General features: G+C 65.0%; 82 protein-coding genes and 4 pseudogenes. 66 read left to right on the top strand and 20 right to left on the bottom strand.

What is annotated here, in order from left to right; all coding sequences use genetic code 11:
• The coding region (locus MSIMFI_RS19845; RefSeq protein ID WP_191498803.1) for a PE family protein at positions 1–587 on the bottom strand (587 nt) is incomplete at its 3' end.
• A gap of 149 nt (positions 588–736) precedes the next feature.
• Here MSIMFI_RS19845 and MSIMFI_RS19840 point away from each other — a divergent pair.
• The 8 genes from MSIMFI_RS19840 (at position 737) to MSIMFI_RS19805 (ending at position 8,640) form a co-directional block, all read left to right on the top strand.
• Positions 737–1,333 carry a DUF1707 SHOCT-like domain-containing protein gene (locus MSIMFI_RS19840; RefSeq protein ID WP_191498802.1) on the top strand — a complete coding sequence of 199 codons (597 nt, stop codon included), beginning with the start codon at positions 737–739 and terminating at the stop codon, positions 1,331–1,333.
• Positions 1,334–1,347: 14 nt separating this feature from the next.
• Positions 1,348–2,205 carry a type I methionyl aminopeptidase gene (gene map, locus MSIMFI_RS19835; protein WP_191498801.1) on the top strand — a complete coding sequence of 286 codons (858 nt, stop codon included), beginning with the start codon at positions 1,348–1,350 and terminating at the stop codon, positions 2,203–2,205.
• 70 nt (positions 2,206–2,275) lie between these two features.
• Positions 2,276–3,817 carry a cobyric acid synthase gene (locus MSIMFI_RS19830; RefSeq protein WP_191498800.1) on the top strand — a complete coding sequence of 514 codons (1,542 nt, stop codon included), beginning with the start codon at positions 2,276–2,278 and terminating at the stop codon, positions 3,815–3,817.
• 28 nt (positions 3,818–3,845) lie between these two features.
• On the top strand, positions 3,846–4,400 hold the full coding sequence (locus tag MSIMFI_RS19825; protein ID WP_186245679.1) for an alpha/beta hydrolase: 555 nt from the start codon (positions 3,846–3,848) through the stop codon (positions 4,398–4,400).
• Positions 4,401–4,423: 23 nt separating this feature from the next.
• A complete protein-coding gene (locus MSIMFI_RS19820; RefSeq protein WP_191498799.1) occupies positions 4,424–5,779 on the top strand; it encodes a glutamine synthetase family protein in 1,356 nt (451 codons plus the stop codon).
• A 22-nt stretch (positions 5,780–5,801) separates the two neighbouring features.
• Positions 5,802–6,500, top strand: a complete 699-nt coding sequence (locus MSIMFI_RS19815; RefSeq protein WP_191499090.1) for a gamma-glutamyl-gamma-aminobutyrate hydrolase family protein — start codon at positions 5,802–5,804, stop codon at positions 6,498–6,500.
• A complete protein-coding gene (locus tag MSIMFI_RS19810; RefSeq protein WP_191498798.1) occupies positions 6,497–7,867 on the top strand; it encodes an aldehyde dehydrogenase family protein in 1,371 nt (456 codons plus the stop codon). The genes MSIMFI_RS19815 and MSIMFI_RS19810 overlap by 4 nt, the downstream gene beginning before the upstream one ends.
• On the top strand, positions 7,864–8,640 hold the full coding sequence (locus tag MSIMFI_RS19805; RefSeq protein ID WP_186242461.1) for a 3-oxoacyl-ACP reductase: 777 nt from the start codon (positions 7,864–7,866) through the stop codon (positions 8,638–8,640). Before MSIMFI_RS19810 ends, MSIMFI_RS19805 begins: the two co-directional genes overlap by 4 nt.
• Positions 8,641–8,652: 12 nt before the next feature.
• Here MSIMFI_RS19805 and MSIMFI_RS19800 read toward each other — a convergent pair whose 3' ends face one another.
• The 5 genes and pseudogenes from MSIMFI_RS19800 to MSIMFI_RS19780 form a co-directional block, all read right to left on the bottom strand.
• Positions 8,653–9,771, bottom strand: a complete 1,119-nt coding sequence (locus MSIMFI_RS19800; protein ID WP_191498797.1) for an alkaline phosphatase family protein — start codon at positions 9,769–9,771, stop codon at positions 8,653–8,655.
• A gap of 61 nt (positions 9,772–9,832) precedes the next feature.
• Positions 9,833–10,963, bottom strand: a complete 1,131-nt coding sequence (locus tag MSIMFI_RS19795; protein WP_191498796.1) for a Nickel transporter NicT — start codon at positions 10,961–10,963, stop codon at positions 9,833–9,835.
• Between the two features lie 313 nt (positions 10,964–11,276).
• Positions 11,277–12,130: pseudogene (locus MSIMFI_RS19790) on the bottom strand (PE family protein); the annotation flags it as partial.
• 402 nt (positions 12,131–12,532) lie between these two features.
• Positions 12,533–13,912 carry a mycothione reductase gene (mtr, locus tag MSIMFI_RS19785; protein ID WP_191498795.1) on the bottom strand — a complete coding sequence of 460 codons (1,380 nt, stop codon included), beginning with the start codon at positions 13,910–13,912 and terminating at the stop codon, positions 12,533–12,535.
• Complete coding sequence (locus MSIMFI_RS19780; protein ID WP_191499089.1) at positions 13,899–14,939, bottom strand: alpha/beta hydrolase; 1,041 nt, start codon at positions 14,937–14,939, stop codon at positions 13,899–13,901. Before MSIMFI_RS19780 ends, mtr begins: the two co-directional genes overlap by 14 nt.
• A gap of 231 nt (positions 14,940–15,170) precedes the next feature.
• On the opposite strand from MSIMFI_RS19780, the gene MSIMFI_RS19775 reads away from it, so the two are divergent.
• From MSIMFI_RS19775 to MSIMFI_RS19735, 9 genes are all read left to right on the top strand, one after another.
• On the top strand, positions 15,171–15,812 hold the full coding sequence (locus MSIMFI_RS19775) for a chorismate--pyruvate lyase family protein (RefSeq protein WP_224770342.1): 642 nt from the start codon (positions 15,171–15,173) through the stop codon (positions 15,810–15,812).
• Between the two features lie 203 nt (positions 15,813–16,015).
• Positions 16,016–17,497, top strand: a complete 1,482-nt coding sequence (gene mqo / locus MSIMFI_RS19770; RefSeq protein ID WP_191499087.1) for a malate dehydrogenase (quinone) — start codon at positions 16,016–16,018, stop codon at positions 17,495–17,497.
• 208 nt (positions 17,498–17,705) lie between these two features.
• On the top strand, positions 17,706–18,176 hold the full coding sequence (locus MSIMFI_RS19765; protein ID WP_191498794.1) for a GNAT family N-acetyltransferase: 471 nt from the start codon (positions 17,706–17,708) through the stop codon (positions 18,174–18,176).
• The gene (locus tag MSIMFI_RS19760; RefSeq protein ID WP_191498793.1) at positions 18,173–20,014 is read left to right on the top strand and encodes a magnesium chelatase subunit D family protein; all 1,842 of its coding nucleotides are present in this window, start codon (positions 18,173–18,175) and stop codon (positions 20,012–20,014) included. Before MSIMFI_RS19765 ends, MSIMFI_RS19760 begins: the two co-directional genes overlap by 4 nt.
• Positions 20,015–20,024: 10 nt before the next feature.
• Positions 20,025–20,648 carry a cob(I)yrinic acid a,c-diamide adenosyltransferase gene (cobO, locus tag MSIMFI_RS19755; protein ID WP_191498792.1) on the top strand — a complete coding sequence of 208 codons (624 nt, stop codon included), beginning with the start codon at positions 20,025–20,027 and terminating at the stop codon, positions 20,646–20,648.
• 88 nt (positions 20,649–20,736) lie between these two features.
• Positions 20,737–22,134, top strand: coding sequence for a cobyrinate a,c-diamide synthase (locus tag MSIMFI_RS19750; protein WP_224770341.1), 1,398 nt, complete (start codon positions 20,737–20,739; stop codon positions 22,132–22,134).
• Positions 22,131–23,366, top strand: coding sequence for a uroporphyrinogen-III C-methyltransferase (cobA, locus tag MSIMFI_RS19745; RefSeq protein WP_191498790.1), 1,236 nt, complete (start codon positions 22,131–22,133; stop codon positions 23,364–23,366). Before MSIMFI_RS19750 ends, cobA begins: the two co-directional genes overlap by 4 nt.
• 22 nt (positions 23,367–23,388) lie before the next feature.
• Positions 23,389–24,969: an MFS transporter gene (locus tag MSIMFI_RS19740; protein WP_191498789.1), complete on the top strand. Its 1,581-nt coding sequence runs from the start codon at positions 23,389–23,391 to the stop codon at positions 24,967–24,969.
• A gap of 267 nt (positions 24,970–25,236) precedes the next feature.
• The gene (locus tag MSIMFI_RS19735; RefSeq protein WP_191498788.1) at positions 25,237–26,985 is read left to right on the top strand and encodes a proline--tRNA ligase; all 1,749 of its coding nucleotides are present in this window, start codon (positions 25,237–25,239) and stop codon (positions 26,983–26,985) included.
• A gap of 15 nt (positions 26,986–27,000) precedes the next feature.
• On the opposite strand, the gene MSIMFI_RS19730 is transcribed toward MSIMFI_RS19735, so the two are convergent.
• On the bottom strand, positions 27,001–27,489 hold the full coding sequence (locus MSIMFI_RS19730) for a ferritin-like domain-containing protein (RefSeq protein WP_186242473.1): 489 nt from the start codon (positions 27,487–27,489) through the stop codon (positions 27,001–27,003).
• Positions 27,486–28,019, bottom strand: coding sequence for a hypothetical protein (locus MSIMFI_RS19725; RefSeq protein ID WP_191498787.1), 534 nt, complete (start codon positions 28,017–28,019; stop codon positions 27,486–27,488). Before MSIMFI_RS19725 ends, MSIMFI_RS19730 begins: the two co-directional genes overlap by 4 nt.
• Before the next feature lie 178 nt (positions 28,020–28,197).
• Between MSIMFI_RS19725 and rimP the strand changes: the two genes are divergently transcribed.
• From rimP to MSIMFI_RS19670, 11 genes are all read left to right on the top strand, one after another.
• On the top strand, positions 28,198–28,740 hold the full coding sequence (gene rimP, locus MSIMFI_RS19720) for a ribosome maturation factor RimP (protein ID WP_191498786.1): 543 nt from the start codon (positions 28,198–28,200) through the stop codon (positions 28,738–28,740).
• Positions 28,737–29,780 (top strand): transcription termination factor NusA, encoded by a 1,044-nt coding sequence (nusA, locus tag MSIMFI_RS19715; RefSeq protein ID WP_186242476.1) that lies wholly within the window; start codon positions 28,737–28,739, stop codon positions 29,778–29,780. The genes rimP and nusA overlap by 4 nt, the downstream gene beginning before the upstream one ends.
• Before the next feature lie 62 nt (positions 29,781–29,842).
• Complete coding sequence (locus MSIMFI_RS19710; RefSeq protein WP_191498785.1) at positions 29,843–30,226, top strand: YlxR family protein; 384 nt, start codon at positions 29,843–29,845, stop codon at positions 30,224–30,226.
• A 73-nt stretch (positions 30,227–30,299) separates the two neighbouring features.
• Complete coding sequence (gene infB / locus MSIMFI_RS19705; protein WP_191498784.1) at positions 30,300–33,074, top strand: translation initiation factor IF-2; 2,775 nt, start codon at positions 30,300–30,302, stop codon at positions 33,072–33,074.
• The gene (gene rbfA / locus MSIMFI_RS19700) at positions 33,074–33,541 is read left to right on the top strand and encodes a 30S ribosome-binding factor RbfA (protein ID WP_186242479.1); all 468 of its coding nucleotides are present in this window, start codon (positions 33,074–33,076) and stop codon (positions 33,539–33,541) included. Before infB ends, rbfA begins: the two co-directional genes overlap by 1 nt.
• On the top strand, positions 33,516–34,529 hold the full coding sequence (locus tag MSIMFI_RS19695) for a DHH family phosphoesterase (protein WP_191498783.1): 1,014 nt from the start codon (positions 33,516–33,518) through the stop codon (positions 34,527–34,529). Before rbfA ends, MSIMFI_RS19695 begins: the two co-directional genes overlap by 26 nt.
• Before the next feature lie 2 nt (positions 34,530–34,531).
• On the top strand, positions 34,532–35,866 hold the full coding sequence (locus MSIMFI_RS19690) for an MATE family efflux transporter (RefSeq protein ID WP_191498782.1): 1,335 nt from the start codon (positions 34,532–34,534) through the stop codon (positions 35,864–35,866).
• A 22-nt stretch (positions 35,867–35,888) separates the two neighbouring features.
• Complete coding sequence (locus MSIMFI_RS19685) at positions 35,889–36,788, top strand: carbohydrate ABC transporter permease (RefSeq protein WP_191498781.1); 900 nt, start codon at positions 35,889–35,891, stop codon at positions 36,786–36,788.
• Entirely contained in the window at positions 36,785–37,618 is an 834-nt protein-coding gene (locus MSIMFI_RS19680; protein ID WP_191498780.1) for a carbohydrate ABC transporter permease, read from the top strand. Before MSIMFI_RS19685 ends, MSIMFI_RS19680 begins: the two co-directional genes overlap by 4 nt.
• Before the next feature lie 6 nt (positions 37,619–37,624).
• Entirely contained in the window at positions 37,625–38,932 is a 1,308-nt protein-coding gene (locus MSIMFI_RS19675; protein ID WP_191499086.1) for an ABC transporter substrate-binding protein, read from the top strand.
• On the top strand, positions 38,925–40,007 hold the full coding sequence (locus MSIMFI_RS19670) for an ABC transporter ATP-binding protein (RefSeq protein WP_191498779.1): 1,083 nt from the start codon (positions 38,925–38,927) through the stop codon (positions 40,005–40,007). Before MSIMFI_RS19675 ends, MSIMFI_RS19670 begins: the two co-directional genes overlap by 8 nt.
• Here the strand turns inward: MSIMFI_RS19670 and MSIMFI_RS19665 are convergent.
• Positions 40,004–40,753, bottom strand: a complete 750-nt coding sequence (locus MSIMFI_RS19665) for an enoyl-CoA hydratase (protein ID WP_191498778.1) — start codon at positions 40,751–40,753, stop codon at positions 40,004–40,006. The genes MSIMFI_RS19670 and MSIMFI_RS19665 overlap by 4 nt on opposite strands.
• Positions 40,754–40,798: 45 nt before the next feature.
• Here MSIMFI_RS19665 and MSIMFI_RS19660 point away from each other — a divergent pair, with 45 nt between their 5' ends.
• From MSIMFI_RS19660 to MSIMFI_RS19645, 4 genes are read left to right on the top strand one after another with little or no spacing between them, the layout of a single operon-like run.
• A complete protein-coding gene (locus MSIMFI_RS19660; RefSeq protein ID WP_085248547.1) occupies positions 40,799–41,014 on the top strand; it encodes a type II toxin-antitoxin system Phd/YefM family antitoxin in 216 nt (71 codons plus the stop codon).
• Positions 41,011–41,403, top strand: coding sequence for a type II toxin-antitoxin system VapC family toxin (locus MSIMFI_RS19655; RefSeq protein ID WP_186242486.1), 393 nt, complete (start codon positions 41,011–41,013; stop codon positions 41,401–41,403). The genes MSIMFI_RS19660 and MSIMFI_RS19655 overlap by 4 nt, the downstream gene beginning before the upstream one ends.
• 27 nt (positions 41,404–41,430) lie before the next feature.
• Positions 41,431–41,700 carry a DUF2277 domain-containing protein gene (locus tag MSIMFI_RS19650; RefSeq protein ID WP_191498777.1) on the top strand — a complete coding sequence of 90 codons (270 nt, stop codon included), beginning with the start codon at positions 41,431–41,433 and terminating at the stop codon, positions 41,698–41,700.
• Positions 41,697–42,242 (top strand): DUF1802 family protein, encoded by a 546-nt coding sequence (locus MSIMFI_RS19645; protein WP_191498776.1) that lies wholly within the window; start codon positions 41,697–41,699, stop codon positions 42,240–42,242. Before MSIMFI_RS19650 ends, MSIMFI_RS19645 begins: the two co-directional genes overlap by 4 nt.
• Before the next feature lie 60 nt (positions 42,243–42,302).
• Here MSIMFI_RS19645 and MSIMFI_RS19640 read toward each other — a convergent pair whose 3' ends face one another.
• A complete protein-coding gene (locus MSIMFI_RS19640) occupies positions 42,303–42,443 on the bottom strand; it encodes a hypothetical protein (RefSeq protein ID WP_191498775.1) in 141 nt (46 codons plus the stop codon).
• Positions 42,440–43,126, bottom strand: coding sequence for a DUF5632 domain-containing protein (locus MSIMFI_RS19635; RefSeq protein ID WP_191498774.1), 687 nt, complete (start codon positions 43,124–43,126; stop codon positions 42,440–42,442). Before MSIMFI_RS19635 ends, MSIMFI_RS19640 begins: the two co-directional genes overlap by 4 nt.
• A gap of 2,648 nt (positions 43,127–45,774) precedes the next feature.
• Here MSIMFI_RS19635 and MSIMFI_RS19630 point away from each other — a divergent pair.
• Together MSIMFI_RS19630 and MSIMFI_RS28380 are read left to right on the top strand one after the other, a co-directional pair.
• Positions 45,775–46,071, top strand: a complete 297-nt coding sequence (locus tag MSIMFI_RS19630; RefSeq protein WP_191498773.1) for a hypothetical protein — start codon at positions 45,775–45,777, stop codon at positions 46,069–46,071.
• A gap of 66 nt (positions 46,072–46,137) precedes the next feature.
• Positions 46,138–46,272: pseudogene (locus MSIMFI_RS28380) on the top strand (DUF1802 family protein); the annotation flags it as partial.
• Here the strand turns inward: MSIMFI_RS28380 and MSIMFI_RS19625 are convergent.
• Positions 46,231–47,883: a CocE/NonD family hydrolase gene (locus MSIMFI_RS19625; protein ID WP_191498772.1), complete on the bottom strand. Its 1,653-nt coding sequence runs from the start codon at positions 47,881–47,883 to the stop codon at positions 46,231–46,233. The pseudogene MSIMFI_RS28380 and the gene MSIMFI_RS19625 sit on opposite strands and share 42 nt — an antisense overlap.
• Positions 47,884–48,468 carry a DUF3558 domain-containing protein gene (locus tag MSIMFI_RS19620; protein WP_191498771.1) on the bottom strand — a complete coding sequence of 195 codons (585 nt, stop codon included), beginning with the start codon at positions 48,466–48,468 and terminating at the stop codon, positions 47,884–47,886. It abuts the gene before it with no gap.
• Positions 48,469–48,717: 249 nt separating this feature from the next.
• On the opposite strand from MSIMFI_RS19620, the pseudogene MSIMFI_RS19615 reads away from it, so the two are divergent.
• From MSIMFI_RS19615 to MSIMFI_RS19585, 7 genes and pseudogenes are all read left to right on the top strand, one after another.
• Positions 48,718–48,912, top strand: a pseudogene (locus MSIMFI_RS19615) (hypothetical protein); the annotation flags it as partial.
• On the top strand, positions 48,912–49,475 hold the full coding sequence (locus tag MSIMFI_RS19610; RefSeq protein ID WP_191498770.1) for an LppA family lipoprotein: 564 nt from the start codon (positions 48,912–48,914) through the stop codon (positions 49,473–49,475). The pseudogene MSIMFI_RS19615 and the gene MSIMFI_RS19610, both read left to right, overlap by 1 nt.
• A gap of 90 nt (positions 49,476–49,565) precedes the next feature.
• Positions 49,566–50,543, top strand: coding sequence for a metallophosphoesterase family protein (locus tag MSIMFI_RS19605; RefSeq protein ID WP_191498769.1), 978 nt, complete (start codon positions 49,566–49,568; stop codon positions 50,541–50,543).
• The gene (pptT, locus tag MSIMFI_RS19600) at positions 50,540–51,220 is read left to right on the top strand and encodes a 4'-phosphopantetheinyl transferase PptT (protein WP_191498768.1); all 681 of its coding nucleotides are present in this window, start codon (positions 50,540–50,542) and stop codon (positions 51,218–51,220) included. The genes MSIMFI_RS19605 and pptT overlap by 4 nt, the downstream gene beginning before the upstream one ends.
• Positions 51,217–52,104 (top strand): tRNA pseudouridine(55) synthase TruB, encoded by an 888-nt coding sequence (truB, locus tag MSIMFI_RS19595; protein WP_186242497.1) that lies wholly within the window; start codon positions 51,217–51,219, stop codon positions 52,102–52,104. The genes pptT and truB overlap by 4 nt, the downstream gene beginning before the upstream one ends.
• A 150-nt stretch (positions 52,105–52,254) precedes the next feature.
• Positions 52,255–53,460: a lipid-transfer protein gene (locus MSIMFI_RS19590; protein ID WP_390632587.1), complete on the top strand. Its 1,206-nt coding sequence runs from the start codon at positions 52,255–52,257 to the stop codon at positions 53,458–53,460.
• Positions 53,460–54,734: an acyl-CoA dehydrogenase family protein gene (locus MSIMFI_RS19585; protein ID WP_191498767.1), complete on the top strand. Its 1,275-nt coding sequence runs from the start codon at positions 53,460–53,462 to the stop codon at positions 54,732–54,734. Before MSIMFI_RS19590 ends, MSIMFI_RS19585 begins: the two co-directional genes overlap by 1 nt.
• Before the next feature lie 69 nt (positions 54,735–54,803).
• Here MSIMFI_RS19585 and mntR read toward each other — a convergent pair whose 3' ends face one another.
• Positions 54,804–55,496, bottom strand: coding sequence for a manganese-binding transcriptional regulator MntR (gene mntR / locus MSIMFI_RS19580; RefSeq protein ID WP_191498766.1), 693 nt, complete (start codon positions 55,494–55,496; stop codon positions 54,804–54,806).
• Positions 55,497–55,608: 112 nt separating this feature from the next.
• On the opposite strand from mntR, the gene MSIMFI_RS19575 reads away from it, so the two are divergent.
• From MSIMFI_RS19575 to MSIMFI_RS19550, 6 genes are all read left to right on the top strand, one after another.
• Complete coding sequence (locus tag MSIMFI_RS19575) at positions 55,609–56,577, top strand: bifunctional riboflavin kinase/FAD synthetase (RefSeq protein ID WP_191498765.1); 969 nt, start codon at positions 55,609–55,611, stop codon at positions 56,575–56,577.
• Positions 56,578–56,712: 135 nt separating this feature from the next.
• The gene (gene rpsO / locus MSIMFI_RS19570) at positions 56,713–56,982 is read left to right on the top strand and encodes a 30S ribosomal protein S15 (protein WP_191498764.1); all 270 of its coding nucleotides are present in this window, start codon (positions 56,713–56,715) and stop codon (positions 56,980–56,982) included.
• An 11-nt stretch (positions 56,983–56,993) separates the two neighbouring features.
• Positions 56,994–57,509 carry an LppU family putative lipoprotein gene (lppU, locus tag MSIMFI_RS19565; RefSeq protein WP_191498763.1) on the top strand — a complete coding sequence of 172 codons (516 nt, stop codon included), beginning with the start codon at positions 56,994–56,996 and terminating at the stop codon, positions 57,507–57,509.
• Between the two features lie 305 nt (positions 57,510–57,814).
• Positions 57,815–60,085, top strand: coding sequence for a polyribonucleotide nucleotidyltransferase (locus MSIMFI_RS19560; protein ID WP_191498762.1), 2,271 nt, complete (start codon positions 57,815–57,817; stop codon positions 60,083–60,085).
• Positions 60,063–61,379, top strand: a complete 1,317-nt coding sequence (locus tag MSIMFI_RS19555; protein ID WP_191498761.1) for a M16 family metallopeptidase — start codon at positions 60,063–60,065, stop codon at positions 61,377–61,379. Before MSIMFI_RS19560 ends, MSIMFI_RS19555 begins: the two co-directional genes overlap by 23 nt.
• Before the next feature lie 4 nt (positions 61,380–61,383).
• Positions 61,384–62,418 carry a nitronate monooxygenase gene (locus tag MSIMFI_RS19550; protein WP_191498760.1) on the top strand — a complete coding sequence of 345 codons (1,035 nt, stop codon included), beginning with the start codon at positions 61,384–61,386 and terminating at the stop codon, positions 62,416–62,418.
• 3 nt (positions 62,419–62,421) lie between these two features.
• Here the strand turns inward: MSIMFI_RS19550 and ald are convergent, their stop codons facing one another.
• On the bottom strand, positions 62,422–63,537 hold the full coding sequence (gene ald, locus MSIMFI_RS19545; RefSeq protein WP_191498759.1) for an alanine dehydrogenase: 1,116 nt from the start codon (positions 63,535–63,537) through the stop codon (positions 62,422–62,424).
• Positions 63,538–63,605: 68 nt separating this feature from the next.
• Here ald and MSIMFI_RS19540 point away from each other — a divergent pair, with 68 nt between their 5' ends.
• From MSIMFI_RS19540 to MSIMFI_RS19525, 4 genes are read left to right on the top strand one after another with little or no spacing between them, the layout of a single operon-like run.
• Positions 63,606–64,121: an Lrp/AsnC family transcriptional regulator gene (locus MSIMFI_RS19540; RefSeq protein ID WP_191498758.1), complete on the top strand. Its 516-nt coding sequence runs from the start codon at positions 63,606–63,608 to the stop codon at positions 64,119–64,121.
• A gap of 19 nt (positions 64,122–64,140) precedes the next feature.
• Positions 64,141–64,611 carry an SRPBCC family protein gene (locus MSIMFI_RS19535; protein WP_191498757.1) on the top strand — a complete coding sequence of 157 codons (471 nt, stop codon included), beginning with the start codon at positions 64,141–64,143 and terminating at the stop codon, positions 64,609–64,611.
• Between the two features lie 29 nt (positions 64,612–64,640).
• Positions 64,641–65,558, top strand: coding sequence for a metal-dependent hydrolase (locus tag MSIMFI_RS19530; RefSeq protein WP_186242508.1), 918 nt, complete (start codon positions 64,641–64,643; stop codon positions 65,556–65,558).
• A gap of 3 nt (positions 65,559–65,561) precedes the next feature.
• Positions 65,562–66,647, top strand: a complete 1,086-nt coding sequence (locus tag MSIMFI_RS19525) for a PDR/VanB family oxidoreductase (RefSeq protein ID WP_191498756.1) — start codon at positions 65,562–65,564, stop codon at positions 66,645–66,647.
• Here MSIMFI_RS19525 and MSIMFI_RS19520 read toward each other — a convergent pair.
• Together MSIMFI_RS19520 and MSIMFI_RS19515 are read right to left on the bottom strand one after the other, a co-directional pair.
• Positions 66,634–67,146, bottom strand: coding sequence for a GNAT family N-acetyltransferase (locus MSIMFI_RS19520; RefSeq protein WP_224770340.1), 513 nt, complete (start codon positions 67,144–67,146; stop codon positions 66,634–66,636). The genes MSIMFI_RS19525 and MSIMFI_RS19520 overlap by 14 nt on opposite strands.
• Positions 67,147–67,163: 17 nt before the next feature.
• Complete coding sequence (locus MSIMFI_RS19515) at positions 67,164–68,510, bottom strand: HNH endonuclease signature motif containing protein (protein WP_191498755.1); 1,347 nt, start codon at positions 68,508–68,510, stop codon at positions 67,164–67,166.
• A 104-nt stretch (positions 68,511–68,614) separates the two neighbouring features.
• Here MSIMFI_RS19515 and dapB point away from each other — a divergent pair, with 104 nt between their 5' ends.
• From dapB to MSIMFI_RS19475, 8 genes and pseudogenes are all read left to right on the top strand, one after another.
• Positions 68,615–69,352 (top strand): 4-hydroxy-tetrahydrodipicolinate reductase, encoded by a 738-nt coding sequence (gene dapB / locus MSIMFI_RS19510; protein ID WP_186242511.1) that lies wholly within the window; start codon positions 68,615–68,617, stop codon positions 69,350–69,352.
• Complete coding sequence (locus MSIMFI_RS19505) at positions 69,349–69,804, top strand: tetratricopeptide repeat protein (protein ID WP_191498754.1); 456 nt, start codon at positions 69,349–69,351, stop codon at positions 69,802–69,804. Before dapB ends, MSIMFI_RS19505 begins: the two co-directional genes overlap by 4 nt.
• On the top strand, positions 69,797–70,255 hold the full coding sequence (locus MSIMFI_RS19500) for a flavodoxin family protein (protein WP_191498753.1): 459 nt from the start codon (positions 69,797–69,799) through the stop codon (positions 70,253–70,255). Before MSIMFI_RS19505 ends, MSIMFI_RS19500 begins: the two co-directional genes overlap by 8 nt.
• A gap of 153 nt (positions 70,256–70,408) precedes the next feature.
• Positions 70,409–70,621: a hypothetical protein gene (locus MSIMFI_RS28375; RefSeq protein WP_396820440.1), complete on the top strand. Its 213-nt coding sequence runs from the start codon at positions 70,409–70,411 to the stop codon at positions 70,619–70,621.
• Positions 70,622–70,636: 15 nt separating this feature from the next.
• Positions 70,637–71,785: a PPE family protein gene (locus tag MSIMFI_RS19490; RefSeq protein ID WP_191498752.1), complete on the top strand. Its 1,149-nt coding sequence runs from the start codon at positions 70,637–70,639 to the stop codon at positions 71,783–71,785.
• Positions 71,786–71,874: 89 nt separating this feature from the next.
• Positions 71,875–73,400, top strand: a pseudogene (locus MSIMFI_RS19485) (class I adenylate-forming enzyme family protein).
• A 229-nt stretch (positions 73,401–73,629) separates the two neighbouring features.
• Positions 73,630–74,457, top strand: coding sequence for a PPE family protein, SVP subgroup (locus tag MSIMFI_RS19480; protein ID WP_191498751.1), 828 nt, complete (start codon positions 73,630–73,632; stop codon positions 74,455–74,457).
• Between the two features lie 21 nt (positions 74,458–74,478).
• Positions 74,479–75,651, top strand: a complete 1,173-nt coding sequence (locus tag MSIMFI_RS19475) for a PPE family protein (RefSeq protein ID WP_191498750.1) — start codon at positions 74,479–74,481, stop codon at positions 75,649–75,651.
• 151 nt (positions 75,652–75,802) lie between these two features.
• Here the strand turns inward: MSIMFI_RS19475 and MSIMFI_RS19470 are convergent, their stop codons facing one another.
• Positions 75,803–76,132, bottom strand: a complete 330-nt coding sequence (locus MSIMFI_RS19470; protein WP_186242516.1) for a PE-PGRS family protein — start codon at positions 76,130–76,132, stop codon at positions 75,803–75,805.
• 77 nt (positions 76,133–76,209) lie between these two features.
• Here MSIMFI_RS19470 and MSIMFI_RS19465 point away from each other — a divergent pair, with 77 nt between their 5' ends.
• From MSIMFI_RS19465 to MSIMFI_RS19455, 3 genes are read left to right on the top strand one after another with little or no spacing between them, the layout of a single operon-like run.
• Positions 76,210–76,977, top strand: a complete 768-nt coding sequence (locus MSIMFI_RS19465; RefSeq protein WP_191499085.1) for an SDR family oxidoreductase — start codon at positions 76,210–76,212, stop codon at positions 76,975–76,977.
• On the top strand, positions 76,974–78,158 hold the full coding sequence (locus MSIMFI_RS19460; protein ID WP_191498749.1) for an acyl-CoA dehydrogenase family protein: 1,185 nt from the start codon (positions 76,974–76,976) through the stop codon (positions 78,156–78,158). The genes MSIMFI_RS19465 and MSIMFI_RS19460 overlap by 4 nt, the downstream gene beginning before the upstream one ends.
• Positions 78,155–79,252 carry an acyl-CoA dehydrogenase family protein gene (locus MSIMFI_RS19455; protein ID WP_191498748.1) on the top strand — a complete coding sequence of 366 codons (1,098 nt, stop codon included), beginning with the start codon at positions 78,155–78,157 and terminating at the stop codon, positions 79,250–79,252. The genes MSIMFI_RS19460 and MSIMFI_RS19455 overlap by 4 nt, the downstream gene beginning before the upstream one ends.
• A gap of 68 nt (positions 79,253–79,320) precedes the next feature.
• On the opposite strand, the gene MSIMFI_RS19450 is transcribed toward MSIMFI_RS19455, so the two are convergent.
• Complete coding sequence (locus tag MSIMFI_RS19450) at positions 79,321–80,058, bottom strand: dienelactone hydrolase family protein (RefSeq protein WP_191498747.1); 738 nt, start codon at positions 80,056–80,058, stop codon at positions 79,321–79,323.
• A 265-nt stretch (positions 80,059–80,323) separates the two neighbouring features.
• Between MSIMFI_RS19450 and MSIMFI_RS19445 the strand changes: the two genes are divergently transcribed.
• The 4 genes from MSIMFI_RS19445 to MSIMFI_RS19430 are packed head-to-tail and all read left to right on the top strand — an operon-like array spanning position 80,324 to position 83,968.
• Positions 80,324–81,124 carry a thymidylate synthase gene (locus MSIMFI_RS19445; RefSeq protein ID WP_191498746.1) on the top strand — a complete coding sequence of 267 codons (801 nt, stop codon included), beginning with the start codon at positions 80,324–80,326 and terminating at the stop codon, positions 81,122–81,124.
• Complete coding sequence (locus MSIMFI_RS19440) at positions 81,121–81,606, top strand: dihydrofolate reductase (RefSeq protein WP_191498745.1); 486 nt, start codon at positions 81,121–81,123, stop codon at positions 81,604–81,606. Before MSIMFI_RS19445 ends, MSIMFI_RS19440 begins: the two co-directional genes overlap by 4 nt.
• Positions 81,603–82,817, top strand: coding sequence for a winged helix-turn-helix domain-containing protein (locus MSIMFI_RS19435; RefSeq protein ID WP_191498744.1), 1,215 nt, complete (start codon positions 81,603–81,605; stop codon positions 82,815–82,817). The genes MSIMFI_RS19440 and MSIMFI_RS19435 overlap by 4 nt, the downstream gene beginning before the upstream one ends.
• Complete coding sequence (locus MSIMFI_RS19430; protein ID WP_224770339.1) at positions 82,817–83,968, top strand: restriction endonuclease subunit S; 1,152 nt, start codon at positions 82,817–82,819, stop codon at positions 83,966–83,968. The genes MSIMFI_RS19435 and MSIMFI_RS19430 overlap by 1 nt, the downstream gene beginning before the upstream one ends.
• Positions 83,969–84,236: 268 nt before the next feature.
• On the opposite strand, the gene MSIMFI_RS19420 is transcribed toward MSIMFI_RS19430, so the two are convergent.
• Positions 84,237–85,667 (bottom strand): Fis family transcriptional regulator, encoded by a 1,431-nt coding sequence (locus MSIMFI_RS19420; protein WP_191498743.1) that lies wholly within the window; start codon positions 85,665–85,667, stop codon positions 84,237–84,239.
• Positions 85,668–85,681: the final 14 nt, after the last annotated feature.

The following is an 85,681-nucleotide window of genomic DNA, read 5'->3' as shown; positions in this document are numbered from 1 at the left end:
GTCCCACCGATGCCGAATAGCCCGCCGGCTCCGCCGGCTCCGCCGTTGCCGGCAGCCTTAGCGGTCGAGCCCCCGCCGTCGCCACCGTGGCCGCCATTGCCGAGCAGCAGCCCGGCGGCGCCGCCTCGACCCCCGTCGTTGCCAGGCGCGCCGGCCCCGCCGGCCCCGCCGTTGCCGATCAGGATTCCGGCGTCGCCGCCGTTTGCTCCCGACCCCGGGGCCCCCGGCGTGCCGTTCGCGATCAACGGGCGCCCCACCAATGCCATGCTGGGTGCGTTGATTGCATTGAGCAAGGTTTGCTCGACGTTGGTGGCCTCGGCGGCCGCGTAGGCACCCGCGCCCATGTTCATTGCCTGCACGAGTTGAGTGTGAAACGCCGCGGCCTGAGCGCTCAGGGCCTGGTACGCCTGGGCGTGCGCACCGAACAGGGCGGCGACGGCCGCGGATACCTCATCGGCGCCCGCGGCCAGCACCGTCGTCGTCGGCAGTGCCGCCGCTATGTTCGCGGCGCCGATGCTGGACCCGATGCCCGCCAAATCGGTGGCCGCCGCCGCCACGATCTCCGGCGTCGCGATCACAAACGACATTTGGCACCTCTCGATACGTTTGCCCGGGCCAGCGAAGAATCATGGTATCGCCGCCGGCCCTGCGCGGAAGATCATTGTTGACATTTCGCCGCTCCGGGTGGCTGTAACCTGGGCTTTGCTGGGTAGCGTGAGGAACTTCAGGAAAGGCCATGACGGAGACCGGTGGGGACATGGTGGCTCCGATGACACTGCGGGTCTCGGACGCCGACCGCAATGGCACGATGCGGCGCCTGCACAACGCCGTGGCGCTCGGGCTGATCGACATCAACGAGTTCGAGCAGCGCTCGTCACGAGTGTCCTTCGCGCGTACCCGAAATGAACTGGACGGGCTGGTCGGTGACCTGCCCGGGCCGGGTGCGATCGTCACGTCCGCGGCTGACCGGGTGGAACTGCGTGGCTGGGCCGGCTCGCTGAAGCGCCACGGCGCCTGGATGGTGCCCACCAGGCTGGCGCTGGTGCGCCGGCTGGGGTCGATCGACCTCGACCTCACCAAGGCCCGTTTCGCGGGGCCGGTGGTGGTCATCGAGCTCGACCTGAGGTTCGGCTCGCTGGACATGCGGCTCCCGGACGGCGCCAGCGCCTCGATCGACGACGTCGAGGTGTATGTGGGCAGCGCCAGCGACCGTCGCAAAGACGCCCCGGCGGAAGGAACGCCGCATGTCGTGCTCACCGGTCAGGTGGTGTGCGGCTCCGTGGTCATCCGGGGACCGCGCCGCGCATTACTGCGCCGAGCGCGTAACGCGTGATTAAGCTAGCGGTCATGCCTGCTCGAACCGCGCTTTCCCCCGGCGTGCTCTCTCCGACGTTGCCGGTGCCGACATGGATCGCGCGGCCCGAGTATGTCGGCAAGTCGACGGCCAAGGAGGGCACCGAGCCGTGGGTGCAGGAACCCGAGGTGATCGAGAAGATGCGCGTCGCCGGCCGCATCGCGGCGGGTGCGTTGGCCGAGGCGGGTAAGGCGGTCGCACCCGGTGTCACCACCGACGAACTCGACCGGATCGCCCACGACTACATGATCGACAACGGCGCCTATCCATCGACGTTGGGCTACAAAGGATTCCCGAAGTCGTGTTGCACCTCGCTCAACGAGGTCATCTGCCACGGAATCCCGGACTCTACGGTGATTGAAGACGGTGACATCGTCAACATTGACGTCACCGCCTACATCGATGGCGTGCACGGTGACACCAATGCGACCTTTCTGGCGGGCGACGTTTCCGAGGAGCACCGCCTGCTCGTCGAACGAACCCGGGAGGCGACGATGCGTGCGATCAACGCCGTCAAACCCGGGCGGGCGTTGTCGATCATTGGCCGGGTCATCGAGTCATATGCAAATCGGTTCGGGTACAACGTGGTTCGTGATTTCACCGGCCACGGCATCGGCACCACGTTCCACAACGGCCTGGTGGTCCTGCACTATGACCAGCCGGCCGTCGGGACAATCATGCAGCCGGGCATGACATTCACCATCGAGCCGATGATCAACCTGGGCGCGCTGGATTACGAAATCTGGGACGACGACTGGACCGTGGTCACCAAGGACCGCAAGTGGACGGCGCAGTTCGAGCACACCCTGCTGGTTACCGACACCGGCGTCGAGATCCTCACTTGTCTCTAGCGCGAGCAGACACAGAATCGCATGTTCCGGGCGGAAATCGTGCGAGTCTGCGTCTGCTCGCCACGAGAAGGTGAGCGGGGCGCTGCTGGTTGCCGGCACCAGCTCTGACGTCGGGAAGTCCATGGTGGTCGCGGGCCTGTGTCGACTGCTGGCGCGCCGCGGAATCCGGGTCGCGCCGTTCAAGGCGCAAAACATGTCCAACAACTCCGCGGTCACCATCGAGGGCGGCGAAATCGGCCGGGCACAGGCGATTCAGGCCCGAGCGGCGGGACTGGAACCCAGCGTGCGGTTCAATCCGATCCTGCTCAAACCGGGCAGCGACCGGATGTCGCAGCTGGTAATTCGGGGCCAGGCCACCGATTCCGTCACTGCGACCGGCTACATGATGCACCGCGACCGACTTGCCGACGTCGTCATCCACGAATTAACTTGCTTGCGTGACGAATTCGATGCAGTGATCTGCGAGGGGGCCGGTTCTCCTGCCGAAATCAACTTGCGGGCAACAGATTTAACCAATATGGGATTGGCCAGGGCAGTGAACCTGCCGGTGGTTCTGGTGGGCGACATCGATCGCGGTGGCCTGCTGGCTCATCTGTTCGGGACGGTCGCCGTGCTCGAGCCCGACGACCAGGCGTTGATCGCGGGCTTCATCGTCAACAAATTCCGCGGCGACCCGGCGCTGCTGGAACCTGGGCTAGAGCAACTCCGCGAATTGACCGGCCGCCCAACGTATGGGGTGCTGCCCTACGCCGACCAGCTCTGGCTCGACGCCGAGGATTCGCTCTCGGTGGTGGCACATCGCGTCGTCGGCACGCCGGAGCCGCCACGCGGTGACGAGTGGTTGCGGGTGGCCGCGGTTCGGCTGCCCCGGATTTCCAATTCCACCGATGTCGAGGCGCTGGCTTGCGAACCCGGCGTGCTGGTGCGCTGGATCACCGACCCCGCCGACTTGGCCGACGCAGATCTGATCGTGCTTCCGGGCAGCAAGGCCACCGTCGCCGACCTGTCCTGGCTGCGCGACCGCGGCCTGGCCGGCGGAATCGCTGATCACGCGGGACGCGGCAAGCCAGTACTGGGCATCTGCGGGGGCTTTCAGATGTTATGCCGGCGAATCGACGACACGTTTGAATCCGGCACCGGGATAGTCGCCGGGCTGAGCCTTTTGGACGTCGACATCGCGTTCTCCCCGGGCAAGGTCCTGCGTCGTTGGCAGGCGCCTCTGATCGGCTATGAAATCCATCATGGCCGCATCGCTCGGTGCACCGAGACGAGCTGGTTCGATGCCGATGCCGAGTCACAAGGCGTGATGCGCGGCGCGGTTTTCGGCACGCACTGGCACGGTTTGCTGGACAACGACGAATTCCGTCGCGCCTGGCTCACCCGGGTGGCACAATCCGCCGGACGCACCGGATTTGTTGTCGCTGACGACGTGAACGTTGGCGCGCGCCGCGACGCCCAACTGGACCTGATGGCTGACCTGTTGGCATCTCACCTCGACACTGGTGCCATCGTCGGCCTGCTTGACGGCCCGCCGCCGCGACGACCACAGCTAGTCAGCGAGCTGCGCAGCAGCATCCATTCGGCCGACGGGAAATTCGCCGCACCCACGTGATTACCGGTAACTTGCGTAAGTGCCCTCGATGATGACCACGCTCGACGGATTTCCGGTCCCGGTGGCCGTGGCCGGTCCGGAGAAGGGCGTCGTCGTCGTCGTACTCGCTGCCGAGCAGCGCGCGCCGGCCGCGTATGGGGCGGTCTGCGAGCGTCTGCATACCGCATCCCTGCGGACCGTCGTCGTCGGCGCTGACGTGCGGCTGACCCCAAAGTCCGTGATCGGCATCCTCGATTCTCTGGGGATCGTATGGGCGGTGCTGGTCGGCGACCGCGCCGGCGCCGAGCTGGCCTGGGATCTGGCGGCGACCAGGTTGGGTCGGTTCGTCGGGCTGGTGGCGGTCGACCGCGGACATCCGCGAGTGGCCGGCCCTGATGGCGTGATTCGCGACGCAGACTGTCCGCCTGTGGAGATTGGCACGACCGTTCTGGTTAGTTCGCCTGCCGCGCGGGCAATTGCCGACGAAAGCCAGCGGTTCGTCTTCGCTGAATATCGCGTGGTGGATCTCGCTGGGCGGCGCAATGCCCAAGAGTCGACGGCCCAGCTGGCCACCGAGATCGTGTTGCGCGCCAATGGTTGGTAGTCCCTGATGGTTGACTGGCAGTCATGGTGCTGCCGTGGGCCGAGTTGGAACAACTGGTTGCCGCCGGTGACATCGACACCGTCATCGTGGCGTTTACCGACATGCAGGGCAGACTCGCCGGCAAGCGGGTCTCGGGCCGGTTCTTCGTCGACGAGGTGGCCACAAAGGGGGCCGACTGTTGTAGCTATCTGTTGGCCGTCGATGTCGACCTGAATACCGTTTCCGGCTATGCCATGTCGAGCTGGGACAGCGGCTACGGCGACATGGTGATGACGCCGGACCTGAACACCCTTCGGCGCATTCCCTGGCTACCCGGCACGGCACTGGTGCTAGCCGCCCTGGCCTGGGCCGACGGCAGCGCGGTCCCCGCCTCGCCGCGCGGCATCCTGCGGCGCCAGCTCGACCGGCTCAAGGAACGGGGACTGGTCGCCGACGTCGCCACTGAGCTGGAGTTAATCGTCTTCGACCAGTCGTATCGCCAGGCATGGGCCAGCCGCTACCGTGAGCTAACCCCGGCCAGCGACTACAACATCGACTACGCGATATTGGCGTCGTCGCGGATGGAGCCACTGCTGCGGGATATCCGGGTGGGCATGCAGGGCGCGGGCTTGCGGTTCGAGGTCCTCAAGGGCGAGTGCAACCAGGGTCAACAAGAGATCGGGTTCCGTTACGACGAGGCGCTAGTGACGTGTGACAACCACGCGATCTATAAGAACGGCGCCAAGGAAATCGCCGACCAGCACGGCAAGAGTCTGACGTTCATGGCGAAATACGATGAGCGCGAAGGCAACAGCTGTCACGTCCATCTCTCGCTCCGCGGCACCGACGGCTCGGCGGTATTCGCCGACGACAGCGGCCCGCACGACATGTCGGCCACTTTTCGCAGCTTCGTCGCCGGCCAATTGGCCACGCTTCGCGAGCTAACCCTGTTCTATGCGCCGAATATCAATTCCTACAAGCGATTTGCCGACGCAAGTTTCGCGCCCACCGCGGTGGTGTGGGGACTGGACAACCGCACCTGCGCGCTGCGGGTGGTCGGGCATGGCCGCAACATCCGGGTCGAATGCCGGGTCCCCGGCGGGGATGTCAACCAGTACCTCGCCGTGGCGGCGCTGATTGCGGGAGGGCTGTACGGTATCGAGCGGGAACTGGAGCTTCCGCCGCCGCATGCCGGGAATGCCTACCAAGCCCAAGACATCGACCGGCTGCCCGCCACGCTGGCCGAAGCCGCGGCGCTGTTCGGCAAATCGGTGGTCGCGCGCGAGGCGTTCGGCGAGGATGTCGTGGCGCACTACCTGAACCACGCACGCGTGGAGCAGGCGGCGTTCGACGCGGCGGTCACCGATTGGGAGAGGATACGCGGGGTTGAGCGCCTATAACGGGAGTCGGCCGGTAGTAGGCATGACCATGTACCTCGAGCAGGTCCGGACCGGGCCGTGGGACATTCCCGCGGGCTATCTACCCGCCGACTACTTCGAGGGCGTCATCATGGCCGGCGGCATTCCGGTGCTGCTGCCACCGCAGCCGGTGGACACCGGCGCCGCCATCCGCGTGCTGGACAACCCGCACGCATTGGTAATCACGGGCGGCTATGACGTCGACCCCGCCACCTACGGCCAGCAACCGCATCCGACGACCGACCAGCCGCGCCCTGACCGCGACGCCTGGGAGCTGGCGCTGTTGGCTAGTGCGCTGGACCGCGGGCTGCCGGTGCTGGGCATCTGTCGGGGCGCTCAACTGCTCAACATTGCCTTCGGCGGCACCCTGCACCAGCACCTGCCGGAGGTCATAGGCCATAACGGGCATCGGGCCGGCAACGGGGTGTTCACCAGGTTGCCGGTGCGCACCGTGGCGGGCACGCGGCTCGCCGCACTGCTCGGTGAGTCCGCCGACGTGCCGTGCTACCACCATCAGGCCATCGACAAAGTCGGCGCCGGCCTGGTCGTCAGCGCGTGGGACGCCGACGGCGTGGTCGAGGCACTGGAGCTGGCCGGTCCCGGGTTTGCGCTTGCGGTGCAGTGGCATCCGGAGAAGTCCCTCGACGACCTGCGGCTACTACAGGCCCTGGTCGACGCGGCAGGCTCGTACGCGGGCCGATGACTACAGTGCAGCTGATCAACCCCGCCACCGAAGAAGTGCTGCGGTCCGTCGAGCACGCCGACGCCGCCGCGGTGGACGATGCGGTGCGGCGTGCCCAGGCGGCGCAGCGGCGCTGGGCGCGGTTGTCGCCCGCCGAACGAGCGGCCGGCCTACGAGCGTTCGCGGCTGCCGTCGACAACCACATCGACGAACTGGCCGCACTGGAAGTGGCCAACTCCGGACATCCGATCGCGTCGGCCGAGTGGGAGGCCGGCAACGTCCGTGACGTGTTGCAGTTTTATGCCGCCAGCCCGGAACGCTTGTCCGGCAAGCAGATTCCCGTCGCGGGTGGGCTCGATGTGACGTTCAACGAACCACTGGGTGTGGTCGGGGTGATCACGCCCTGGAATTTCCCGATGGTGATCGCCTCCTGGGGTATTGCGCCGGCCCTGGCAGCCGGCAATGCGGTGCTGGTCAAACCGGCCGAGTGGACGCCGATGACCACGATGCGCCTGGGGGAGCTGGCGGTTGAGGCCGGCCTGGACGAAGATCTGTTGCAGGGGTTGCCGGGACGGGGCGCGGTGGTCGGGGAGCGGTTCGTCACCCATCCCGATGTGCGCAAGATCGTGTTCACCGGATCCACCGAAGTCGGCAAGAAGGTGATGACCGGCGCCGCCGCTCAGGTTAAGCGGGTGACCCTGGAACTGGGTGGCAAGAGCGCCAACATCGTCTTCGCCGACTGCGACCTGGAGCGTGCGGCGGCGAGCGCACCCGCCGGGGTTTTCGACAACGCCGGCCAGGATTGCTGCGCCCGCAGCCGAATCCTGGTTCAGCGCAGTGTTTACGATCGGTTCATGGAACTGCTGGAACCGGCAGTGCGTACGATCGTCGTCGGGGATCCAGGGTCGCGCGACACCGAAATGGGGCCGCTGGTATCGGCCGCGCATCGTGACAAGGTGGCCTCGTATGTGCCCGAGGACGCCCCCGTCGCATTCCGCGGCACCGCCCCCCAAGGGCGTGGATTTTGGTTTCCCCCAACGGTTCTCATTCCCAAGCGCACCGACCGCACCGTCACCGAGGAGATCTTCGGCCCGGTGGTCACGGTGCTGATGTTCGACGACGAGGCGGACGCCATCACGCTGGCGAACGACACCGCATACGGGCTGTCCGGATCGATCTGGACCAACGACCTGTCGCGCGCGCTGCGGGTGTCGCGGGCTGTCGAGTCGGGCAACCTGTCGGTGAATTCACACTCGTCGGTGCGCTTCAATACCCCGTTCGGCGGCTTCAAGCAGTCGGGTCTGGGCCGCGAGCTCGGGCCGGATGCGCCGCTGCATTTCACCGAAACCAAGAATGTGTTCATCGCAATCGGTGAGGAGTTACCGTGACGGATCTGACCCGACGGCTGGCGGGCCGGGTGGCGGTCATCACCGGCGGTGGCAGCGGCATCGGTCTGGCCGCCGGCCGTCGGATGCAGGCCGAAGGTGCGACGATCGTCGTCGGCGATATCGACGTCGAGGCCGGCGCCGCGGCCGCTGCCGAACTTTCCGGTTTGTTTGTGCCAGTCGATGTTTGCGATGAAACAGCGGTCGATGCGTTGTTCGACATCGCAGCGAAAACCTACGGCTCGGTCGACGTTGCGTTCAACAACGCCGGCATCTCGCCGCCAGAGGACGACCTGATCGAAAACACCGAACTGCCGGCATGGCAACGGGTTCAAGACGTCAATTTGAAATCGGTGTATTTGTGTTGCCGGGCTGCGTTGCGGCACATGGTCCCCGCCGGGAAGGGTTCGATCATCAACACGGCGTCTTTCGTCGCGGTGCTGGGTTCGGCGACGTCGCAGATTTCTTACACCGCCTCGAAGGGCGGGGTCTTGGCCATGTCGCGGGAACTGGGGGTGCAGTTCGCCCGGCAGGGCATCCGGGTCAACGCGCTGTGCCCCGGACCGGTCAATACTCCACTGCTGCAAGAGCTTTTCGCCAAGGATCCGGAACGGGCGGCGCGCCGGCTGGTGCACGTGCCGTTGGGACGATTCGCCGAGCCCGACGAAATAGCGGCTGCTGTAGCGTTTTTGGCCAGCGACGACGCATCGTTCATCACCGCCTCGACATTCTTGGTCGACGGGGGCATTAGCTCGGCTTACGTCACCCCGCTGTAGTGCCGACAAGGCTCAGCCGCGGAAAACTATCAGCGGTATCGCCATTTCGGCCGCGGTGGCCCCGCCGTGAAAACCGATGAGACGAGCCGTTTCTGGAGGTTCGTGGGCGGTTGCCAGCACCACCGCCTCACACACGCAGGTGACCACGACATCGCCGATCCGGGGCAAGTGACACGGGTCCACAGGCCCGAAAATTCCCGATGCAACAGCCTCCTCGCGGGTTCGGACATCCGCCCAGCGGCCAAGCGTTTCGCGCCACGCGGCCAGCACATCCGTCGCGGCGCCGGGCTCGGTGTGTAGGTAACGCACCCGCGGTTCTCCGGCGACCACTTGTACTCCAGCCCGCAGCGTCGGGTTGCAGTCTAGGTCGAGGCGGCCGTTCGCGGGGACGTTAACGCCACCATGGTCGGCCGTCACCAGCAGGGCCGCGTTCGTGGGCAGCGCGTCGACCAGGCGGGTCAGCAGCTTGTCAATTCGGACCGCCGCGTCGTGCCACTGAGTCGACCCGATGCCGAACACGTGGCCCGCTGTGTCCAGGTCCGCAACATAGCCGTAGACCAGACCGGGCGCCGCGTGCAGCTCGTCGATCATCCGCTGGGCGTAATCCTCGGCACTGTGCGTCGGTCGAAACTGCGCCCCACGATATGCCGCGGCGGTCAACCCGCTGCCGATAAACCACTCCGGTAGTACGGCGCGGGCACTGACACCCGCCTGCGCCAAGCGCTCGAACCAGGTTGGTACCGGCTGCCATTCGGTGTGTGGTGGGTCATTGCGCCACCTAATGTGGTTGAGCACGCGGCTTGTGCCGGGGATATTGAGGGTGAAGCCGAGAATGCCGTGCTCGCCGGGCGGGGCGCCGGTGCCCAGGGACACCAGACTCGTTGGTGTGGTGGACGGAAAGGTACAGACCAGGTGGCTCATCCGACCGGTGCCGCCGGTCAGGACGGAAGCCAATAGCGGTGCGTCGCCGTACAACTGCGGAAGTAGGTGCCAACCCATTCCGTCGACAAGGAGCACGGCCACTCGATCGGCGTCACCGACCCAATCCGCCAGTTGCAGCCTGTCGACAGCGCCCGGGACCCCAAGCAGCGCCGCCGCAGCCGGCAACACATCGCAGATCGTGACGAGCATGCGGCCAGTGTGGCACGGATCCAGGCCCGCTCCGGTTTGATGGATGACGATGGCGTGGGGGTTAGCCGACTCGCTCGGCCGCCGGTGTCCACTTTTCGTCAATGCGGCCATAGCGCCAGATCAGCAGGGCGATGGCCCAAGCAGTGACGAACAATCCCACCACAACGAAGCCGACCGCATTGAGATTGAGGCCGCCAAGCCAGTCCCAGAAGGGGCCGTGCCAGCCGAACCGCTCGGCGAATAGCCCAGCCAGTTCGACGCTGCCAATCACCAGCGCGACGGCCACCGAAAGGGTAGTGATGGTGATGTTGTAGTAGATCTTGCGCACCGGGTTGGAGAACGCCCAGCCGTAGGCGAAGTTCATGAACGAGCCGTCGATGGTGTCCAAGAGGCACATGCCCGCGGTGAACAATACGGGCAGACACAGGATGGCGTACCAGGGCAGCCCGGCCGCCGCGCTGGTGCCGGCTAGGACCAATAGCGCGATTTCGGTGGCGGTGTCGAATCCCAGTCCGAACAGCAACCCCACCGGATACATGTGCCACGACTTGGTGATCGACTTGGTCAACCGGCCGAGAAACCGATTGATCAGTCCGCGGTTTTGTAGTTGCCGTTCAAGTTCGGTCTCGTTGTAGTTGCCGCGGCGCAATCGCGCGAACACCCGCAGGATGCCGGCCAGCACGATGAGGTTGAGTATGGCGATCAAGTACAAGAACAGGCCCGAGACACCTGTGCCGATCAAGCCGGCGTAGCGGTGCAGCGTCGAGGAATCGTCCTCGACCGGTCCAGCGATGACCTTGAGCCCGGTGGCCAGCAACACCGCGAGCCCAAAGACCACGGTGGAGTGGCCCAGCGAGAAGAAGAAGCCGACGGCCAACGGCCGCTGCCCATCGCTCATCAACTTGCGGGTGGTGTTGTCGATGGCGGCGATGTGGTCGGCATCGAATGCATGCCGCAACCCCAGGGTGTAGGCCGTAAGCCCGACGCCGAAGCCAAATGCCTTGCCGCCCAGACTAAGTCGTGCCGGATTCACGACGCAGACCAGGGTGAGCCAACCAACCAGATGCACCCCGACGATCACCGCCAGCATCAGTCCCAGGCGTCGCCATTCCGAAGCCGACAGGAAGCTGCGCAGTCTGGACCATCGTGGCCTTCGACAGTTGAGGCGTCGGTTGAGCTCACTGCTGGCCATAGCAGTCCTTCCAGCATTGGGCAGACCCAACGACTGTAGGTTCACGCTCGAGCTGGACGCAAATTAGTTGCAGCAATGGGCCTTCCGATTGGCACGGCACCAACCGCTGGCAATCTCAGGCATCGGGCGGTAACCACCCTGGTCGACCCAGGGGTGTTGTACGCATTGACCCGCGACGGCGGCGTCACCATTTTCGGCCTGGCCGCGGCCCCGCCCGAGCGCGGAAACCGGGATCCGTGCGCGCCGGGGTTGCCGCCGAAGCCCCGTACCGGACCAGCCGGAGGCCTTGCCGCCTATCCGGCCGCCTCGATCAACCGTGCGCGCCAATCGCGCCGTCTGCGCCCGCAACACCGTCGGATCCAGGGCTGCCCGGCGAGATTGACCCGGAGCCCGCCGCACCGCCGCCGCCGGCCGCCCCGCCCGCACCGCCGGCGCCGCCCGCACCACCCGCGCCGCCGGCGCCGGTGCCGCCGGTGTGTCCGATCAGCCACCCTCCAGACCCCTTCCGAACAGGCCGGCGCTGCCACCGTGGCCCCCGTGCCCGCCTATACCGCCGTTGATATTCGCGGCGCCGGACCCACCGAGTCCGCCGGCCCCGCCGTTACCGAACAGCAGGCCCCCGATGCCGCCGTTACCACCGGCCGCACCCGTCCCGCCGGCGCCGCCAGCCCCGCCATTGCCGATCAACCCCGCGTCACCGCCGGCGCCGCCCGCTTGCGTGGGCCCACCGGCGGCGCCATTACCGCCGTTGCCGTACAGCAACCCGCCCGGCCCGCCGGCCTCGCCGGGTGCCGACCCATCGACGCCGTTGCCGATCAGCGGGCGACCTAGCAGCGCCTGGGTGGGCGCATTGACCGCGTCCAGCAGGGCCTGCAAAGGCGTCGCGTTGCCGGCTTCAGCGCGGGCATACGAGCCTCCAGCCGTGGTTAAAGCCCGCACAAACTGGCCATGAACCGCCGCCGCTTGGCTGCTAACGGCGTGGTATTCGCGGGCGTGCGTGCTGAATAGCGCCGCGACCGCCACTGACACCTCATCCTCGGCCGCGGCCAGCAACTGAGTTGTGGGAACCGACGCGGCGGTGCTAGCCGCAATGATCGATGACCTGATGGCCGCCAGATCTGAAGAGGCCGCCGCGAGCAGGTCCGGTGTTGCGATCACAAATGGCAACGACGGCACCTTCCACTGGAGAGACCTGGGATCCAGCGTTTTGTCAGAGCACAATCGACGAGACGGATCTTATCGATGACACGCCATGGCGTCTCGCGTTTGGTGCGGGCTTCGTGATTGCCGACCCGCCCGAGCTGATACGGCAACGAGACGTCGCCGAGTGCGAAAATCCCACCCACCGTGGTCCGTTGGTATTCGTCGAGGACTGTTCGGCCGACCTCGTCGGGCGACACCGCAGGACGTTGCGCTCTATAGCTGTGCACTACGTACTTTGGGGCTTCTTGCGAATACATTCATGACACTTTTCGAAGTTTCTCTTTATAAATTCGCAATGGTTCGAAGCGAGCAGCAACCGATGATGCGTCGTCATATGGAGCCGAACAGGCAGGAGTCGACATGAACTCAGTGCAGATCCAACAGCGCGTTTTCCACCGCCTCGGGCAGCGCCGGATGGATCCAGTACTGACCGCGGGCCATTTCGCGCGCGGTTAGTCCGAAGCTCATCGCCTGGATCAACGGCTGGATGAGTGACGATGCCTGGTAGCCCAGGATGTGCGCCCCTAGCAGGCGTCCGCTACCGCGTTCGGCGATGAGTTTGACCATGCCGGTGGTGTCTTCCATCGCCCAGCCGTAGGCAACGTCGCGGTATTCCTGAATCTTGACTGAGATAGCGAAACCTTTTGCAACAGCTTGATTTTCAGTCAATCCAACGGTCGCCAGCGGGGGATCGGTGAACACCGCTGACGGTACGAAACGGTGGTCGGTGACGGCCATCGACTCGGTGTCATCCCAGTCGCAGAGCAGATTGTGCTGCACGACGCGGGCTTCATGGTTGGCGACGTGCTTGAGCAGATAGGGTGACGAGACGTCACCAAGCGCGAAAACCCCACGCGCCGTGGTCCGTTGGTATTCATCGACCGCTATGTGGCCGGCCTCAACGTCAATCCCCGCTTGCTCAGCGTCTAGCAGATCGGCATTAGACACCCGGCCGGTCGCGACCAGCAGCAGGTCAGCGTTCACGATACAACCGTCGTCGAGCTCCAGCGCGACGCCGGGGCCGCGGTTTTGGGCGCGCACGACGTGGCGTTGGGTGCGCAGTTCCCACTTCTGGGACGCGATGCGGGTGAACCGCTCGCAGATGGAATCATCGTAATGCCGCAGCATGGTGCTGCCCCGGATCACCAAGGTGACTCGCACGCCCAAAGCCGAAAACACATGCGCGAATTCAGCGGCCACGAAGCCGCTTCCGACGATCGCGAGGTGTTCGGGCAGCTCAGCGATCCGCATGATGGTGTCGCTGGTGTGATAGTCGACGCCGGACGCCAGAATGGCCGCCGGTATCACCGGCCGCGAGCCCGCCGCGATCACCACCTGTTCGGCGGTGAACTCTTCGCCCGCGGCGGTGCGCAACAGATAGCGCCCGTCGGCCTGAACCGGTCCGAAGCGGGTGTGCAGCCGGTATACGTCGATATTGGGCGAAGAGCGCCGATAGTCCTCGCCGCTGAGCGCGATCGGATCGATCCGTCCGAAGACTCGCGAGACGACGTCGTCCCAGCGCACCCGGTCGATGTGCGCGTCCACGCCGTACCGTGCGGCGCCCCGGATCGTGTTGGCGACGTCGGCGGCGTAGACGAACATCTTCGTGGGGATGCATCCGACGTTCAGGCAAGTACCGCCAAAGGCGCCCTGCTCGCAGATCGCGGTACGCTTGCCGGCATACCGTTCGTCGAGAATGCTGTTGCCTGAACCTGTTCCGATGATCGCGAGATCATACGTTTCCATATTGGGTCGCTTGCCCTTTCGTTGACGATGCCGCGATTTCGGTTTCGTTCAGCATCCGGAGGTAGTCGTCCAGCCAGAGATTTAGTTGGCGATAGGCCATCTGCCGCGGCTCTGGCAGCGACAAGAACACATCGTGTTTGGCATCAGCCACGGGAATGATGGTGCTGCGGTTGCCAATACAGCCGGCCCATTGGGCGATATGAGTGACGTCGAGAACCGCGTCGCCCCGTTGTAGGGCTATCGGGCCGGCGTTTTCGCGCACGGTGTGATCCGAACGCAGGATCAGGTTGGGCACGCCAACGTCGAGTCCGCGATGCAGCCTGGCGTGGCCGCGGCGCACGGCATGCAGCCAGCCGGCTGTGATCGGAAAGCCCCCCACCGGTTTCCACTGCAGGTTGTAGTCGAACTCTCCGTCGTAGTCTCGATGCAGGCTGGTGCCGTAACCACCCTCGACCGGCACCCGGACCACTGCCTTGGAGCGCACTCGCGAGAGCGCGGCGATCGTGGCTGAGGTCACGCCCATGCGCACGATTGCCGGGCCTTGCAGATCCAGGAACGGGCTGTTGAGCACGAGGCCGGCGACACCGAAACGTGTGGTCGCGCCGCGCCGGCGCAACCGGTCGAGCCACAGCGACACGATCAATCCACCCGCCGAATGGCCGTATACCAAGATCCTGGCCGAACGGTTCTGTTCGCGGATGACCGCAAGGGCCTGATCGAGTTCGGCATCGTAGTGGGCCAGATCGGTGGTGTAGTGCGGCGTCTGGCTGGGCTGTCGGGAGCGGCCGCACTTGCGTAGGTCCAGCGCGTAGAAGGCGAAGCCGCGGCCGGCGAACTGATCGGCCAACTCGGTGTGGAAGAAGTAGTCGGTATAGCCGTGTATCGCTAGGACCGCATGATCCGCGCCGGTGCAATCACCACGACGTATCAGGGTCGCGACTACGTCGCCCTCGCCGTCGGGATCGGGCCCAAGCGGGATTGTCTGCTGCCAATAGCCGGGCAGTACGTCGGCTATCCAGCCGGTCACCGAGCCACTCACGGGGTCAGCTTAGAACGTGGTCACGGCTCTTGTTGCGGCCTGTTGTCCCCCGATCGGGGGACAGTCGTGGTCGTGCCGATGGTGGATCTGATTTTCCTACAGTCATCAGCTAATCGGGGGATGGAGGGCGTAACCAGACTGTCCAAAGATGAATCTCAGCGGAACGCTGCCGGCTACCACAGCGAATAGCCGAGCTCATTGGCTTGCGAGGAGAGTCCCATGGCAATGGAAACCGTCTCCACCGAGCTCACCAGAGCCTCCGATGTCGGGCTGTCGCATGCCGGCTATCACAGCTGCCCAGGTTCTGTCTTACAGCACAAACGACCCAACAGGCGGCGCCGTTTGTCAAGCGATCAAATCCGACTGCTTAGTCGCGACCTGCGGGTGCTCATCGCAACGAATGGGACACTTACCAGAATCCTCAGCGTCATTGCCGACGAGGAGATCGGGGTGCAGGTTATTGAGCAGCAGATTCACCCGAGTGCGCCGAAAATTCTCGAGTCCGAGAAATTGCCGTCCGGTCGCATCCTGCAACGCCATGTGGTGCTTAAAGGACTGCGTTCGGGTCGGCCATACATAGCAGCGGAGACGTTGGCTGCAATCGATTTCCTACCGCCGACGATCGTGACAAGCCTGGTAACGACGGATCGCCCGATCGGCGAGCTATTGGTGAGCAGCAGCCTTGAAACCCTGAAAGAGCTTCCTGAAGTCTGGATGGGGGAGCACCCCAGTTGGGGCCTACTCGCAGGACATGCGAATCCCGGACCGGAGGCCGTCGGCCGTCGCTATCGCCAATTTATCGGCGGTCAACCGATCATTACGATCAGTGAATACTTCCCATTGGATGTGTTTTTGAACTAACCCGGCACCGTGGCCAGCCGCGTGAGTGGTCCAAGGCGCCGGTGGTTTGGGAATCCCTGCTTGCGGTTCGCTGGCAGCTTGTGCCTCAATCTTTGCTGATTAAGACGTGGCCGTTGGAGCGTGTGCCACCGGTATCAGGCGACACCGACACCGTCGGGATAACCTTGGGAACCGGCACAGCCCAAGGAAGGACCCACGATCCGGTGTCAGAGCTAGCCAGAACCGACGTCGTACTGGTGGGCGCGGGCATCATGAGCGCCACGCTGGGTGCGTTGCTGCGGCGGCTGCAACCGGACTGGTCAATCACGCTGATCGAGCGGCTGGACGCCGTCGGCGCGGAAAGCAGTAGTCCCTGGAACAATGCCGGCACCGGACACTCCGCGTTGTGCGAAATGAACTACACGCCAGAAAGACCGGACGGCTCGATCGACATCACCAAAGCGGTATACGTCAATGAGCAATTTCAGGTCACCCGCCAGTTCTGGGCGTACGCCGTGGAAAACGGCATACTGACCGACGTCCGCAGTTTCCTGAATCCCATTCCGCACGTGAGTTTCGTTCGCGGTGCCCAGCGCGTCGACTACCTACGGCGCCGCCAGCGCGCGCTCGCGGGCAACCCGCTGTTCGCCGGCACCGAGCTGATTGACGACCCGGATGAGTTCGCCCGCCGGCTGCCGTTCATGGCTTCCAAACGTGACTTCTCCGAACCAGTTGCGCTCATTTGGGCCCAGGACGGCACCGATGTCGATTTCGGTGCACTGTCCCGCCAACTCATCGGCTATTGCGTGCGCAGGGGCGCCAACGCACTGTTCGGTCACGAGGTTCGCAACCTGTCCCGACAGTCCAACGGCAGCTGGACGGTGACCACCAGCAACCGTCGTACCGGTGAAAAGCGCAAGCTGAGCGCAAAATTCGTCTTCGTCGGGGCCGGGGGCGACGCGTTGCCGTTGTTGCAGAGGTCCGGCATCAACGAAGTCAAGGGCTTCGCCGGCTTTCCGATCGGCGGCCGGTTCCTGCGGTCGGATAATCCGGCTCTCACTACCGCGCACCGGGCCAAGGTATACGGCTTTCCGGCGCCGGGAGCCCCTCCGCTGGGGGCGCTGCACCTGGATCTCCGCTTCGTCAACGGTAAATCGTGGCTGGTGTTCGGGCCTTATGCCGGCTGGTCGTCGAAGTTCTTGAAATACGGCCACGTCAGCGATCTGCCCCGCTCGATCAAGCCGCACAACGTGCTGTCCATGCTCGGGGTGGGCATCACCCAGCTGACATTGCTCAACTACCTGATCGGCCAGCTGCGGCTCTCTCAACCCGACCGAGTCCGGGTCCTGCGCGAATTTGCGCCCAGCGCAGTGGATTCCGATTGGGAGCTGACGGTGGCCGGTCAACGCGTACAGGTGATCCGGCGGGACAGGCGCAAAGGCGGTGTGCTCGAGTTCGTCACGACCATGGTGAGCGCCGCCGACGGCAGCATCGCCGGTCTGCTCGGAGGCTCGCCGGGAGCATCGACTGCCGTGCCCGCCATGCTCGAAGTGCTGCAACGGTGCTTTGCCACCCGGTACCAGTCCTGGCTGCCCACGCTCAAGGAGATGGTGCCATCATTGGGCGCCGAACTGTCGCGTGAGCCGGCGCTTTTCGAGGAAGTGTGGTCCTGGGGCACCAAGGCACTGCAGCTGGAGGCCTCATGATCCGCGCCGGCGACGATGCAGAGCGAAGCGATGAGGAGGAGCGGCGCAAATGACCCGCGCCGGCGACGATGCAGAGCGAAGCGATGAGGAGGAGCGGCGCAAATGACCCGCGCCGGCGACGATGCAGAGCGAAGCGATGAGGAGGAGCGGCGCAAATGACCCGCGCCGGCGACGATGCAGAGCGAAGCGATGAGGAGGAGCGGCGCAAATGACTGAAGCGTTGCGCCGCATGTGGGCCAAAGACCTTGACGCCCAGATTCTTTACGAGCTGCTCAAGCTACGGGTAGAAGTTTTCGTGGTCGAACAGGCTTGCCCCTATCCGGAATTGGACGGGCGGGATCTGCTCGCCGAAACCCGGCACTTCTGGCTGGAAACGTCCGACGGTGAGGTGATCTGCACGCTGCGGCTGATGGAGGAGCACGCCGGCGGTGAGAAGGCGTTTCGGCTCGGGCGGCTGTGCACCAAACGCAGCGGTCGAGGCATGGGCCATGCCACCCGGCTGCTGCGAGCCGCGCTGGCAGAAGTTGGTGACTACCCGTGCCGGATAAACGCGCAGATCTACCTCGCCGATATGTATGCCAAGCACGGATTCGTCCGTGACGGCGATGATTTCCTCGACGACGGTATTCCGCATGTGCCAATGTTGCGGTCCGGTTCTCCTCTGGCGGCCCAGCGGTGAAGCCCTATCCGTTCAGTGCCATCGTCGGGCACGATCAGCTGCGGCTCGCGTTGTTGTTGTGTGCGGTTCGACCCGAGATCGGCGGAGCGCTGATCCGGGGCGAGAAGGGCACAGCGAAGTCGACTGCGGTGCGCGGGCTGGCGGCGCTGCTGTCGGTCGCGACCGGAAGTGCCGAGGCTGGCCTGGTCGAGATGCCGCTGGGCGCAACCGAAGACCGCGTTGTCGGGTCACTAGACCTGCAACGTGTGCTGCGCGACGGCGAGCACGCCTTCTCACCCGGACTGTTGGCTCGTGCCCACGGCGGCGTGCTCTACGTCGACGAAGTCAACCTGTTGCACGATCATCTGGTCGACATACTGCTCGACGCAGCCGCCATGGGGCGGGTACACATCGAACGCGACGGCATTTCCCACTCGCATGAGTCTCGCTTCGTGTTGATCGGCACCATGAATCCGGAAGAGGGCGAACTGCGTCCGCAGTTGCTCGACCGGTTCGGGCTCACCGTGGATGTGCAGGCGTCGCGTGATGTCGACGTGCGGGTGCAGGTGATCCGACAGCGGATGGCCTACGAGGCGGACCCGGACGCGTTCGCGCAACGCTACGCCGACGCGGACGCCGAGCTGGCCCGCCGGATCGCCGCGGCCCGGGCAATCGTTGACGATGTGATGTTGCCGGACAACGAGTTACGGCGCATCGCGGCATTGTGCGCGGCCTTTGGCGTCGACGGCATGCGAGCCGACCTAGTCGTAGCCCGAACCGCAATTGCCCACGCCGCCTGGCGCGGCGCGCATGCCGTGGCGGAACAGGACATCCGGGTGGCAGCCGAATTGGCATTGCCGCATCGGCGCCGCCGCGACCCCTTCGACGATCATGGTATCGACCGCGAGCAGCTGGACGAGGCGCTTGCACAAGCCGGCAGCGAAACGCAGCGCGACTCGGAGCCGGATCCCGATCCCGACCCCTCCGGGGGCGGTCAGGCGGCCAACGGCGAACGTGATCTACCGCAGCAGTATTCGAAACCAAGACCTCCGAAGCCCAGCGCGCCGCCGTCGAAGGTTTTCCGCACCCGGGCGTTGACCGTTCCAGGCGTCGGCGAAGGCGCTCCCGGGCGACGGTCGCGGGCCCGCAACGCTGCTGGCAGCGTGGTGGCAGCAGCCGACACCAGCGATCCTGGAGCGCACGGACTGCACCTGTTCGCCACCCTGTTGTCGGCGGCCGAGCACTCGATCGGAGCCGGGCCGCTGCGGCTGCAGCCCGACGATGTCCGTCGCGCCATCCGCGAGGGGCGCGAAGGAAATCTGGTGATCTTCGTCGTCGATGCTTCCGGATCGATGGCCGCCCGGGACCGCATGGCAGCCGTCAGCGGTGCCGCCATGTCACTGCTGCGCGACGCCTATCAGAGGCGCGACAAGGTCGCGGTGATCACTTTCCGCCAGCACCAAGCGACCGTGTTGTTGCCGCCCACATCGTCGGCCCACATCGCTGGCCGGCGACTGGCCCGCTTCGACACCGGCGGCAAGACTCCACTTGCCGAGGGCCTGCTGGCCGCGCGTGAGCTAGTTGTCCGGGAAAAGGTGCGTGACCGCGCGCGACGTCCGCTGGTGGTGGTGCTCACCGATGGCCGGGCCACTTCCGGGCCGGACCCGTTGGGCCGCAGCCGGATAGCGGCCGCACGCCTTGTCGCCGAAGGGGTGGCCGCGGTGGTCGTGGATTGCGAAACGTCGTACGTGCGGCTGGGGTTGGCCGGACAGCTGGCCCGGCAGCTGGGCGCGCCGGCCATGCGCCTGGAGCAATTGCACGCCGACTATCTGACCCAGGCCGTGCGAAGCGTGGCGTGAGGATCAACAGGTGCCACAGGGCAATCCACTCCAAGTCCCCGACGATGGCCTAACTACCCGGGCCCGGCGCAATACACCGGTGTTGGCGGTCCACACCGGAGACGGTAAAGGAAAATCGACGGCCGCGTTTGGAATGGCGTTGCGAGCCTGGAATGTTGGCCTCGATGTCGCGGTGTTCCAGTTCGTCAAGAGCGCCAAGTGGAAGGTAGGTGAGGAGGCGGCATTCCGTCAACTGGGCCAGTTGCACGATCAGCACGGCGTTGGCGGGGCGGTCGAATGGCACAAAATGGGTGCGGGCTGGTCCTGGACGCGCAAGTCACGCAAGCCCGGCAGCGCTACCGATCCCGCCGCGGCGGCAGCCGACGGGTGGGCGGAGATCACGCGTCGCCTGGCCGCGCAACGTCACGACTTCTACGTGCTCGACGAGTTCACCTACCCGCTGAAGTGGGGCTGGCTCGACATCGATGACGTGGTGGACGTCTTGCTGTCCCGGCCCGGCTACCAGCATGTGGTGATCACGGGACGCCACGCCCCGCCCCGGTTGGTCGAGGCCGCCGATCTGGTCACCGAAATGACCAAGGTGAAGCATCCGATGGATGCGGGGCGCAAGGGACAGAAGGGCATCGAGTGGTGAACCCATCCGCTTGCGAGGGTGCGTGTCTGTACACCGACACGCCGCACGGAGCGTCATTCTGTGCACGCTCGCGGCAGCGGTTCGCAAAGTGACTCGAGTGCCCGCGGTGGTTCTCGCCGCTCCCGCCTCGGGCAGCGGAAAGACCACCGTTGCAACGGGTTTGATCGGCGCACTGCGCGAAAAGGGCCACACCGTCGCACCGTTCAAGGTGGGGCCGGACTTCATCGATCCCGGCTACCACGCCCTGGCCGCGGGACGGCCCGGCCGCAACCTCGACCCGGTGCTGGTGGGGGCGCAGCTTATTGCCCCGCTATACGCACACGGCACCCACGGCGCGGACATCGCCGTGATCGAAGGAGTGATGGGCCTGTTCGACGGGCGCATCGACCCGGTCGCGAGCACTCCGCCGGCAGGGTCGACCGCGCACGTCGCCGCCTTGCTGGGCGTCCCCGTCGTCCTGGTAGTCGACACGCGTGGCCAAGGACAGAGCATCGCCGCATTGCTGCACGGCTTTTCCACGTTCGACACGGCAACCTCGATCGCCGGTGTCATCCTCAATCGGGTCGGGTCGGCCAGACACGAGCAAGTGCTGCGCCAGTCGTGCGAACACGCCGGTGTCCCGGTTCTGGGCGCCATTCCGCGCACCGCCGAATTAGAGCTGCCGTCAAGGTATCTGGGTCTTGTCACCGCGACCGAGTACGGCCGCCGCGCGCGGCAAGCCGTCGGCGCGATGACGGCAGTGGTGGCCCGCCACGTTGACCTCGCGGCTGTGTGTAAGGCCGCCGGAAGTCGGGTCGCCGATCAGCCGTGGGACCCGGCGACCGCGATCGCGGAGCGCCCTGGCCACGGCGTCACCGTGGCACTGGCCGCTGGCAAGGCATTCACCTTCGGGTACACCGAACACGCCGAGCTACTGCGGGCCGCCGGGGCTGACGTGATCGAGTTCGACCCGCTGAGCGAAACGCTGCCCAACGGTACGGACGCGGTTGTGTTGCCCGGCGGATTCCCCGAGCAGTTCACCGCGGAGTTGTCCGCCAACGACGTCGTCCGCCGCCAGATCAACCACTTGGCAACCGCAGGCGCTCCGGTACACGCCGAATGCGCGGGCCTGATCTACCTGGCTTCCGATCTCGACGGGCACCCAATGTGCGGTGTGCTGCGCGGATCGGCACGGTTCACACAGCACCTGAAGCTCGCATATCACGCCGCGGTCGCGGTAACCGACTCGTCGCTGTATTCGGTTGGTCAGCGGGTGGTTGGACACGAATTCCACCGAACGGAAGTCACATTCAGCGACTTCTATCAGCCGGCGTGGGTGTATCGGCGGCAGTACGAGGGCTCGGCGCGCGACGGCTTGCGAGAAGGGGTGGTGCACGCAGGGGTGCACGCGTCCTACCTGCACACCCATCCAGCGGCGACGCCCGACGCGGTGGCGCGTTTCGTCGCACACGCAGCCGCTTACCGTGCTTCTAAACTTGGCGGGTGACCGAGAACCCCTATCTGGTCGGATTGCGACTGGCAGGCAAGAAGGTCGTCGTGGTCGGCGGAGGCTCGGTTGCCCAGCGTCGCTTGCCTCTGCTCATTGCCAGCGGCGCGGACGTCCACGTCATTTCTCGCAGTGCCACACGAGCCGTCGAGGCGATGGACGGCATCACCCTGTCCCTGCGTGAATACCGTGACGGTGATCTCGACGGGGCCTGGTATGCCATCGCGGCCACCGATGATGCGCAGGTGAACGCGGCCGTCGTCGCCGACGCCGATCGGCGCCAGATCTTCTGCGTCCGGGCCGACATCGCCGTCGAGGGAACCGCGGTCACTCCGGCGACGTTCGGCTACTCCGGTCTGTCGGTGGGGGTGCTGGCCGGTGGCGAGCACCGCCGATCGGCGGCGATACGGTCGGCCATCCGCGAGGCCTTACAGACCGGGGCCATTGCCCCGGAACGCTTCGAAAGCCCGGTGAGCGCGGACGTCGTGCGCGGTGGGGTGGCTCTGGTTGGTGGCGGCCCCGGTGATCCGGAACTGATCACCGTCCGCGGCCGCCGTTTGCTCGCCCATGCCGATGTCGTGGTTGCCGACCGGCTCGCGCCACCCGAACTGCTGGCCGAGCTGCCGCCGCATGTCGAAGTCATCGACGCGGCAAAGATTCCGTACGGGCGGGCCATGGCCCAGGACGCCATCAACGCCGTCATGATCGAACGGGCCAAGGCCGGGAAATTTGTGGTCCGTCTCAAAGGAGGCGACCCCTTCGTGTTCGCCCGGGGTTATGAGGAAGTACTGGCATGCGCCGACGCCGGAATTCCGGTGACCGTGGTGCCGGGTGTGACGAGTGCCATAGCCGTGCCTGCTTTGGCCGGTGTTCCGGTCACTCACCGGGCCACGAATCACGAATTTGTGGTGGTCAGCGGCCATCTTGCGCCCGGCCACCCCGAATCGTTAGTGAATTGGAATGCATTGGCAGCAATGTCCGGCACCATTGTTTTGCTGATGGCGGTCGAACGCATCGAGCTTTTCGTCGATGAGCTGTTAAAGGGCGGCCGACCTGCGGATACTCCGGTGCTGGTGGTTCAACACGGAACGACGGCAGCTCAGCAGACGTTGCGGGCGACCCTCGCCGACACGCCGGAAAAGGTCCGGGCAGAGGGGATTCGACCTCCCGCGATCATCGTGATAGGGCCCGTAGTAGGCCTCAGCGGCGTTCGGCGTTTAAACAATTCTTAAGATTACTGTAAGGTAACCCGCTATGACGGCTCTTAATGACACCGAGCGGGTCCCCAATTGGACGCCCGGCCGCCAGGAACGTCCGGACTCTCCGCGCCCGGCCGAAACCGTCGCAGAACGCATGAGCAGGTATTACCCGACTTGGCTGCCCTCGCGTCGATTCATCGCCGCGGTCATCGCCATCGGCGGGATGCAGCTGCTCGCGACGATGGACAGCACCGTCGCCATCGTCGCGCTTCCTAAGATTCAGAACGAGCTGAGCTTGTCCGACGCCGGTCGCAGCTGGGTGATCACCGCCTATGTGCTGACCTTCGGCGGGCTCATGCTGCTCGGTGGCCGCCTCGGCGACACCATCGGCCGCAAGCGCACCTTTATCGTCGGCGTCGCATTGTTCACCATCTCCTCGGTGTTGTGCGCGGTCGCCTGGGACGAAGCGACGATGGTCATCGCCAGGCTCTCCCAGGGCATCGGGTCGGCCATCGCATCGCCGACGGGTCTGGCGCTGGTAGCCACGACCTTCCCCAAGGGACCGGCGCGTAACGCCGCCACGGCCGTGTTCGCCGCTATGACCGCAATCGGATCGGTAATGGGCCTGGTGGTCGGGGGAGCGCTTACCGAGGTTTCCTGGCGGCTGGCGTTCATGGTGAACGTGCCAATCGGGCTGGTGATGATCTACCTGGCCCGCACCGCGCTGCGGGAAACCAACCGTGAGCGGATGAAGCTCGACGCTGCCGGGGCCATGCTGGCCACGCTGGCGTGCACCGCGGCCGTCTTCGCCTTCTCGATGGGCCCGGAAAAGGGCTGGATCTCCGTCACCACCATCGGTTCGGGTGCGGTGGCCCTGGCGGCGGCCATCGCGTTCGCCATCGTGGAGCGCACCGCAGAAAATCCCGTGGTGCCGTTCCACCTGTTCCGCGATCGCAACCGGCTGGTCACGTTTGGCTCAATCCTCCTGGCTGGTGGCGTCATGTTCAGTCTGACGGTGTGCATCGGCCTGTATGTGCAGGACATCTTGGGTTACAGCGCGCTGCGCGCGGGCGTTGGCTTTATCCCGTTCGTCATCGCGATGGGAATCGGCCTGGGCATCTCCTCGCAACTGGTGTCACGGTTTTCGCCACGGGTGTTGACGATCGGCGGCGGGTGGCTGCTGCTAGTCGCCATGCTGTACGGCTCGTTCTTCATGCACCGTGGCGTGCCCTACTTCCCCAACCTGGTCATGCCGATCGTCGTCGGCGGCATCGGTATCGGCATGGTCGTCGTCCCGTTGACACTTTCGGCGATCGCCGGCGTTGGTTTCGACCAGATCGGCCCGGTATCGGCGATGGCGCTAATGGCGCAGAGTCTGGGCGGTCCGCTGGTGCTGGCCGTCATCCAGGCCGTGATCACGTCGCGCACGTTGTACCTGGGCGGTACCACCGGCCCGGTGAAGTTCATGAACGACGTCCAGTTGCAAGCCCTTGACCACGGCTACACCTATGGGCTGCTGTGGGTGGCTGGGGCGGCCGTCATAGTTGGCTGTGCGGCGCTGTTCATCGGTTACACCCCTGCGCAGGTTGCCCACGCCCAAGAGGTCAAGGAAGCCATCGACGCTGGAGAGCTGTAGTCGCCGACGGCCCTAAGGCGCGGGCTTTCGGTGTGCTCCTACGGTGGCCGCGCCGCGAAAATCCCGCCCTGACTGCACATTAAAGCCCTGAGGACACACTCGGTGGCTTCGTCTCGCGCGGAGCGGCACGTATCGCCCTCGAGCCTGTAGTTGTGCAGGGCCCCACCCGCACTTTCCCTGCGAATCTTCAGGCTCAGTGGCCGCGGGGGAACCGCGACCCGCTGCGCCCGTCTCCGCCCCAAACCCGCCAAGCTAGGCTGGCCCGCTGTGATTACCCGGATGTCCGAGCTGTTCCTGCGCACCCTGCGCGACGATCCCGCCGACGCCGAAGTGGCCAGCCACAAACTGCTGATCCGGGCCGGATACATCCGGCCCGTCGCGCCGGGGCTATACAGCTGGTTACCGCTGGGGCTGAAGGTGCTGCGCAACATCGAGCGTGTGGTCCGTGACGAGATGAACGCGATCGGCGGCCAGGAGATCCTGTTTCCGGCGCTGTTGCCGCGGGCGCCCTATGAGACGACGAACCGATGGACCGAGTACGGCGACAGTGTGTTTCGGCTACGGGACCGCCGCGGAAATGACTACATGCTGGGCCCCACCCACGAAGAGCTGTTCACCCTGACCGTGAAGGGCGAGTACAGCTCTTACAAAGACTTTCCCCTCACGCTGTACCAAATCCAGATCAAGTACCGCGACGAGGCGCGGCCGCGGGCGGGAATCTTGCGCGCCAGGGAGTTCGTCATGAAGGACTCCTACTCGTTCGATATCGATGCCGCCGGGCTGAAGGCGTCCTACCACGCACACCGGGAGGCCTATCAACGCATCTTCGATCGGCTGCAGGTGCGCTACGTCATCGTCGCCGCGGTTTCCGGTGCGATGGGCGGCAGCGCCTCGGAGGAGTTCCTCGCCGAGAGCCCTATCGGTGAGGACACCTTCGTACGGTGCCTGGAGTCGGGCTACGCGGCCAACGTCGAAGCGGTAATCACATCCCGCCCGGAAGAGCAGCCCATTGACGGGTTGCCCGAGGCGGTGGTTCACGACACCGGCGATACCCCCACCATCGCCAGCCTGGTGGCTTGGGCCAATGAGGCCGATTTGGGTCGAACGGTCACCGCCGCGGACACCTTGAAGAACGTACTGGTCAAGGTCCGCCAGCCCGGCGAGGACTGGGAACTGTTGGCCATCGGCGTGCCCGGTGACCGTGAGGTCGACGACAAGCGGCTGGCCGCGGCCGTCGAACCGGCTGACTACGCGTTGCTCGACGACGACGATTTCGCCAAGTACCCCTTTCTGGTAAAGGGTTATATCGGGCCGAAGGCCTTGCGCGACAACAATGTTCGTTATCTGGTCGATCCGCGGGTGGTCGACGGCACCAGCTGGATCACCGGCGCGGATCAGCCCGGCCGCCATGTCGTCGGCCTGGTTGCCGGCCGCGACTTCACCGCCGACGGCACCATCGAGGCCGCCGAGGTACGTGAAGGCGATCCGTCTCCCGACGGCGCCGGTCGGCTGATCATGGCGCGCGGCATCGAGATCGGGCACATCTTCCAACTCGGCCGCAAATACACCGATGCCTTCACCGTCGACGTGCTCGGCGAGGACGGCAAACCGGTGCGGCTGATCATGGGTTCCTACGGCATCGGGGTATCGCGGCTGGTTGCCGTCGTCGCCGAGCAGCACCATGACGAACTAGGCCTGCGTTGGCCATCGGCAATCGCGCCGTTCGATGTCCATCTGGTGATCGCCAACAAGGACGCGGCCGCCGGCGCAGGAGCCGCCGCGCTGGCCACCGACCTCGACACGTTGGGTATCGAGGTGCTGCTCGACGACCGTCAGGCATCGCCCGGCGTCAAGTTCAAGGACGCTGAACTGCTGGGAATGCCCTGGATCGTCGTGGTGGGACGCGGTTGGGCAGACGGGGTGGTCGAGCTACGCAACCGTTTCAGCGGCGAGAAGCGCGAGTTGGCTGCCGGCGCCTCGCTGGCCACCGAGATCGCGGCGGCCGTCACCGCCTAGTTTGGCTCGGCCGGGCTATTCGTTGCCGCCCGGGAATGACGCGGTAATGGGCCAGGCGCCCAACACCTTGTTCCAGCGGGCGGCCATGACCGCGCTCTGGGTCAGGGCCGTCGCCGCGAATGCGCGGTCATCGGCCGTGTCGGCATGCTCAACCACTGCGCGCCACGCCGTGGCGCCGTCGTTTTCCATCCGCGCGGCCAGCCGGGCCGCTTCGGCCGGGCTGCCTACGGGCGCCGGCAACTGGTAGCCGGCGGCGGCGACCGGTGCGGTGACTTTACGCGCGGCCAGCATGGCGATGACGTCGTCGCGACGTTGCCGATGCTGGGTCAGCGCTTCCACCACCAAGTCGTTGACGCTCGGGGGGGACAGCGCGGACACGATGCCGTAGCCGTAGATCGTCGCGTGCTCGACGGTCAGCGCGTCGCTCAGCGCCGCGTTGTCGGCATCCTTGCCGGCGGGGGACCGCTTCGGCGTGGCACCGGCGGTGGGCTCGGAGGACGTCATATCGATGGACCTCCGGGCACCAGCGCCACCGTGTACGACGCGGTGCAGGAAGCGGCGATGGAGGCGAGCAGTCCTGCCCGGTAGCCCGACGACGTGGCCACCAGACGACTGGCGTTTTCCGCCGACGCGCGCAGCGAATCGACCACATCGGATACCGGCGGCGGCGGTGGCGGCGGGGCCGCCGGCTCGGTGGGACTGAGGCTTGAGGTGCTTGTCTCGCTGGTTGCGGATACGAGCTTGCCAGCGGCCCGGGCGATCTCGGTGGCCAGCGCTCGGGCATGTGCGGCGCGCTGGGAGGCGACCACCGTCAACGCGGCAGCGATCTGCGGTGGGCTGCCGACGGCCCCCGCAGCCGCCGAGGCGAGCGCGCTATCGTGCCGGGCCTGCTCCAATGGGCCCAGCAGCTCTTCGACTGCAGGGGGCTTGGGCGTCGACTCGCCGCAGGCGGTCGTTACCACCCCGAGTGCAGCGAGAGCGGCACCACCGGCGAGCACACCCCGCCTGTTGATGAGGGGTACTGCTCTATGCACAGCAACATCCTGCCATTAGAGATCTTGACGGCACGATCACGGCGTCATTTGCGATTACTGGCGTATCGTTGATAGCTGGTTCTGGTGGAACGCTGGCTGTTGCACGCCCGCGTGACACCTGGGCCACCTGGCGGCGACATCCGCCGGTCACCGGACAATTCAAGATGAGGAGCTCGCCGTGACCACCGGGCTACCTTCGCAGACGCAGGTGATCGAGCTACTCGGTGAAGAGTTCGCGCGCGCCGGATACGAGATCGAAGACGTGGTCATCGACACTCACGTCCGCCCACCACGAATTGCTGTGATCGCCGACGGCGATACGGCCCTCGACCTCGACACGATAGCCGCGCTGTCGCGATCGGCTTCGGCTTTGCTGGACGGCCTGGACAGCATCCGTGACCGTTACGTCCTCGAGGTGAGTTCCCCCGGTGTGGAACGCCCGTTGACTAGTGAGAAGCACTTCCGCCGCTCGCGTGGCCGCAAGGTTGAACTGGCGTTATCGGATGGATCACAGCTGACCGGCCGAGTCGGCGAGACGCGCGACGACATTGTCTCGCTGGTCGTCCGGCAGGGCCGGGGATGGACGGTACGTGAAATCCCATTGTCGGAAATTGTGAAAGCTGTTGTCCAAGTTGAGTTTTCGCCACCAGCCCCAGCGGAGCTGGAACTGGCCCGACCGGCTGAGGTAGGTCGGGCGCAGGAGACGGAGGCCGGAGCATGAACATTGACATGGCTGCGCTGCATGCAATCGAGGTAGACCGGGGCATCTCGGTCAACGAATTGCTTGAAACGATCAAATCGGCGCTGCTCACCGCCTACCGGCACACCCAAGGTCACCAGACCGACGCGCGTATCGAGATCGACCGCAAAACCGGTGTCGTTCGGGTGATCGCCCGCGAACTGGACGACGACGGCAATCTCATCAGTGAATGGGACGACACTCCCGAGGGTTTCGGCCGGATCGCTGCCACCACCGCGCGACAGGTGATGCTGCAACGATTCCGCGACGCGGAGAATGAGCGCACCTACGGCGAGTTTTCCACCCGCGAGGGCGAGATCGTCGCCGGAGTGATCCAGCGCGACAGCAGGGCAAACGCGCGCGGTCTGGTCGTCGTCCGGATGGGCAGCGAAACCAAGGCCTCCGAGGGTGTGATCCCGGCGGCCGAACAGGTTCCCGGCGAGAGTTACGAGCACGGCAACCGGCTGCGCTGCTACGTGGTCGGTGTGAGCCGCGGTGCCCGCGAGCCGCTGATCACGTTGTCTCGGACTCACCCCAACCTGGTGCGAAAGCTGTTCTCGCTGGAAGTCCCGGAGATCGCCGACGGGTCGGTAGAGATCGTGGCGGTGGCGCGGGAAGCGGGCCATCGCTCCAAGATCGCGGTGCGGTCGCACGTTGCTGGGCTAAACGCCAAGGGCGCTTGCATCGGTCCCATGGGGCAACGGGTCCGCAATGTGATGAGCGAACTCTCCGGCGAGAAGATCGACATCATCGACTACGACGAGGACCCGGCCCGCTTCGTCGCCAATGCGTTGTCGCCCGCAAAAGTGGTCTCGGTGTCGGTAATCGACCAGACTGCCCGGGCCGCGCGCGTGGTGGTTCCCGACTTCCAGTTGTCGCTGGCAATCGGCAAGGAAGGCCAGAACGCGAGACTGGCCGCCCGGCTCACTGGCTGGCGGATCGACATCCGCGGGGATTCGCCGGGCCACCCGGCGGGCCAACCAGAACCGGGGGCCAGCCGCGGGATGGCACACGAGCGCTGAGACTCAACCCCGGCCATCGCCGGGTGGTGCTGAGTGCTTGTTCGGTGACGCTAGACTGAGCCGTGATCCAGCGCGAGCCTTCGGCCCCCCTGGCCAGCCGGGCGCACAGATGCACCGATGGACCGGTGCGGACGTGTGTCGGGTGCCGGAAGCGAGAGTTGGCAGCCGAACTGCTTCGAGTGGTGGCAGAGTCGACCGGGAACGGCAACTACGTCGTAATCGTTGACACAGCCAGGGGACTGCCGGGGCGGGGTGCATGGGTGCATCCCGTACGGCAGTGCGTACAACAAGCGATTCGGCGGCGGGCTTTCACAAGAGCGCTGCGCATCACCGGTTCGCCGGATACATCCGCGGTGGTCGAGCACCTTGCTCATCTAGAGGAGCTCGATTCACCAGGCAACAGAACAGGTAGCAACGAACATGAGCACACCGTGAAGTCCCGATGACTCCCACCTCTATGCGTTACAGCTAGCACCCGAGGCGCGGCCCACGACTGTCGCCTCATGGACAGGAGATGTAGTGGCAGGTAAGGCCCGCGTACACGAGTTGGCTAAGGAACTCGGTGTTACCAGCAAGGAAGTTCTCGCCCGACTGAATGAACAGGGCGAATTCGTCAAATCGGCATCGTCGACGGTGGAGGCACCGGTTGCTCGCCGGCTCCGCGAGTCGTTCGGTGGCAGCAAGCAGGCCACCGAAAAAGGCGGCACCAAGGCGGCCGAAAAGGTGCCCGGCGGCGCTCCCGGTAAAGGCCTCGGCAAGAAGGTCGACCAAGCCTTGGAAACCGCAATTGACAAGGCGGTGGGCAACGGCGAACCGGCCGGCGCACCCGGTAAGGCCGCCGAATCCGGTAGGACCACGGCGTCCACCCCCGCCGCCTCGACCTCGGGTGCCGCTGTTGCCGCAACTCCCGCGCCTCCAGCGGCGCCGACACCCGGTCAGTCGCCCGGCCCTGCCGCGCCCCACCCCGGAATGACTCCAGGGCCCCGGCCAGGTCCGGCGCCGAAGCCGGGCATACGTACCCCGCGCGTGGGCAACAACCCATTCTCGTCGGCGCAACCCGTCGACCGGCCCATCCCGCGGCCGCAGGCTCCGCGTCCCGGAGCGGCCAGGCCAGGGGCGCCCCGTCCAGGCGGCGCCTCACCGGGCAGCATGCCGCCCCGGCCCGGTGGCGCGGGGGGTGGGCCACGTCCGCCGCGGACCGGCGCACCCCGACCCGGCGGTGGCCGGCCCGGTGGGCCCGGTGGGCGCTCCGATACAGGTGGCGGCAATTACCGCGGTGGCGGTGGGGTAGGGGCCGCACCCGGAACCGGCTTCCGTGGCCGTCCCGGCGGTGGTGGTCCCGGTGGCGGTGGTGGCCGTCCCGGGCAGCGTGGCGGTGCTGCCGGTGCTTTTGGTCGTCCCGGCGGTGCGCCCCGGCGTGGCCGCAAGTCCAAGCGGCAGAAGCGCCAGGAATACGACTCGATGCAGGCGCCGGTCGTCGGCGGTGTGCGGTTGCCGCACGGCAACGGCGAGACGATCCGGCTGGCCCGCGGAGCGTCGCTGTCGGACTTCGCCGAGAAGATCGACGCCAACCCGGCCGCGCTGGTGCAGGCGCTGTTCAACCTCGGCGAGATGGTGACCGCCACGCAGTCGGTTGGCGACGAGACGCTGGAATTGCTGGGCAGCGAGATGAACTACAACGTTCAGGTCGTTAGCCCCGAGGACGAAGACCGCGAGCTGCTGGAATCGTTCGACCTCTCCTACGGGGAGGACACGGGAGACGAGGCCGATCTACAGACGCGTCCGCCGGTGGTGACCGTGATGGGTCACGTCGACCACGGCAAGACCCGCCTGCTGGACACCATCCGAAAGGCCAACGTCCGCGAGGAAGAGGCCGGCGGCATCACTCAGCACATCGGCGCCTACCAGGTCGGCGTCGACCTCGACGGCGACGAGCGGTTGATCACCTTTATCGACACCCCGGGTCACGAGGCGTTCACCGCCATGCGTGCCCGCGGTGCCAAGGCCACCGACATCGCCATCCTGGTGGTCGCGGCCGACGACGGCGTGATGCCGCAGACGGTGGAGGCCATCAACCACGCGCAGGCGGCCGATGTGCCGATCGTGGTGGCGGTGAACAAGATCGACAAGGAAGGTGCCGACCCGGCCAAGATCCGCGGCCAGCTCACCGAATATGGTTTGGTGGCAGAGGATTTCGGTGGCGACACCATGTTCGTCGATATCTCCGCCAAGCAGGGCACCAACATCGAGGCGCTGCTCGAGGCGGTCGTGCTGACCGCCGACGCTGCCCTGGATCTGCGGGCCAACCCCGACATGGAGGCCCAGGGTGTGGCGATCGAGGCGCACCTGGACCGCGGCCGCGGCCCAGTGGCCACCGTGTTGATTCAGCGCGGCACGTTGCGGGTCGGCGACTCCGTGGTCGCCGGCGACGCCTATGGCCGCGTCCGCCGCATGGTCGACGAACACGGCGAGGATATCGAGGCGGCGCTGCCGTCGCGTCCGGTTCAGGTCATCGGCTTCACGTCGGTTCCCGGCGCCGGAGACAACTTCCTGGTTGTGGACGAGGACCGCATCGCCCGTCAAATCGCCGATCGGCGCAGCGCCCGCAAGCGCAACGCCCTGGCGGCACGCTCTCGCAAGCGGATCAGCCTGGAGGACCTGGACTCGGCGCTGAAGGAAACCAGCCAGCTGAACTTGATCCTCAAGGGCGACAACGCCGGTACCGTCGAGGCGCTGGAGGAGGCCCTGATGGGTATCCAGGTCGACGACGAAGTGGTGCTGCGTGTCATCGACCGCGGCGTCGGTGGCATCACCGAGACCAACGTCAACCTGGCGTCGGCCTCGGATGCGGTGATCATCGGGTTCAACGTGCGCGCCGAAGGGAAGGCGACCGAGCTGGCCAACCGCGAGGGCGTGGACATCCGCTACTACTCGGTTATCTACCAGGCGATCGACGAGATCGAGAAGGCCCTGCGTGGCATGCTCAAGCCGATCTACGAGGAAAACCAGTTGGGCCGCGCCGAGATCCGGGCGCTGTTCCGGTCTTCGAAGGTCGGCATCATCGCGGGTTGCCTGATTACCTCCGGTGTGGTGCGCCGCAACGCAAAGGCTCGGTTGTTGCGAGACAACATCGTGGTCAGCGAAAACCTCTCGATCGCTTCGCTGCGTCGGGAAAAGGACGACGTGACCGAGGTCCGCGAGGGCTTCGAGTGCGGTATGACGTTGGGCTACTCCGACATCAAGGAAGGCGACGTCATCGAGTCCTACGAGTTGGTCCAGAAAGAACGCGCCTGATGGCTGATCCCGCCCGGGCGCGTCGCCTGGCCAAGCGGATCTGCACGATCGTCGCCTCGGCGATCGAGTACGAGATCAAGGATCCCGGGTTGTCCGGGGTGACGATCGTCGACGCCAAGGTGACGGCCGACCTGCACGATGCGACGGTGTACTACACGGTGATGGGACCCACGCTGGACGCCCAGCCCGACTATGCCGCCGCCGCGGCCGCGCTGGACCGGGCAAAAGGTGTACTGCGTTCCAAGGTCGGCGCGGGCACTGGTGTGCGCTTCACGCCCACCTTGACGTTCAGTCGCGACACGACGTCGGACAACGTGCATCGAATGGAGGAGTTGCTGGCCCGCGCACGCGCCGCTGATGAGGATCTGGCGCGGGTTCGGGTAGGGGCAAAGCCGGCAGGGGAGGCCGATCCATACCGGGTGAGCGGCATTAAGGAAACCGGTGACGACCACCAACCCGAAGACTGAGCTCTCCGATTTGCCGCGCCTCACCGGGGCGCGCGTTGACGCCGTCGGCGCCGCCGAGCTGCTGTCCGCCTCGGCCACGATCGGGGTCGTCTGCCACGTCCATCCCGACGCCGACACGATCGGGGCCGGGCTGGCATTGGGATTGGTGCTCGATCAGTGCGGCAAGCAGGTAGAGGTCAGCTTTGGCGCGCCGGCGCTGCTTCCGGAGTCGTTGCAGACGTTGCCCGGCTGCCACTTGCTGGTAAGCCCGGAGGTGATGCGCCGCGATGTCGATTTGGTTGTGACCGTTGACGTTCCCAGCGTCAACCGGCTCGGTGGCCTGAGTGATCTGGTGGCTGCGGATCGGGAGGTACTGGTCATCGACCATCACGCCTCGAACGACTTGTTCGGCACCGCGAACTTCGTCGACCAGTCGGCTGATTCCACCACGATGATGGTTGCCGAAATTCTGGACAAGTGGGGGAAACCAATCGACCGGGGCGTAGCGCACTGCATTTACGCCGGGCTGACCACCGACACCGGGTCGTTCCGCTGGGCCAGCGCGCGCGCCTTTCGGTTGGCGGCCCGGCTGCTGGAGATCGGCGTGGACAACGCCGCGACCAGCCGGTCACTGATGGATACCCATCCCTTCGTGTGGCTGCCGATGTTGTCGCGGGTGTTGGGTTCTGCGCAACTGATTCCCGAGGCGGTCGGTGGTCGCGGCTTGGTGTATGCGGTCGTCGGCAACCGGGATTGGGTCAGTTCGCGTCCTGAGGAAGTCGATAGCATCGTCGACATCGTGCGCACCACCCAGCAGGCCGAGGTGGCGGCGGTGTTCAAAGAAGTCGAGCCGCAGCAGTGGTCGGTGTCCATGCGGGCCAAAACCGACATCGATTTGGCATCGGTCGCAGCCGAGTTCGGTGGTGGCGGCCACCGCCTGGCAGCCGGATTTACGATCACCGGCTCGATCGACGAGGCCGTTGGTTCACTGCGCGCAGCCCTTGGCTGAGCTTGACTGACGGGGCTCCGACCGCCGCCGGTGGTAGGCAGATCGCAAAGTTGGCGCTGCCCGCGCTGGGTGTGCTGGCCGCCGAGCCGCTGTATTTGTTGTTTGACACCGCCGTCGTCGGCCGGCTTGGTGCGCTGTCATTGGCCGGGTTGGCGATCGGGAGTCTCGTGCTGAGCGTGGTCGGTTCCCAGCTGACGTTTCTGTCCTACGGCACGACAGCGCGCTCGGCGCGCTACTTCGGGGCCGCGGATCGTGCGGCGGCGGTGAACGAAGGTGTACAGGCGAGTTGGCTGGCATTGGGGTTGGGTGGGTTGATCATCGTCGCGGTGCAGGTCGCAGCGGTGCCGCTGGTGTCAGCGATCGGGGGCGGTGGATCGGGGGGCGGGGCTATCGCCGGTGCGTCGTTGCCATGGCTGCGAATCGCGGTCTTGGGCGTGCCCGCGATTCTGGTCTCGCTTGCCGGAAACGGCTGGATGCGCGGTGTGCAGGACACGGTGCGCCCGCTGCGCTACGTGGTCGCCGGTTTCGGCGTCTCGGCACTGCTGTGCCCGCCGCTGGTATACGGCTGGTTGGGTCTGCCCCGGATGGAGTTGACCGGCTCGGCGGTGGCCAACCTGGTAGGGCAGTGGCTGGCGGCACTGCTGTTCGGGGGCGCGTTGTTGGCCGAGCGGGTGCCGTTGCGGCTCGACCGAGGTGTGCTGCGCGCCCAGCTTGTGCTGGCCCGCGACCTGATCGTGCGGAGCCTGGCTTTCCAGGCTTGCTTCGTCTCGGCCGCGGCGGTGGCCGCCAGGTTTGGCGCGGCGGCGCTAGCGGCGCATCAAATCGTGCTGCAGCTGTGGGGTTTCCTTGCGCTGGTCCTTGATTCGCTGGCAATCGCGGCACAATCGCTGGTCGGTGCGGCGCTGGGCGCCGGTGATGCCGAGCACGCGAAGTCGGTCGCGTTGCGGGTGACCGCATTCTCGACGCTGGCGGCCACGTTGTTGGCCGGGATATTCGCGGCGGGCGCCTCGGTCATGCCCGGGTTGTTCACCGACGATCGGTCGGTGCTAGCCACGATCGGCGTGCCATGGTGGTTCATGGTGGCCCAATTACCGGTTGCTGGAATCGTTTTCGCTTTGGACGGGGTGTTACTGGGCGCCGGCGACGCGAAGTTCATGCGCAACGCCACTGTCGTGAGTGCACTGCTGGGCTTTTTGCCGCTGACCTGGTTGGCGCTGGTGTTCGGTTGGGGGCTGGCGGGCATCTGGTCGGGACTGAGCACATTTGTTGCGCTGCGTCTGGTCTTCGCGGGATGGCGGGCAGTGGGCGGTCGGTGGGCGGTACCGGGAACGGTGTGACCGCTACCGATACACTGCGCCGGTGAGCCCCCTGGCGAAGCGGTCGCATCGATCATGGCGGGATTACGCCCTGTTTGTCGTTCTGGTGGGCCCCAATGTGGCGTTGTTGACGCTGTTCATCTACCGTCCGCTGGCTGACAACATTCGGTTGTCCTTTTTCGACTGGAATATCTCCGATCCCAGGGCAGAGTTTGTCGGGTTGTCCAACTACACCGAGTGGTTCACCCGTTCCGATACGCGCCAGATTGTGGTCAACACGGCGATCTTCACCGTGGCCGCGGTGATCGGCTCGATGGTATTGGGGTTGGTTCTGGCGATGTTGCTCGATCGACCGCTGCGAGGTCGGAACGTGGTGCGCTCAACCGTATTCGCACCCTTTGTGATCTCTGGCGCCGCAGTCGGTCTGGCGGCCCAGTTCGTCTTCGATCCGCATTTCGGTCTGGTGCAAGATTTATTACGCCGCGTCGGCGTCGGCGTGCCCGACTTTTACCAGGATGCGCGTTGGGCGCTGTTCATGGTGACGGTCACCTACGTCTGGAAGAACCTTGGGTACACCTTCGTCATCTATCTGGCTGCGCTACAAGGGGTTCGTCGAGACTTGTTGGAAGCGGCCGAAATCGACGGCGCCGGCCGATGGGCCACGTTTCATCGAGTGCTGTTGCCGCAGCTGCGTTCCACTACTTTCTTCTTGTCGATCACCGTTTTGATCAACTCGCTGCAGGTGTTCGACGTCATCAACGTCATGACCCGAGGCGGGCCCGAAGGCACCGGCACTACAACCATGGTGTACCAGGTGTATCTGGAGACCTTCAGGAACTTCCGGGCCGGCTATGGCGCCACCGTGGCCACGATCATGTTCTTGGTATTGCTGGCCGTCACGTACTACCAGGTGCGGGTGATGGATCGAGGGCAGCGCCAATGACATCGGATCGCGTCCGCGCCGTACGCCTGTTGGGCTATGCCGCAATGCTGTTGGTCGTGACGCTGGTCGCCGGGCCGCTGCTGTTCGTGCTCTTCACGTCGTTCAAGGACCAACCAGACATCTATTCGCAGCCGACCAGTTGGTGGCCGCCGCACTGGCATCCGCAGAACTACCGGACGGCTACCGAGCAGATTCCATTCTGGACGTTCCTGCGCAATTCGGTGATCATCACCTCGGTGTTGGCGGCTGTGAAGTTCACGCTCGGGGTGTTAAGCGCGTTTGGCTTGGCGTTCGTGCGGTTTCCAGGCAAGACTGCGGTGTTCGTGCTGATCATCGCAGCGCTGATGGTGCCCAATCAAATCACGGTGATTTCCAACTATGCGCTGATCTCACAACTGGGTCTGCGCAACACTTTTCCGGGTATCATCCTGCCCTTGGCGGGGGTGGCGTTTGGAACTTTCTTGATGCGCAACCACTTTCTGTCGCTGCCGCCGGAGATCATCGAGGCTGCCCAAATGGATGGCGCGCGTTGGTGGCAGCTGCTGCTGCGGGTGGTGTTACCGATGTCCGGGCCCACCATGGTCGCCTTCGGCATCATTACCGTAGTCAACGAATGGAATGAGTACCTTTGGCCCTTCTTGATGTCTGACGACGAATCGGTGGCGCCGCTCCCGGTGGGCCTGACGTTTCTACAGCAGGCCGAAGGCGTGACGAACTGGGGTCCGGTGATGGCGGTGACCCTGCTGGCCATGCTGCCCATCCTGCTCATCTTCATCGTCTTGCAACGGCAGATGATCAAAGGCCTCACATCGGGCGCGGTCAAGGGCTAACCGATGATGAATACCTTGGGCCGCCGAGAGTTTCTGCTGCTAACGGGCCTCGCCACATCCGCCTGTGCCGGGATGGGTGGCGGTGTCTCGGTGAAGTCGGGATCGGGACCTATCGCGTTCTGGTCGAATCATCCTGGCCAATCCACTGCGGTGGAAAAGGAACTCGTCAGCCGATTCCAGAGCCAGTTTCCCGAGTTGCCGGTCAAGCTGATCGACGCGGGTAAGGACTACGACGAAGTGGCGCAGAAGTTCAATGCGGCGCTCACCGGAACAGACGTGCCCGATGTCGTTGTGTTGGACGATATCTGGTGGTTCCATTTCGCCCTCAGCGGCCTTATCGCTCCGCTCGATGACCTTTGCCGTCAAGCCGGAGTGGACGTAACCGATTACGTCGACACGTTATTGGCCGATTACGAGTTCAACGGAGAACACTACGCGCTGCCGTACGCGCGCTCGACGCCGCTGTTTTACTACAACAAAGCGATATGGGAACAGGCCGGCCTGCCCGACCGCGGACCGCATAGTTGGCAAGAACTCGACGACTGGGGTCCGCGGCTGCAGCGCGTCGTCGGCGCCGGAAAATGGGCACACGGCTGGGCTAACGCCGAAATCATTTCCTGGACATTCGAAGGACCCAACTGGACGTTCGGCGGCGCCTACTCCGACAAGTGGACCCTGCGGTTCACCGATCCGAAGACCATCGCGGCGGGCAACTTCTTCCGGGATTCTATCCATCGCAATGGGTACGCCGCGATCGCCAATGATGTCGCCAACGAGTTCGCGACCGGCATCCTGGCGTCGACCGTGACATCAACCGGTGCCCTGGCCGGCATCACCGCCGCGGCCCGTTTCGATGTTGGGGCCGCACCGCTGCCCACCGGCCCCGGTGGAGCACCCGGATGTCCGTCCGGCGGGGCGGGGCTGGCGATACCCACCAAGCTCTCCGAGGAGCGAAAGTTAAACGCACTCAAGTTTATTGAGTTCATCACCAACCCGGCGAGCACCGCGTACTTCAGCCAGCGCACCGGATATCTGGCGGTGCGAAAGTCTGCTGTTGGCTGCCCCAGTGAACAGAAATACCTGGCCGACAATCCGCGTGCGCGAGTGGCGCTCGACCAGCTCCCACACACCCGCCCGCAGGACTATGCGCGTGTGTTTCTGCCCGGCGGTGACCGCATCATCTCCGCCGGGTTGGAATCCATCGGATTGAGGGGAGCCGACGTGACCAGGACCTTCGCCCAGATCGAGCGGCAGCTAAAGGTCGTTCTGGACCGCCAGATCGCGCGGAAGCTGCCGGGCTTGCGCCATGGCTAGAGTGGAGTATTGCGCGGTTACCCATCGCTATCCCGGCGCCGACGCGCCGGCCGTCGATAGCCTGGACCTCGACATCGCCGACGGCGAATTTCTGGTACTGGTCGGCCCGTCCGGTTGTGGCAAGTCCACCACGCTGCGAATGCTTGCCGGGCTGGAAACCGTTGAAAGCGGTCAGATCACCATTGGCGACGTGGATGTCACACACCTTCCGCCGCGGGCGCGCGACGTCGCGATGGTGTTCCAGAACTACGCGCTGTACCCGAATATGACCGTGGCCGCCAACATGGGATTCGCGCTGCGAAACGCGGGCATGTCGCGAGCAGAAACCCGCCAACGGGTACGTGAAGTCGCAAACATGCTGGAACTTACTGAGTTGCTTGACCGTAAGCCTTCAAAGTTATCCGGCGGCCAGCGTCAACGGGTGGCGATGGGACGGGCGATCGTGCGCCGGCCCCGGGTGTTCTGCATGGATGAGCCGCTGTCGAACCTGGATGCCAAGTTGCGGGTGAGCACTCGATCGCAGATTTCGGGTTTGCAGCGTCAACTGGGCACCACCACCGTCTACGTCACCCACGATCAAGTCGAGGCGATGACGATGGGTGATCGCGTCGCCGTGCTCAAAGACGGTGTGCTGCAACAGGTTGACACGCCGCGCGCACTCTACGACAACCCGGTCAACACGTTTGTCGCCACGTTCATCGGGGCGCCGGCGATGAATCTTATCGACGCCGCGGTGACCGACGGCGTCGTGAAATCGCCCGACTTGGCGATACCTGCTCCGCGCGGTGCGGTCGACCGGGTGCTGATCGGCATACGGCCGGAGTCGTGGGGCGTTGCCCCCGCGGACACGCCGGGGGCCCTGACCGTGAACGTCGAATTGGTCGAGGAGCTCGGCTTCGAATCCTTTGTCTACGCAACACCGGTCCAGCCGCAAGGGTGGTCATCGCGTACGCAGCGCATCGTGTTCCGTACCGACCGCCGCACCGCGGTCACCGTAGGCGAATCCCTGGCGATCGTGCCGCGCTCGCACGAAGTGTGCTTCTTCGACGTCGAAACCCAGGCCCGTATCCGTTAACGCACCTGGGAGCGGCCGCGTTCTAGCACCGCCGCGCGGTTGGCTGCGATGTCATCGCCGCTGGTCCGAAATTGCTTGGCCGCCATGGCTTCCAGCCATAACCCCTCGGCAGTCTGCGATTCGTCGATCCGGTGATAGGAGGCCAGTAATGCCCGAACCGCATTCTGGTTGTTGCCGACGATGGACGCCGCCACTCCGCGGGCGGTGTTCAGCAGTTGATCGTGCGGCACCACCTCGGTAACCAGGCCGGCGCGCAGCGCGTCGGTGGCGGAGAGGTAGTCCCCGGTCATGCTCATCCGTCGGGCCAACCCCACGCCCACCTTCTGCGGCAGCCGGACACTGAGACCCCAGGTGGGTAGCAGGCCCACTCGTGCGTGAGTGTCGGCGAAGCGTGCGTGCTCCGAGGCGATCAGGATGTCGCAGTACAGTGTCAGCTCAAGCCCACCGGTGACCGCGGCGCCGTTGATCGCGCCGATCACCGGTTTGGTCATCGCCGGCCACCGTGGCGAGATGTCCGGAAGCGCCGACTGCCCGCCCAGCTCTTTGAGATCCAGTCCCGCGCAGAACACCGGATCGGCGCCGGTGACGATGACGACGTCGACGTCGTCGTCGGTCTCGGCGTCGGTCAGGGCCCCGAAGAACTGATCGCGCAGTGCCGCGGACAGGGCATTGCGGGCCTGCGGCCGGTTGAGGGTGAGCGTGCGGATCCGCTCGTCGGTGTCGATCAACAGGATGTCCTCGGTCATGCGATTAGCGTACAGGACCAGTAATCTGTCTTTATGACTAGAAAAATGACCGCTACGGAGGTGAAGGCGAAGATCCTCGCCTTGCTTGATGAAGTGGCCCAAGGCGAGGAGATCGAAATCACCAAACACGGCCGCACCGTGGCCCGGCTGGTCGGAGCGACGGGGCCGCACGCGCTGAAGGGTCGGTTCTCGGGTGTGGCGATGACGGCCGTCGATGAAGACGAACTCTTCACCACCGGGGTTCCGTGGAACGTTTCATGACGACGGTGCTGCTCGACACGCATGTGGCCTACTGGTGGTCGACCGAGCCCGGACGTCTCAGCCAGACCGCGAGCCAGGCCATCGAACATGCCGACGAGCTCGCCGTCGCCGCGATTTCGTGGTTCGAACTGGCTTGGCTTGCCGAACATGAACGCATCCAACTCGCGATTCCCGTGCTGTCCTGGCTCCAGGGGCTCGCCGAGCATGTTCGCACGATCGGCATCACTCCATCCATCGCCGCTACCGCGGTGGGGCTGCCCTCGTCTTTCCCGGGCGATCCGGCCGGCCGGTTGATCTACGCCACTGCTGTCGAACACGGTTGGCGCCTGGTCACCAAGGACCGGCGGCTGCGAGGTCATCGGTACCCGCGCCCCGTCACGATCTGGTAGCCGTGGCTCGCGCCTATCGTGGAAGCCATGTGCCGGAACATCACCGAACTGCGCGGTTTGCAGCCCGCAGCCACACCCGAGGAGATCGCGGCGGCCGCGCGTCAGTATGTGCGCAAGGTCAGCGGTATCACCCGCCCGTCCGCGGCCAACGCCGAGCTGTTTGAGGCCGCGGTCGGCGAGGTCACCGCCACGACGACGCGGTTGCTCGACGCCCTACCACCAAGGCGCCAGCCGCCCAAGACCGTCCCGCCGTTGCGTCGGCCCGAGGTGCTGGCCCGGCTCGCCAGATCTCAATGACGCTTGCGCTCAAGGAGTGGAGCGCGGCCGTCCACGCGCTGCTGGACGGACGCCAGACCGTGCTGCTGCGCAAGGGCGGCATCGGGGAGAAGCGATTCGAGGTAGCGGCGCGGGAGTTTCTGTTATTTCCGACGGTCGCGCACAGTCATGCGGAACGAGTTCGGCACGAGCATCGGGGCTTGCTGGCTGGCGCGGCAGCCGATAGTACCGATGAGTACGTGGTGGTGCGTGCGGCAGCGAAAGTTGTTGCTGCGCTGCCGGTTAACCGGCCGGAGGGTCTGGAGAAAATTGAGGACCTGCATATCTGGACATCCGAGTCGGTGCGTTCCGAACGGCTTGACTTCCGACCCAAGCACAAACTCGCCGTGCTGGTGGTGACCGCGATTCCACTGGTGGAGCCCGTAAAACTGGACCGCACCTCCGAATACGCCGGTTGCACAAGCTGGGTTCAGCTTCCGGTGACACCGCTGCTGGCATCGCCCGTGCACGACGATGCCCTGCTATCCGAGGTCGCCACTCGAGTCCGCGAGGCAGTCGGCTGAGGCCCGAGTGACGATTCACGGCTCTGCTGGACCGCTGGACCCCCGCGCCGCCGGTTGCGGTCAAAACCGCCGCAAGCCGTCAATGGCTGAACCGGCCATTGCGCGCTGGGCGGGCAGTATCACGGGCGGTGGCTGTAGCCCCGCCAGTTGTGCGAGTTGGCCTGGGATGATCTTGAGCCGCTGGTCGCCGTCGCCGCTCATGACGTCCTCCCGCCCGCTGCCGCCTGGCTCAACGCCTGGAACCAGGCAAAGTGGTAGTGCGCTCCCGTCTTGTCGCTTTCGGCAAGTGCGTCGATCGCCGCAAGCAGCTGCCAGTTCGCCACCACAGCCGGTTCGACGCTGTTTGGATACGCATCAAGCACGCGCTTGCCGACCATTGCGAGTTCTCCTCGGAGGAACTCGATTTCGGAGTCCAGGACACCGGTGCCCCTGGACGCGGCTTTCGCGAGCGCGTGGGCCAGTTGTGGCAGTCCGTCACGCCAATTCGTGGCTTGGCTGAGTTTCCAGCCGAGGTCGTCGACCGCGGGTACCTGGCGGGCTCGTGACGAGGTCGCGAGTGGCTCGTCGTCGTCAGGAGGCGGTACGTAGTGGATCGGTGCGTAGCTGGCGGTGGCGGTTACTTCGCCGAGGAGGGCCTCGATGTTGTTATGGCGGTGTGCCGGATCGCGCAGTTGCACACCGACGGGGATCTCGATGCCTGGTGGGATCCAGCCGCTGGCCAGGTCGGTCACGAGCACCGTGGTGCCGTCCGGGCGGTCTCCGGCGGCCCACCGCAACCGCGGCTCTTGGCGCGCCACCGCGTCGACAATGTGCTGCAATCGCTTTTGGGCAGTGGCTCTCGCCGAGGTTGCACCGGCAACCCCACCACCACCAGCAGCAGCCACGGCTCGCTCCACGACGCCTGCAGGTGTTTGCTGCGCGGTTGTGGGCGCGGTGGGCTGGCGAACCACGGCGGGCTGTCCCACACCGCCGGCGCCGCTTGATGGGCTGACCGGTGCCGACCCTGGTGCTGCCAAGGGCGGGCTCGACGGCATTGTCGGAGCTGATGCCGCCGTCGTCGGGAGTCGAAGATCGGCGCCGTAGGAGGGCAGCAGGCCGCTGGGAGGTGGTCCGACCGGCGCGGGTTGAGCGGTTGCGGGTGGCGCGGCTACATACGTGACGCCTGCGTCGCTGGTGGGGGCGTTGACGGCTGGTGTCGTGGTGGCGACTGGAGGGTGGGCTTGCTCGGATGTGTCGACCACTGGCGCGTGCGCAGTTGCTGGAATCGTTGACCCGGCCGGCGCTGCTGAGGTGACCGGCGGGGGTGGTAGATGTGAGTCGATCGCGTTCATTGGTGCGCTCGACAATGCATTCGCCGCCTCCGACATCGGCGCGCCAGCTTGTAAGCCGTGGTCGAAGCTTTGCATCAGCCCGCTCGGGGTCAACCCAGTGGGGAGACCGGTTGGCGACATCGTCGTTGGGGCAGGGACCGCGGTTGCATTCGGCAAGCTTGGTGCTTGAACCGGCGGAGGCATCGTGCCCGCGAGTGGGACGGGGGCCACCGTAGGGGCGGAAGGTCGGGCTGGGCCGGTTTGCGGTGGGGTGGCGTCAAGTTTTCCGGGGCGTGGAGAGGGTGCAGGAGCACTGGCTGGGGCGGTGGCCCCGAGTGGGCCGGTTTGCGGTGGGACGGCGTCGAGTTTTCCGGGGCGTGGAGAGGGTGCAGGAGCACTGGCTGGGGCGGTGGCCCCGAGTGGGCCGGTTGGCGGTGATGCGCCGCCGGTAGACTCAAACCCTTGTGGGGACCCGGTTACGTCCGCTTTGTATCCTTCCGGCGTCGGGTTGGCAAGAATTCCTTTCACCTGATCATGAATGGCGTCCTTGCTCGGGGATTTGAACATTTGAACCGTATCGACGCCGCGGTCGTTGGCGAATTGTCTTGCCGATATATCGATACCTTCGCGGCGGAGAATGTTCTGGGTTGCGTTCAGTATATTGTCGCCACATATTGCGGCTTTGGCATTGGCCCGTCTTTGGCAGTCCAATACGACGTCGGCGATCTTGTCGATCTTTGTTAGCAATGAGTCTTTGGAGCCCTGGATTTCCTTGATCTTTGAGTTGCCTTCCCCGGCGATCGCGGTGAGCTCAGAGCGGAGGTCGTTAGCTGAGTCGCGGACGAAATCGTAAGCGGACTTCTTGACTCCATTTTTCTCCGCGACATCATGTGCATTTTCTTCGCCTCGCCGAAGGGTATCTCGCAGATCGTCGGCCGTAAGACCTTCCTGGCTGGCCAACGGCCCAATCCTGGCCCCTTGCAACTGGTTCTCAAAATAGCGGTATTCCGTGGCGATTGTTTCGAAATTTATTGACTCAGCACTGATCGTAGCTACATTTGAGTCCGCCGGCCAATAAGGACCGACAAGGATTGGTGACCACTCGCCCGGCGGCAAATCAGCCATTGCACAACCGATCTAAGATCGTCATGTCTCTATCGATTGTTTGACGCACGGGATCCTGGTTGACTTGGGGTTCCTCAGCAAAATCTATCAGCGTCAATTCTCGATATGCATGTGCCAGCGAACGAACCGGCTCCGCCAAATTAGCGGGGGTTGCGGGCTCAGCTGTCAACGTATCAGCAAGGTAGTCAGCACCGTCGTGCAAGGCCAGCCTAGCGTTGGTGGCTATGGTGATAGTCGCAATTCGATCGCTGGCGGGTGGAGGCTCCCCCGTAGTATTTATCGCGACCGCATGGCTGACACGTCTGTACGCAGTGCAAACATGCGACTTCGCGTCGGCGACTTGCTGATCGGTGAACGTGGGCGCAGGGGTGCTGGGTGATGCGCCGGCGTGATGAGGAGTCGGGCGAAATAATCCCGCGACGCCAAGGACCACCGCGATGATCGCCAGTGCCAAGGCGGCGAACATGGGCCATCGTGACGGCCGGCGGAAAGCCATGGGCGCTGTTGGGAGCCATGGAGCTGGTGCGGCCGCTCCAAGGGGAAGCCCACTGGAACCTCCCGCGGCGCGAGGTCCCAAAGGTGGTGTATCCGGCATTGGCCGATGGTATCGCCCATCGTTGGTTCCGGAAATTCAGCATTGTTAGCCCTGTCACCGCGGCCGCATGTGTTTCGGCGCCGAGCAGTCACCACATCCGACGGGTGATGCGTGTTCACAGCGACGCCTACGAATGGGACCGCAATGGCGATCAACACGCCGAGCGCGGCCCGCGGCCGCACGCGCCGCAAACTTGTGGGGCAGAAAGAAGGCGAGCGGTCGATCAGCCGGGCCATCAGCACCGAATGTGTATCCTGAAGCCACCACCACATGGAAGCTAGTCTGGTTGATGGCCTTGGGCGCTCGGCCAGGGCATTGGATCACCCCGGTGGTCGATTCGTTAGCGTTAGCCTGCGCGCCGACGCAAGTACAACACACATCAGGCGGGATTCGCCGGTGCGACCACTGCTGCATTCGCCAAACTGAACGAGCGCGGGCAGACCAGCGAGCAGAAGACCCATCGGGATGGAGTGGTTAGCAGAGGAGCGATTTCAGTGGTGAGTTGACGGTGGATATCCAATCACGCACGCTTACCGGCGTGGCAGATGAAAGCAATAATCTTCAAGACCTATTGGTGGCTGCACTGCACAACAGCCGCCCGCCCATCATAGAACCGGCGTCGCCGATCACCTTTAGCGCGTCGCCGACAGATAAGCTACTCCAATTGCTCGTCCTTGCGGCAAATCAGGGTGCCGAATCGGACAACGCAGAAATGCTGACAGGTTGGGAAGGCCGGGATCGCAAGCTTGCCGCAGCGATCAACGAAGTAATCGAGCGTGACGAATCCGCTGACCAGTAATTGTTAGTTAGCCTAATCAAACTTTGTCCTGACACCATTCGTTGACGCCAATTCAGCCTGTAATAGCTGACGCGCACCCCCTACTACGCCGGTTGGACAAGCTGGGTTCAGCTGCCCGTGACGCCGCGGCTCGCCGCGCCGGTGCACGACGGCGCCTCGCTATCTGACGTCGCCGCCCGGGTCCGCGATGCAGTCGGGTGATCCGACCGGTAACAGCAGCCGCGACTCTCCGAAATGCACAGTATGGGTGGCCGGTTTCACCTGCCGGCCGGTCAACACCGGTTCTTCGGTCCCGAGATTGCGTGCATATCGCGGGAACCAACTGCCGGCGATCAGGAAGCGAATTCGTGAGCCGGCGCGGAATCGGTGTGCGATGGCATCGAGCTCGATGCTGACCATCTCCGGTGCGTCACCCAGTCGCCGGTAACCGTCGCTGACATTGCGTGACCGGCCCCTGGCGTCGACCTCGCTGACCCGGACGAACAGGTCGACATTCGGATTGTCGGAACTGTGTGTCAGCTCAATAACGGGATTTCCGTAAACGTACAAATCGCGGGTCAGGGTCGGGCCGGTGAACGTGAGTACGTCGTCACGCAACGCCAGCCGACTGTCGTCGCGGTATCCACCCGTGGGCGCCAGCAGCGGACCGCCGGTGGTGGGCGTCGGGTCGGCCGGGTCGTAGCGGAAAGTCGCCGGTGGTTGCCTAGTTGGGGTGGCCGTCGGCGCTGTCTGGCCCAGGCGCCCGTTGGGTTGCAGATATAGCGTGCATTGGTCGGTTTGCGGCGGCCAATCCGGCAGGTAGCGCCAACCTTGGCCGGTCACGAAGATCTGAACCGTGCTGCGGCGATGCAGAGTCGGCGCGCCACCCAGGTGGGTGTCAAGCCAGTCCAATGATTCACGCGCGCTCGTAGCCAGCCCCTTGGTGAGCATTTGGGAGTGGGTCCAGGGCCCAATCGTCAGCGCGACCTTCACCCCTCGATCGCGCAGGTGTCGATACTGCTGCAGCGTCTGACCCAGAAAGATGTCCTGCCAGCCGCTTATCAGCAGCACCGGGACCTGCACGCGGTCCAGCGCGACCGGAAACCGCAATCGGTCCCAGAACGGGTCGTCGTCCTCGGCGTGTTCCACCCACGATTCGAACCACGGCGCACCCGCGCCAAGTAAGGCACGGGCCGACTCACCCATCGGGAGCTGACCCAACGCACGTTTCACCCTGCGTGGGGCGGTCAGCTGGCGGATACCGGCCCGGAGGCGAACGGGGTCTTCCTGATGGGCAACCAGATCGCTCCAGCTCAGAAAGTCGTTGACCGCGAACGAGCCGGTGCCCCACGTCGAGGCCCGGAAGTCGTGGGGGCCCACGGTGATGACGGCCGCGGAGAGCTCGGGCGGCGGGTCCTGTAGCAGCGCCCACTGCGTGAAGCCCAGGTACGACAGGCCGACGGTGCCAAAGCGGCCGGTGAACCAGGGTTGTTGCCGGAGCCACTCGACCGTGTCGGCGCCGTCGGCGGCCTCGTTGACCATCGGCTCGAACTCTCCGGCGGATCCGAAGGTGCCGCGCACGCTTTGCACCACCACGTGGTAGCCGCGGGCGGCATACAGCCTGGCGAAAACCAGCGAGAACGGAAGTTTTCGCCCGTACGGTCCGCGGACCAGCAAGGTGCCGACAGGCTCCGCGGTGGTGGGTGCGTAATGGTCGGCCGCCAGTGCGATTCCGTCACGCATCGGGACTCGGACTTGGGCGACGGTGTAGCGGGTGCTCGGGCGCGGCAGACCCAACCACCGGCCCAAGGCCGTCCCGACTGCGCTGGTCACCTAGAACTTGTAGTAGGGGACGAGGTCATTGGCCCGCTGCAGGTTGGTCGACGGGCAGTCCACGTCGGGCTCGGAGTAGACCGTCGAGTAGAACAGCGACTGCTGGATCACCCCGTAGCTGGTTTTGAGCGCCACCATGCAGGAGGCGTACCAGAAGCTGTTGTGATAGGTCGGCTTCAGCACCCAGTACTGCGCGGCCCGATGGCCGGCGATCGTGGTTTCGATGGCGTCGGGGGGCAGGGTTTGGGCATAGGTGCGCCAGATGATTGGCTCGACGGCGAGCTGGTAGTTGCCCGCGTCGTAATGGCAGCGCAGCCCTTCCTCCGGTTCGGGTGGGGTGAACGCAAGACCGAGCCGCTGCACCGCGTCGAAGGGAATGTCGTTACACGGGTCGAAAGGGCTCGGGTCTGTGGTCGCGACGATTGGGCTCTTCATAGTGGTCGACATCGGTTCGGCGGTCGACCGCAACTCGACCGTCCCGCTGTCGGTTGGGGTCGGCGGGACGCTCCGCCAGCCCGTTATGCCCACTAAGACCGCTGTGATCAGCGCACCAAGCGCTCCAAGCAGACGCACCTTGGCCAACACGACACCCCCTGCATTCGGTGGTCTCTTTGCCGGGAGTGTACAAGTCGGTTCCGCGCAGTCACAGGGGTTCGTGAACCTGTTCTAATCCGGTCCACCTTGGATGCGGTGAGTTACGCGTCAGCCGGCAGCTGTTGTTGAATGCTTCGATGCCAACTGGACAGCACGGGTGCGCTGCCCCGCTGACGCACAATGCAGCGCACTTCGATGGACCCAAGGAGGCAACGGGTGTTTCAGATCAGTACGGAGCAAGTGTATGCCCATGGCGACTATCCACGGTCGTTCCTGGATGCCGCCGGCCAGCCGCAGCTGCGGATATCCGGTTATAACCTTGCGGCGATCGCCGCTGGCCTGCCGGACAACAAGGTGGCCGCGCCGCTGCTTCCACCGATTCTGGGCGGCGGCATGCCGGGCGCGCCCGGCCAAGTACCCGGAGGTGGACGTTGATGCGGTGGTCGAGGGTGTGGCTGCTGGCCCTGGTGTGTGTGATGGCGCCGGGTTGCGGTCCCAGCGGTCACGGGACCGGTAGTGGAGAGGAGGGGCCGTTGAGCCCGGAAAAAGTCGCCGCGCTGGAGAACCCGTTGCGGGCCAAACCTTCGCTGGAGGCCGCCGGGGACCAGTACCGGGCCGCAGTCACTCAGATGGCCAATGCCATCACGGCCCTGGTGCCCGGGTTGACCTGGTCGATGGACATGGACAGCTGGAATCACTGCGGCGGTGAGTATGTATGGACCAATGCCAAGATGGCGTACTTGATGGTCGGGTTCAGTGGGCCGATTCCCGATGACAAGTGGCCGCGGGCCGTCCAGATCGTCAAAGACGGCGCGAAACAATTCGGCGCCACCAACTTTGGTGTAATGAAAGATAAGCCGGGCGATCATGACGTGTACATTTCTGGCAGTGGCGGTGTCGAATTCAAGCTGGGGACCCAGGTAGCGTCATCGCTCACAGCACAGTCGGATTGCCGGATCAGCCAAACCGACACCCCGAAACCCTCGCCGACCCCATAGCGGTTACTCGCGCCCTGCACCTGCCGCCACAAATTGCGTGAGAGTGGAGAATTTCGTCTCTACTTCGCCGGGTCGTTAGGGTGGTTAGTCGTGGCCAGGCACGTATCGGACCAGGAGTCGACCGGCGGGGGACAGCCGACGCTGTGGGCAGTCTCGGACCTGCACACCGGTCACCTCGGCAACAAGCCCGTCACCGAGTCGCTATACCCGTCTTCGCCGGACGACTGGCTGATCGTCGCCGGGGATGTCGCCGAACGCACCGATGAGATTCGATGGGCGCTGGATGTGCTGCGACGGCGGTTTGCCAAGGTGATCTGGGTGCCCGGTAACCATGAGCTGTGGACTACCAACCGGGATCCGATGCAGATCTTCGGCCGCGCACGCTACGAGTACCTGGTCAATATGTGCGACGAGATGGGCGTTGTCACGCCCGAGCATCCCTTCCCGGTCTGGACCGAGCGGGGCGGCCCGGCCACCATCGTGCCGATGTTCTTGCTGTACGACTACACCTTCCTGCCGCAGGGGGCGACCACCAAAGCCGAGGGTGTTGCCATCGCCAAGGAACGCAATGTCATTGCCACCGACGAATACTTGCTGTCCCCCGAGCCGTACCCCACCCGCGATGCCTGGTGTCGCGAGCGGGTGGCGGCCACCAGCGCCCGTCTCGAACAGCTCGACTGGATGCAACCCACCGTGCTGGTGAACCACTTTCCGCTAGTGCGAGAACCCTGCGAGGCCTTGTTCTACCCGGAATTTTCGCTGTGGTGCGGCACCACCAAAACCGCCGACTGGCACACCCGCTACAACGCCGTCTGCTCGGTGTACGGCCACCTGCACATTCCGCGGACCACCTGGTATGACGGCGTGCGCTTCGAAGAGGTGTCGGTGGGGTACCCCCGGGAGTGGCGGCGCCGCAAGCCGTATACCTGGTTGCGCCAGGTGCTGCCGGATCCCCAGTATGCGCCCGGTTACCTCAACGACTTCGGCGGTCATTTCGTGATCACGCCCGAGATGCGGGCGCAGCATGCCAATTTTCAGGCACGCTTGCGGCAGCGGCAGTCACGATGACAGCGGGCATGCTGGTGCCGTCGGTGTTGCCCGGCACGGTGGTCGACAATCTGGCGTACGCCGAGTTGTATTCCGATCCGCCAGGTTTGGCGCCGCTGCCGGAAGAGGAGCCGTTGATCGCCAAGTCGGTCGCCAAGCGGCGCAACGAATTCATCACCGCACGGCACTGCGCCCGAGTCGCGCTGGGACAGTTGGGACTGCCGCCGGTGCCGATCCTTAAGGGCGACAAGGGAGAACCGTGCTGGCCCGACGGTGTGGTGGGCAGTCTCACGCACTGCACCGGGTACCGCGGCGCGGTGGTCGGGCGCAAAGCCGCGGTGCGTTCCGTCGGGATCGACGCCGAACCGCACGATGTGTTGCCGGACGGCGTGCTCGACGCGATCAGCCTGCCGGTGGAGCGCAGCGAAATGCCTTGCAAGATGCCGGCGGGGCTGCATTGGGGCCGAATCTTGTTCTGCGCCAAAGAGGCAACGTACAAGGCGTGGTTCCCACTGACCAACAGGTGGCTGGGGTTCGAAGACGCGCACATAACGTTCGAAGCGGACAGCTCGACGACGGGCCGTTTTGTGTCCCGGATCCTGATCGACCCGTCCGCGGTGTCGGGTCCGCCGCTGCGTGCGTTGGTCGGGCGATGGTCGGTCGAGCGCGGACTGGTGCTAACCGCGATCGTGCTATGAGCTTGACTGGCCCCGGCATCCTGGTTGTCGACAAGCCTTCCGGAATGACCAGTCACGACGTCGTGGGGCGGTGTCGCAGAATCTTTTCGACGCGTCGGGTAGGCCACGCCGGAACGCTGGACCCGATGGCCACGGGTGTGCTCGTGATCGGCGTCGACCGTGCCACGAAGATCCTCGGCCTACTGACGGCGGCCTCCAAGTCGTATGCAGCCACCATCCGACTGGGCCAATCGACCTCAACCGAGGACGCCGAAGGCGAACTGCTGCAATCTGTCTCGGCCGAGCACGTCACGGATGAGGCGATCGCTGCCGCGATCGGCGGGCTGCGTGGCGAAATCAGACAGGTGCCGTCGGCGGTCAGTGCGATCAAGGTCGGCGGCCGGCGCGCCTATCAGCTGGCGCGTCAAGGTCAGACCGTCGCGCTCGAACCCCGGCCGGTGCGTATCGACCGGTTCGACGTGTTGGCCGCGCGGCGGGGGTCGGGCGTCATAGATCTTGATGTCGAAGTCGACTGCTCGTCGGGAACCTACATCCGCGCCCTGGCGCGCGATCTCGGCGACGCGCTTGCGGTGGGCGGTCATTTGACGTCGCTGCGGCGCACCCGCGTCGGCCGCTTCGGTCTGGAGCAGGCGCTGACTCTGGAGGCTTTGGCGGAGCGGCCCCGGCTCAGCCTGAGCCTCGACGAAACCTGCCTACTGATGTTTCCGAGGCGCGACCTCACCACCCAGGAAGCCGAGGCTGCCGGGAACGGGCGGTCCCTGTCCCCGGCCGGTATCGACGGCGTCTATGCGGCTAGCGACGCCGACGGCCGGGTAATCGCGCTGTTGCGAGACGAGGGCTCGCGGACGAAATCGGTAGTGGTGATCCGGCCCGCGACGCTGTGAGGGCTGGTTTCGCCGAGCCGGTAAATCTGCAGACAAAGTGCGGGTAGCGGCCTGCAAAATTACAGGCTCGGCCGCGACGCACGGGGTCCCGGCGTATGGCCCGGCACGGGCAAGTTGCAGACTGGGAGTCTGGGTCGTTCGGAAGGGGCAATGATGCCTAGCAAGATGCCTAACAAGGTTTATGTCATCGGCGTTGGGATGACGAAGTTCGAGAAGCCGGGCCGCCGCGAAGGCTGGGACTACCCGCAGATGGCCAAGGAGTCCGGCACCAAAGCCCTCGAGGATGCCGGGGTCGATTACACCGCGATCGAGCAGGGTTACGTCGGCTACGTCGCGGGCGATTCCACGTGCGGGCAGCGAGCCCTCTACGAACTCGGTATGACGGGCATCCCGATCGTCAACGTCAACAACAACTGTTCGACGGGGTCGACGGCGCTGTATCTGGGTGCGCAGGCCATTCGCGGGGGACTGGCCGACTGTGTGCTGGCGCTGGGCTTCGAGAAGATGCAGCCTGGCGCTCTGAGCGGTGGCGCCGACGACCGGGAGTCGCCGCTGGGCAGGCACGTGAAGGCGTTAGCCGAGATCGACGAGTTCGGCTTTCCGGTGGCGCCGTGGATGTTCGGGGCGGCGGGCCGCGAGCACATGAAGAAATACGGCACCACCGCGGAACATTTTGCGAAAATCGGCTACAAGAACCACAAGCACTCGGTCAACAACCCGTACGCGCAGTTCCAGGACGAGTACACCCTCGACGACATCCTGGCCGCGAAGATGATCTCTGATCCGCTCACCAAATTGCAGTGCTCGCCCACCTCCGACGGCTCGGCCGCGGTGGTGCTCGCCAGTGAGGACTACGTGGCCAAGCACAGCCTTTCCGGGCAGGCAGTTGAGATCGTCGGGCAGGCGATGACCACCGACTTCGCCTCCACCTTCGATGGCAGTGCCCGCAACATCATCGGATACGACATGAATGTGCAAGCTGCCCAACAAGTTTACGAACAGTCCGGGCTCGGCCCCGAGGACTTCCAAGTAATCGAGCTGCATGATTGCTTCTCCGCCAACGAGCTACTGCTTTATGAGGCGCTGGGCCTGTGCGGTGAGGGCGAGGCGCCCAAGCTGATCGACGACAACCAGACCACCTACGGCGGACGCTGGGTCGTGAACCCGTCCGGTGGCCTGATCTCCAAGGGACACCCGTTGGGCGCCACCGGTTTGGCGCAGTGCTCCGAACTGACCTGGCAGCTGCGCGGGACCGCTGACAAGCGCCAGGTCGACAACGTCACCGCGGCACTGCAACACAACATCGGACTCGGCGGCGCCGCCGTCGTCACCGCCTACCGGCGCGCCGAACGCTAATGATCGAGTGGTCCGATACCGACCTGATGGTGCGCGACACCGTGCGCCAGTTCATCGACAAAGAGGTCCGGCCGCATCTCGACGAATTGGAAACCGGTGCGCTGTCGCCGTATCCGATCATGCGCAAGCTGTTCAGCCAGTTCGGTCTCGACGTGCTGATTGCCGAACAGGTCAAGACAATGCTGGACCGGGAGCGTGCCAAGCAGGCCGGGCAGACGGCGGGCGAAAAGCCAGCAAGTGCAAGCGGTTTCGGCATGGGCGCCCAGGCCTCGATGGCCGCGGTGCTGGTGTCTGAACTCGCCGGAGTCAGCATCGGGTTGCTGAGCACGGTCGCCGTCAGCCTCGGGCTGGGCGGGGCGACCATCATGAGCCGCGGCACCCTGGCCCAGAAGGAGCGCTGGCTGCCCGAGCTGATGACGCTGGAAAAGATTGCGGCGTGGGCGATCACCGAGCCCGACTCCGGCTCGGATGCGTTCGGCGGCATGAAAACCACCGTCCGGCGCTCCGGCGACGGGGATGGGGCCTACATCCTCAACGGTCAGAAGACCTTCATCACCAACGGGCCCTACGCCGACCTTCTGGTGGTCTACGCCAAGTTCGACAACGGAGACCCGACTGTGGACCGCCGCAACCGGCCGGTGCTCGTCTTCGTGCTCGACGCGGGCATGCCGGGTCTGACACAGGGCAAGCCGTTCAAGAAGATGGGCATGATGTCCTCGCCGACCGGCGAATTGTTCTTCGAGAACGTGCGGCTGACTCCGGACCGCCTGCTCGGCGAGAACGAACAGCACTCCGAGGGGGACGGCCGCGACAGCGCCCGCGCCAATTTCGCCGTCGAGCGCCTCGGGGTGGCCTTGATGGCGCTGGGCATCATCAACGAATGCCACCGGCTATGTGTGGATTACGCAAAGACGCGAACGTTGTGGGGCAAGAACATCGGACAGTTCCAACTGATCCAGCTCAAGCTGGCCAAGATGGAAGTCGCTCGGATCAACGTCCAGAACATGGTGTTTCAGACCATCGAGCGGCTCAAGGCCGGGAAGGAAACGACGTTGGCCGAGGCTTCGGCGATCAAGCTCTACTCGTCGGAGGCCGCCACCGACGTCGCGATGGAGGCCGTTCAGTTGTTCGGCGGCAACGGCTATATGGCCGAGTACCGGGTCGAGCAGCTCGCCCGCGACGCAAAGTCGCTGATGATCTACGCCGGCAGCAACGAGGTACAGGTCACCCACATCGCCAAGGGCTTACTGAGCGACTCTGCTTCGCGAGCGTAACCGGGCTGCGAAAATCCGCGCCGAAAATCGCAGCCACGTTACGCTCGCGGATTAACGCGGATTAAAGAGTTAGGCCACTACCCAAATCGCCCGGGCGGCTGGGCTGCCCAAGTCGACAGTGTCCGCGGCACCATCGTCGGATTCGATCGCAACCGAGATCATGCCGGCGAACTCGCGGCGCGCCAGGACCCGGAGGCGCGAGTCCAGATTGATCCCGACGGTGTCGAAATACCGCAGCATTTCCGGGTCGGCATCCGAGATGCGGGCCACCGTACCGACGTCGCCGTCGGTGCAGGCCCACAGCTGACGCGCCGGCGGAGTCGGAACCTTCCCGTCGGAGGCCGGGATCGGGTCGCCGTGCGGGTCGCGCCGTGGGAACCCCAGCTTGGCGTCGATGCGGGCAACCAGGCGATCGGAGACCGCGTGCTCGAGCACCTCGGCCTCGTCGTGCACCTCGTCCCAGCCGTAACCGAGTTCGTTGACCAGGAAGGTCTCCAACAGCCGATGCCGGCGCACCATCGCCAACGCCGCCTGCCGTCCGGAGTCGGTCAACGTCACCGCCCCATACTTCTCATGGTCAACCAAGCCCTGCTCGGCGAGTTTGCGGATCGACTCCGAGGCGGTACTGGCGGACACCCCGATCTTCTCGGCCAGCATCTTGGTGCTGACCTTCTCCCGCGACCATTCCTGTGCGGTCCAAATGACTTTGAGGTAGTCCTGGGCAACCGGGGTGAGACCGCCCCGCTCTTCGTCAGCCCTCACAAGCAGAAAGTCTATTCACCCCCGGACCCAATGGGCCTAATCTGGCGCTTCGCTGCGGGTTAGCCAGCGGATTTCTTACCGACAGACCGCACCGCGCCGTAGGCTTGCGGACGTGCAGCGGTGGCGTGGCCAGGACGAGATCCCCACAGACTGGGGCAGATGCGTGCTCACAGTCGGGGTGTTCGATGGCGTGCACCGCGGACATGCCGAATTGATTGCCCACGCGGTCAAGGCTAGCCGCGCGCGAGACGTGCCGTCTGTGCTGATGACGTTCGACCCGCACCCGATGGAAGTGGTCTATCCCGGCAGTCATCCGGCGCAGTTGACCACGCTCACTCGCCGTGCCGAGCTGGTCGAAGAGCTGGGCATCGACGTGTTTCTGGTGATGCCGTTCACCACCGATTTCATGAAGCTCACACCAGAGCGCTACATCCACGAGCTGCTGGTGGAGCACCTGCACGTGGTGGAGGTTGTGGTGGGTGCGAACTTCACCTTCGGAAAGAAGGCGGCGGGCAACGTCGACACCCTGCGCCAAGCCGGTGAACGGTTCGGGTTCGCGGTCGAGGGGATGTCGTTGGTGTCCGAGCACCACAGCAACGAGACCGTGACGTTCTCGTCCACCTACATCCGGTCGTGCGTGGACGCGGGCGATGTGATGGCCGCCACCGAAGCACTGGGCCGCCCGCACCGCGTCGAAGGCGTCGTGATCCGCGGTTATGGACGAGGAGCGGAGCTGGGTTATCCCACCGCGAATGTGGCACCGCCGATGTACTCGGCGATTCCCGCCGACGGCGTGTACGCGGCCTGGTTCACCGTGCTGGGACACGCACCGGTGCCCGGCACTATCGTTCCGGGTGAGCGCTACCAGGCCGCGGTGTCCATCGGCACCAATCCGACCTTCTCCGGGCGCACCCGCACGGTCGAGGCGTTCGTGCTGGACAGCAACGCGGACCTATACGGCCAGCATGTGGCCTTGGATTTCGTGGCGCGTATCCGCGGGCAGAAGAGGTTCGACTCGGTCCGCGATCTCGTCGCCGCAATTGGCACCGACATCGACCGGACCCGTGCCCTGCTGGCGTGATGTGTCTGACGAAGCGACGCGCTGCTAAACTGCCCCGGACAAAGACAGACATCGGCGCGTGCTGCGGTTCGCGGTGGCCGTGCCCCTAAACATGAGCTGTAATCCTGATCGCGGACCGATTGATGGAGATATTTCGTGGCGCTGACTGCCGAGCAGAAAAAGGAGATTCTGAACTCCTACGGCCTGCATAAGACCGACACCGGATCCCCGGAGGCGCAGATTGCGCTGCTGACCAAGCGGATCGCCGACCTGACCGAGCACCTCAAGGTGCACAAGCACGACCACCACTCACGGCGCGGGTTGCTGCTGCTGGTTGGGCGTCGCAAGCGGTTGGTCAAATACCTCACGCAGGTGGACGTGGAGCGCTACCGCTCGCTCATTGAGCGGCTGGGTCTGCGTCGCTGACCAGCGGCGCGATGCGCGCCCTACTGCTGGCCATGGTTATGGCCTTTGTGGGATTGACCGGGTGCTCGAGGGCGACCAACAGCACGAGTGCCGCCGATTTCAAGGTGGGGGAGTGTCTCAAGCTCGGAGGAACGCCGGACCGGCCGCAGGCCAGCAAGGCGGCGTGCGGTAGCTCGGCCTCGATCTTCAAGGTCGTTGCCGCCTTCCAGGGAACAGGCGACCGCGCACAATGCCCGGCCGACGTCGACTCGTCCTACTTCATGCACAACGCGGTCAGCGGGGCGAACAACACGGTCTGCCTGGACATCGATTGGGTGATCGGCGGCTGCATGAGTGTCGACCCGCACCACACCACCGACCCGTTTCGCGTCGACTGCAACGACGCATCGGTGCCGCATCGACAGCGGGCTACCGAGATCCTGAAGGACCTCGACCCTCCCATCACCGCGGACCAGTGCGCCAGCGGCCTGGGCTATACCTACACTCAGCGGCGGTTCGTGGTGTGCGTCGAGAACGTCTCCGGCTAGTTCTCGCAAAACGGCGACGTAGCCCGTGTAGAGTGGGGACGTCCTGGGCCGGATCGGTCCAGCAAATGGTGCGGTACGCGCAGATCCGCGCGTGGCGTTCCAGCGAGTCACTATGCATGTTCAAGGGTGCAGCCCAGCCTGTATCGGGCGGTCCTCGGTAGTGGCTGCCGGGCTCCCCGGATCTGGGAAGGTCGGCCGCTTCGATCGATGGCCGTAGCCGCATTCAGGTTCGCTCGTAGGGAAGCTCTGGGTTTCGAGTGACGACGCGAAACAGCCAAATAACCCAGAGAGGCCGCACGGACGTCATGTCTGCAGCTGAAATTGAAGAAGGCGTATTCGAATCGACCGCCACCATCGACAACGGGAGCTTCGGCACCCGCATCGTCCGTTTCGAGACCGGGCGATTGGCCTTGCAGGCCGCCGGTGCGGTGGTCGCATACCTAGACGAAGAAAACATGCTGCTGTCGGCGACCACCGCCAGCAAGAGCCCCAAAGAACACTTCGACTTCTTCCCGCTAACGGTCGACGTCGAGGAGCGGATGTATGCCGCCGGCCGCATCCCCGGTTCGTTTTTCCGTCGTGAGGGCCGCCCGTCCACGGACGCGATCCTGACCTGCCGGCTCATCGACCGCCCGCTGCGCCCGTCGTTCGTCGACGGTCTGCGCAACGAAATCCAGGTCGTCGTGACGATTCTGAGCCTGGATCCCAACGATCTCTATGACGTGCTGGCCATCAACGCCGCGTCGGCATCCACGCAGCTGGGCGGCCTGCCGTTCTCCGGCCCGATCGGTGGGGTGCGGGTCGCGCTCATCGACGGCACCTGGGTCGCATTCCCCACCGTCGAGCAGATCGAGCGCGCCGTGTTCGACATGGTGGTGGCCGGCCGCATCATCGGCGACGGTGACAAAAAAGATATAGCGATCATGATGGTTGAGGCCGAGGCGACCGAGAATGTCGTCGAGCTGGTCGAGGGCGGCGCCCAGGCGCCGACGGAAACCGTGGTGGCTGAGGGCCTGGAGGCGGCCAAGCCGTTCATCGCCGCGCTCTGCACCGCGCAGCAGGAGCTCGCCGACGCGGCCGCCAGGTCGGCCACCGAATATCCGGTATTCCCCGACTACGGCGACGACGTGTACTACTCGGTGGCTTCGGTGGCCACCGATGAGCTGGCTAAGGCACTGACGATCGGCGGCAAGGCCGAGCGGGACCAGCGCACCGATGAGATCAAGGCCGAGGTCATCGAGCGGCTCGCCGACACCTACGAGGGCCGCGAGAAGGAGATCGGCGCCGCGTTCCGCTCGCTAACCAAGAAGCTGGTCCGGCAGCGGATCCTCACCGACCATTTCCGCATCGACGGTCGCGGCATCACCGACATCCGCGCGTTGTCGGCCGAGGTTGCCGTGGTCCCACGCGCCCACGGCAGCGCGCTGTTCGAGCGCGGAGAAACCCAGATCCTCGGCGTGACGACCCTCGACATGGTCAAGATGGCCCAGCAGATCGATTCGCTGGGGCCGGAAACGTCGAAGCGGTACATGCACCACTACAACTTCCCGCCGTTCTCCACCGGCGAAACCGGCCGCGTCGGTTCGCCCAAGCGACGTGAGATCGGGCACGGTGCGCTGGCCGAGCGGGCCTTGGTGCCGGTGCTGCCCAGCGTCGAGGAATTTCCCTATGCGATCCGGCAGGTGTCGGAAGCCCTGGGCTCCAACGGCTCGACCTCTATGGGGTCGGTGTGCGCCTCCACCCTGGCCCTGCTCAACGCCGGCGTGCCGCTCAAGGCGCCGGTGGCCGGCATCGCAATGGGCCTGGTATCTGATGACGTAGAAGTTGAGGCGGTGGACGGCGGAAGAACCGTCGAGCGTCGCTTTGTGACCCTGACCGACATCCTGGGCGCTGAAGACGCGTTCGGCGACATGGACTTCAAGGTCGCCGGAACCAAGGACTTCGTCACCGCACTGCAACTGGACACCAAGCTCGACGGGATCCCTTCGAAAGTTCTAGCAGGTGCTCTCGAACAAGCCCGAGACGCTCGGCTGACCATCCTGGAGGTCATGGCCGAGGCCATCGACAAGCCCGACGAGATGAGCCCATACGCGCCGCGGGTGACCACCATCAAGGTCCCGGTGGACAAGATCGGTGAGGTCATCGGACCCAAGGGCAAGGTGATCAACGCGATCACCGAAGAGACCGGCGCGCAAATCTCCATCGAAGACGACGGCACCGTGTTCGTCGGCGCCACCGACGGGCCGTCAGCGCAGGCGGCGATCGACAAGATCAACGCCATCGCCAACCCGCAGCTGCCTACGGTAGGGGAGCGGTTCCTCGGAACGGTGGTCAAGACAACCGATTTCGGTGCGTTCGTGTCATTGCTGCCCGGTCGCGATGGTCTGGTGCATATCTCCAAACTCGGCAAGGGCAAGCGCATCGCAAAGGTTGAGGACGTCGTCAACGTCGGCGACAAGCTCCGGGTAGAGATAGCCGACATCGACAAGCGCGGAAAGATCTCGCTGGTCCTCGTGGATGACGAAGAGAACTCGGCCCCCGCAGCACCAGCCGATGCCGCGACGGTCAGCAGCTGACCCAGGGGCCGCTCCGGCAGTGCGCCGCACCACACTGCCCGGCGGCCTGCGGGTAGTTACCGAATACCTCCCAGCGGTGCGCTCGGCTTCGGTCGGGGTCTGGGTCGGGGTGGGATCGCGCGACGAGGGCGCCACGGTAGCCGGGGCCGCGCACTTCCTCGAACATTTGCTGTTCAAGTCCACTCCGACCCGCACCGCCGTGGACATCGCGCAAGCGATGGACGCCGTGGGCGGGGAGCTGAACGCATTCACCGCCAAGGAGCACACCTGCTACTACGCGCACGTGCTAGACAGTGACCTCGAGCTGGCCGTCGACCTGGTTGCCGACGTGGTGCTCAACGGTCGCTGCGCCTCCGACGATGTCGAGCTGGAACGCGACGTCGTGCTCGAGGAGATTGCGATGCGCGACGACGACCCCGAGGACGCGCTCGCGGACATGTTCTTGACGGCGTTGTTCGGTGAGCACCCGGTGGGCCGACCTGTGATCGGCAGCGCGCAATCGGTGTCGGCGATGACGCGAACCCAGTTGCACTCGTTTCACGTACGGCGTTACACACCTGACCGAATGGTCGTCGCGGTGGCCGGCAATGTCGACCACGACGAGGTGGTCGCGTTGGTCCGCGAGCATTTCGGGCCGCGTCTGGTCCGCGGGCGTAAACCCGTGGCGCCGCGAAAGGGATCCGGACGCGTGAACGGCCATCCCGGGTTGACGCTGGGCAATCGGGACGCCGAGCAGACTCATGTATCGATGGGCGTCCGCACGCCCGGGCGTGGCTGGGAGCATCGCTGGGCGCTGTCGGTGCTGCACACCGCGCTGGGTGGCGGCCTGAGTTCGCGTTTGTTCCAAGAGGTCCGGGAGTCCCGCGGGCTGGCCTACTCGGTCTACTCGGCGCTGGACATCTTCGCTGACAGCGGGGCACTCTCGATTTATGCCGCGTGCCTGCCCGAGCGTTTCGCTGATGTCATGCGGGTTACCAGCGAGGTGTTGGAATCGGTGGCACGCGACGGCATAACCGAGGCAGAATGCCGGATTGCCAAGGGATCGCTGCGGGGTGGGCTGGTGCTCGGGCTGGAGGATTCCAGCTCCCGGATGAGCCGGCTGGGCCGAAGCGAGTTGAACTATGGCGCGCACCGCACTATCGAGCACACCTTGCGGAAAATTGAGCAGGTTACCGTCGAGGAAGTCAACGCGGTGGCCCGCCATCTGCTGAGCAAGCGGTACGGCGCCGCCGTCCTCGGTCCCTACAGCTCGAAACGTTCACTGCCACAACAACTTCGAGCGATGGTAAATTAACCCGATGGTATTGGGCTTCTGGGATATCGCGGTGCCCATCGTCGGTGCGCCAATGGCTGGCGGCCCAAGCACTCCGGCGCTGGCCGCAGCGGTGTCGAACGCCGGCGGCCTGGGCTTCGTCGCCGGCGGCTACATAACTGCGGAGCAGTTCGCCAAAGACATCGCCGCCGCGCGCGCCGCGACCACGGGGCCCATCGGAGCCAATCTGTTTGTGCCCCAACCCAGCGTCGCCGATTGGGTGCAGTTGGAGTACTACGCGGAAGAACTCGAAGAGGTCGCCGAGTTCTACCGCGTGGAGGTGGGCCATCCAACCCACGGTGACGACGATGAGTGGGAACGCAAGCTCGAAGTGGTGGCCGATGTCCGACCGGAGCTGGTGTCTTTCACCTTCGGGGCACCACCCCCGGATGTTGTTCGCCGGTTGAGCGCGCTGGGACTGTTGGTGTCGATCACCGTGACATCGGCCTACGAGGCAGGGGTGGCCATTGCAGCCGGCGCCGACAGCCTGGTGGTTCAAGGCCCGGGGGCAGGCGGGCACCGTGGCACGTTCGCACCCGACATGGAGCCCGGCGAGGAGTCGCTCCACCAGCTCCTCGACCGCATCGGCAGCACGCACGACGTTCCGCTAATCGCAGCCGGCGGCCTCGGCACCGCCGACGATATCGCGGCCGTGCTGCGCAGGGGCGCGGTAGCCGCGCAGGTCGGCACCGCCCTGCTGCTGGCCGACGAAGCCGGCACCAACACAGCCCACCGTGTTGCCTTGAAGAATCCGGAGTTCGACTCCACCCTGGTGACTCGGGCGTTCTCCGGCCGCTATGCGCGTGGCCTGGCGAACAACTTCACTCGCCTGCTGGATCATGTGGCGCCGCTGGGCTATCCCGAGGTCAACCAGATGACGAAGCCGATACGGGCGGCCGCGATCCAGGCCGAGGACCCGCACGGAACCAACCTCTGGGCGGGAACGGCATACCGCGAGGCCCGACCCGGGCCGGCGGCCGACGTCATCGCATCGCTGACTCCTGACCCGCGTTCGCTGTAGCGATTACGCCAGCACGCTTGCTGGGTCGGTGAACGGCAAACCCAGGTCGGCGGCCACTCGCTCGGACAACAACATGCCATCATGCGTCGAAAGGCCTTTGGCCAATGCGAAATCCGACCGGCAGGCCGCTTGCCAGCCTTGATCGGCGAGATTGAGCACGTACGGCATCGTCGCGTTGGTCAGCGCAAAGGTCGACGTCTTAGGCACCGCGCTGGGCATATTCGCCACACAGTAGAACAGCGTGTCGTGGACTGCGAATGTCGGGTCGTCGTGTGTGGTAGGCCGCGAATCCTCGAAGCAACCACCCTGGTCGATGGCGATGTCTACCAGCACTGCGCCGGATTTCATATGTGCGACAAGCGAATTCGAAACCAACTTGGGTGCCCTGGCGCCGGGCACCAAGACGGCACCGATCACCAGGTCGGCACCTTTGACGGCATCTTCGAGTTCGTAAGCCGACGCGTAGCGGGTTCCGACGGCGATGCCGAATTCGGCGTCGAGTTCGCGAAGTCTGTTGATGTTGACGTCGAAAATTGTGACGGCAGCACCCATTCCGCACGCGATCCGGGCGGCGTTGTAGCCCGCGATGCCGCCGCCGATCACCACGACGTTGGCAGGCTTCACGCCGGGCACCCCGCCCATCAGCACGCCACGGCCGCCGTGGGTCCGCATTAGGTGATAGGCGCCGACCTGAGCGGACAGACGCCCGGCAACCTCGCTCATCGGTGCTAGCAACGGCAACGAGCAGTCGGCGGTCTGTACGGTCTCGTAGGCGATTGACGTTGTGCCCGAAGCTAACAATGCATCGGTACACGGCCGCGACGCGGCCAGGTGGAGATAGGTGAAGAGGGTCTGGCCACCTCGCAAGTGGCGGTATTCGCTCGGAATCGGTTCCTTCACCTTGAGGAGCAGATCGGCGTCGGCCCACACCTCCTCGGCGGTGCTGATCAGTTCGGCGCCCGCGGCTTTGAAGTCCGCGTCGGTGATCGCCGAGCCTTCTCCCGCGCCGGACTGGATCAGCACCTCATGGCCGCGATGGGTCAACTCGGCGACGCCAGCCGGGGTGATGGCCACTCGGAATTCGTTGTTTTTGGTCTCGCTCGGGATGCCGATGCGCATAACCCCAAGTGTGAAGAAAGTTCGGAAGGCTCGCAATCTTAGTGATGATCATTTCGATATAGTTGGGCATGCCTGATAATTCAACGGAAGCGACGGGACGCACCAGCGGCTCGCCGAAGGATGTTCGGCAGGTTGATCTTGATGACGTGGATCGCAGCATTTTGAGCGTGCTGCATGGCGACGCCCGGATCACCAACAACGCGCTCGCGCAGTCGGTCGGGATCGCGCCGTCAACGTGTCATGGCCGTGTCAAGCGGTTGGTAGACCTTGGTGTGATTCGCGGGTTCTATACCGATATCGACCCGGTCGCGGTGGGGTTGCGGCTTCAGGCGATGATTGCGGTCAATCTGCAGTCCAACGCCCGTGGCAAGATTCGCAGCTTCATTCAGCAGATCCGGCGCAGGCGCCAGGTGATGGACGTGTATTTCCTCGCCGGCGCCGACGATTTCATCCTGCATGTCGCGGCTCGCGACACTGAGGACCTGCGTTCGTTTGTGGTCGACAATCTAAATGCCGACGCCGACGTCGCAGGCACTCAGACGTCGCTGATCTTCGAGCATCTGCGCGGAGCTGCTCCCATCTAATGCTGGCTATGATCGGCGAATGACCGATCTTTCTGAGCCGTCTGCGATGGCATCTGTACAGATCGACGCAAGCCCCGATGTGGTGTATCGGCTGATCACCGACCTACCGACGCTGGCCACGCTGGCCGAGGAGGCGGTGGCGATGGAGTTGCGCAACGCTGACGCCGTTGCTCCGGGTGCAGTGTTCGTCGGCCATAACGAGAGCGGCGAGAGGCGTTGGACCACCAAGTGCACGGTCACCGACGCCGAGCCGGGTCGCGTCTTTGCGTTCGATGTGCGCCACACCGTCGTCCCGATCTCCCGCTGGCAATACGACATCGTTGCGGCCGACGGTGGTTGCCGAGTCACCGAAAGCACGTGGGACCGGCGGCCCGGCTGGTTTCGCAAGGTTGCCAAGCTCGCCACCGGCGTCCCCGATCGGGCCGCCGCCAACGCCGAGCACATTCGGCTGACGTTGCAGCGACTCAAACAACGCGCCGAAACCGGATAGCGATCTCGCTGGAGGCAAGGGGGCCCTCGATGAGCACCGTCGACGACCGAGCAGTTGGTCCGCACTCGAGCGAATCGAGCGCCGCCGACCATGAGCGTCTTGTCCTCGAGGCCCGCGATGTCGATTTCGACTGGGCGGACCTGCCGTTTCACTATGTGCCCAACGAGCCGTTGGCCACCCACGTCCTCAACGTCTTGCACCTGCTGCTGCCAGCTGGCGAGGAGTTCTTCGTCGAGGTATTCAAGAAGACGCTGCCGCTAATCAAGGATGATCAACTGCGCCTAGACGTGCAGGGATTCATCGGCCAGGAGGCAATGCATTCCCAGGCGCACTCGGGAGTGCTCGCCCATTTCGATGCCCAGGGTATCGACGTGACTCCGTTCACCGACCAGGCAAAGTGGCTCTTCGACAAACTGCTGGGGGAAAGGCCGCGGCGGAGCCTGCGCCGGCAACACAGCTGGTTGCTGGAGCAGGTTTCGTTCATCGCCGCCATCGAGCACTACACCGCCGTCTTGGGCGAGTGGATCCTGAATTCTCCGCAGCTCGATGCGGTTGGCGCCGACCCGGTGATGCTGGACATGCTCCGGTGGCATGGAGCAGAAGAAGTCGAGCACAAAGCCGTGGCCTTCGACACGATGAGGCATCTGCGCGCCGGGTACTGGCGCCAAGTGCGCACTCAGTTGGCCGTCTCGCCGGTGATGTTGCTGTTATGGATCCGCGGAGTGCGGTTCATGTACTCGGTGGATCCCTACCTGGCGCCGGAGACCAAGCCGCGCTGGCGGGATTATTTCCGCGCAGCACGTCGGGGCCTGGTCCCCGGGCCGCTGCGATTGGCGCGGGTTGTCGGCGACTACTACAAGCCGGGCTTTCACCCGTCGCAGCTGGGTGGGCTCGGATTGGCCGTCGATTACCTCGCAGTCTCACCAGCTGCCCGCGCGTCGCACTGACCTATGGATTGCGCTGTGCCGGAAAGCATTTGGACGAGTAGGCCCGCCGACCTGTATGGCCGCCGCGGGCGAGACCGCTTCGCCACCGCCTTGTGGGGTATCCGTGTGTTGTTCGGAGGCTTCGCCTCCGCCTCGCGGTGGAAGCCGTCGCGGGTGACGCCGGTGCGGCGGACGCACCGCGCCACGGTCATCGAACGCAACTTGGTGGCGCCGGACGTGGTGGCGCTGACGTTGGCCGATCCAGATGGCGGACTACTTCCTTCCTGGACGCCCGGTGGCCACATCGACGTGCAGCTGCCCTCCGGCCGGCGCCGGCAGTACTCACTGTGCGGTCCGCCCGGCCGGCGCACGCACTACCGCATCGCCGTCCGCCGTATCGCCGACGGCGGCGGCGGGTCGATAGAGATGCATGAGGCCTACCGCGCAGGGGACACGCTCATGTTCGAGGGGCCCCGCAACGCGTTCTATCTCGGAGCCGAGCAGGATGTGCTGTTCGTGATTGGCGGCATTGGGGTGACGCCGGTGCTGCCGATGATCCACATGGCTGCGCAGCGCGGAATCGATTGGCGAGCAATCTATGCCGGCCGCAGCCGCGAATACATGCCATTGCTCGACGAGGTGATTTCGGTAGCGCCCGACCGGGTCACGGTATGGGCCGACGACGAGCATGGCCGGTTCGCCGGCGTCGACGAGCTGCTGGTCGGTGCTGGGCCGGCGACTGCCGTTTATGTGTGTGGGCCGACGGCCATGCTGGAGGCGGTTCGGTTGGCCCGCGACGAGCACGCCGGCGCGCCGCTGCACTACGAGCGGTTCAGTCCGCCGCCGGTGATCGACGGCATTCCTTTCGAGCTGGAACTCGCGCGGTCGGGGCACGTTCTCAGGATTCCGCCGAACCGGTCGGCACTTGGCATAATGCTGGACCGGGATCCGACGACCGCCTACTCGTGCCAGCAGGGGTTCTGCGGGACGTGCAAGGTCAAAGTGCTTGCCGGGCAAGTCGATCGCCGTGGCCGCACCGTGGAGGGCGATGACGAGATGCTGGTCTGCGTATCGCGAGCGAAGAGCGGCCGGGTCGTCATCGACGCCTGAGCCGATAGCCGACATGCGGCACGTTCACACCGGGCAATGGCTTCCAGTCGAAGGTGCTGCCGTCAAGTTCGAAGTTCTTCTTCTCGTAGAACATGCGGGCTTTTTCGTTCTTATCTGCACACCACAAAATCACGTCATTTGACGGATGCTCGTATAGAGCCTTGTTGAGCAAGCGGCCACCGATCCCGTGTCGTTGGCTTTCCTCGGTTATGTACAGTGCGTCGATTTGTATGTCATTTGGTTTTGCCAGGTCTGGCCCGTACATTGTCATACCGAGTACTTGGCCTCGCCATTCGGCAATCCGCATCTTCCAGTCCTTGCGACTCAGGGTTTGCGGGTAGAACTCGGCGGCCCAGCGATTCGGCTGAGCGAGCATGTCGAGTAGATGCGTTGCGATTATCCCGGACCAGGACTGACGCCACACCGGATAGTGCATCGCCGCGACCCTGACGAAATCGGTCGGCTTGGCTTCGCGGATCCGGATGTCGCGGGACTTCACATGAGCAAGCCTAGATGCTAGGGGCCTGCGCGCTCCTCGTCGTCGAAGAGGCGTTCCGGGTGGTGGTAGTCGTTGGTGCGCGCCCCGCGGTCCAATTGCGGGGGCGGTATCCACTCGGTGCGGCCGTTGGGCAGTTTGCTTGTCTTCCAGCCCTTTCCGACCAGCTTGTGGTGGGGCTTGCACGCGAAGGTGAGCTTGTCGCCATCGGTCTGGCCGCCGTCGGCCCAATCGTCGACGTGGTGGGCTTCACACCAGTACCCGGGAACGTCGCAGCCCGGGTGGGTGCAGCCGCGATCTTTCGCATAGAGGACCACGCGCTGATCCGGTGAGGCCACACGGCGGGTACGGCCCAGATACAGTGGGCGGCTCGAATGCTCGTCGAATACGGCCAGGTAGTGGTATGAGTGGATGGCCATCCGGATCAAGTCGCGCATGGGCAGCGGCGTTCCGCCCCCCGTCACCGCTTGGCCCGCGCCCGAGGCTAGCTCTTGCAGCGTGGTCGACACGATGACCGTTACCGGCAATCCGTTGTGCATACCGAGCTTCGGATCGCCCAACTGGCCGCGCACCAATGCGTTGAGCGCATCGTGTTGGCGTTGGGCGGTGCTACGCCGGTCGCTGCGGGCGGCGTCCTCAGAGGGCTCGCCGTCAACACACGGGACTTCGTCGTCGGGGTTGCACATGCCGGGTGCCGCGAACCGTGCCAGCCAGGCGTCAATATTGGCGCGCAACTCCGGGGAGGCGACCAACTTTCCGATGCTCATTCCGTCGGCCCGCTGACCACACCATGTGAAGCCCCGCTGGCGCGCCCGGTCGGCGTCGGAGAACTTCCCATCGGGGTTGATCAACAGGGCGCACCGGTGCGCTGCCTTTTCCAGCTGGTCAGGACGTAAATTCGCCGCTTGCCGGGCCAGAAAGCGCTCGGCGTGTGCGACGGCATCCACGGGCGTTGCTTCCGGAAGGTCGCGGATGAACGTTTGAATCACGCGCAGATGCTGCCCATCGAGGACGCCGTCTCGCCACGCCCGGGCGGTAGCCGGCAATTCCGGCGGCAACTCCTGGCCGGTGAGCGTTAACCGTGGCGAGAGCTGTTCGACGTCACGCACCCGTCGACGGGCCTCGGCGTAGCTGATGCGGAGCCAGTCGGCGACGACCTTATAAGTCGGCCCGCCGATGTCGGCCGCATCCTCCTTCGCCAGACTGTGGATCACATCGTGGGTCACCGCCACCTGCCGGCGCCGAGCCGTCTCTAGCCGCTCCAACGTACGCAGGCGCGTAGCGGGGTCGAGGCGGTCGAAATCGAATTCGCCGATCGCGGCGACGGCCGCGTCGAGTGCATCCAATGAGCCAGCTATCGAACTCATGTTCGAATGATATTGCCGTGGGCAGACACCGACCACGACCAAGGCGGTTGCGGTGGATGAACGGCCAACTGTGGACAACTGCGACCCGGTCTAGGGTGAAGGCCATGCGGGTAGGCGTGCTGGGAGCCAAAGGCAAAGTCGGATCAACGATGGTGGCGGCGGTGCAGGCCGCCGAGGACCTGACCCTGTCCGCCGAGGTGGACGCCGGTGATCCGCTGAGCTTGCTCACCGATGGAAGCACGGAAGTTGTCATCGACTTCACCCACCCGGACGTGGTGATGGGCAATCTGGAGTTCTTGATAGACAACGGAATTCATGCCGTGGTCGGTACCACTGGCTTCACCGCCGAACGCATGAGCCAGGTGGAATCGTGGCTTGCTGCCAACCCAAAAACCTCAGTGCTGATCGCGCCCAACTTTGCCATCGGCGCGGTGCTGTCCATGCATTTCGCCAAGCAGGCCGCTCCGTTCTTCGACTCGGCAGAGGTCATCGAGCTACATCACCCGCACAAGGCGGACGCCCCCTCGGGCACGGCCGCGCGCACCGCAAGACTGATCGCCGAGGCTCGAAAAGAGTTGCCGCCCAATCCCGATGCCACCAGCACCAGCCTGCCTGGGGCCCGCGGCGCCGACGTCGACGGCATCCCGGTGCACGCCGTGCGGCTGGCCGGGCTGGTCGCGCACCAGGAGGTGCTCTTCGGGACCGAGGGGGAGACGCTGACCATCCGCCACGACAGCCTGGACCGAACCTCCTTTGTGCCCGGTGTGCTGTTGGCCGTACGCCGCATCCGCGAACGGCCCGGCCTGACCGTCGGTCTAGAGGCATTGCTCAACTTGCAATGACGACTACCGTGCGCATCCAGTTGGTTATCGCGTTCATGTGCGTCGCGATGCTGGCGTACTTTGTGATGCTCGGTCGCCTCGCCGTCGCGATGATCGGTTCGGGCCGGGTCGCCGCCGTCGGGCTGGGGTTGGCGCTGCTGATCATGCCCTTCATCGGGTTGTGGGCCATGGTCGCGACTCTGCGCGCCGGATTCGCGCACCAGAGGCTGGCGCGTCTCATCGCCGAAGACGGGATGGAACTCGATACCAGCGCGCTACCGCGACGGCCATCGGGGCGCATTCAGCGCGACGCGGCCGACTCGCTGTTCGACACCGTGCGTACCGAGCTGGAAGGCGACCCCGCCAACTGGCGTCGCTGGTATCGGTTGGCGCGGGCATACGACTATGCGGGGGATCGGCGCCGTGCCCGGGAAGCCATGAAGACCGCCCTCGAGTTGCACGCCAATGAGTAAGACGCTGCTCCTCGTCCACCACACTCCGTCGCCGCACTGCCAGGAGATGTTCGAGGCGGTCGTGGCGGGGGCGACCGACCCCGAGATCGAGGGCGTGGAGGTCGTTCGGCGACCGGCGCTGACGGTCTCGCCGGTCGAGATGCTGGAGGCCGACGGCTATGTGTTGGGCACCCCGGCGAACCTCGGGTATATCAGCGGTGCCATGAAGCATGCGTTCGACTGCGCTTATTACCAGTTGCTCGACTCGACCCGTGGCCGACCGTTCGGCGTCTACCTCCACGGCAATGAGGGCACGGAGGGAGCCGAGCATGCCATCGACGGCATCACCGCCGGCCTCGGCTGGGTGAGGGCTGCGGAGACGGTGGTCGTAATGGGCAAGCCGACCAAGGCCGACGTTGAGGCGTGCTGGAACCTCGGTGCGACGGTCGCCGCTCAGCTAATGGAGGGGTGATCGCTGGGGTGAGGTAGCGAAGCTGCACCACACCGCTTTACACGGGACGCTGCGGAGTTAGTGATGTCGAGAAATTTATGAAGACTAAATGAATCACCACGTCGACACCGTCTAATCCTGGACCACGTCACGGTCCGCCCCTACCGTCTGTGGGTGCACGGCAACAACGACACGGTCGGCGCCACGGTTTCCAAGCTGGCGACGGGGTTGTCGCTGAGTCAGGCTGCTCACGTGCTCGAGGTCATCGGCGCCATCGACACCGCGGCGCGCGATTGCGTCCAGGAGCTTGGGCGCCCTGCTGGCACCGCCCCTGATGGAATAATGGGCGCCTCAGACGGAGAACCGGCGGCCAATACCCTCGACTAGAAACGGAATGCCCAGGTGGACTTTGGGGCTTTGCCTCCGGAGATCAACTCCGCGCTAATGTACGCCGGCGCGGGCGCGGCACCGCTGCTGGCGGCCGCGGCCGCGTGGAATGGGCTAGCCGTCGAGTTGAGCACTGCTGCGGCCTCCTTCGAGTCGGTCGTCACGCGACTGAGCACTGAGCAGTGGATGGGTCCGGCGTCGCTGTCCATGGTGGCGGCGGCTCAGCCGTTCGTGGCTTGGTTGACCGACACCGCCGAATCCTCGGCGCTCGCGGCGGCACAGGCGATGGCGTCTGCGGCCGCCTTTGAGACGGCATTCGCGATGACGGTGCCACCGGCCGAGGTTGCTGCCAACAGAGCCCAGCTGGCCGCACTGATTGAGACCAACATCCTTGGGCAAAACGCGGAGGCCATCGCGGCTACCGAGGCAAGTTACGGCGAAATGTGGGCCCAAGATGCTTCGGCCATGTACGGCTATGCCGCCTCCTCGGCGATAGCCGGACGACTGGACCCACTGACCAAGCCGTCGCACATCACCAATCCGGCCGGGATCGCCAACCAAGCCGCCGCTGTTGGCCAGGCAGCCGCAACCGGTTCCGCGCAGCAGGTGGCTCTTAGCAACCTGATCAGCAACGTCCCCGATGCCGTCGTGAGCTTGGCCTCCCCAGTCGCGGCGACGACCGACGCGGCGGGCCTGGACGCTGTCGTCCAGGCCGATTTTTCCAAGTCCGTAGAATACGCGTGGCACGGTCTCTCGGGCGGCATCGCGGATTTTTCCATGGCCAGCGTTTCAAATAGTGTCTTCATTGACTCTGCCGATACCGCAGGCACCATTAGCCAGGCCGTTGCTCGTGCCGCGCCGGCGGCCGGAACGGGACACCCGATTACACCGAGGGTCATCGCTAGACCAGCTTTGTCGGCCGGTTTGGGCGATGCGTCCGCGGTCGGTCGCCTGTCGGTCCCGGCAAGCTGGTCAACCGCTGCACCGGCCGCGACTAGCGGCACGGCCTTGGATGGCACAGGCTGGGCAGTTCCCGAGGACGACGGACCGATGGCAGCGATGCCGCCTGCGCCTGGAGCGGCAGTAGCAGCCGACGGCCGTGTCGGCGCAGGGCCGCGGTACGGAGTCAAGCCGACGGTCATGCCCAAGCGAGGCCTTTTCTGATCGGGGGCACTACGACACGTCGCCGGCTGTGAGGCGGCAGGCCGTAATCTATCCCTACGCGGCTGATGGAGTGACGAAAAGTGCCTCAGATAACCGAAATTCCGCGCAGTCACAACCCGTTCGCGCTCACGGGTGTCTCCCGCGATAACAGCGGTGTGCCGCACTACGACAAGCTGCCGGCCACCCTGCTGGACATGCTCGCCGAGCAGGTCGAACGGCGCCCGGACGACGAGGCCGTCGCCGAGCTCGGCGGCGACCGATTGACCTACCGCCAGCTGTGGGACCGGGCATCGCGGGTCGCTGGCGGGCTGCACGCGGGCGGCTTCAAACCGGGCGAGCGTGTCGCCGTGCGGTACCCCGCGGGCGTCAACTGGGTGCTGGCGTTCTGGGGCACGCTCATGGCGGGTGGCATCGCGGTACCGATCAATACACGCTCGACGCAAACCGAGGTCGACTTCGTATTGTCCGACGCGGGGACGCGGATCGACCTGGCACCCGACACCGCGTTGCCCGACGCCGAACCGTACGTGACCGAGCAACTCGACCGTCAAGACACGGCGGCGCTGTTCTACACCTCTGGGACAACCGGCCACCCCAAAGGTGTGCCTACACCCATGAGGCATTCCTGACCAACACCGAGAACGGGCTCCGATGTCTAGGACTGCCAACCAATCTCGGTGCGGCGATGCGCACCCTCATCTCGGTGCCGCTGTTCCACGTGACCGGTTGCAACTCACAGCTGCTGTTGGCCGCTCGCGTCGGGGGAACGGCGGTGATCATGCCCGCGCTCAACCTTGACCAATTGATCGCCACGCTGCCCACCGAACGGATCTCGTTGATGGTGACCGTTCCGGCAGTTTATTCATTATTGCTGCGGCACAAGGATTTTGACACCGTTGATGTGTCTAGCGTGCGCTGGGTGGGCTATGGCGGCGCGCCGATCGCCCCATCGTTGGTGCGCAGGGTGCAGGGCGCGTTCCCGCAAGCCACGGTGTTCAACGGGTACGGCATGACCGAGACGGCGTCGCTGATGACAGTGCTGCCCGACGCAGATGCCGTCGAGCACGCCGACTCCGTCGGCTATCCCGTCCCCTCGGTAGATATCGGAGTCGTTCCCTTTGGCGACGACGAGCCAGGGGTCGGTGAGTTGGTGGTGCGTGGGGCTAATGTCACGGCCGGCTATTGGAATCGGCCGGAGGCCAACAAGGCCACGATCGTGGACGGCTGGTTGCACACCGGCGACGTTGTCCGCGTCGACCACGCCGGCCGGGTGCACATCATCGACCGGCTCAAGGACATCATCAATCGGGGCGGCGAGAACGTGTCCAGTGTCGAAGTCGAAGCCGTGCTGCTGGCCGCCCCCAACGTCGCCGACGCCTGTGTGCTGGCGGTGCCTGACGACCTCATGGGGGAGAAGGTCGGTGCTGTGCTGTTCGGCGGTGCAGAAGACATCGACGTGCCGGCGGTGCTCGAACATTGCCGCGGCCAGCTCGCGGACTTCAAGGTTCCGCAATACGTCACGGTGGTGACCAGTGCACTGCCGCGCAACGCCGGCGGCAAACTCCTCAAGGGCGCGCTCCGCGAACAAATCCACTGGGGCCCGCCACTGCGCTGAGAAGATTGCGGCCCATTTCTCTACGGCAGATAGCGCAAAATGACACGCTCAACATGCCGGCGTTAAGACTGCCGGCACCAGCGTAAACATGCCGTAAAAACTCATAATTTGCGGCTTCCGACTAGGAGCGCGGGGGTGGGGATCGCTAGCCTTATCTCAACGCACAGGTTCTGTCCAGCTAACATGCAGAAATCAGACAGCAAATACACAGGAAACTGAGGAGCAACACATGTCATTCCTGACCACACAGCCGGAGGAGTTAACCGCTGCGGCGGCCAAACTGGAGACGGCGGGTGCAGCAATGGCCGCCCAGAACACGGCTGCAGCACCGCCCATTACCACGGGCGTCATACCCGCGGCGGCCGATGAGATATCGGCGCTGCAGGCGTCATTGTTCACCGCTTACGGCACGCTCTATCAGCAGGTCAACGTCGAAGCGCAAGCCATGTACGACATGTTTGTGAACACCCTCGAAACCAGCGCCAAAACGTATGCCGAGACCGAGGCCGCCAATTCGTCCGCGGCCGCATCGCCCTTGTCGGGCATCTCGAACATTCTCAATGCGGCGCCAAATCCGGTGCCACCTTGGGTGTCAGACATTGCCAACATACTGAACATCGGGGTGGGCAACTGGGCTTCCGCTGCATCGGATCTGATCGGGTTGGCGAGCGGTGCTCTTCTTCCGGCCGTCGAGCAGACCGAAATCGCCGACGCTGCCGCCGACGCTGCCGCCGGGGGCTTGGCGGCCGCGGGCCTGGAACCCGCTGCCGCGGCGGCGGCGGGTTTGGGTGCGGCGCCGCTCGCGGCCGGCGTTGGAGCGGCGTCCTCGATCGGCGCTGTCGCGGTGCCGCCAAGCTGGGCTGGGACGGCCACCCTGGTGTCGAGCACCACTTCCTTGCAGGGTGCCGGCTGGACCGCCGCCGCGCCGCAAACCGCGCCGGTCACCGCCATACCCGGGATGCCGGGGGTGGGTGCGGCCACCCGCAGTAGCGCCGGCTTCGGTGCTCCGCGTTACGGCGTCAAACCCATCGTCATGTCAAAGCCGGCTGTCGCGTAGTTCTAAAGGAACGGGATAACAATGGATTTCGGCGCTTTACCCCCTGAGATCAACTCCGCACGCATGTACGCGGGTGCGGGTTCGGCACCAATGATGGCCGCCGCGGCAGCGTGGCATAGCCTGGCCGTCGAATTAAGCACGACAGCCACCACCGTGGAGTCGGTAATCACGCAGCTGACCACCGAGCAGTGGCTAGGCCCCGCCTCGCTGTCGATGGCGGCGGCAGCCCAGCCCTATCTCGCCTGGTTGACCTACACCGCTGAGTGCGCGCAGCATGCGGGCTCGCAGGCAACGGCCTCGGCGGCCGCCTTTGAGACGGCGTTTGCGATGACGGTGCCCCCGGCGGAGGTCGCGGCCAATCGAGCTCTATTGGCCGCATTGGTAGCGACGAATGTCCTGGGTGTAAACACGCCGGCGATCATGGCGACCGAGGCCCAATACACGGAAATGTGGGCCCAAGACGCTCTGGCCATGTACGGTTACGCGGCTTCGTCGGCGGCCGCCGGGACGCTGAACCCGTTGACCACGCCGTCGCAAATCGCCAACCCGGCAGGGCTGGCCGCCCAGGCCGCCGCGGTCGGCCAAGCCGCCGCGTCCAGCACCGTCGCACAAGTGGGCCTGGGAGATCTGATCACCAACTTGCCCAATGCGGTGATGGCATTCGCCTCCCCCCTTACCTCGGCCGCGGACGTGGGGGGCCTGGGTGGAATTATCCAGGACATCACAGAGCTGTTGGGCATCCCGTTTGTGCAGAACGCCATCAACGGCGTGGTCAACACCGCGGCCTGGTTTGTCATGGCCGGCATCACCAGCTCGGTGTTCCTTGGTCACACCGTCGGGGCGCTAGGCCCGGCGGCTGAAGCCGCCGTGGGTGCCGTTCCGGCCGCGGCTGGAGCAGCCGGTTTGGCGCATGCGGTGGCACCGGCCGGGGGAGCGTTGGCTGCGGGTATGGGGGAGGCGGCCTCGGTAGGCGGCTTGTCCGTGCCGGCGAGTTGGTCTACCGCCGCTCCGGCGATGACTACTGGCGCCTCGGTGGCCGACGGCAGTGGCTGGGCGGTCCCCGAGGAAGCCGGGGCAATCGCGGGAATGCCCGGGATGCCGGGGATCGCCTCGGCGGCCAAGGGCGCCGGCGCCTATGCCGGGCCGCGCTACGGGTTCAAGCCGGTTGTCATGCCCAAACAGGTGGTGGTCTGACCAAGGTGTCCATATGGCCCTTCCGGTCGCCGACCGAGGTGCGATCGCTCTTCGAATCATCCGCACGGCAACCGAATTGGACAATCTTCGGCAGAGCGCGCCGGCGATCGCGGTTGTCGCGCCCGGCGATGAGGAGAAGAGCTATGCCGGATTAGCCGTGGCCGCCGCCGCAGCCAACGCCCGGGATACAGCCCGCGCCTCCTGGCTCACCGTTCGGGCCCCAGAACTGTCCGCCGCTGCCGCAGCCGACGCCGGGGATGCAACCTTGCCCGCCCGGACCGCCGTTAGGGCCGCCGTTGACGCCGCCGGAGCCGCAGTTGCCGTTGGCGTCGCAGCCGCCTCCGCCAGGTTCATTTGCGGGGAAGAAGTGCGTAATCGTGGTGGTGTTAGTTCCCGGGCCAGCCGCAATGACATCAGCTGCGGCTGTGGGTGCCGCAGCGATCGCTGTAGCGATAGCCCCGGCCACCACTAATGGTTTCATGAGGTTTAATTTCGCTAACATTCTTTTCGCATACCACGTCTAAACATGTGCCAAACATGGCACAGGAATCGGGCGCTATGACCTCACTGGATCTGACGGGGCGCGCCGCGATAATCACCGGCGCTTCAAGGGGAATCGGGTTGGCGATTGGCCAACGCCTGGCCGATGCGGGTGCGAACGTCGTGCTGACCGCCCGTAAGCAGGAGGCGGCCGATGCGGCCGCGGCGCAGGTAGGGGGCCGGGCCGTGGGCGTGGGCGCACACGCGGTCGACGAGGACGCCGCGCGGCGCTGCGTTGATCTCGCGCTCGAGCGGTTTGGCAGGGTGGACATTCTGGTCAACAACGCGGGCACTAACCCGGCGTATGGGCCGCTGATCGACCAGGACCACGCCCGTTTCGCCAAGATCTTCGACGTCAACCTCTGGGCCCCGTTGCTGTGGACGTCGTTAGTCGTCAAGTCATGGATGGGTGAGCACGGCGGTGCGATCGTCAACACCGCCTCCGTCGGCGGCATGCACCAATCACCTGCCATGGGCATGTACAACGCCACAAAGGCGGCTCTGATCCACGTCACCAAGCAACTCGCGCTGGAACTCTCACCGCGCATCCGGGTGAATGCGGTCTGCCCCGGCGTGGTGCGAACCAGGCTCGCCGAGGCGCTGTGGAAGGACCACGAGGATCCGTTAGGGAAGTCGATAGCCCTCGGAAGGATCGGTGAGCCGGCCGATGTGGCGGGCGCGGGCGCCTTTCTGGTTTTGGGTGCGGCGGGCTGGGTTACCGGGGGGACGATGGGCATCGACGGGGGCCTGTTGCTTGGCCCCGCGCAGGGCTTCCAGACCCGATGAGTACCGAAGCGGACCTGCAGACCAGGGTGCGGATGCTGCTCGAAGAGCACGATCCGGCCACCACCGACCCGAAGGACTTCCTGGGCGCGCGGTTCGACGCGGGCCTTGCCTGGGTGCACTTTCCGCGGGGTAACGGCGGGCTCGAGCTGCCGCACACCTACCAGGCGCAGGTCGATGCCCAGCTGGCTGCAGCGGGCGCGCCCCCGGCGGGCGGCGGCAGAAACATCATCGGAATCGGCATGGCGGCGCCGACGATCGCCGCGTTCGGAACCGACGAGCAGAAGCGAAAGTTCCTGCGCCCGTTGTTTACTGGCGAGCATCTGTACTGCCAGTTGTTCAGTGAACCGGGCGCGGGGTCCGACCTGGCCGCCGCGGCGACCCGGGCCGTTCGCGACGGTGACGACTGGATTGTCAACGGCCAGAAGGTGTGGACCTCGATGGCGCAGCACGCGCAAATGGCGATCCTCGTCGCGCGCACCGACCCCGACGTCCCAAAACACGCTGGCCTGACGTACTTCCTGTGTGACATGAGGCAGCCGGGTATCGACATCCGGCCGCTGCGCCAGATCACCGGCGAGGCGGAGTTCAACGAGGTGTTCCTAACCGATGTCCGGATCCCCGACGCCAACCGGCTCGGCGGCGAGGGCGGCGGTTGGCGGGTTGCGACCACCACGCTCAACAACGAGCGTGTCGCCATCGGCGCGCGAACCGGATTCCCCCGCGAGGCCGGCCATATCGGCAGGGTCACCGAAGCCTGGCGCGCCGATCCGGCGCTGCGCAATCCGGCGATGCACGACGAGATGATGCGGCTGTGGGTCGAGGCTGAAGTGCTGCGGCTCAGCGGTGAGCGATTGCGGCAGCGGGCCGCCAGCGGTCAGCCCGGACCCGAAGGCGCGGGTATGAAGGTGGCCTTTGCCCATCTGGCACAACAGGTTTCGGGGTTCGAGCTCGAATTGCACCCCGAAACCGGTTTGCACTATGACGACTGGACCCTGCGCCGACCCGAAACCGTCGACCTGATAGGTCGCGAGCCGGGCTATCGCTACCTGCGCGCCCGCGGCAACTCGATCGAGGGTGGTACCTCGGAGATCCTTCGTAACACCATCTCCGAGCGGATCTTGGGTTTGCCCGGCGAACACCGCGTCGACAAGATCGTGGCCTGGAAAGACTTGCCGCGGTGAGCGTCGCAAACCTGCTGTACTCCGACACCGAGGAGGCGTTGCGAGAAAGTCTTCGGCATTTGTTCACCGACCGGTGTCCCCAGGAATCGATTGCGAAGGCGTATGACTCAGCACCGCAAGACTTTTCAGGTGTATGGCGCACACTTGCCGCCGAGCTGGGGGTAGCAGGGCTCTTGGTTCCGGAGTCGCTCGGCGGGGCCGGCGCTACTGCCCGGGAGGCGGCCGTCGTCATGGAGGAGATCGGTCGAGCCGTCGCGCCGGTGCCATACCTGTCTAGCGCCGTGCTCGCCACGGTTGCGCTGCTGCGTGCCGGCGAAACGGAAACCCTGCCGGCGTTGGCCGCCGGTGCGGCTACCGCGGCGCTGGTTTTGCCGCTCTCCACGGCACCAGGTGATGCGGTATTCGGGGTAGCCAATGGCGCGGACGGTCTGACCGGGGTGGTCACTAGTGTCGCTGGGGCCGCCGAGGCCGACGTGTTGGTGGTGCCGGTTGCGGGCGCGGATGGGCTTGAGCTGCATACGATTCCGCGCGACGCGGCCGGTGTCCATGTGTCGCCATTGTTGGCACTTGATATGACGAGGCCCCTTGCCGACGTGCGATTCTCGGGCGTGGCGTCGACGCGCGTCGGCGCGGGTGACGCGGCGGTGGCGGATGCGCTACAGATCGGCGCGGCGCTGCTGGCCTCCGAGCAACTCGGACTGGCGCAGTGGTGTTTCGACACCACGCTGGATTACGCCAAGCAGCGCAAGCAGGTTGGCCGTGCCATTGGTTCGTATCAGGCGATCAAGCACCGGCTCGCCGATCTGTGGATTGAAGTCAATTCGGCGACTGCCGCCGCGCGGTATGCCGCCGACACCTGTGCCCGCAGCGATGCGGACGCGGCGGTGGCCGCGGCCATCGCCCAGGCGTACTGCAGCGGTGTGGCCGTGCACGCTGCGGAGGAATGCGTACAACTGCATGGGGGCATCGGGATGACCTGGGAGTATCCCGCGCACCTGTACCTGAAGCGGGCCAAGAGTGACCAGTTGGCCCTCGGTACCGCCTACCGGCACCGGAGCCGGTTAGCCCAGCTGGTCGACCTGCCGGTCTCCTAGTGGCGAGCAGACACAGAATCGCACGACTCGCCGCGATCTAGTGCGATTCTGTGTCTGCTCGCGGGGGGCTAGGCGAGCGCCGCGTTGAAAGTTTCCGTAAGCGCGGCCCAATGCCGCTTATCGGCTGCTTCGTCGTATGGCGGGTTGTCGGGGACCGCGAACCCGTGGGCCGCCTGGTACCACTCGATGCGGTGGTCGACGCCCGCCGCGGTCAGGGCCTTTTCCAGCTGCTCGGCGTGGTCGGCGGTGAACGACGGGTCGTTCTCGGCACCGCCGATGTACACCTTGGCGCTGATCCGGTCGGCCAGCAGGTGCGGGCTGTCCGGGTTGTCGGTCACCAGGCCGCCGCCGTGGAAGGACGCCGCTGCGGCGACCCGATCCGGAAGGCGGCCGGCCATCAGGACCGATATCCGTCCACCCATGCAATAGCCGCATACGCCGAAGCGTTCGCCGCTGACCTCGGGGCGGCTGGCCAGGTAGTCGAACAATGCAGCGGCGTCGCGGGTGATCCGGTCCGGCGTGACGGTGCCAATCATGAACATGATCCGCGCGCGTTCGTTCGCGTCGCCGAACGCGGTCGCCATGTCGAACGGTGTCCAGTCACCTTCGCGGTAGTACACGTCGGGAAGCAGCACCGTGTAGCCGAACCCGGCGAGCTTGGCCGCCATCTGGTCGAAGGTGTCGCGGACACCACCGGCGTCGGGGAACATGATCACACCGGGCCACGGCCCGGTGCCGTCAGGGGTGAATAGCCGGACGTTGCAGGTGCCGTCGGCGGTGGTGACGTGATCGGTGATTTTCGGCATGGCACCGTTCTACTCCTGCGATCGCCGCGGAATTTTATCGGCGCCGACCCGCCGCGCCCGGCTTCGCCGCGCTCGCGATCGCCGCGGAATTTATCGGCGCCGACCCGCCGCGCCCGGCTTCGCCGCGCTCGCGATCGCCGCGGAATTTATCGGCGCCGACCCGCCGCGCCCGGCTTCGCCGCGCTCGCGATCGCCGCGGAACTTATCGGCGCCGACCCGCCGCGCCCGGCTTCGCCGCGCTCGCGATCGCCGCTAAGCTGGCCGCGTGCCGATCGCCACTCCCTATGAGGATCTGCTGCGTCTGGTACTCAACACGGGCGCGGTGAAATCCGACCGCACTGGCACCGGAACCCGCAGCCTGTTCGGCCGGCAACTGCGTTACGACTTGTCCGCCGGCTTCCCTCTGCTCACCACCAAAAAAGTGCATTTCAAGTCGGTGGTCTACGAGTTGCTGTGGTTCCTGCGCGGCGACTCCAACGTCGGCTGGCTACACGAACATGGAGTCACCATCTGGGACGAATGGGCCAGCGACACAGGCGATCTCGGCCCAATCTATGGCGTGCAATGGCGGTCCTGGCCGACCCCGTCGGGTGAGCATATCGACCAGATCAGCGCGGCGCTCGATTTGCTGCGCACCGAGCCCGATTCCCGGCGGATCATCGTGTCGGCTTGGAACGTCGGAGAGATCCCGCAGATGGCGCTGCCGCCGTGTCACGCCTTCTTCCAGTTCTATGTCGCCGCCGGTCGGCTCAGCTGCCAGCTCTACCAGCGCAGCGCCGACCTGTTTCTCGGCGTGCCGTTCAATATCGCCAGCTATGCGTTGCTCACGCACATGATGGCCGCACAGTCCGGCCTGGACGTCGGCGAATTCATTTGGACTGGCGGCGACTGTCACATCTACGACAACCACGTCGATCAGGTTCGGCTGCAGCTCACGCGCGAACCGAGGCCGTATCCGGAACTCGTTCTGGCCCCTAGGGATTCGATCTTCGACTACACGTACGACGACATCGTCGTCAACAACTACCACCCGCATCCGGCGATCAAAGCGCCCGTAGCCGTATGACGACCTTGGGCCTGATCTGGGCTCAGTCGACGTCCGGTGTCATTGGCCGCGCGGGCGGTATCCCGTGGCAGCTGCCCGAGGATTTGGCGCACTTCAGACAGGTCACTATGGGCCACACGGTGGTGATGGGCCGACTGACCTGGGAATCTTTGCCGGCGAGGTTTCGGCCGCTGCCCGGCCGCCGAAATGTCGTACTGACCCGTCAGACTGACTTCATGGCTGACGGAGCAGAGGTAGTCGGTTCACTCGAAGATGCCCTGACCGAGCCCGAGACGTGGGTCGTTGGCGGGGCGCAGATCTATCGGCTGGCACTGCCGCAAGCCACCCGATGTGAAGTCACGGAGATCGACATCGACCTTCCGCAGGTTGACGACGACGCCCTCGCGCCCGTGCTCGACGAGACCTGGCGGCGCGAGACGGGGGAGTGGCTCGTCGCCCGCTCCGGGCTGCGGTACCGGTTTCACAGCTATCGGCGGCGATGAGCACCTTGACCGCCGCGCAGGCCCGTCGGGTGGCGATCGCGGCACAAGGTTTCGCCGAGCCCAAACCGGCCGGCACGATCACCCGTGCCCATCTCAAGCGGCTGATCTCGCGCATCCAGGTGCTGCAGCTGGATTCGGTGTCGGTGGCGGTGCGTGCCCACTATGCGCCGGTGTTCAGCCGGCTCGGGCCATATGACCGCGACGTGCTGGACCGGGCCGCGTGGGGCTCGTCAAGGACGCGGCTGTTGGTCGAGTACTGGGCGCACGAGGCCGCGTTGATGGCCGTGGACGACTGGCCACTTCTGCGCTGGCGGATGCGCCAGTACCGGCACGGCCGCTGGGGCACCCAGATCGTCAAGGCCAACCCGCAGCTGGCCGACGATATCGTCGCCGCCGTCACCGAACTCGGGGCCAGTACCGCCGGGCAGATCGAGGCCCATCTGGAGGCCGAGCCCCGTGGCGCTAAGGGTCCCTGGTGGGGGCGCAGTGACACCAAGTGGGTCGCCGAGGCGTTGTTCGCATCCGGGGTGCTCACCACCGCCACCCGGGTCGGCTTCGCACGCCACTACGACCTGGTGGAAAGGGTGCTGCCGCCAGCCGTGCTGGCCCGGCAGGTCGACGACGACGAAGCCGTCCGCGAGCTCACACTGCGGGCGGCCACCGCGCTGGGTGTGGGCACCGAGGCCGACATCCGCGACTACTTTCGGTTGTCGGCCCAGCAGATCAAACCGGCTATCGCCGACCTCGTTGCCGCGGGTGAGATTGAGAAGGTGAGCGTCGAGGGCTGGTCGGCCCCGGCCTATCTGCGGGCAGGCCGGACGGTGCCACGGCTGGATCGCGGCACCGCGTTGTTGTGTCCGTTTGACCCGTTGATCTTCTTCCGGCCCCGGGTAGAGCGGCTGTTCGGCTTTCACTACCGCATCGAGATCTACACCCCCGCAAAAAAGCGACAGTACGGCTATTACGTGTGGCCGCTGCTGCTGGACGGACAGCTGGTGGCGAGGGTGGATCTCAAGGCCGACCGTGCCGCGAACACGCTGCACGTGGTGGGCGCGTTCGGCGAGTCCGATGCACCGGGTGCCCGGGTCGCCGACGCTCTTACAGCAGAGCTGGAGTCGATGGCGTCATGGTTGGGGCTGGGCGGGATCACCGTGTCCAGCCGAGGTGATCTGGCCGTGGAGTTGCGAACGGCCACCAAGCGGGCCGGCTGATGGCCAGCGCGGTGAAAGTGCGTTTGGGTGACCACGTCGACTTTTCCTGTGGAAGCACTCCGCGAGTGCGAGGGCCCCACGGTCGCTATCCCATCTATGGCGCCAACGGGGCAATCGGGTATGCGGCCGAACGCAATGCGCAGGGCCCGTTGATAGTCGTGGGTCGGGTTGGTTCGTATTGCGGTAGCGTGCGCTATTGCGATTCGGATGCGTGGGTCACCGACAATGCGCTGGTTTGCCGGGCCAAATACCCCGAGGAAACACGATATTGGTATTACGCGCTGCAGAGCTGCGGACTTAATCGATATCGCGCCGGGTCGGGACAGCCTCTGCTGAGTCAGAGCATCCTTCGAAATGTTGTGGTCCTGGCTGCCGCCGCACCTGACCGCCGTCGAATTGGCGCAATTCTCGGTGCTTTAGACGACAAGATAGCGACTAACGACCGCGTTATCGCGGCCGCCGAGAAGCTGATGGTTGCGATAGTCGAGCAAGTCAGTGACTATGCGACCTTGTCGAGCTTGGCGAGGAGGTCAACCGCATATCTTTCTCCGCCGAAATTCGACGGCAGAGTCGCTCACTACAGCTTTCCGGCGTTCGATGACGGCACCCAGCCAAGCCATGTTGACGGTCGAACAATCAAGAGCGCCAAGTTCCTTTTGTCGGAGCCGTGTGTACTATTCCCGAAGTTGAATCCGAGAATCCCACGAGTCTGGAATATTACGTGCCTGCCGTCGGAAATGGCCTTGGCCAGTACGGAATTCGTAGTACTGAGGCCACTTGGCGTTGATACTTCCGCTTTGTGGTCAGCGCTACGACAACCCGATGTCTTGGCAACTATCCATCAGCGGGTTGCTGGCGTGACAGGAAGCCGCCAACGAATCCAACCCCACGAACTCCTGCAGACCCGAGTGCGAGATGTGCGGCGGTTGGCTACCGGGCCGGCGCGCGCAATCGCGAGCCTAGGTGCGTTGTGTCATGGGCGACGAACCGAATCCGCACAGTTGTCGGCGCGTCGCGATGCACTTCTTCCGCTGTTGATGTACGGGCATGTCCACGCGGCAGATGATCTACCCGAAAAACGAGACCCCTCTACCATGAGCCTCAATATCAAGAGCGAACGCACAGTCGCGCTGATCGTGCGCCGAGGCTAGGCGCGCTGCGGCGGAAGTGACTCTGCGAGAACTCCACAGGCTTCTCGCCGACGACGACAAGCACGCGATTCTGCAGAACGAAGTCTACGTCTACAAGACAACGTTTTGCCGCGGTGATCGTCGCCACGTCGGCTATCGTCGGCCGGCTGGTGGATCGTTTGCTGGACGATTACGGAATCCAGATCGAAGTCTTCGACGCCGACCGGTCCGCGTTGTTTTCAGCCAGGCCGATATTCGAGCTGCGCGCACGTGGATCGCTCGTCAGCGCCTATGCGACTGCGTTGGGCACTGGACCTTCAGTCGAACCGGGCTCCGTGTCAGGGTTCGCGTCGGTCAAGGCGGCCAGTGCGTCGTTGAGCAACCGCTGGATTCCGGAATTGATTCCGGTGCAGGAATTTTCGACCTTCATGGCGCTCTTCTGAATCGACCCGGCGGTCTTCTTCACCTCGTCCAAGCGAGTGAGCTGCGCGATGGCCTCGGTGATTTTCTCCTCCGCCGTAGCGATCTGGTGCGCACCTTTTCGTGTCGCCGCCGCGAGCGCGACCGTCCGCAGAAGCATGACGACGGTGCGCACCAGCTCGGGATCATCTGACCCGGGGTCGAACGCGAGCACGATGCGTCGAGCGCCGAGCGTGCGGATGGACTGGCCGCCGTTCTGCTCGCTCGTCCGTACGACGCCGAGCGCAGCCACGGCAAGGCGGTTGCGCTCGGCTTCGTCGAAGTACTCGGCCCAGCCGGCGCGCGCCGAGTCAGTCATCTCGATCACCACGCGGGCGGCGTCGCCGTCCACATGCAAGACGCCGTCGCCCTTCTTCGACCGGGCCACCGATCCGACGATCGCGCGGGTATCGGTGTACTCGTCGCCGAGGCCGACGGCAATCGCCGAGAGCACGGTGTTGATCTGGTTCTCGAAGGTGTCGCCTTTGATCGGCGTGACTTTGGCGAGGCTGGCTTTGGCGTCCTGAACCTTCAGGGTGGTCAGCAGCTCGTCGACCTTCTTGACTACGTCGGCGTGGTTTTTGTCGATCAGCTCGGTCAGCTTCTCTTGCCGTGCCCCGAGATCCGCAGCATGTTTCGCCATCGGTGAGGTGGGGTCAGTGGGGTCGAATTGCTTGGCTGCCTTGGTCAACAGATCGCTGGTTCCGGCCTTCACCTTGGCGTCGAGGTCGGTGGCGAACTTGTCGAGCACGGGCTGCAGGCGGTCCAGCAGCTCCGGGCGTTCGCCGCCGAACATGCGGCGCACCTCGGCGTTGAGGTCATTCTTGGCCGCCGCGACCGATTCGGTGAATTCCTTTCGGCTGGTGGCATCGGCCTCGGTGATTGCCTTCCTGGCCTCGTTGGCGGCTTTTGCCATGATTTCGGATGCCGACTTAACCGCACGTTCGGTGACCTCGGCTGCCTTGGCAGTCGAATCCGCCGCCTTCTCGCCGACGTCCTTCAGCATCTGCTCCACCATTCGTGATTCCTGGGCCTGGCCAGTCACAGACAGCGCATGCGCGCCGATCTTGACCGCTTCGGCGACGAACTCCGAAAGATCGGCAGCCTTGAGCGTGTCGGGATCCTCGACGATCGGGCCTCGCGCACCGGTTGTCCAGCGTTGCGCCTCACGCGCAACGTCCTTGTCCCGCACGGTAAGTCCTTCGATCACGACCGCGGTCGTCGTCTCGTCGAAATATGCCTGTCGCTGCGGGTGGTTCACGGCTACTCCTCGAT

Origin of the sequence: Mycobacterium simulans (assembly GCF_900232995.1) — a bacterium.
Classification (GTDB): domain Bacteria; phylum Actinomycetota; class Actinomycetes; order Mycobacteriales; family Mycobacteriaceae; genus Mycobacterium; species Mycobacterium simulans.
This window is presented reverse-complemented; position numbering and strand designations above follow the sequence as displayed.

Bases quoted from the DNA above. Each gene is read 5' to 3' on its own strand.
- MSIMFI_RS19840 (WP_191498802.1), top strand. From the start codon at position 737: ATGACGGAGACCGGTGGGGACATGGTGGCTCCGATGACACTGCGGGTC.
- map (WP_191498801.1), top strand. From the start codon at position 1,348: ATGCCTGCTCGAACCGCGCTTTCCCCCGGCGTGCTCTCTCCGACGTTG.
- MSIMFI_RS19825 (WP_186245679.1), top strand. From the start codon at position 3,846: ATGATGACCACGCTCGACGGATTTCCGGTCCCGGTGGCCGTGGCCGGT.
- MSIMFI_RS19820 (WP_191498799.1), top strand. From the start codon at position 4,424: ATGGTGCTGCCGTGGGCCGAGTTGGAACAACTGGTTGCCGCCGGTGAC.
- MSIMFI_RS19815 (WP_191499090.1), top strand. From the start codon at position 5,802: ATGACCATGTACCTCGAGCAGGTCCGGACCGGGCCGTGGGACATTCCC.
- MSIMFI_RS19810 (WP_191498798.1), top strand. From the start codon at position 6,497: ATGACTACAGTGCAGCTGATCAACCCCGCCACCGAAGAAGTGCTGCGG.
- MSIMFI_RS19800 (WP_191498797.1), bottom strand. From the start codon at position 9,771: ATGCTCGTCACGATCTGCGATGTGTTGCCGGCTGCGGCGGCGCTGCTT.
- MSIMFI_RS19795 (WP_191498796.1), bottom strand. From the start codon at position 10,963: ATGGCCAGCAGTGAGCTCAACCGACGCCTCAACTGTCGAAGGCCACGA.
- mtr (WP_191498795.1), bottom strand. From the start codon at position 13,912: ATGGAAACGTATGATCTCGCGATCATCGGAACAGGTTCAGGCAACAGC.
- MSIMFI_RS19775 (WP_224770342.1), top strand. From the start codon at position 15,171: ATGGCAATGGAAACCGTCTCCACCGAGCTCACCAGAGCCTCCGATGTC.
- MSIMFI_RS19765 (WP_191498794.1), top strand. From the start codon at position 17,706: ATGACTGAAGCGTTGCGCCGCATGTGGGCCAAAGACCTTGACGCCCAG.
- MSIMFI_RS19740 (WP_191498789.1), top strand. From the start codon at position 23,389: ATGACGGCTCTTAATGACACCGAGCGGGTCCCCAATTGGACGCCCGGC.
- MSIMFI_RS19730 (WP_186242473.1), bottom strand. From the start codon at position 27,489: ATGACGTCCTCCGAGCCCACCGCCGGTGCCACGCCGAAGCGGTCCCCC.
- nusA (WP_186242476.1), top strand. From the start codon at position 28,737: ATGAACATTGACATGGCTGCGCTGCATGCAATCGAGGTAGACCGGGGC.
- rbfA (WP_186242479.1), top strand. From the start codon at position 33,074: ATGGCTGATCCCGCCCGGGCGCGTCGCCTGGCCAAGCGGATCTGCACG.
- MSIMFI_RS19680 (WP_191498780.1), top strand. From the start codon at position 36,785: ATGACATCGGATCGCGTCCGCGCCGTACGCCTGTTGGGCTATGCCGCA.
- MSIMFI_RS19675 (WP_191499086.1), top strand. From the start codon at position 37,625: ATGAATACCTTGGGCCGCCGAGAGTTTCTGCTGCTAACGGGCCTCGCC.
- MSIMFI_RS19670 (WP_191498779.1), top strand. From the start codon at position 38,925: ATGGCTAGAGTGGAGTATTGCGCGGTTACCCATCGCTATCCCGGCGCC.
- MSIMFI_RS19665 (WP_191498778.1), bottom strand. From the start codon at position 40,753: ATGACCGAGGACATCCTGTTGATCGACACCGACGAGCGGATCCGCACG.
- MSIMFI_RS19660 (WP_085248547.1), top strand. From the start codon at position 40,799: ATGACCGCTACGGAGGTGAAGGCGAAGATCCTCGCCTTGCTTGATGAA.
- MSIMFI_RS19655 (WP_186242486.1), top strand. From the start codon at position 41,011: ATGACGACGGTGCTGCTCGACACGCATGTGGCCTACTGGTGGTCGACC.
- MSIMFI_RS19650 (WP_191498777.1), top strand. From the start codon at position 41,431: ATGTGCCGGAACATCACCGAACTGCGCGGTTTGCAGCCCGCAGCCACA.
- MSIMFI_RS19645 (WP_191498776.1), top strand. From the start codon at position 41,697: ATGACGCTTGCGCTCAAGGAGTGGAGCGCGGCCGTCCACGCGCTGCTG.
- MSIMFI_RS19640 (WP_191498775.1), bottom strand. From the start codon at position 42,443: ATGAGCGGCGACGGCGACCAGCGGCTCAAGATCATCCCAGGCCAACTC.
- MSIMFI_RS19610 (WP_191498770.1), top strand. From the start codon at position 48,912: ATGCGGTGGTCGAGGGTGTGGCTGCTGGCCCTGGTGTGTGTGATGGCG.
- pptT (WP_191498768.1), top strand. From the start codon at position 50,540: ATGACAGCGGGCATGCTGGTGCCGTCGGTGTTGCCCGGCACGGTGGTC.
- truB (WP_186242497.1), top strand. From the start codon at position 51,217: ATGAGCTTGACTGGCCCCGGCATCCTGGTTGTCGACAAGCCTTCCGGA.
- MSIMFI_RS19590 (WP_390632587.1), top strand. From the start codon at position 52,255: ATGATGCCTAGCAAGATGCCTAACAAGGTTTATGTCATCGGCGTTGGG.
- MSIMFI_RS19585 (WP_191498767.1), top strand. From the start codon at position 53,460: ATGATCGAGTGGTCCGATACCGACCTGATGGTGCGCGACACCGTGCGC.
- lppU (WP_191498763.1), top strand. From the start codon at position 56,994: ATGCGCGCCCTACTGCTGGCCATGGTTATGGCCTTTGTGGGATTGACC.
- MSIMFI_RS19560 (WP_191498762.1), top strand. From the start codon at position 57,815: ATGTCTGCAGCTGAAATTGAAGAAGGCGTATTCGAATCGACCGCCACC.
- MSIMFI_RS19555 (WP_191498761.1), top strand. From the start codon at position 60,063: ATGCCGCGACGGTCAGCAGCTGACCCAGGGGCCGCTCCGGCAGTGCGC.
- MSIMFI_RS19550 (WP_191498760.1), top strand. From the start codon at position 61,384: ATGGTATTGGGCTTCTGGGATATCGCGGTGCCCATCGTCGGTGCGCCA.
- ald (WP_191498759.1), bottom strand. From the start codon at position 63,537: ATGCGCATCGGCATCCCGAGCGAGACCAAAAACAACGAATTCCGAGTG.
- MSIMFI_RS19540 (WP_191498758.1), top strand. From the start codon at position 63,606: ATGCCTGATAATTCAACGGAAGCGACGGGACGCACCAGCGGCTCGCCG.
- MSIMFI_RS19535 (WP_191498757.1), top strand. From the start codon at position 64,141: ATGACCGATCTTTCTGAGCCGTCTGCGATGGCATCTGTACAGATCGAC.
- MSIMFI_RS19530 (WP_186242508.1), top strand. From the start codon at position 64,641: ATGAGCACCGTCGACGACCGAGCAGTTGGTCCGCACTCGAGCGAATCG.
- MSIMFI_RS19525 (WP_191498756.1), top strand. From the start codon at position 65,562: ATGGATTGCGCTGTGCCGGAAAGCATTTGGACGAGTAGGCCCGCCGAC.
- MSIMFI_RS19515 (WP_191498755.1), bottom strand. From the start codon at position 68,510: ATGAGTTCGATAGCTGGCTCATTGGATGCACTCGACGCGGCCGTCGCC.
- dapB (WP_186242511.1), top strand. From the start codon at position 68,615: ATGCGGGTAGGCGTGCTGGGAGCCAAAGGCAAAGTCGGATCAACGATG.
- MSIMFI_RS19505 (WP_191498754.1), top strand. From the start codon at position 69,349: ATGACGACTACCGTGCGCATCCAGTTGGTTATCGCGTTCATGTGCGTC.
- MSIMFI_RS19500 (WP_191498753.1), top strand. From the start codon at position 69,797: ATGAGTAAGACGCTGCTCCTCGTCCACCACACTCCGTCGCCGCACTGC.
- MSIMFI_RS19480 (WP_191498751.1), top strand. From the start codon at position 73,630: ATGTCATTCCTGACCACACAGCCGGAGGAGTTAACCGCTGCGGCGGCC.
- MSIMFI_RS19475 (WP_191498750.1), top strand. From the start codon at position 74,479: ATGGATTTCGGCGCTTTACCCCCTGAGATCAACTCCGCACGCATGTAC.
- MSIMFI_RS19470 (WP_186242516.1), bottom strand. From the start codon at position 76,132: ATGAAACCATTAGTGGTGGCCGGGGCTATCGCTACAGCGATCGCTGCG.
- MSIMFI_RS19465 (WP_191499085.1), top strand. From the start codon at position 76,210: ATGACCTCACTGGATCTGACGGGGCGCGCCGCGATAATCACCGGCGCT.
- MSIMFI_RS19460 (WP_191498749.1), top strand. From the start codon at position 76,974: ATGAGTACCGAAGCGGACCTGCAGACCAGGGTGCGGATGCTGCTCGAA.
- MSIMFI_RS19450 (WP_191498747.1), bottom strand. From the start codon at position 80,058: ATGCCGAAAATCACCGATCACGTCACCACCGCCGACGGCACCTGCAAC.
- MSIMFI_RS19440 (WP_191498745.1), top strand. From the start codon at position 81,121: ATGACGACCTTGGGCCTGATCTGGGCTCAGTCGACGTCCGGTGTCATT.
- MSIMFI_RS19435 (WP_191498744.1), top strand. From the start codon at position 81,603: ATGAGCACCTTGACCGCCGCGCAGGCCCGTCGGGTGGCGATCGCGGCA.
- MSIMFI_RS19430 (WP_224770339.1), top strand. From the start codon at position 82,817: ATGGCCAGCGCGGTGAAAGTGCGTTTGGGTGACCACGTCGACTTTTCC.